Genomic DNA, 93671 nt, shown 5'->3' with positions numbered 1-93671 from the left:
TTCTTAGAATTAATAGATACATAGTGGGATGTAAATTCAAGAAAACAAAGCAGGTAATTAAGGATGCTAATGGAATTAATAGATACATAGTGGGATGTAAATGAAAAGTAGAGACGGGAATGTGGAGTGAACAGGTAAGAATTAATAGATACATAGTGGGATGTAAATATTCTTCCGATTTCTGTACTTCCTCGGGTTCGTTCAGAATTAATAGATACATAGTGGGATGTAAATGATTACACTTGTAATTGCAGCTTTGGCAGCGTTAGGGAATTAATAGATACATAGTGGGATGTAAATACAACTGGAGAATTAAGCGGTTCTCTACCTCAACGGGAATTAATAGATACATAGTGGGATGTAAATTATAACACTAATATTAATCGTTTGTTATAGTATTTTGAATTAATAGATACATAGTGGGATGTAAATAAGATGTGCGTCCATATTACGTTCTGGCGGTCTACAAGAATTAATAGATACATAGTGGGATGTAAATCTTTCTTGCACCCTTCTTGATAGCGATTGCTGCACCGAATTAATAGATACATAGTGGGATGTAAATTGCGTTACAGGAGTATCAGGAGTACAGTCCACATCACGAATTAATAGATACATAGTGGGATGTAAATATGCTTTACTGCTGTGAAGAATGCAAAAAGGAAAAGAATTAATAGATACATAGTGGGATGTAAATTTGTGATATGGAAGATAATATACATGATTGCCAGAGAATTAATAGATACATAGTGGGATGTAAATTTTTGTTATTCTTCATCAGAAGCTCAATCTTATGTGAATTAATAGATACATAGTGGGATGTAAATAATCGGGGGAAAGTATCAAGCATGGGATTCATTCAAGAATTAATAGATACATAGTGGGATGTAAATACTGTTGAAGACTTGGAAAGACTATTCGATGCTGCCGAATTAATAGATACATAGTGGGATGTAAATGTAAATAATGATTGTTAAGGTCGTTACTCCTCGACGAATTAATAGATACATAGTGGGATGTAAATTAACTTGTCAACACTGGTATTATTCATTGTAATTGGAATTAATAGATACATAGTGGGATGTAAATTACCTTATCAATGATGGAACGGGTTGGATTAATGACGAATTAATAGATACATAGTGGGATGTAAATTGTCAAGCTGGTCTTTGATGTCCTCGTCCTCGTCCTAAATTAATAGATACATAGTGGGATGTAAATTACCTGATACGGTTATTGCGGGAGTGAGAATGTTCAGAATTAATAGATACATAGTGGGATGTAAATGTCCTTTTTCCTTAGCAAGAAAACCTTCCGCGAATGGAATTAATAGATACATAGTGGGATGTAAATGACTTACACTTACCAGTAGCACGCGGCGGCTACAACGGAATTAATAGATACATAGTCGGATGTAAATAAAAGAGGAGCGCATTATGGAAAGAGACGGATTGAGAATTAATAGATACATAGTGGGATGTAAATACTTGGAAGCAACAAGAAAAGACTGCTGAAAGTCAAAGAATTAATAGATACATAGTGGAATGTAAATCTGCGAATAGGTGTAATTTCAAGAGAAATGTTTTTCATCGTTATTCTGTTGCACCGGTGCAACTTTGAATTATTCTACTATGCACAAATCTTCTGCAAGCATATCTGCCTATGATTTTGCTCTTGCATAATTCTTCATTTCTAAATCCTCACTTTCTTAAAATTGGGTATAAAAATACCACCAATCTTGCGACTGGTGGCTACAAAACTGATTATTTTATTTCTGGCCAATCCGTAAGTTTATCACTTTCTTCTTTAAGCCTTTCTTCTTCTTTTTCAAAATCTTCTATTGTCCAATCCGGATGATGTATCACAACATCCAAATAACATCTTATTCTATTTCCTGCCATGATATACCATACTCCTTTCTAAACTCATTGAGTGCTTTTTCGTAAGCTTCTTTAATTTTTAAATTGTATTCTTTTGAACAATATTTGTCAATCCTGTTATCTAACAAATAAGGTAAAAATGGTTTATCTCCTACGGAATATTTATATATTCTTCCATCATGTGTTACTACTATTCCATATTGATATCCTCTTGCCCCAGCAGCAACAAAATCACTTTCATTAGGTAATAAATTTGTTGGATGATTATGTATTCCTATTATATCATTTTTGTGCTTATTTATTATAGACATTTGCTTCTTATTTAGTTCAACACCTATTGCATCAGGCTTTCCCCTTACATTAAGCAACACCTGTCTATTAGAAACGCTTATCACACATAATCCCTCAGTATCACTACTGTTATTACTTCTCAATATATCCATTGATTTACTATATATTACATTATTTAATTCCATATCTTTGCTAATCTTCATATATTTATCCGCATAATCTTTGGAATTAATATAGTCTAGGTCTATTTTATTCGTTCCTATTCTCTGAGAATTATTATCTATATATATCCCCTCTCATATTCTTTTGAAACATTCTCCCACTGTTCCTTCCTTACCTCATACATTTTCTTATTATCCGAATCCAGTGAATACTTCGACAATCTGTCAAACTGCTCAACCAGCATGACAGTATATTGCTGTTTCTAATCCTGTTTGTAATCTTTTTTGACCTTTTTATCATGAATACGCTGGTTGCATCATGGGTAATCACAGTAGAAAATTGATGGTGAATATATGCCAGCGATAGGGAACTGGTGAGAAAATATAGTAGTAAATATACAGAACAATGATATATTTAAAAGATAAAATTAAAAGAATATGACTTACAAATTAGACAATCTGAGGAATTGAAAATATTTTTGAGATGAAAAAGATTTATTTAATATGGAATCTCATAGCAAAGTTTTGAATGCCTTAAACAATATAAAAACATTTTAGTGGTACTTATGAAATTATTCTCAAGGGTAATAATATCACTGTTTTTACAATTAGCAATGGCATTGATTTGACATCGACTTATGTATTTTATGAATTGTGGGAAAAGCAAGAAAAGTTATAAGTGAAAAATGATAAAGATATATTTGAAATTGCTTGTCGACCTATTATAGTGTAAAATATAAGCAAGGTCGACAAAGGCTTAATTTATGCGTTTAATTTGAATTTATTGAAAATGACATTAGTAATATATGCGAGATTTTATTAGAACGACAAATAACAGCTTTAGATTAGAGGTTTAAAGCTGTATATAAAATTACGGGGAATTAATAGTTACATAGTGGGATGTAAATCTGGTTGACTGTGAGCAGCGTGTATGGAGAAGGCTTGAATTAATAGTTACATAGTGGGATGTAAATGGGATAATAGTGATACATTATTTGATGTCACATGGAATTAATAGTTACATAGTGGGATGTAAATATTCCCAGCTTATTGTTAGTGTCCGCGGTAATCAGAATTAATAGTTACATAGTGGGATGTAAATCTTCTGTTGTTGTACTATCTTCAAGCCTCAATCCTGAATTAATAGTTACATAGTGGGATGTAAATCAACGATTATATAAGTGTTCCTGGTAAACACCCCGAATTAATAGTTACATAGTGGGATGTAAATAATGCTTTATATTTGGATATGTTTCTATGCAGCACGGAATTAATAGTTACATAGTGGGATGTAAATTTCTGTAGCGCTCTGTACTGTGCTTGTTACTTTTTGAATTAATAGTTACATAGTGGGATGTAAATTAGTAAAAGTCGAATCTCATCATCTCACCTCTCGTCGAATTAATAGTTACATAGTGGGATGTAAATTCTAACAATGGCTGGAATAATTTCTGTTGGACTTTGGAATTAATAGTTACATAGTGGGATGTAAATTGGGATATTATCACAGTAGAAGATGGAGAAGATGGAGAAGATGTAGAATTAATAGTTACATAGTGGGATGTAAATTATGATGAAGAATCTTACAGTTTCGAAGAGGAAAAGAATTAATAGTTACATAGTGGGATGTAAATCATAGACAAGGCAGTAGAAGAGATAGAGAGGCGCAGGAATTAATAGTTACATAGTGGGATGTAAATCTTCTAATAGTAGTTATATCTTCGTATCTGTCATAGGAATTAATAGTTACATAGTGGGATGTAAATACCAAAGCAAGATAACTTTTAACAGCATCTACTCCTAGAATTAATAGTTACATAGTGGGATGTAAATACTTATAGCAAGAAAGAACTACAGCAATACAAGAAGAATTAATAGTTACATAGTGGGATGTAAATCTTCTTAATACAGTATTTGCCCTTTATGCAGATGAGAATTAATAGTTACATAGTGGGATGTAAATTATGATAAATCACATTCCGGTTATAACATGTGTATTGAATTAATAGTTACATAGTGGAATATAAAATACGATACAATTATATATTTGATTTTCTTGAAGATAGGATATGTTATTAAACAAAATAGTGGCTTTAAATTATGCGCTTTTGACAGGATCAATATGATTGATAAATGCAATCCCCTCCACGCAACCAATTCCACCACAATTCCCACTTTTCTGACAACTACAATTGGTGGAATCCACATTTTACATGGACTATAATACATACATAACAACAGAAAGGACTGACATTATGCTACAGGAAAATCTTATAATGCTGAGGTCGATTGCGGGTAAGACACAGGAGGATATCGCAGAGGTCATTGGAATATCGAGACAGGCATATGCCAAATGGGAGCGTGGTGTTTGAGTTATAATAGGACCAAGTTAGATGAAACCCAGTAAAATCAAGGGGTTATGCCTAATTTAGTCCTTATTTTTATACCATTTTAGCGGTAAAGATAGGGCAGCGCTGCAATATTAAACCGAAAATCCAAGTCAGTATCACAGATGTCCACAATCAGTCTGAGAGTGAATCTGTGCGCTTAGATTAGGTACAATTTTATATCAAAAACATTTAGTGAGGACTAAATTAGCACTTGAGATGGAATATTCCATCAGCTGATTTGGTCCTCTTTTTATTTGAGAGGAGTGGTCGAATGGGCAAGGTGTTAATTTGGTTCGTAATCATTATTAGTATAGTGGTTCTTTACTGTCTTATGAAAGTTAAGGCAGAGAGTGATGAACTGTATGAGGAATTAATGAGAAAGCATTTTTATGGCAGGTCAGAAGATATTCTTGCATCTGACAAAACCGAGCACTTGAAAGGGTGTGGGTAATTATATGAAATTTTGCAAAACAATAATGCAGACAATACAGAAAAGGAGTGAAAGGAACATGAATAACAAGTTAGAAGTAATCGGCATTGATCATGGCTGGTCAATGATGAAAACAATCTCTCAGGTATTTGTCACAGGAGTTAAGGAGATTACAACAACTCCGGCACTTTTCGGCGATGTACTTGAGTATGAAGGAAAGTTCTATAAGGTTGGAACTGTGAGGCAGGAAGTAAAGGATACAAAGGTCGAAGATGACAGCTTTTATCTTCTCACTCTTGCAGCAGTTGCTAAGGAACTTAAAAGAAGAGGTCTTGCAGAGGCAAAGGTATTCCTTGCCGTAGGACTACCACTTACAAGGTTTGGAGCAGAGAAGAATGATTTTATCAAGTACCTGACAAAGAATAAGCGTGTAAGCTTCAAATATGAGAATGAGCCGTATTATATTGAAATTGGTGATGTGGCAGTATTTCCTCAGTGCTATGCAGCAGTAGTGGACAAGATTCCTGCTATGGCAAAGAAAACACTGATAGTAGATATTGGAAGCTGGACAATCGACATTATGCCGGTAATCAACAAGTCTCCGGATGAATCAAAGTGTGTGACGATTCCAAAAGGTCTTATTACCTGTATGCGTTCTATCAATGAGCAGTGTGTAAGACAGCTTAACGGAGAGGTAGACGAGTCAGAGATACAGAACATCATGCGATATGGCAGGTCAGATATTGATGATGAATACTTTGCCATTATTAAGGCAGAGATAGAGGATTTTGTTGATAAGGTATATAACTCAATCCGTGAGTTTGGGTATAACTTAAAGACTACACCGATTGTATTTGTCGGAGGCGGGGCAGTTGTGATGAAGAATTTTGGGAGTCACGATGCCAAGAACATTTCCTATAACCTTGATGTAAAGGCAAATGCAAGAGGATATGAGCAGCTTGCTACGATGGGGCTTAAAAGTGCAAGGAGATTATCTTAGGAGGTGGCATGATGGCAAAACAGTTTAATTATGAAGTAAAAACAACAATTAGACTAAATATGCATAATCCAGACCATGTGCTAATTAATAATGTCATTCAGAATCTTGATCCAAAGATTTTTAAGTCCAAGAACCAGTTTATACTGGATGCATGTAAGTTTTACATTGACAATTATGGAAGTGAGACTTTTATTGCAAAGAAAAAAGATAATGAAAGGGCTGAATATATCCGGTCAGCAGATATTGAGGACATTAAGACAGAGGTTATAGAAGCAGCAATCAATGAAGCAAGGAAAGAGGTCATAAGGCTGTTAGGCGGTGTGATATCCGGGATGAATGTTGGTCAGCCGGTAATAATGCAGGCAGCCAATAGTGAAGCACAAGAACCGGCAGAAGATGTTATGGACGATGCAGATGTTGCAGGACTTGCAATGGGATGGATGTCGAAAGGAGACTGATTATTATGAGAAGAGTTATGGGAGCCGTAGGAACAGTGATTTTAGAGATACTCAAGTGTATATTAAGGATAATTCTTGGAGCGTTGAAGCTGGTCTTAGGACTTGCCAGAATAATTCTTCTTCTATTCGCTATGGTGGCAAGGATATTTCTTTCATTCGTAAGAATGGGCACATTCTGAGAGGAGGTGAGCATATGCAGGTAAAGGGTTTATTCTTGAATTATAAGAAAAACAGACGACTTATGCAGTATTTCTTTAGAATAAGAGAGCTGGTATAATGAAAGGAGTTTAAGATGCACAGAATACGGGACAGTCCTATGTGTCCCGTGCATTACAGATAAATAGTTCACCGCAAGGGTGGATGGCACGGAACACAAAGCCCGTCCCTCTTGCGGAGAAGGGATGGGTGATTACTATGAAGAAGATAAGTATTATCTTATTATCCGCAGTACTGGTCTTTTCAATGGCTGCCTGTAATGGTGGTAAGGAAAAGGCTGATAATCAGACAGAGAAACAGACGGAAAGCGTAAAGCCAACTGAAGAAGTAGCAATGGCAACGGAAGCTGTCACAGAGGTCACAACCGAAGCTGGAAGTGAAGAGACAGAGAAAGATATTGCCGAGGTTAAAGATTCAGAAGAGAAGACTGATAAGGAAGATAACCGGTCCGCTGATAATGAAACTGCATCAAAGCAGGAAGAAAAGCCAAAGCAGAATGACGAGCCGGAACAGAAAGCTCCTGTAAATGATAGTGAGGAAGCTGGCGGAAATCAGAGTAATGCAGGTAATGGTGGTCAGACTACAGACAGTCCGAAAGACAATGTGAGCAATCCACAGCCTGCATACGTGGCATACAGTCCACAGAATGTTGTGTCACTTGCAACAGCAAAGTGTCAGGCAGGAGGGATGATTACCACACAGCAGAATTTACAGAACCATCTAAATGACGGCAGTATCACGCAGGAAGAGTACAATGAGTATTATCCTTACGATGGTATGGAGGGCTCTTATTACAGTGTGTTTGTAGAGACAGACCTCAACAAAGCAAGTACCATTGATGGACAGCGGTTATCATCTGAGGATGCAATCGCAGGATATATTGCAAGTATGTTACTTTTGGAAACAGATCCGGTATTCTACATCAGTTATGATGGAGTTTACACGACAGGCGGTACAGACTATTACGAGTTTCGATGTCACAGATAAATAAAAACGAATAGAAGCAGAAGGAAGAAAGATGTAAGCCATAAACTTATGTCTTTCTTTTTTTATGCGTAAATTAAGGAGGAAAGAGCACATGAAACAGAAACTAAAGCGTTTTATGGCAGGATTTATGGCTATGCTCACACTGGTTGGAACACTCTTTACGAATGGTACAACAGCATTTGCAGCCAGTCCGCAGGCAAATATTGCGTTCTGGAATGCATCAGTCAAAAATTCCGGAGAAGTAAGTGAGCTGAAGCCCGGATTTAATCATGGCAAGATTCTGTATTCAATTCTTGACGGAAATTCTGCATATTGTATGAATTTCGGATTAAGAGCAGATGGCGGTCAGCTTATGAACAGCTACGATGATGCGAGCACATCAATGTCAGCACAGCAGAGAAAGCTTTTAAGTTACTGCCTTTATTATGGATTTAACAGTACACAAAAGGCGGCACCAAGCAACAGCCAGTGCGATGAGTATATCGCAACTCAGGCAATGGTATGGGTTATTGTAGCAGATATCTTTGGAACCGGAAGCGGTGATTCAGCAGCAAGAAAGCTCTGTAACACAGCACCAAGTCCTGATTCTTCATACAGCTATTATGAGAGACTCAGAGACAATATCAGCAGTTCCTACAATGCAACGCTTCCAAGTTTTGCATCACGCAGAACCAGTGAAGCACCAACTTATGAGTTGAAGTGGAATGAGGGAAGTCAGAGATTTGAAGCAACATTATCTGACAGCAATGGTGTCTTATCTGATTTTGATTTTGGCATCAGCGGATATTCTGTTGATAAGAATGGCAACAGTATTACAATCTCTTCAACGAGCGTGAATACCACAGCTACAACAGGAACATTCACATCCAATGCTGGCAAGGTTGAGACAACATCAAGCTGTGTATTCTGGCTTACAGGAAAGAGCGGATATCAGGAGTTTATTTCTGAAAGACCGACAGCAGATCCTATTAAAGCCTATATCAAGGTCAAGACAGAGAACATCGGATATGGTGAGCTTACAAAGACAGATGAGTCAAGCGGAGTGAAGCTTTCCGGTGCAGTTTATGGAATCTATTCTGACAGCGGATGCACAAACAGAGTACAGACCATGACAACAGATGGAAACGGATATGCAAAGTCAGCTGCACTTGTTGCAGGCACTTATTATGTAAAAGAGATTACCGCTCCAAAGGGATATGTCCTTTCCGGTAAGGTTCATACACTTACTGTAAAAGCAGGACAGACAACAGGAATCTCTGCAACAGATAAAGAGCAGCTTGGAGCAATCACAATCTACAAAGAGGGTGAGGTGCTTAGCTCATGGAATGGAAGCAATTTCACCTATGAGAAAAAGAAGCTTTCCGGAGCAGCATTTAAGGTAACTGCCGGGGCAGATATCTACAAGGCAGATGGTACAAAGGTGTATAGTGCTGGCGATGTAGTGGCAGAAAGCCTTACAACAGGAACTGACGGACAGGTGGTATTATCTGACCTTCATCTTGGAACTTATGTGGTTACTGAGATTAAGAGCATTGACGGATATACAATCAATACCACACCTCAGACAGTAGCAGTTGAGTATAAGGACCAGACTGTGACAGTCCAGTATGAATCAACTACGATTGAGAATACAAGACAGAAAGCGGATGTATCTGTCGTAAAGAAGGACTCTGACACAGAGAACCCTCTTGATGGCGGCAAGTACACACTTTATGCCGGAAATGACATCAAAAACTATGCCGGACAGGTTATTGTGACAAAGGGTACAGCTCTTGAGACAGTAACTACAGGTGAGGACGGAAAGGCAAGCTACAGCGTAGATCTGCCAATCTCTAACGGATATTATGTCTCAGAGACACAGGCACCATATGCGTATATCAGAAACAGTAAAGATGTTTACAGCTTCAATTTCAATGTATTACCTGAAACACAGGCAAAGGCATCATTCAGTCACACATTTGTAAATGACAGAACGACAGCAAAGATTCATATCTACAAGGTAGACAAGGAATCAGGCAAGGCAGCAGCCCAGGGAGATGCAAGCCTTGAGGGAGCTGTCTATGGTCTTTATGCAAGAAACGATATCCAGCATCCGGACGGAGCAACAGGTGTTGTTTTCAAAGCAGGAGACTTGGTTGCAACTCTTACAACAGATAAGACTGGCGAGGCAGAGGTTAATAACCTTTATCTCGGCAACTATTATGTGAAAGAAATCACACCATCAGAAGGATATCTTTTAGATGAAGAGGAGCATGATGTAGTATGCGACTACGAGGGCGACTTAGTAGCAGAGGTATCAAGAAGCACAACCTCAGCAGAGCAGGTCATCAAGCAGCCATTCCAGCTTATCAAGGTATCTGACAATGGCGATGATACTGAAGCAGGACTGCTTGCAGGTGCAGAGTTCACAGCTTATTTGAAATCATCTTTACCTGTAAAGGCAGATGGAAGTTATGACTTTGATAAGGCAACTCCGGTAGTAATCGGGGAAAACGGAGCAACAACAATCACATCCGATGATAAGGGACATGCAGTTTCCATTGCAATTCCTTATGGAATCTATGTGGTAGTTGAGTCAAAGACTCCGCATAACATGAAGGCAATCAAGCCATTTGAGGTAAAAATCAGCGAGAACCATCCTGACAAGCCTCAGACATGGAGAGTATTTCTTGACAGGGAATTTACTGCAAAGTTTCGTGTGATCAAGAAGGATTCTGATACAAAGCAGACAGTACTTGTACCAAATGCAGAGTTTAAAATCTTCAATACTGATAAGAACGAGTATGTGAAGCAGTACACAACTTATCCGTCAAAGGTAGAGCATACTTCATTCTTTACTGATGAGGACGGAGATTTAATCTTACCGGAGGCACTGAAAATCGGTAACTACCGTATTGAGGAAGTGTCTGCACCATTTGGATATGTTGTAAATGATAAGTATGTCAACATCTCGGTTGATACTGACACAGCATTTGAAACAGATGGTGATACAAATGATGCAATCATTACTGTGGAATATTCCGATGCCCCTGCAGTCGGAGAAATGACTGTAGAAAAGAAGGGTGAGGTACTTGACGGATTCAAGGGTGGACTTCTTGCAAGCTCATATGAGAAAGAGTTTGTTTATAAGGAAGGCTCACTTGCCGGAGCAAAATTTAAAGTTTATGCTGCCGAGGATATTTACACAGCAGACAACCAGAAGGATGCAGACGGAAACCGCATTAAGTATTACAGCAAGGGAGACATTGTGACAACTCTTACAACTGGCAAGGATGGAAAGGCAACAGCTAAGAATCTTCCTCTTGGACAGTACAGAGTTGTGGAAGTGGAAGCTCCATACGGATATGTATTAAATCCGAATGAGCAGAAAGTGACATTCACATATGTGGATGATAAGACACCTGTTATCAAGGAAAGCCTTACTTTCTCAGATGACAGACAGAAGCTTGATATGTCAGTGACTAAGCTTGATGCAGAAGATAACACACCGATTGCAGGTGCAGTATTTGGTCTTTATGCAGACGAGGATATCAAGAATGTAGATGGCAAGGTAATTATCGAGAAAGGCACACTTCTTGAGAGACAACATCTGATGAGAATGGAAAGATTGCTTTTGTTAAGGATTATCCATTTGCAAAATATGTTGCAAGGGAGCTTGTAAAGCCTGCCGGATATGTGACAAATGAGGAAGCAGTAAACTTTGATACAAAATATCAGGGACAGGATGTTAAGACTGCTGTATATAACAGCGAGTATAAAAACACACCTACAACCTTTGAGTTTACAAAGACAGATATCACAAGCGGTGCAGAGCTTACAGGTGCAACACTTACTGTACTTGGTAAGGATGGAAATGTGGTAGACACATGGACATCTGATGTTAAGGAAGCACATGTGATCAAGAGACTTGTAGTTGGAGAGACTTACACTCTTCGTGAGGAATTTGCTCCTTACGGATACCTCAAGGCAACTGATATCCAGTTTACAGTAGAGGACACAGGCAAAGTGCAGCATGTAGAGATGAAGGATGAAGTACCTACAGGTTCCATTGTCATCAATAAGGATGGCGAATTTGTAACAGACACTACTCTTATGAAGGGTTACTGGTATGACTTTATCTTCAATTTCTTCAAGGACAGCCTTGCAGGAGTAACTTTTGATATATATGCAAAAGAGGATATCGTAAGTGCTGACGGACTTGACACTGTATATCATAAGGCAGGAGACAAGGTGGCAACCATCGTGACAAATGATAAGGGTATCGCAAGAATTGATGACCTTCCACTTGGCAGATATTATCTTGTTGAGACAAAGACTATTGATGGATTTGTATTAGATGATACACCGATTGAGGCAGAACTTTCCTATATCGACCAGAACACAAAGGTTGTGTTTGCAGGAATGGATGTGACAAATGAGCGTCAGAAAGTGCAGATTACTGTTACAAAGACTGATTCAGAGACAAGGAAAGAACTTGAAGGTGCTGTATTTGGTTTGTTTGCGAAAGAAGATATCGTAAATAAGGATGGAAAGGTTATTGTCAAAGCAGATACACAGATTGAGAGAACAGTAACAGGCAAGGATGGAAAGGCTGCATTTACCTCTGACCTTCCGCTTGGACAGTATTATGTCAAGGAGATTGAGGCACCAAAGGGCTATGTGAAGTCTGATAAGATTTTTGATGTGGATGCTTCATATCAGGGAGATAAGGTAAAGGTTATCGAGTTTAAGGCAGCATTTGAAAATGCACCGATCAAGGTAGAGATTTCAAAGACTGATATCACAGGCGAGAAAGAATTACCTGGAGCAAAGCTTTCAGTTATTGATGCTGATGGAAAGCTTGTTGAGAGCTGGACATCAGAAGTAGGAAAGACGCATATGATTGAGAGACTTCCTGTCGGAAAGTACACACTCAGAGAGGAATCTGCACCATATGGATATAAGGTGGCAAGTGACGTAACCTTTGAAGTAAAGGAGACGGCAGAAATCCAGAAGGTATCCATGAAGGATGAGCAGGCAGTCGGTAAGATTGTCATCGAGAAAACTGACAAAGTAACCGGAAAGCCGATCGAGGGTGTTGTATTTGAAGTAAGGGATAAGGATGGAAAGGTGCTTGATACACTCACTACTGACAAGAATGGTCATGCAGAGAGCAAGGAACTTCCTATCTGCACTTACAACGAGGATGGTTCATTCAAGGAAGATATCCATTATACAGTAGTTGAGACAAAGGCAGCTGACGGATATATCCTTGATGAAACAGCTCATGATGTAACTCTTCGATATGATGACAATGCACCGGATGTTGTTGTAGCAACTCTTAAGCTTGTCAATGTACCGACAGAGCCTAAGCTTCCACAGACAGGCGACAATGCAAATCCGCTTCTTTATCTTGGAATTGGTGCACTTGCACTTATTACAGGTGTTGGAGTAGGACTTCGTGGAAGAAAGAAAAAGAATAAACAGTAACAATTAACCTTGCGGGGAATGTAAGCCAGTAACTTATGTTCCCTGCTTTTTTAGATTAAGGAGGAACCGTAATATGATGAATTACGAGATTTTTAAGGAAGTAGTAAAAGAAAAGTTTATGGATTATATGCCTGAGAAGTTCAAAGGGATGGAGCTTGTGGCAGAACCCGTGGAAAAGGTGAATGTGACTCTTGATGGCATCATCTTAAGAGAGGAAGGCAGGAATATTTCGCCTACGATTTATATCAATGACATGTATAAGAAGTATCAGAACTGTGGTGATCTTGAGGAAACACTTATGGCTGCATGTGACTTTATGGAAAGGGCATATGAGCAGGCTCCGGTTGTTGATGTGGACAGCATTATGAGGGATGCTAACGAGAAGATTGTATTCCAGCTCATCAATACAGAGCAGAATAAGACATTTTTGGAACAGGTGCCTCACAGGGAGTTTCAGGATCTCTCTATTGTGTATAAGGTAATAATCAGTGCCGATAAGGATGCGGTGCAAAGTTCAAAAATTACAAATGAATTTGCGAAAAGACTTGGGATGAGCGAGGAACAGCTCTTTAAGTGTGCTGCTGAAAACACAAGAAGGCTCTTTCCACCTGTCGTTCGTAGCATGAATGACATTATGAAAGAAATGTTCGCAAGGGATGGGATGCCACAGGAGATTGCAGATATGATGATAGCTGAGATTCCACCTGAGCAGACGATGTGGGTGATTTCCAATGAAAAGGGTATCAATGGCGCAGCATCCATGCTTTATGAGAATGAGCTTCATGAGCTGGCAGAGAGTTTAGAGAGTGATCTTTATATTCTCCCTTCGAGCGTGCATGAGGTTATTGCAGTGTCTTCAGATATGGGAAGCCCTGAGATGCTTGCACAGATGGTAGTCGAGATAAATATGCAGGAGGTGTCTTTGGACGAGAGACTTTCCAATCAGGTATATCACTATGATAAGGATTTAAGAAAACTCACCCTTGCAACTGATACACCGAACAAGAGACTTGATGGTATCGTTGCTGAACCTCCCCTTGTATATGATGCGAAGGAAAAGTCCAGATAGGAGGCAGTTATGGAGCAGGAACTTACAATGGAAGAACTCATTGCTCTCATAAACAGCCAGAAAGGTGACTTTGTTATCCGTGTCGAGTTTGGAGAGGAGGCGGTGTCTGATGCCAAAGAAGAATGACTTCAAGCTTGATGTGGTTTCGGTAAGACTTGTAAAGGATGCTCCGATTTATTCGGAGCACACCTTTAATAATCCGGCGGATATAGCTGCTGTCATGGGAGACTGTATGTGCCAGTTTGACAGGGAAGTAGTGTGTGTGGTCAATCTAAGGTCAGATTTAAAACCTATCAATGTGCATTTTGCAAGTGTTGGTTCTTTAAATGAGGCAATGGCACATCCGAGAGAGCTGTTTAAATCAAGTATCTTAAGCAATGCTGCAAGCATGATGTTAATCCATTGTCATCCATCCGGAAATGTATTCCCAAGCAAGGCAGACACGATGATGACAGACCGCATGAACAAGCTGTGTGAACTGATGGGAATACCGCTCATTGACCATATCATAGTCGGTGGAGACAATCATGAATTTTTCAGTTTCAGGGAAAAAGGCATGATTGATAATCCTAAGATTACCCTGAGCACAGATTACCGGACACTTGATATCAAGTCACCGCTTGTAGCAGAGCAGGGAAAGGCAAGGTGAAAGCATGGATGGAAGATTTACGGATGAAGAGCTTGCCATAGCAAAGAGTGTTGACCTGTGTGCAGTTGCTGAAAGCCTTGGGTATACAGTAAAGAGGATTGGCAAATACCACACATTAAAGGAGATGGATTCCATCCGTATCTATAACAGAAGCCATTGGTACAGATGGTCAAGGCAGTTTGACAAAGGCAACAATGGCGGCTCACAGATAGATTTCTTACGGGTATTTTGTGGAATGAGTGTAAAAGAGGCTGTGTTCTGGCTTTTAGATTTCGCAGGATACAGAAGAATCGAGAAGCCTGTAAAGCAGCCACTTGTTCATCAGGTATCGCAGAAGCAGGCAGAGGAGAGAAAGCCATTTGTCCTACCGGAACCGGCAGGAGATAATTCCTATCTTATTTCCTATCTGAATCAGGAGAGAGGAATCAGCAGAGCAGTCATAGATCTGTTTTTAAAAGATGGACTGATTTATGAGAGCAGGCATTACCACAATGTTGTTTTCAAGGGAAATGATAAAAATGGAGTGACAAGATTTGCAAGTATGCGGGGAGTGTTTGATAAGCAGGGCAAGCCATTCAAGTGTGATGTCACAGGCAATGATAAAAACTATGGATTTAATGTAGTAAATGTTAACAGTACAGAGCTTGTAGTATTTGAGGCTGCAATCGACCTTATGAGTTATGTGGATATCTTCACGGATTATGAATCAAATAAGCTGGCACTTGGGATGCTTGCAGATGCACCACTTGAGACTTTTCTTCGGGAACATCCGCAGATAACTTCCATCCGGTTCTGCCTTGATGGAGATGAGCCGGGGAGAAAAGCAGCAGCTGAACTTATGAGAAAGTATTATGAGCTTGGATATGAGGTAGAAGACTGTCCGCCTCCAGCCGGATATAAGGATTACAATGAGTGGCTTGTAGCTACAAAGCTTAATCTGAGCCAGATGAATCAGAGAGTTGATGAACCGGTCAGGGCATGAGAAAGAAAGCATATAGGTCTGAAATATTCCTTATGTAAAGAGTGGTGGCAGAAAGCGCCGTCAAAATAGCAAAGTGATGGCAAAATCCGCCACCAGAATAGGAAAGTGATGGCAGAAAACGCCACCAAAAAATTCTGTCGTAAAATTATAAATTTTTGGATGTGAAAAAGTGGTGGCAGAAAGCGCCATCAAAATAGCAAAGTGATGGCAAAAAACGCCATCAAATTATAAAAGTGGTGGCAAAAAGCGCCACCATAGTATAAAACAGAGGGTTTTAGGGAGATTTTCTCCCTAACTAGATGGCATTAGGACAGAGATGTCTCTAATGCGTATCTAGCCGTAAACCTAAGAGATTCAGACAGGCGTGTGGGTGGAAGAGATATACAAAACACAGATAAGGGAGGTGCAGGAAAGCAATGGATAAAGAACTTACAATAATCGCAGAACCAGAGGAACTTATTGCCTGGGCAGACACATTTGATATCTTACTAAACCCTTCGATAGAAGATGCTGCAATTCTGCTTAACTATATGGAAGGACATGATTATGCCATTGGCATAGATTCAGATGGGAAGATGTACAGGCAGGATGTAGCTGAGGAGAATGGTGAGATAGAACCATATCCAATTGATGATGTTATAGATATTGTCTGTGAATGGAACTATGAACTGATACTTGATGCGGAAGCACACAGGAGTGATCCAAAGGATTTTAACGACTATAACGAGTATCAGAGCAGGTATGAAAGTCTGAAAGCAGATGAAAAGAGACTGGACAGATTGTTTGATAAAACCAGTTATGGTAAGGAACTTATAGAAGTTGCCACAGAGCTTGCAGACAGGGTTATTGCCCAGCTGGGTAATAAAGAACTGGAAAAAGCTGCTGTAACAGTAGCAGAAGGAATAAGAGAATACAGTACGGGTAAGAGAGGAAGGTGATCCTATGGCAGATAAAGTTCATTGTATAAGGAAAACACTAAGACTTATGCCACAGGAAGCGAAGATGCTTTCTGATAAGGCAAAGGCTAATGGAATGAATGAAGCCGAATATATCAGGCTTCTAATCAGTCAGAAACCAAATGATTATCCAGAAGTAAGGAAACTTCTTAAAGAGCTTATTAATGAGGTAAACCGTATCGGCATTAACATCAATCAGATTGTATTTAACAGTAATGCACAGCTGTATTCAAAGAAAGATAAGGAACAGCTTGTGGCATATATGAAAAAGCTGAATCAGTCTGTCAGCGAGGCGGTGGTAAAGATTGGCAATCAGTAAGATACTTCACATGAAGGACAGCGGGAATTCTTTTCATGCAAGGCATTTAAAGCGGGCATTGGATTATGTGATGAATCCTGAGAAAACGCAGGGAGGAAGACTTGTGGGAGCCATAAACTGCCAGACAGATATGGCTTTTGAGCAGATGATGGATACAAAGAAGCAGTTTGGAAAAACAGACAAGCGGCAGGGGTATCATATCATTCTTTCTTTCAAAGAGGATGAGGTGGAACCGGACAGGGCTTTTGAGATAACACAGAAGTTTGTAGCAGAATATCTTGGTAATGCCTATGAAGCGGTATTTGTGGTTCATGATAATACAGACCATGTTCATTCACACATTGTATTTAACAGTGTAAGCTTTGTGGATGGGAAAAAGTATCGTTATGAGAAAGGTGACTGGGCAAAGTATATCCAGCCAATTACCAATAAGCTGTGTCAGGAGTATGGTCTTTCCATTATAGATGTGGAGGATGGCAGCAAAGAGAAACAGCATGAGAATTATAAGGACTGGAGCGAATATCGTGAAGGCAGCTTTGTGTGGGCAGATATGATAAAAAGAGATCTTGATGCCTGCATTTTACAGGCAAATGATTTTAGTGGATTTCTGGAGCTGCTGTCGGAAAAAGGATATGAGGTCAAGCAGGGAAAGTATCTGGCAGTCAGACCACAGGGGATGACAAGATTCAGAAGATGTAAGACTCTTGGCGAGAATTATTCACAGGAAGCTATTGTGGAGCGCATTGCTAAGGAAGATTTATCTTTTTACCAGTCACAGAATGAGGAAAGGCAGGCTGAGATAGTAAAGTGCTATGTCAAAAGATACCGCAGAGCGAAGATGTCAGGCTTGCAGAAAAGATATTATGCAAAGCTTTACCGGATTGGAAAGCTGAAAAAGAAGCCATACAGTCAGGTATGGAAGTATAGGGATGATATCCGAAAGATGCATAAGCTGCAGGAGCAGTATCTATTTCTGGTAAGGCATAAGATTGAGAGTGCGGAAGAACTTGTTTCGGTACTTGATAATCTGACGGATAAGAAGAAAGAAGCATCAAAGGAAAAGAGTAAGACCTATAAGGCTAAGGAAAGATTCAAAGATATTTTTGACAAGGCTGAACAGATCCGGGAGCTTGATGATGCGGAATCGTGTTATCAGAGTGGGGATACCTTCTTTGAAGATGAGCACAATGCATGGGAAAGGCTTAACACTGAGCTTCTGGCACAGGGATACAGTGTGGAAGAGGTCGAGAGTCTTAGAAAGAAATATGAGAGCAAGTATGCACAGGACTGTAAGGCAGAACGGGCGGTATCAAAGGAACTTAGCCTTGGAAGATCAATCTGGAAGGAACTTACAGTATCAGCTTCGGCAGAAGAGAAGCAGTATGACAAAGAAACAATAAGAGACAGAAAAGAACAGCCGAACGTTAGGCTGTTTTTTTAGTAGTTAGGAGGCATATATGGAAGAAAAAAGAGAGCCATTAAGTGAAATGGCGATTGAGAGAAAGATACAGATTCTTCGTAATAAGCATATGGACAGTGAGGTTATTGCTCTTGTCAAAAGCGATTATGAATATGGACTGACTGATGATGAAATTGGTCTGTATCTTAACAAAAGTTATGACATTGAGCAGATGAAGGTGTTATCAAAATGTCTGCATAAGGGTGTATCAGAAGAGTTGTTAACGCTGCTGAAAGATAGCAGGATGGCAGCACCTAAGATGCAGACAGCATTGGATTACTATGAAAAAGGTGTGCCGATTGATGCAATCAGAGAGGTAGTCCAAAAAGATGATACAGCAGTAAACATGCGCAGGATGTTTGATGTGGTATTAGAAAAGCTTAATAAAGCCAAAGAGCAGATGCCACAGGATTTAGAGTATGTGAAAAGTCTTGTAGCTCAGATGGATGAAGTGGTTGCAAAGATCAATCATCAGAATGAAAGGTATGATGCCCTGAATAAGAAGCTTTCTGAAATAGAAACTTCCAAAGATGACGAGGAAGTCAGGGAGCGTCTGGTCAAGGAGAACCAGGATAAGGACGCTCTTATCAACAGTCAGCAGAATGAACTGAATAAGGCAAGCAGTACGATTGCAAGACTCAGGGATGATATTGAGAAAAAGGATAAGGAGATGAAGCGTATGGGAGACAGAATAGAGTCATTGGAAGATAAGATCATAAGTGTTGCCACAGAGAATAAGAAAGAGGCAGAAAGTAAGGCAGAGCCGCAGGAAAGCCAGTCCGTATCACAGGCAGATAAAAAGATGGTTGATACAGTTGCAGTTCCTCAGAATATGCAGGCTGTGGCAAATGGAATTCCGGTCTATTATCAGATTCCGGTAGTTGATGGTACTGGAAATGTGGTGCAGAGACTTCCGATTGAGCGAAGTGTGAGAAAGAGCAGCAACAGCGGAGTGGCAAGTCTTTTTGCAAGACTGTCATTTAAGAAAAAGTCAAGAGCAGACATTGTAAAGCTGGTTGCATCGGGAGACCTTGTTCCGGCGCAGCTTGTGCAGATTAAGAGTGCAATAGAAAAGGGACTTACTGAGTCACAGCTTGTAGAGCTTATAAACAACAACATTTCAGCGGAAAAGATGAAGGAGATCATTGAGATTGCTGTGCTTGAAAACAGCATGGCAGATTAGGAGGAACTTATGAATTTAGCAGTAGTAAATGAAGCAGTAACAGAAATGAATGGTGTGGAGCATCAGTTTACAGAGGAAGAGAAAAACTTTGTTGTCCAGTTCGCATTCAGAAGTGGCAGCAAGGAAGACACGATTTCTCTTATTGAAGCTTTGGCACATTCAGCGGATAAGGCTGAGTCGGACGAGATTATGGTCACATACAGGTCTAAATATGATATGAAGCCTGCATGGGTGGAACAGGTGGAAAACCTGCTTGTGGCACTTGAAATGTATCGTATCGAGGAGGAGAAAGCAATCAATCATCTGGCAGATATTTTGACTGCTTATGGTATTGATGTATCAGCCGAGGAAATCCGTACTACAGAGACAGAAACGCTTAAAACAACAGTCAGAGAGAAAGTGGAGGTGCGATAATGGCAGAAGAGATTCAGGAAGCGGTGCAGATCATCCGTGTAGCTTATGATGGCATTGAGATTGCCATGAAGGTAGGAAGCGGCAGCATTGCTGCCATGCAGAAGGCAATAGATTTCTTAAAAGGGATGCTTGATTATGAAAAGTCACTTGGCAAGACATCCATGAGAAAGCTGATCTTAAAAGGTGGCGATTTACAGGTGTTGCAGTTTAATACCGAAGATATGAAAAAGGTTGAAAAGATGGCAAAGAAGTATGGAATCCTGTATTCGGTACTTCCAGACTGTAACAGGAAAGATGGACTGAGTGAGGTAATCTTTCATACAGAGGCAGTTCCCCGTGTGAATATGATGATACAGAAGCTCAAGTTTGGTAAGATTGCCACATTTGACGATTATCTGAAGAATGGAGATGAAAAATCCCTTGGCAAGCTGATGGATTTTTTGAAGAAACAGCAGGGAAACGAGAAAAGCCACACGATAGAAGGGGATAGGGTTAATACCGCCATTGACGGACTGATCGAAAAGGTCGGAATGTTTGCAATGGAAAAGAAAGCTATCAGTGTGGATCAGGTCAAGGAGAATTTCAGTATCAATGGTGAGCAGGCTGAAAGTGTTATCAAACAGCTTGAGACAATCGGTGTGCTTGGCAGTAAGAAGGAAGATGGTACGCATGCAGTCATGATGGATAAGGATGCATTTATCAACCGTGTCAGAGGATATCAGGACCTTGCAGAGAGAATGAGGGCAGTAGCCGCATCAAAGAATGCCAATCTTTCGGATGTTACAATCAGTAAGAAACTCATTATTGAGGAGAATGACCATGCAGTTAAGACAAGAATCCCCGGAACATGGGGAGACGAAGCAAGATATGTATGGCTTCGTAAAGAAAACATTATGGACATCCATAATGGAAAGACTATGCTCACGTTTCTCGATTCCAATAAGGATTATAAGCTGTATGACAGCCAGAATCGTGTTGTAACAACACAGAAGGGAACAGAGCTTTATACGCATTATGATAAGGTGGAGGCATCTGTCAGGGAGCGTTATGAGAAAGTCCAGAAACAGCAGAAAAAGACCACGCAGCAGAAAACAGTCACTACCAAGAAAGCGAGGTAGCAGCCTATGCAGACAACAAAGAAAAAGCCGTCACTGATATTCATCCTTGTGGGTGCAGTGTTAGCCGGGTACCTTGGTTATCTGATAAATGGTGCGTGGTCGGAGGGAGTGGCATTTAATGAATTTATGAACAGATTCAATGAAGTATGTGCTGCTCCCTTTGCAAACTATTACAATACGAATACTATAAAAGCGGTAGCCATTGCATTAGGAATCTATGCGATGGCTATTGTTATGTATTACACCAGCCAGAGAAACTATATGCCCGGCAAGGAGTTTGGTACAGCGAGATTTGAAAATCCAAAGCAGGTTAATAAGATACTGGCGGATAAGGACGAGAATTTCAATCGAATACTAAGCCAGAATGTGAAGATGTCACTTGATTTCAGAAGGCTGAAGCTCAATGGAAATATTCTTATCTGCGGTGGTTCCGGTGCCGGTAAGACATTTTATGAAGTAAAGCCGAATCTTATGCAGATGCCGCATAACTGTTCCTTTATCTGTACCGATCCAAAGGGAGAAATCCTTAGAAGCTGCGGGCAGATGTTAAAAAATAACGGATATAACCTGAAAGTCATTAATCTGTTAGAGATGGATAAATCAGACTGTTACAATCCATTTTCCTATATCAGAGAGGAAACAGATGTGGTCAAGCTGATTACAAACCTTATCAGCAATACGACACCAAAGGGAGCGACACCAAGTGATCCGTTCTGGGAAAAGGCGGAAGGATTGTTCTTACAGGCTATCTTTTATTATGTGTGGCTGGAGGTACAGCCGGCAAAGAGAAACTTTGAGACAGTACTGAAACTTCTTGGAGAAGCAGAGGTTACAGAACAGGGAAAAGCATCAAAGCTGGATGTGCGTATGAAGTTTTTAGAGGAAAGTTCTCCGCTTGGAGCTAATCATCCGGCAGTAAAGCAGTACAACAAATGTATGAGAGGTGCAGGAGATACCGTCCGTTCCATTATCATCAGTGCCAACTCAAGACTTGCATTTCTTGAGAATAAGCAGGTTTTACGATTACTCTCAAAAGATGAGCTTAATCTGTCAGATATCGGTATTGGAGTGAATGGGGATGGAGAGACAAAGACAGCACTCTTTTGTGTAATCCCGGATAGTGACAAATCCTATAACTTTATTATTGGACTACTTTATACGCAGATATTTCAGGAACTGTACTATCAGGCGGACTTTAACTGTGGCGGCAGACTTCCAATTCATGTGACCTTTATGTTAGACGAATTTGCGAATGTCGCATTGCCGGATGACTACTGTTCATTGTTATCGACAATGCGAAGCAGAGAGATTTCAAGTATCATCATCATTCAGAACTTTGCCCAGTTAAAGGCACTTTTTAAGGACACCTGGGAGACAATTCCAGGCAACTGCGATACTTTCATCTACCTTGGCGGCAACGAGCAGTCAACGCATAAGTACGTCTCAGAGCTGCTTGGGAAAGGTACGATTGATAAGAAGTCAAGCGGAGAGACAAAGGGCAGACAGGGAAGCTCTTCAAGAAATTATGATGTATTAGGAAGAGAACTGTTTACACCCGATGAAGTCAGAAAGCTGGATAACAAAAAGTGTATTATCTTTATCCGTGGATTTGATCCTATCATGGACAATAAGTTCATACCATTCAATCATCCGATGTTTAACCAGACAGCAGATGGCAAGGGAGAGCCTTATGTTCATCAGATAAGAGGAGCAGATAATCTTATCGGTCCGCCATTTGAGATTCTTTCAGACAAGGCGGTTAAGTATTATGAAAAACTGAAGGATAAGGGCGAGAATGTGTATATTGATTCTCTTACCTATGAGCAGTTTATGATGCTTGGTGATGCGGAATTAAGCAGAAGATTTTCCATGCAGGATGAAGCAGAGCAGAAAGCAAAGATAGACAGGGAGCAGGCAAATGAGCTTGAGTATGTTGATGAATCACAGAAGTCAGATGCTGCAGGAAGTGCCAATGCATCTAATGGAAGTGCTGGTGGTAAGCCTGTAAGAAATCCTGAGAGGGAAAAGCCTAAGTGGGAGGATACAATCACAAACCGAATGATGCACTGGTCATATACACCGGAGCAGAAAGAGGAAGTGAAGAAAGCACTTGCGGCAGGTGTTCCGAAAGCAACGATTCTTACTTATTTCTATCCGGAAGTGACGGTGGAGAAGATGAGTTCATATCGGAAGAATCAGTAAAGGCGTCGCATAGGCACAGGAACTGTGGTATAATGTGCCTATGCGGAATGAAAAAATTTTGTAAATCTGAAATATGTTGGTGTTTAAAATTAAATTATTTTTTGAAAAAGTCAGAAAAACAAGAAAAGATATTTTACTAAATAGGAAGATTACCAAACTAATGTAGTTTGTCCTACTTAAGATTTCACTGGCAGATGTCGATAAATATGATAAAGATTGTTTCTGCAGAAGATAAAAAATAAAGAGAGGAGGTTGATGATTTAAACTGAAATAACCAGTTACATAATTGATTTTGTTATTACAAGGAGGTATTTAAATGAAACGTAAAATTTCTTTTATGATGGTATTAGTATTATTATGCACTATGTTTGTTGTGCCTGTATCTGCGGCTGAAGTATCAAATATTTCAGACGAGGGAATATCTGTTGCGGCAACAACTGGAACAACATACTTTTCAAAAACAACTACAAAGTTAAATTCGTTGAACGGTTTGGAGGCTTCTTCTTTATTATCGTCAGGTACTTGTTTAGGAAATACAAGAAATATTACATCTGTTACGGTTAATTGTCGTGTAAGCAGAGGAAGTTCTCGTTACATTCTAAAAGTTACATCACCTAGTGGAACTGTAGCTACAAAAACATGTGGTACAACAAGCACAACATATACTTTTACAGAATTCAGAAATGAAGATCCTGATGGAAAATGGACAGTATCTATTGCATCACAAGGTGTCGTAACAACAGTGACAGGAACATTGAAGGTAAATTATTCATATTCTTATTAGTCAAGGATATGGAGGTTTATGAACATAATATGTAAATAGATTTTATCCTTAGCAAGGAGGTGAATATTATGTCATTAAATATAAGTTCATATAATAATGTAACAGGTAGCAAGGTAAATACCCAAAGTAAGCAGTATAAAGCAATGGAAGAAAAGGGTTGGATATCAGGTGTTATACAAAATGAATCTATGATGTCACCAGAAGAAAAAATGATATATGAAACATTCGGTGGAAGAGATACTATTATTAAGAATTTGATGAAACAATTTGATTCAGATGGTGATTTACTGAATGCAAATGGAGTGGCAGGAATGGATGTTACTGGCAAAGGTACATCGTGGCAGAAACTCACGAGTGTATCTGAGGAATATCGCCAAAAGATGTTTGATAATGTAAAACAAGAATTTATCCAAGAAAACGGTGTTTCAAATGGTGACACAACTAAGCGTTCAGATATTTTCAAAGATTATCAGTTAAGTGTGAATAAAGATAAACGTTTAAGTGGTACATGGACTTTGGAACAATATGAAGGACAGTATAGATCCGCTATGTATGCAGCAGTGAAAGCAGCTAATCCAAATTGGAAACCGGGACAAAAATTTGATACAAGTATTCTTGATAATGTCACAAGAGAATCAGTGGAAGCGACGCTTGTCAAAAATGGTAATAGGCTAGTTCGTAATTCTATTGATGTATCAGTATAGAATACAACAACTTCAAATTTGTCTGACTCACAACAATTTAATATCAAACTAATACAAGCACTTTAGCCAATGATAAGGTTAAGGTGCTTTTTTTGCGCCTTGAAAGGAGGTGGTTACAGCTAAACACATCGGGGAAAGCCCGATTTAATCATTACAACAGGCATTGCCTGATCATATAGAGTAACTTTTAGCAGCCAGTTAGGGATTATATCCCTGCTGGCTTATTTTTTTATCGAAAAGGAGATAAACGACATGAGAAAAGAACAGATTATTACAACTAACAACAATCAGATGGAGGAGAAAGGCATGAAGAGCAGATTCATTCACTTTAAGAAGAGATTCGTTCCGGCATTATCCGGGGCACTTATGGGAGTAATGCTTATGAGCACAACCTGTTTTGCGGCAGGAGATACTTCCGCAGTAACACAGCCGCTTGAGAACTTAAAGACACTTATCATTGCAGTCATTGGTGCGGTTGGTGTCATCATTCTTGCAAAGAATGTTATGGAGTTCGCACAAGCCTACCAGCAGCAGGATTCATCTACCATGAACTCTGCACTGAAAGGAATTGTAGCAGGTGTCATGATGGCTGGTATTTCAACAGTACTGACATTCTTAGGCTTCTAAGATGGGGGAAAAAGTTCCCCTTTTAGTAAAAGGAAAGAGGTGAATAACAAGTATGGATATTTTTAAGCTTGGAGACAAGATCCTTGCACTTCTTGAGGCGGTGTTTGGGTTTTGGAACAATCAGATATCCCTGGTCTTTGCAATGCTTGGACAGTCACCGGTCAGTTTCAAGGGCGGAGGTCCCTGGGCAGTTATTGAGGGTATTGAGCCGGTCTTTGTAGCGGTCGGCGCATCCCTCGTTGTGCTGTTCTTTGTTATCGGTTTCTGCTCGGAAAGCATAGATGTTAAAGATGAGATGAGGTTTGAATCAATCCTGCGTATGCTTATCCGACTGGGACTTGCAGAATGGTTTGTTGCAAATAATGTCACGATTATGAAAGCGTTTTTTACTTCCATAGGAAATCTGGTGGGACTTATATCTGCAGGGACAACGACGCAGCTTGCCATTGACAGTACACAGGCAGACATCATTAAGGGACTCGGATTTGGTGAGAGTCTGGTAATGCTGATACTTACAGCTTTGCTTGCAATCATCATTATTATATGTGGATTTTTTATCATCTACACAGTGTATTTCAGGTTCTTAAAGATACTGATTATTGTGCCGCTTGGTGCGATTGCCTGTTCCACGATGGCAGGAAACAGGATGGTCAGTCATACAATGGCTACCTACTGCAAATATTTTCTTTCATGTGTATTTGAGGCAGTAACGATGGCACTTGCGATTGTGGTATGTAATGCATTTATCAATGCAGGACTTCCGGCATTTACAGGAAGTTATGCTGACTGGGCACAGACGCTTATATATCTGTGTGAAATGACATTTACGATAGCAATGACTGTTGGAAGTGTGAAGGGAGCACAGACACTTACAAGCAAGGCATTTGGATTATAGAAGGAGGCAGAAATGGATAATGAAAAGAAACAGGTTACTTATAATTCAAGCATAACCGGAGAAACGCAGGTGACATTTGATATCCAGCAGTATATGAATAACAGGGCAATGTTTATCGGTCTTATGTGTAATGAAGATGGATATGAGGAGCCTTTTGGGGATGTGACTGTGAATTTGTCGGTTGCAGCACCAAATTACTGCGGATATCTGAATGTGAATGACATGCCGGATATTGAAAAGTTTATTACAGACAATGACATTGGAGAGTTTACAGGATTCACGCAAAGGAGCGGTTTCTGCGAATATCCGCTTTATCTGTTCAATGTAGATAAGCTTAGAGAACTGTGTCCGGATGGAATGGATAAGTATGAGGCAAATATCGGAATGACAAGAAAGCCAGAGACAAAGGATTTATCAAGATAGGAGGCAGGGACAATGGTAATCGAAGTAAACAAGGATATTGACCGCTATCAGGAATCGGTTGCAATGGGACTTACTGCAAGGCAGCTTATATTTTCCATTGCAAGCGTAGTGGTCGGTGGCGGTATCGTCCTTCTTCTTTACAAGTATATCGGTCTTACTGGTTCTGCTTATGTGGCAATTCCCTGTGTGGCACCGATTGCACTTGGCGGATTCTATTCCTTTAACGGGATGAATTTCTACGAGTATATGGGAAAGAAACTGCATTTTATGTTTGGAAACAGGGCACTTACCTATGTATCAACAGAGGGAGAGCCTGCAATAAAGCGGTTAGAAGCAGAGCAGAATGAACAGGTAAAGAAGAAAGGCAGAAAGGCTGAACGGGAGACTGTAACAGCTGATTTGGCTGTAAAGAAGCAGGAGGAGTTTGAAGCAATGAAGAAAAAGACGAGAAACATGCTGCTTGGACTTGTTGCAGTCATTGTGGCGGCAGCAGCAGGCATTGCTGCATATAAGGCAATGCATTAGAAACGAATAGTATCTGACCGAAAGGTCGGGAACACAGCCCGCAGGGTGAAGTTCCCGGCGGGCTTTCATTATAAGAAAGCGAGGTTAGAGACATGGGTTTATTTACAGACGGATTTAAGTTATTAAAGAAGGCGAGTGAGCCTTTGTATAAGACACCTAAATCCATTCAGGAAACCATAGAGATTATGGCGGTGGCTGAAAACGGCATTTTTGAAGTAAGCAAAAATAAGTATTCCAAATGCTACCGCTTTCAGGACATCAATTACACGACAGCAACAGAGGATGAGCAGATCGGTATTTTCGAGAGATACTGCAAGTTCTTAAATTCGCTGGACTGTAATTATAAGATTACGATCAACAATAAGAACAAAAACATGGATGAGCTCCGTGACAAGGTTCTGATTGCTGAGAAAAATGATGGTTTCAATAATTACAGAAGAATTTACAATGACATCATTGAAGAGAAGATTATTGAGGGCAGACAGGGGATTGAGCAGGAGAGATACCTGACAATCACGATTGAGAGAAAGAACTTTGAGGAGGCGAAGGCACAGTTTGCAACCCTTGAGGCAACGATACACAAGGCTTTCATTGAGCTTGGTGCGGAGATTGTGCATCTTAATGGAAATGAGAGGCTGAAAGTGCTTTATGACTATTATCATCTTGGAGATGAGGGCAGCTTTGATTTTGATATCAAAAAGGCAAAGAAGGTCGGGGCAGATTTTAGAAATGATCTGTGCAATGGGATGGTGAAATATTTCCCAGACCATTTTGAGGATGAGAGTAAATTCTGCAAGGCACTTTTCATCAAAAAGTATCCGAGCAGTTTGTCAGACAGATTCATCAATGAGATTACTTCCCTTCCAGTTCATTCCATCACGAGCATTGATGTGGTGCCAGTTCCCAAGGATCTGACAACAAAGGTGCTTCAGAAGAAATACCTTGGTATTGAGTCGGATATCATTAAGCAGCAGAGAGTCCGTAATAAGAATAACGATTTTTCTACGGAAATCTCATATGCCAAAAGAACGGAGAAAAAGGAGATTGAGGAAATCATGGATGATGTCCGTGAGAATGACCAGTGCCTTTTCTTTGTGGGAGTAACTATTATTCTTATGGCAGAAAGCAAGAAGGAGCTTGAGAGTGTATGTGAGACAGTAGAGACTATCGGAAAGCGTAACAGCTGCACGATTGACACACACTACTTAAAGCAGAGGGAGGCACTCAACACAGCACTTCCGATTGGTGTAAGACAGGTGGAGACAATGCGTACACTTCTTACCCAGTCACTTGCGGTGCTTATGCCATTTAATGTGCAGGAATTAAATGACAGCACAGGGAACTATTATGGCATCAACCAGATCAGCAAGAATGTGAATATCGGCAACAGAAAGAAGCTCATTAACGGAAATGGCTTCGTTTTCGGAGTGCCGGGTTCCGGTAAATCCTTCTTCTGTAAGATGGAGATGGGCAGCGTATTCTTGTCGGGTGATGATGAGATAATCGTCATAGATCCAATGAACGAATACTTTGATATTGCTGAGACTTATGGTGGAACAGTGGTAAATATGTCCACCTACACGGATAACTATGTGAATCCGCTGGAGATGGATGTATGGAGCCTTGATCCGAATGATTCCAAGGGAATGGTAAGAGAAAAGGGCGAGTTCATGCTTGGTCTTTGTGAGCAGTGTATCGGAGACAGCTTAAATTCAAGACAGAAGTCAATCATTGATCGTTGTGTGAGAAAGCTGTATATCGATATTGCAAGGAGCAAAGAGAAGTATATCCCGGTGATGAGTGATTTTTACGATATCCTTATGGCACAGCCGGAGGATGAGGCAAAGGACATTGCATTGTCTTTGGAGCTTTTCGTAAATGGTTCACTTAATATCTTCAATCATCAGACAAATGTGGATGTGGATAACAGATTCACAGTATATGGCATCAGGGACTTAGGTACGGAGCTTAGTCCTATCACAATGCTTGTCATGATGGAGTCTATTCAGAACAGGATTGTTGAGAATGGCAAGAGAGGCAAGGCAACATGGCTCTATATTGATGAGTTTCACGTCCTGCTTAATTCCGAGTATTCTGCAAAATATCTGCAGCAGCTCTGGAAGAAAGTAAGAAAGCAGGGAGGACTTTGTACCGGTATCACGCAGAATGTCGTCGATCTGTTGCAGAACTATACAGCAACCACAATGCTTGCAAACTCTGAGTTTGTGGCACTCTAAAACAGGCGAATACAGACAGTTCCAAGATGGCGGAAGTTATCGGGGTATCAGAGGCACAGCTAAGATTCGTAACCAATACTGCATCGGGAATGGGACTTATCAAGTGTGGCTCGGTGGTGATTCCGTTTGATAATCAGATTAGCAAGGATACAGACCTTTACAGACTGTATAACACCAACATTCATGAGAAGATTGCGGAACAGAAGAAACGTGAAATGCAGAAAAAAGTCGAATAATGTTGATAGAGGTCGCAATTTGCGACCTCAAAGCATAGCCATCCAGGAAGCTGGGTGGCTGTTTTGCATTTTGAGTGAAAGAAGGTGAGAACATTGAAGATAAAAAAGGTGGATGACAAGCCGATGATCATTCACACAAAGGAGAAAGCTAAGATTCATGCCCACGAGCCAAAGGGTGCCAAGATTAAAGGCAGCAACATCTATACAGTAGAGAGAGGTCCTAAGACTATCGGTGCAAAGGTATCTGATGATAAAAAGAAGTCCTATCGCAAGAGTACCATTCATCAGTCAGAGTCAAAGAATAAGGGATTATCAAGATTTAAGCGAAACTATAGAGAATCAAGCACTTCCATCAAGACTAAGAACACCAATCTTCACATTGCAGGAAGAACAGGTGTACTTGCAGCCGGGGCAGTAACGGAGCAGGTGGAAGGCGGGCATGAGGTATCGCAGGCAGCATATCTTGCATATGAAGCAAGCCAACCTGTTACCGGAACTGCTTCCAAGGGGGCAGCACTTTTCAGGAAAAAGGCGGCAGCGAGGCAAAGAAGCGTATCAAGAAGGTAGAGGCAGGAAAGAAGCTGGCAAAAAAGACAGCAAAGAAAGCTGCCAAAGAAACAGCCAAGACGGTAGCTAAAGAGACGGCAAAAGAAACAGCCAAGACAACTGCCAAGGTTGCAACAAAAACTGCGACAAAGGCAGCTGCTACAGCGGCAGGAACAGCGGTTGCACCGGGAGTTGGTACTGCAATCGGCATGGCAGCCGGATATGCTGCAGGTGTGTCCATAGAGGTCAAGGATGAAAAGATGACCAACCGGAGCAGGAAGATAAAATTCTTTCTGGATAAGATGAAAGCACAGGAGAATCAGACAGACAGCGTGGCAAAACTGGTAAAGGATCTGATTGTGCGAAAAGCGATTACCTGGGTAAAGGCAGCTGCACCGATTATCGGATTGGTGCTTTTATTACTTGTTCTTGTAGTTGCCATGATTGCGGTTCCGGTTATAGCGGTGATAGCAATCCTTTACAATTCTCCATTTGCTTTATTTCTGCCACCACTTGAATCAGGAGATACCGTGCAGACAGTAACGAGTGCTTATGTGCAGGAGTTTAACCGAGATGTGAATACGAAAGTGAATGAGCATACCGGATATGACCTTGGAGAGCTTGTATATGTGGATTATGAAGGTATGGAAGAAAACCCAAGCAATTACTATGACATCATGGCAGTCTATATGGTCAAGCATGGTATCGGAGATACTGCAACAGTCATGAATGACATTTCAAAAGGCTGGCTGCAGGCAGTAGTAAATGATATGTGTTCATACACCACAAGCACAGGAACAAAGGATGTGGAAGAAACAGATGCAGACGGTAATGTAACTACTGTCACGAAGTCGGTTCTGTATGTGAATGTCACACTGAAATCGTACAGAGATATGATTTCGGTCTATGGATTTAATTCTGATCAGGTGGAAATGCTTGAGCAGATCATGAGTCCGGAGTTTATGGGACAGCTTGGATATGCCGGAAGCGGAAGTGGCGGCGGAGGCGGAAGTCCTGGAGTAAGCTCCATGACTGAGGATGAAATCAATGCCATCCTAAACGGAATTACAGACAGCAGGCAGAAAACAGTCTGCTCCTATGCACTTCACAGAGTTGGCTTCCCTTATAGTCAGGATTTAAGAGACAGCGGTAACTATTATGACTGCAGCTCCTTAGCCTATTATTCATGGAAGGATGCAGGTGTGGATATTAGTTACGGTGGGGCAACCACAGCGGCAGCGGAGGCACAGGGACTGGATGAAGCCGGAAAGACAGTCTCCTTTGATGAGTTACAGCCAGGAGACCTTATCTTTTACAGTTTTACAAGCAACGGAAGATATAAGAACATCAGCCATGTGGCAGTATATGTCGGAAATGGCAAGGTGGTAGAGGCACTTAATGAAAGTCTTGGGGTTGTTTACCGGGATGTGGCAAGCATAGGAAAGATTGTTGTGATAGGAAGACCATAACAGGAAATTTGCAGAGAGGGCATAGTCTCTCTCTGAGACTGGAGGTAAGAATGGATTTAAAAGATATGATACTGGTAACAGAAAACGACAGGGGAACAGAGACAAATATGCTGATGACTCTGGATGATTATAAGAGTTTTATAGCAGTTGATGACATGTCAGAGCTTGCAGACAATTTGTTGCAGCTTGGAAGGACACTTGGTGAAGCAGATAACTTCACAGAGTATTACAGGGCAGCAAATGTAACTGTATCTGCGAGATTCTGTCTGGATGATATTCAGCTGGGACACTTTCTTCAGGGACTTTATAACGATTCCAAAGAAATTCGGTTTGATAAAGAAGCCAGTTCTTCTGAATGTGTTGCAAAGCTTAAGGAGATTGGAATGACCGATAAGGGCTGGGTGGATGATTTTAACCTGCATTATGAAAGTGTGGACAGATTATTTGAAAGGGGACAGACATTCCATAACTTCAATGACCATGATTACATGGTGCTTGAAGCATTATCACCAAGAAATCTTGTGGTGATGGATATGAAGTCAGGTTCCCTTACAATCGCCCTTGGTGCGACAGAGTATAAGCGTTATCCGAAGGATGAGAAGCCTACAAAGGACAATACCACAATCGGGGTATCGTGGGAGCATGGCATTTATCTTGGTTCCACACTCTCAACCACGAATTTCAAGGCATACAAGAGGGAGTATGGCACACCGGAAAAGATAGAGGATATCTATGATTACAGGGCAAAGCTAAAGCAGAAGTTCTATTTTTATCAGGATATGTCAAAGGATGATGATGTACCGAAGAAGCTGCAGAATGACTTCCTTCACCAGATGTATGAGGATTTTGGAACGATTGAAGAGGACTGTTTTTACGACAGGCTGGAAGATGGAAAGTACGATGAAGGCTTTAAGGAAAGACAGGTAAAGGAAGAAAAGAGCCGGTGATGATATTTTTACAGGAGGCGATATCATATGGAACAGGAATTTGATGTTGAGATAAAAGAAGTGCTTTCACGAGTACAGAAAGTAAAGGCAGAGTCGCTTGACGATGCCATCAATAAGGCAATGGATATGTATTATGCAGAGCAGATAGTCCTTGGAGCGGAGGACATGAAGGGAGTAGATTTTGCGCCTATCAGCGAAGGTCAGCTCCCTTCTTCATTAAAAGAAAACGGAGGAAAAGCAAGATGAAAGGTGATTCAACAACAGTAATTAAGAACATGGAGTTTTTGGTAAAGGAACTTCATAAGGAGTGGGACAGATCGGGTGCTTCTAAGGCATCCGTTATTATTTCCCTTGAGGAAGTAGATGGTATCAATGATAAGTTAAAAGAGATTATCTATCAGACACAGAAGTCAGTCGATGAGGATGAGCTGACCTTTAAACAGAGCATTGCAAAGTCCAAGGAGTGCTATGTGATTCTTCGTGTGGTGCGTAAGATTGCAAAGAAAAAGGATAAATGCGAAAAACAGGCAATCGACAATGAATTTGCAATCGAGCTGGATAAGGATGAGTTAAAGCTATTTAAGGGATTGTTTGCAGAGATGTTTAAGTAGAGGAGGACAAAGGTATGGGCGTTGATATGAAGGTCAAAGCGATATACGATTCTGAAATTGGTAACATCACCAGATCAGAAAAGAACTGGAAGGATGTGTTAAAGGTCGCAGGTCAGTTATACCGCTATGAATTTGACAATATCGTTATGGTAACAGCTCAGAGACCTCCGGAAAAAAGCACACTCATGGCAGATTATGATACCTGGAAAAAGGTGGGAAGATATGTAAAGCGTGGTGCGAAAGGCTGCGCTATCTTCCCGTCGAGGGCACTGAATCCACGCATGAGGTATATCTTTGATATCAGTGATACCGGAGGGAAGAATGTTAAGCTGACATGGGACCTTGAGGGAGAAAATCTTAAGGATTATCTGGATTTTCTTGTGTCAGAAGGTCAGATTGAGCAGTACGATAACAGCGACAGGGAGTCTCTAAAAAATATATTAAAACAGTTTACAGGAACAGATGTTTGGCTTATAATAAAAGAAGAGTTCGGAGACCGAATGACCGAGCTTATGCAGCTATCAGGTAGTGTGATAAAGGAAGAAAGTAAGAAACGCAATGGCTTACAGCAGGGAATGGACATGGAGCAGCTTGTATATACAAGTGTCATGTATGCTGTAGGGACGAGATGCGGATTTGACTTATCTGTGCAAGAACAGGATTTTAGTCAGATCGTAAATATCAAAGACGAAGAGATCATTTACCGTCTTGGTTCCATTGTATGCGATGTCTCCTGTAGTGTTCTTAGAGAATTTAGTCGTAACTTAAAGGCAATCGAGAGCGAAAGGAGAATTGGATATGTTAGAAGAAATGACTTACAAGGAAGTGGACGGACTGCTTTATCCGCAGATAGAGATGCCGGACGAGACGGAGGATCTCACGAAGCTGGGCAAATACGGAAGGATGGCGATGAACTATCTAAAGGAGAACGAGCCGGCAAGATACAAGACGCTGATGAGATTCGGGAAGATGTACGAGAAGATGTCAGCGGTAGAGGAGGAAGCGAACCAGCTGTACGACCAGTTAGAGATGCAGTATCTGGCGAAGCACAAGCCACAGAATCCGTCATCGACAATGGAGATGTGGAAGATAAGAGAGCAGGCGAAGATGCAGGCAGAGGAAGTGGTACTCCATCAGATAGTGATGCGATTCCACTAGAATCTGATGATACAGAACTGAATAGGGAACTTGATGAAATCAATTCATTGGGTGTTAGTAAGGAAGCCGAATATACACAGGCTTCCTTTTTTTTCGACCAGAATGGGCAGGCAAGCATTGGCACTATTCATACTGAGGACGAAAACAATAATCAGTTTATGCGTCAGTTCGAGCAGGACAGAAAAGCTGCATTATCAGGTAAATACAATTACCTGAATCCAAAAAAGTCTGCAACAGTACCAAGTGAGTATATCAAACAGGTGCTTATGAGAGGTACAGGTTTTATCGGTGGTAAGGGCAGGGTATGCAAGATCTTTGAAACAGAGATTGATGCAGGAACCAGAGCAAAGCGTATCAAAGCAGAATATGGTCAGGGAGGTGCAGGCTGGCCGGTTGACGGACTGGGACTGCACGGATATGACACATTTCATGGGAACGGACTGCGTTTTCAGTGGCGAGATGAGGATGGAGAGGTTGAAGGATATGTTTCATGGAAAGATATCGAAAAAGAGCTTGGTGTCCTTATTCTTACAGGGGAATACCAGTCTGAGACACCTCGTATTGATGAGCTTGCGATGGACGGACTCCGTGAGGATGATGAGGTCATTGATGCCGAATACCGGGAAGTGGAACCGGAGGAGGCAGAATCAGAGATTGATGATTATGCAATACCGGATGAGCCGGAGAGCTATGCTTCTAACAGAGATTATGTAAGTGCAAAAGGCATGACACCACAGGAAACTGCCGATGAAGACCGCTTGATAACACAGGCAGAATATGGTGCCGAGATAGAAGCTGAAACATCTGAAAAAGATCCATCAGAGCTTAAGTATATTACACCGATTGATTATTCCAAGCGTATTGCAGAGCTTGATGAAGACCTGCGTGATGCGGCGGAGATTCTTGTAACAGATTGCAGCTGCTACACTCCGTTTAGGGCATTCCTTATGGATGTGGTGCAGTCTGATTTTGCATTTATGCCCAATAAACTTGACCTTATCAGGGATATTGCATTAGGGACAGATAATGCAGAAAGAAAAGCATATTCCAACAATAAGTATGGTCTTGTGGAGTACTCAATCAGAAGCGGATATGTGAAGATCAGCTATAAGAACAGGAATGGTGTGCGTAAGGAAGGTGCACTCGACTGGCGTGAGTTATATGAAATCTTATCTTATATGGTAAAACAGCCATTTTACTGCGGAGAAGACCAGAAAAGGTATTATCAGGAGACAAAGCAGAAGGCTGACAGGGATAAGATGAATCCGGTCTATAAGAGATTCTTTGATATCGAGGATAGTGTAAAAGCCAATCGTCTTGAAACCAGGGAAAGAGCAATAGCGAATGGCTGGGAAACCAAGATTGATGAGAATGGACATGTGGTTTCAGATGATGCAGCACAGAAAAAATACAACTTCCACTACAATCTCTGGGAAATGGGAAAAGGCGGTGCCAAGACCAGATATCAGTGGAATATGGATTCAATCCGCACTTTAAAGCAGATTGAATCAGAAAACAGGCTTGCCACACCGGAGGAGCAGAAAGTTCTGTCGAAGTTTGTCGGATGGGGCGGACTGTCACAGGCATTTGATGAGAATAATGAAAGCTGGAGCAAAGAGTACAAAGAACTCAAAGAGATGTTATCGGATGAAGAGTATGCTGCAGCTAGGGCAACAGTAAACAATGCCTTTTACACTTCACCGGAGATTGCCATGTGCATGAACTCGGCACTTGTCCAGTTTGGTTTCAGAGGCGGCAATGTATTAGAGCCATCTATGGGTATCGGCAACTTCTTTGGAAGTATGCCGGCACCAATGCAGAGAAGCAAGCTGTATGGGGTGGAGCTTGACAGCATTTCAGGAAGAATTGCAAAGCAGCTTTATCAGAATGCCAATATCAGTATCACAGGATTTGAGAATACCACATATCCGGATAACTTCTTTGATGTGGTTGTCGGAAATGTGCCATTTGGTGATTACAAGGTATTTGATCCAAATTACAACAAATATAACTTCCGTATCCACGATTATTTTCTGGCAAAAGCACTTGACCAGGTAAGACCAGGAGGCATGGTTGCTGTAATTACCACAAAGGGAACACTTGATAAGGCAAATCCTACTATCCGAAAGTATCTGGCTGAAAGAGCAGAGCTTGTGGGAGCAGTAAGACTTCCGAATACAGCATTTAAAGATAATGCAGGAACTGAAGTGACAGCAGATATCCTGTTTTTGCAGAAGAGGGAGAGAAAGATTGATATTGAGCCTGACTGGGTCCACCTTGGTGTAACTGAGAATGGCATTGCAGTCAACTCTTATTTTGCAGAGCATCCGGAGATGATGCTTGGATCTATGGAATATGATACAAGGATTTATGGACAGGACAGCAGATATACAGTCTGTGTGAATAATGATGAGAACTTCAATATGTACGAGGCTCTCAATAAGGCAATCGGAAATATCAAAGCCCAGATGACAGATTTTGAGAGAGTGGCAGATGAGGCGGAGCAGACAGAGGAAGTTATCCCGGCTGATCCGGATGTGAGAAACTACACTTACACATTTTATGAAGGAAAGCTCTATTACAGGGAAAATTCCGAGATGGTAAGAAAAGAAGTATCAAAGACTGCTGAGGAGCGAATCAGAAGCCTTGATGAAATCAGACAGATAACAAGAGAGCTGATTGATATCCAGATGGATGGCTGCAGCGAGGAGGAGCTTTCTGATAAGCAGAGACTTCTTAATGTAAAATATGATGCCTTCGTAAAGCAGTATGGAGCCATTACTTCAAAAGCAAACAGAATAGCATTCAGGGATGACAGCGATTATCCACTTCTTTGCAGTCTTGAGGAAGTAAACGAAGATGGGGAGGTGAAAAAAGCGGATATGTTTTATAAGCAGACGATTAAGGCAAAGACTGTCATAGACAGAGTGGAGACGGCTGTTGAAGCATTAAATGTATCCGTCAATGAATTTGGATATGTAAACCTTGCCTATATGCTCTCTATCTATGAGCCAGATATTACTAATGCAAAGGAAGAACTTGCAGAAAAGTCCGGGCAGACAGCTGATGAGATAACATTTAGTGAAGATGCTTTGGCACAGCTTAGAAGGGCAGTTCTTGTGGAAGAGCTGGACGGACTGATTTTCCTTAATCCTGACCGTTACAACGAGAACAATCCTGATATCGGCTGGGAGACAGCAGACGAGTATCTGTCCGGCAATGTAAGGGATAAGCTGCGTGTGGCAAAAGCTATGGCAGCAGATACAGATAATCCACAGGCTGAGAGATTTGCGGGAAATGTGGCAGCACTTGAAAAAGTACAGCCGGAATGGATAGAGGCATCCGATATTGATGTAAAGATTGGTACGACATGGATTGAGCCTTTGGACTATGAGCAGTTTATCTATGAGCTGCTTAATACACCAAGGCGGGCAAGGGCAGTCAGAAGCCAGTGGTACAATTCCGGTATTCAGGTGCATTTGAATAAGATGAGCATGGAATGGTTCATCGAGAATAAGAGTATGGATAAGCATTCAGTGGCAGCTACTAAGACTTATGGTACAAGCCGCATGGATGCTTATTCTATTTTTGAGGATACACTGAATCTAAAGACTGTAACAGTAAGGGATAGGATTGATGATGGTGATGGCAGGTATCATTATGAGGTCAATAAGAATGAGACAATGCTTGCAAGAGAAAAGCAGAATATGATTAAAGAGAAGTTCAAGGAATGGCTGTTCTCAGAACCGGAACGCAGACAGAAATATGTGGAGTATTACAATGAGACATTCAATAACATCCGTCTGCGTGAGTATGACGGAAGTCACTTACAGTTTCCGGGAATGAATCCGGCGATTGAGTTAAAGCCACATCAGAAGAATGCGGTGGCAAGAATCCTTCTTGGAGGAAACACCCTGTTGGCACACTGCGTTGGTGCCGGAAAGTCCTTTGAGATGATGGCTGCCTGTATGGAGCAGAAGAGACTTGGACTTGCCAATAAGACGATCATGGTTGTTCCAAAGCCACTTATCGGTCAGACTGCATCAGAGTTTTTAAGGCTTTATCCGTCAGCAAATATTTTAGTTGCCACAGAGCGTGATTTTGAAAAGAGCCGCAGGAAGCAGTTCGTATCAAGGATTGCAACAGGTGACTATGACTGTATCATCATGTCGCACTCGCAGTTTGAAAAAATCCCGATCTCAGCAGAGAGAAAGGAAAGAATGCTCAATGAGCAGATTGATGAAATCAGCTATGCCATTGATGAAATGAAAGAGCGTAATGGAGAACGCTGGACAGTAAAGCAGATGGAAAGCCAGAAGAAAAAGCTGGAGGAACAGCTGAAATCCTTATCTGATGAGAGCAGGAAGGATGACCTTATAACCTTTGAGGAACTTGGTGTGGACTCTATCATGGTTGACGAAGCGCACAATTTTAAGAACCTTGCGATTTTTTCCAAGATGAATAATGTGTCAGGTATCAGCAGCAGTGGAGCGAAGAAGTCAACGGATATGCAGCTTAAATGCCAGTATTTGTCTGAGATAAATGATGGCAGAGGCATTGTGTTTGCGACAGGTACGCCAATATCCAATACCATGTGTGAGATGTATGTCATGCAGCTTTACTTACAGAAAGCGGCACTTGAAGAGATGGGGATTTATCACTTTGATTCCTGGGCAGCGAACTTTGGTGAAGTGACAACAGCACTGGAGCTTACTGTAGAGGGAAGCGGTTTCCGTTTTAAAAGCAGATTCAATAAGTTTACGAATCTGCCGGAGCTTATGAATATCTTTCGTGAAGTAGCAGATGTGCAGACCGCAGACATGCTTGACCTTGATGTGCCGGCTCCTCGTGGCGGCAAGCCTATCATAGTGGAGTCAGAGCCTGACTGGTATGTAAAGCAGGTTATGGAAGACTTTGTTGTGAGGGCAGAGCGTATCAGAGGTGGTGGAGTTGATCCAAGTGTGGACAACTTCCTAAAGATTACTCATGAGGCAAGATTACTCGGAACAGATGCAAGGCTGATTGATAAGGACGCACCAAATAATCCAGATGGAAAGCTCAATAAGGTAGCGGAGAATGTATGGAAAGAATATGAGAAAGGAAATGCCAATGGTCATATAGGCTGCCAGCTTATTTTTTCGGACATCGGCACACCGGGACCGGATAAGGACTTTACCATCTATGATTATCTGAAGGAAACACTTATCCAGTATGGTATTCCGGCAGAGGAGATAGCATTTATCCATGATGCCAAGACAGATGCACAGAGGGATGCACTTTTTAAGGAAATGAGGACAGGTAAAAAGAAAGTGCTTATCGGTTCTACGGATAAATGTGGTACAGGTGTCAATGTGCAGACACACCTTGTTGCAATGCACCATGTCGATTGTCCGTGGAAGCCTTCTTCTATTGAACAGAGGGAAGGACGAGGCATACGACAAGGCAACGAAAATGAAGAGGTAGCAATCTACAGATATGTCACCAAAGGAACCTTTGATGCATACAACTGGTCGCTCGTCGAGAATAAGCAGCGATTCATCAGTCAGGTCATGACAAGCAAGGCAGTAAGCCGAAGCTGTGAGGATATCGACGAGGCAACACTTTCCTATGCAGAGATTAAGGCGGTTGCCACCGGTAATCCTTTGATCAAGGAAAAGATGGAGATTGACAATGATGTCCAGAGATTAAAGCTCTTAAAGGCATCCTATGACAATCAGAGATATGGCTTGCAGGATAACTTTATGATCAAGTATCCAAAGCTCATTAAGACAGCAACAGAAAAGCTTGCCAATGTAAGAGAGGATGTAAAGGCAAGGGATAAAGAGCTGATTGATAATCCGGAATTTGCCATTACTATAGGCAAAGCAACCTACACAGAGCGAGTGGATGGTGGAACGATGATGCTTGAAGCAATCAGCAAGTGCAAGACCGGAGAGACAACTGCAATCGGTAAATTCCATGGATTTGAGCTGCTTGTGGAAAAGAACTTCCTTGGCATCAATTATATGGTGCTTCGTGGAAAGACTGAGTACAAGGCAGAGCTTTCCACAAGTCCGGTCGGCAGTATGGTGAAGTTGGAAAACCTGTTCAACGGACTTCATGAGAACATTGATTTCCTGGAAAAGAAGATTGAGCAGTATCAGAATGACCTTGAAGCATCAAAGACTGAGTATGACAAGCCATTTGCGTACAGCAAGGAACTGGAAGAAAAACTGGCTAGGCAGTGTGAACTGAATGCCCAGCTTGACCTTGAGAACGCAAAGGCTGTGGATGCAGACCTGAGCGGACCGGAGGAAGAAAGAGAAACAGATGACAGGATGGAATCTGCAGCAATTGTAGCAGAGGATAAAGGTGCTTATCCAGCGGACAGAGAGGGCAGAACACGATAGGAGAGTGAGTAAGATGAGCATAAGAAAAGTGGTCGTGGGACTACTGATTACAGCAGGGATTGCCATTATGGCAGTCCCTTTTTTCTGGCGGGCAACAGGAGAAAAACAGACAGAACAGCTCATAAGTGAATTTGAGCAGACATTGGAGGATGATTACGATGAAGAAACAGATGTGGAGGAAAAGCAAACCTCCATTAGTAAAGAGGATGAAGCCATTCTTAAAGAAGGCGGTGTTATCGGCATCATTGAGATACCGGGTTTAGATATCAGGTATCCGGTAATGGAAGGAACCACAAGTAAAGTGCTTAATGCCGGGATTGGTCATATAGAAGAAACTGCAGGAATTGGTGAGAGTGGAAACTGTGTGTTATGCGGTCACAATGGCAGCAGATATGGCACATTTTTTACACCACTAAATCAGATATCCATAGGTGATGAGGTGATGATAACCGACAAAAAGGGGCTGAAGCATATCTATGAGGTAACAGAGACAGAGGTAGTAAATCCGTATGATAACAGCATCAAGACACAGGGTGCAGAAAAAGAATTAACTCTTTTTACCTGTTCCAGGAAAGGAACCATGCGTTTTGTAGTCAGGTGCATTTATAAGGAGGCGGTGATGGATGAATAAGAGATACCGGTTAGGTGAGATAGAAGAGGCAGTATCGGATATGGAAGAACTAATCGGGCTTGAGGATGATATTGCTGAGATTGATGATGACTTTCAGATAGTTGTAAGCGGCTGGTCTGTGTATGTCGAAAGCCTGAATCTGACGCTCAGACAGGGAATAGCCTGTGTATGGGATGCGGAGGAAGGATTATTTATGCCTGATTTTGATGTGACCATCGTGTATGAGGGGAACATTGAAACACAGGAGTGGCTCTATTATGAGCAGGACGGAATGGTCGTTACACTTGGCAACTGGTTAAATGGCAGATTGTCTTGTGAACAGATAGAACAGCTTTGGTGTGAGCTTATCATACCGGAGCAAAACAAAGAACAAAAAGAAAGCGAGGAATAGCATATGAAGTATTCAATTAAGGTAAACGAAGTAAGGGCAAAAGAGGGCAGCAATATCAAAGGATTTGCAACAGTGGTATTCGGTGATTCATTTAAGATCACCAATATAGCAATCCTTGAGAATAAGGATAAGGGTGAGTTTTTCGTATCAATGCCAAGATACCGCTCCAATGAGCGTGATGAAAGCAACGGTGTGATCTATAAGGATGTGTGCAATCCTATCACAGCAGAGTTTCGTGAGGAACTCTATACCAATATCCTTGATGCCTATGCAAGAATCAAGGAACCGGAGAAAGAGGAGACACAGAAGCAGGACAGAACACAGGAAATTCCAGAGTTTTCCGTAACTGTGACACCTTATGAGAGGGAAGGCAGTAACATCAAAGGACTTGCACGCATTTATTTTGAAAACAGTTTCATCGTAAATAACATCAATATCGTGCAGGGTAAAGAGAAAATCTTTGTATCAATGCCTTCTTATAAGACAAAGCAGGTGGATGAGCAGGGCAAGCCAATCTATCAGGATGTCTGCTATCCGGTCACAAAGGATTTCAGAGAAAGACTCTACAATGAGATTATCTCGGAATATGAGAAAGCAAAGGATAAGAGCAACGAAAAGGCAAGAGAGAGTGCAGAGAAACATCATGGCAATCCCGATAAAGAGAAGGACAAAGAGGCAACGCCCTTTCGATAATTAACTGTTAGTTTGCAGGGGCGGCCAAGGCTGCCCCGTTTACAGAATGGAGGAACAGATATGGATATGGAAGCAGGAAAAACACTTACCAATGAGGAAGTCATAAGAGAACTTCTTGAGTTATTAAAGAAAAATGCCATGAAAGATCAGGTGAATGACGTATTTGAAATATGCAGTTATGTGGATGGTATTGAGAAAAAGATTGATTCAATGACAGAAGAACTTACCAATATGCAGAACCAGATTAAAGAAATGCAGGAAGATACTTTTGTCAATAATGCAAAAAAGGCATTGTCAGAAGCAAAGGAGCGACTTAATACCAGATGTGAGCAGATAAAGTCGCAGGTATTGGAAGTGAAAGCACAGGTCAAATCTACAGCAAAAAGCATAGTTGATGAAGCAAAGGAAAAGGGAAGAGCGGCACTTTACAGGGTGACAGAATTTGTAGGAATCAAGAAAAGACTTCTCAATGTCAGAACAGCGGTAAAAGATATGATTGTATCTACAGACAGGGATATTGCAAGGACAGCACTTCTTGCAAAGGGACTCCGTGAAGCTGGTCAGACCATAAACAATGCGTTCCATACCTTTGCAGATAAGCCGGAGGTGGATTATTCGCAGAAGGAACAGAAACACCCTTTCACAAAGGCGGTACTTGCCCCTATGAAAGCAGTGAAAAAACTGCTTGTATCAATGGAGCTGCAGCTGGATGCCTCGATTGATAAGCTGGATAATCTGGTTATGAATGTGCAGTTTGATAAGGAAAAGCGTATGGAGCACACAAAGGATAAGGATCAGAAAGCACCGGATACAGAAAGAGAGATCATCTACTCACCGATGGTAGCTGAACCACAGGAGTACAAGTATAATGCAGATGCTTTTGAGGCAAGAAAAACATCGGAGGCAAAGCAGGAAACGGCAGGGAAGGAGCTGCCAAAAGTCAGGGAAGATAAAGCCAGATAAGTTTAGGGGCGTGGGAGTAAAATCCTGCGTCCTTTTTATTTGTCTGAAACAGTTTATGATCTGGAGGATGTTTCAAGAAATAACCAGAATGGACTAAAAACAATAGATTTATTTGCTTTGTAAAAAATACCTTGATTGAACTTTAGGTTTGATTTATGAGGAGTAATTTATTTGGATGGTCGTTTTCTGCAAAAATAGGTCACTTTCTGCAATGCTGATTGAAAAGTATAGATTTCATGTTATATTAAAACGGTAGACGCTAAAATGTTCCTGATGTGCTATGGAAAGGTTTTAATAACTAAAAAAAGGAGGGATAGAATATGTCAGTGGCGATAAATTCAAATTATTATGCAGGATACACTATGAATTCAGCCAATAAGTTTAAAAATGTATCAGACTATTCAAAGTATTTGACTAACAAGTATAAATGTTTAACTCCATGCAAAAATGCTTCTGTATTGATTGACGGAAGTGTAATGCGAAAGGCATGTGGAGATGAAAAAACTGCGAAATGGCTTGAGGAAAATTTAGCAATTATGCCAGATGTTATACGAAATGCACAGAAGGCGGCAGTAAGATAACTCCAAAAGGGTTATCTTACTCCAATAAATCAATTAAAGGTTACTGCTTGGGCTTCGGATGGAGAGAGCAGGTACGGTTCTGACTGACAGAAGAACCGTGGAAAGGAGTTAATATGGGATTAGGCGTTGAAAATTCAGTTAATGCTTATAATCAGAATTATAGGTATCAACAGAATAAGACGACAGGGCAAGCCAATCATTTAGATTTCAATAAGATTTTATCTGCTAAAGAGGGTGATAATACAGAGAAAGTACAGAAGCCAAATGAAAATAGTGTTTCAAAAGTAGATACCTACACTGAATATTTAAAGGCTAAATATGGGAATATAATGATCCAAAATGTTGGAAGTGATCAAAAGAGTATGGATTCATTGGGGACGGGGACATATGGGATGAATAATATTGTGATTGCACCCAATGTTTTGGAAACAATGGCAAATGATCCCCAAAAAGCAGCTTATTACGAAAAGATGATACAGGATTTTTTTGCTTCGCAGTCAACTGTGAAGGCGCAGATGGCAGTCGGGGGGTTTGAGATTCAATCTTATGGTATGGTTATTCACCCGGATGGAACTGCACACTATTATGTTTGTGGAGATGTTTCACCAGAAAAAAAAGCAAAGATAGAGGCGCAAATGAAAGCTGAAGATGAAGAGAAGGCTAAACGGCGTAGACAATATTTAGAGCGCAGTGAGGAGGCGGCAGAAAAGCGCAGACAGATAGAAGAGATTAATATGCAAAAGAGTAAAAAAGATGCGGCTTTTGATGATAATATATCGGCTGTTAATGTATTATCGGAAGTAGATAGGGCGGTTGCCATAGCTGCTTATGAAAATATTGCCAATACTTTTAATGAAAACATAATAAAAAGTACAATTGATAATTGAGGACTTTACTGACTATATCAACTTATAATAATTGATATATAATATTATGCGCTGAAAGGAGGTGAGAATATGAAGAAGTTGGTAAAGCGTAGCGATGTTATGCAGGAAACATTGGAGGCATATTGCAGTTGCAGTTGCAGTTGTTATGGAACTTGCTCTTGTAGCACTGGACAGACAAATAATTCAGCAGCTTTGTTTCAGGCTAGATACACCCAATTTTACATGGACTTTGTAGCAATTCGTATGGTGTAAGAACATAGCAATGCAGCGGAAGATGGGTATGACAATATGCTTTGGGCATATTGTCATGCCTGTTTAATAATTAGGGAGGAAATAGTATGCCGGTTTTTCATACATTTACTGCTGGTGGGAAGAGGTATATGTTTGATGCAAATACAAATGTAATTATAAATCTTAAAGAGGATTTGTATTTTGAACTTGAGAAATATATGCAAAGTGGATATAAAGAGATCACACCAGCTATAGAAAAATTAAGAGATAGAGGATATTTAAAAGATAGAGCAGATTTTGAAATGGTGCATCCGATGGATTCTACATTGGAATATTCTTTGGAGCGTTGTATAGGTACAATTGCGTTACAAGTCACACAGGGGTGCAATTTGCGTTGTAAATATTGTGCTTATTCTGGTAGTTATGATAATCGTGTCCATAGTAGTAAGAGAATGAGTAAGGAAATTGCATTTAAGGCAATTGATTTTCTTTTTGATCATTCTATAGATCGTGATAGGGTTTCTCTTGGATTTTACGGTGGAGAACCATTACTTGAATTAGATTTGATAAAGGAATGTGTTAAGTATGCAAAGAAAAAGAGCATAGGTAAAGAATTGATGTTTAATATAACTTCAAATACAACACTTATAACAGATGAAGTTTTGAAATTTCTATATGATAATGAGTTTAGCTTAACGGTGAGTTTAGATGGAGATCGACAGGCTCATGATAAAAATAGAGTATTTGCTGCAAATGGTGCTGGTACATTTAGTGTAGTAATGCAAATTCTTGAAAAAATACAAACACAGTATCCAGATTATATGGAAAGAGTACATATTAATGCTGTTATAGATCCGACTACAGATTTTGATTGTACTAGTAATTTCTTTTCTGATTATAAAACAGTTAAAGACTTTTATATACAGGCAAATCTTATTTCTGAATATTATCGTAAGGATGAAGTGGCAACAGATGAAGAGTATAGGGAAAAATTTAGTTATGAAATATTTAAAATGTATCTTCAAAAATTAGGAAGATTGGAGAATGGAAGCGTATCAAAACTTGTTTCACATGGTTTTCATAGTTTGAAGGAAATACATGATAAAACAAAAATGCCATCTTCTTTAACAATAAAAAGAGATCATCATTCTGGACCATGTGTACCAGGTATACAGAGACTATTTGTTGATGTAGAAGGAAACTTATATCCTTGTGAACGAGTGAGCGAAGCGTCAAAGGCAGTAAGAATGGGACATATAGATACAGGTTTTGATATTGATAAAGCTAGAGCTTTATTGAATATTGGAAAATTAACTGAAAAAGAATGCAAGCAATGTTGGGCATTTAGGTTTTGTTCTGCTTGTGCAGTTCAAGCAGATAATTTGGAAGAACTGTCTGCTGAAAAAAAGTTACAAAACTGTGCATTAATTCGTGGTCACATAGATAACATGATGAGAGATTATTGTGTTATGAGAGATTTAGGATGTAATTTTGATAAGGAAAAATTGTTTGTTTAGAGAAGGAGATATTATGAAAAGGAAAGCTATAATTTTCCCTTATAATGCAGAATGTGCTTCTCTTGTACGAAATAGAGAGTTGTTGTTAAACCATGAAATTGTGGCTTGCGTGTCTCCAATTGGTTATGGATTACAAGGAAAAGATGCTGCATATGCATATGGAGGAGAAAATACAGGGATTGTTATCTCAGATAAGAAAATAAGTGAAATAAATTTTGATGATTTGTTAGTATGTGAGTCATCTAGTGATTTTGATACATTTATAATGCCACAAGTAAAGCTTGCAGCAGAATGTGGGAAAAATGTTATTTTTTTATATAATATTTCTCAGCAACAGAAGAAAGAAGCAGAAGAAACGTGTAAAAAAAAGAACGTAAAATGTGTTGTTCTTACAAATCGGAGAATGGATACAGATAAATTATTTGAGCATGAAATTATACCATTATCCGTTCCAGTGGTCTTTGTAGCCAGTGTTATTGAAAATACTAATAAATTTGATGTGCAATTAGGGCTGAGAAAATTTCTGCAGGAAGAAGGATATAAAGTTAGCCAGATTGGAACAAAAGAATATTGTGAGTTATTTGGTTTTCATGCAATACCTGAATTTATGTACGCAAATCAATTGAGTGAAGCTGACAAGATTGTATGGTTCAATCGAATTTGTAAAAGCATTGAACTACAGGAAAAGCCCGATATTTTTATTATTGGTGTGCCGGGAGCCACAATGGTATTCAATGAAACAATTACAAATAATTTTGGCATAACTGCCTTTGAGATTGCAAATGCCGTTAGACCAGATACAGCTATCATGTGTGTTCCATATGAAGGTTATGATTCCGGTTTCCTTAAAATGATACAGACATCATCAAAATATAAGTTAGATATGCAGGTTGATTGCTTTAACATGGCAAACAAACATTTTGATGTAGCAAGGAGCAAAGAAGAAAAGAAATTGTCTTTTATAACAACAGGTGCAGACTTGGTGGATAAAAGGATAGAGGATTTAAAGAGAGATACTGAAATCCCAATTTACAACTCGTTGAACGTTACAAGTGCTTTAGAGATGTATAGTTATATTGTAAATAAACTGAGTGAAAGTGATTTTGGAACTGTAAGTTAAGAAGGGAGGAGAAGAATGTGGATGCTGAAAATATAAGGGCTAAAGTCAAAAAAGTTTTTTTTGATTTATTTCAGAAAGATGAAAGCAAGATTCAGGATAGTTATTGCACTGATAATTTCTTTGGTAGTAAAATGGGATTATTGCCGGGAGATGTAGTTGCTTATTTGTATGCTGTTGAGAAAGAATTTAATTTGCAGATTCCGTCCTCATATATACAAGAGGGGAAATTTAATACACTAGATAATGTCACAAACATTATTTGTGAGGTACTTCAAAAGAAAGATGATTAAGGAGTTTTAAGACTAAAACGGAATCTGTTATTTTATAGTCAATAGTATGTAATAAGGGCGTTTATCTTCTATCAAAAAGTAGGTTGATTGAGATTTATGTCCTTTTATTTGTAGAGGTGCGGTATGAGTCTTGAAATTCAAATTGCTGTAATAGATAGCGGATTAAATGAAAAGCTATTGGATAGGAAAAAAATTAGAAATCGGTTTGAAGTGGATGAAAATAATGATTTTATTGAAGAACGCTCGATGTCGAAAGCTAGTGATTTTCTTCATGGTACAATATGTGCTATAATAATAGAAAAGTATTGTCCTGATGCTGTGTTTAACAGTATTCGCATTCTTAATCAGAACGGAACAGGTGGGGTTGAAAAGCTAGAGCCTGCTTTAGAATGGTGTTGCAAAAATAATATAAAAATTGTCAATCTTAGTTTGGGGACTACACATTTTAAAGAAAAAGATATTTTAAAAAAACTAATTAATAGGTATACATATAAAGGACTGGTATTTGTTGCGGCTATATCGAATATAGGATATTTTACTTTCCCGGCAAGTTTTACTAATGTTATAGGTGTTGCAAATGTGGAAAGTCCTCTATCCTATTCCAAAGATTATATACATTTAGGGATAGATACAGTTACAATTTCAGAACATATAATTATGTTAGAAAATAAGGAACACAAAACTTCACCGAGTAACAGCTATGCAGCTCCTTATATATGTGCATTGATTGCAAATAAACTAAGCAATGACAAAACTCTCGATATAGTAAAATTAAAGAGATATGCTAAAGAGCAAAGCCATATTGAAATGACAGTGGATAGTTATGAGCCGGACTGGATTTACAGGGCGTATATATCGGGCAGAGGAACTATGAGCAGGGCAGAGTATTATTTTGAAACAGTTACAGGGGTGTATGATGAAATACAGGGGAAAATAGATACTGTAATAGCTTATTCTATGGCAGAATTAGAAAATTTGGATATAAGGAATAAGAACTTAATATATCTTGGTCATGAGGATATTCATAATATAGATGTTCAGGGGTTCATTTGGAGCAAGGAAACAAGGCAACGGCAAATTAAGCATAATCATTATCAGGGAAATGGTCTTGAAGTTCCGGTAGTGATACTGGCAGTGGAAGATGTAATAGACAAGTTCTATATACTCACAGAACTAAAGAGGGCATTTGCTAATGGTGGTTATAACGCATATACAATAGGAATGGAGCCGGAGTGTGTATTATATGCATTAGAATATATGCCGGAGCCAGTATCAGATATTGATGCTTGGAAAAATTTTATAGAGAGCCAGACTTTTTATAAACAGAGTGATTTGGTCATATGGTGCATTCCGGTGGAAGAACAGGATAAATATTTGAAAGTATATCCTGATTGTGATGTACAGATCAGTCTTTGCAATGAGGGAGATATAAATATTGTCCGGTTTTCTTTTGAAGGAGAAAAGATTGAGAAAAAAATATCTGGACTGATTGACAGAAAAGATGTTGAGAAAATATATCATATTATAGAAGCGAAACTGACGGAGGAAGAAGATGGATAACAAAGAGGCTGTAAAAAGATTACTTCTGTTACTAGGCAGATACAAAAAAACAATAGTTGTAATTGTCGGTTGTCTGCTTGTTTCTACCGGGTTAAATCTATGCGTTCCGCTGATCAGCAGGCGAATCATGGACGATGGCTTTATTGGCGGAAATAAGAAATTATTGATAGAGCTGGTCTTGGTGTCTATGGTAATCTACACTATAAATTCCCTCATAGATATAGTCAAGGAAAAGAAACGTGTAGATATTTCAGCAAAGATACAATATTTTCTTTCGGAACAGTCTTTTTCACATCTTATGAAGCTGCGGGTAAACTATTTCAATAACACAAACTATGCGGAGACTTTGAATAATATCAACACGGATATTAACCAGATGACATCTATTGCTGACAGCAGTGTTTTTTCGTAATTACGCAGGCGTTTAGCATGACAGGCGGCATAATAGGTTTATTCATAATAGATTTCAGAATGACGGTACTGGTTCTTCTGTTTATACCTATTAAGTGTGTGGTAATGAAATACTTTGCAAAAAAGCAAAAACAGATTATGGACGAGTTCATAAAAAGGAATCAGGAGTACGCAAAATGGTTTGGAGATACTGTTGGAGGGGTACGAGAAGTCAAGCTGTTTAATATCTTGGATAAAAAGCATGAGGAGTTTGTACTTAACCAGAACAATATTATAGAGAAACAAAAGCAGATGAATATGTTAGGGCAGTGGAATACGATAATAGATAGTATCATGGTACAGTTTCTTTCTACATTGTTATATATACTGGGCGCAAATTTAGTGTTTGATATGAAACTTTCAGTAGGTAGTGTGTTCGCTTTCATTACATATAGTGCTTATGTTACCGGACCGATTTCTGCAATCCTAAATATAGGATACCTGTTATCAGGGATTATTCCGTCAACAAAAAGATATTATGCGTTTATGGAATTGGAAGAAGAAACGGATAATGGAAAGAAAACGGATCTATGTCCAAATGATTTGAGATTGCAGAAGGTTTCTTTTGTGTATGAAAGGGATAAGTGCATTTTGAAGAATATTGATATATTATTTGCAAAATCCAGCAAGACAGCTATAATTGGGCGCAATGGTTCGGGAAAGACGACAATCATCAATCTTCTTACGAGAATGTATGAGCCGACAAGTGGTGAAATACTGTTGGGAGCAGAAAATATTTCAGAGCTGCCATTGCCAGAATACCGAAATATGGTATCGGTTGTGAGCCAACAAATCTATTTATTCAATGACACAATAAGGAATAATATCTGTCTGTATAAACAAATAGATGATACGGTGATAGAAGCTGCCTGCAAGGACAGCGGACTTGAAGATTTTATAAAAGAGGTTTCCTTAGATCATGTGGTAGGACAGAATGGGGCAATGCTCTCCGGCGGGCAAAAGCAGAAATAGCCTGCAAGGGCATTGGTGCATGACAAGCCGATTATTATATTTGATGAAGCTACTTCAAACACAGATGCTTATTCAGAACAGCAGATAAACGGACTGCTTGATACTCGGCTAAAAGACAAAACAGTGATAGTGATAACACATAAGAAAGAGATATTGAGCAAAGTGGATCAGATCGTTGTACTGAAGGAGGGAGTGGTTGCAGATTTAGGGAGATATGATGATTTGATAGGGAAAAGTGATGAACTAAATGTTATGTTGGAAAAAGCAGAATAAATATAAGAAAATCTTTTCAGAGTAGCAAGTCTTTTTTGCTTTTGGGACAAAAAGTATTATTTCTGGCAGAAAATGTGGAACATTATTAGATGCTTGTCGATAAAAAAGAAAAATAGAGAGAATTTGCATCATGCAGGTTAATTCTAATTATTCTATGAATGGTGTGCCGTATGAAACTAGACATAAATAGAATAATATTCCTCCATATTAGTGCGGAATATGCTGTTCATGAAAGTTAAAATCCCAAAGATGCAGAGATGTATATTATCAACAATTATACATTTCTGCATCTTTTTATTTTGAGCATTCCAATAGTAATACGCTAAATCTTAAATAACTGTATATGAGGAAAATATGATATGATTATATTCAAATATGAAATTACAGGATCAGAGGTATACACAGTATGTACAGAGACACTATATTTCAATATGTAAAAAAACAATATGGAACAATTCCAGAATATCTGTGGAATGATTTACCAGATAGTGCAATACTTCGTAATGACAATGGAAAATGGTACGCAGTATTTATGAATTTGGAAGGCTTTAAAATCGGATTGGATACACAAGATAGGGTTGATATTATGATTGCAAAATGTAAGCCGGATATGATAAGTGTTATGACACACATGAAAGGCTTTCTGCCGGGATATTACATGGATAAAAGCAATTGGATGACAATTCTTCTGGATGGGACAGTCCAGGAGGCGAAGATATTAGATTTTCTTGATATGAGCTATGATTTGACGGACGGGGCAGATTGAGGAAAGTATGAAATAATATTTAAAAACGATAATATCCACTTGTGAAGAAAGTTGCATAAAAGCTAAGTATATTTTCAATAAAGTTGTGAAGTTTATTTTTCATGGAAGTCTATCTTCTTTCGTTTTCCTATGGCTATTACCATAATGTTCTGCAAGATCTGTTTGTGCGACAACTGCATATTACATAGGGTAAAATCTGTGTGTGAAAAAGTTTGCATAAAAGCTAAGTAAGTTTTCAATAAAGTTGTGGAATTTGTTTCTCATGGAAGTTCATCTCCTTTCTGTTTACGCTGTCATTATAAAACACGAAGGGGGATATTACTTGCCAAAATAAAAAAATAAATAGACAAAAATTGCAACGGGCAGAAAGTGTGTAAATATTCTCTGTCCGTTGCAGTTTCTTATATATTTTTGCTATACCGATTGCTAATAATATTGCAACAGCGGATTTTATGATTCATTCCACGCTTATGAATGAACAGTATTCACATCAGATTGAAAATTTTAAAAACACTGTGGATGTCAGAGTAAAAGAAATGCAGTGATGGATATGATAAATAGCCAAAAAACGTCCGCTAATAGGATTTACAACAGAATATAAAGCAGATAAAGACGAATGGTATCAGATGTGCCATTCGTTTTTTAATAAAAGCACAAATTAACCTGCTTACGAGCATAAAATGATGTACGTTGGGTTGTTTTCTGGACTATGAGAATCAAAGTCCCATTGATATGATTAACATGGAAAAGAGGTGCAAAATCTTGGACACAGGAAGAAAAGATGCCAATATACAGATAGGAAAGAGACTAAGAGAGGCAAGACTGAATATGAACCTCGAAAAGTCAGAAATTGCGGATGTATTGGATGTTACAGTAGAACATTATCGAAAGCTTGAGGCGGGTATAACGGGAATATCTGTAGATAAAGTGCTGACACTCTATCATAAATATGGAATTGATCCTACATATCTGATAACAGGTGAGAGCAGTATGAAAGATTTTAATCTGGATTACTATGTTGCGAACAGCACAAAGGAGCAGAGAAATGATTTTTTTGACCGTGTGCTGGCTTATTTATCTAAGTTGATTAGATAAATTGAAGTGCTTCCTACTTCCAAGCCCGAAAAGGAGGAAGTGTTATGCTTAATATTGCGGTCTGTGATGACAGCAGAACAGATGTAGAAATGCTGGAAAGTGCTTTTGATAAGTTAGCGCAGTACCAGTTTTCTTATGAAGTGTATTTTACAGCGAAGGAGTTGCTGAAGCATGTTATAGATGATGGGGAAATGTATCATCTGTATATATTTGACATTGAAATGCCGGAGATGAATGGTTTGCAGCTTGCAAAAGAAATCCGGAAAATAGATGCCAAAGCATTGTTTGTATTCCTGACTGGATATACGCAGTATGTTATGGATGTTTTTGAGGTTATTACTTTTGACTATATTTCTAAACCGATTACAGTGGAAAAGCTGGAGTCCGTCCTTTTAAAAGCCATGCAGTATCTTCATATGATAAAGCGTGACTTTGTCTTTCAGTTCCGAAAAATCAGTTTCGTATTAGCTGCGATGATATTGTGTATTTTGAGAAGAAAGGTCGTCAGGCAGTGATACATACGATCTCAGAAAATTTCAAGGCAAATATGACAACTGAAGAAATATGGAAACAGCTTGATGATAAGGTTTTTGCCCATATTCATGTATCATATATCATCAATCTTGGGCATATCAGGGCGATTGAGGGAGATGAAGTAGTGATGGACAATGAAGAAAGACTTCTGATTGCCCGTTCCCATAAGCAGAATTTAAAAGAAAAACATATGGAGTTTGTAAGGAGGATGGTTTAAGGATGGAATATGTGATACGCTTTGCCATCAGCCTGTTTGATCTGGCAGTGTTTATGTATTATTTTCATTCCAATAAGAAAATGAAACCAGTATCAAAGGTATGGATATGGGCTGGATTTACCATTGCTGCAGTTATATGGACATTTGTCAGCAGCATAAAAATCCGTATCTGAATCTTGCGACTCTTTTGATTGTGCTTATACTGTTATCATTTTATTATATATCAGGAATGTGGACGAGAATTATAAATATTGTGACATTCATGGGTATTGGAATGCTGTTTGAACCTGTAGCCTTGCTGTTACTCCATGCGATGAATTTTCATGTGGGCGAAAGTTATAAATATTATTTTGTAATGGTAATATGCAGCTTTGTTCGTGGAAATGTGATGTATATTCTGTCAAAATTGATTTCAAAGAAAGGGATGCAGATTGCCGACTTTCCAAGAGAAATTTTGGGTGTGCTGGTTATGGTATTTACCTTTACGGTGTTGAATTGTTGCTTTGTTATTCTTTTGTCATTGGAAGCTGGCGGTGAAAAAAGCCTGCTTATGTGTGCCAGTATTGTAATTTCCATTGTCCTGACAGATTATTTTATGCTGTATATGATGGAACGTTTTAATTATCTTGTGCAAAAACAGTATGAGGATGCAATGTACAGGGAAGAAATGCACTATAAAGACATCTATTATGAAGAAGCAGAAAAACAGAATAAGGAAGTGCAGAAGTTAAAGCACGATATGAAACATAAATTGCATGAACTGTATCATCTGGTGGAAAATAGTGATGGGCAGGAACTTTCAGAGAAAATCGGTGCGATGTGCATGGAATTTGAGCAGATAGATGAAAAGCAGTATTCTGATAATCCAATCGTAGATTCTGTGCTCCGCATTAAATTTGGCAGGGCAAAGGCAAGGGGAATAAAAGTAGAAACATCTATTCGTATTCCAAAGCAGATGCAGCTTGATCACGGGGATATAGGTGTATTGTATGGAAATCTTGTGGATAATGCGGTAGAAGCCTGTAGTAAGGTGCCGGAGGGACAGCGTTTTGTAAAGATTGAAAATAAGTACCAGTCCGGGATTTTGCTTCTTATAATAACAAACAGCAAAACAGGAAAGAAAAATAAAAGCCTGAAAACAACCAAGAAAGATAATATCAGACATGGGCATGGTGTTCAGAGTGTTCGTAAAGTGGTAGAAAAATACAATGGAACGGTCAGTTTTACAGATAAAGGGGATATATTTGAGGTTTCTGCAATGCTCTATGGAATTGAAGTGAAGGAATAAATGCAAAGCGTTACACTTAAATGTCAATCTGTTACACTTTGACGGATTTTCCTGTAAAGTATGATATAGTGCATTCATCAAATGAAAAGGAGGACATACATATATGTCAAAATTAAGAAGATTGATGAACCGACTCAGTCATGGAGCATTAAGCAGCGTGGCAGCACTTGCCCTTACGGTAACTGCAACAAATATGAACCGTTGCTGCTGGTTTATTTTCGGACAGGACAAGTTACCGGATAATGCGAAAAAACTTAGAAAATTTTAAGGTGGTAACAGGGTATGATTGCTAAATTTGCAAAGAAGATAAATGAAATATTGATACAAAAGGGGATTGTGCAAAAAGAGGATGCAGAACTGTACCAATATGGGATAGAAAATGGTATTGTTGTTGCAGGAAACCTTTTGGCTTCTGGAATATTTGGCATTGTGACGGGGAGACCGGGACTTGTTCTGGTCTTCCTGTTATTTTATGCCTCGTTGAGAAGCTATAGTGGGGGCAGCCACTGTAAGAGTAGAATCGGCTGTTTTTTGATATCAATGGCAATTTTATTTATTCCGGTTTATACATATGAGCCTGTAATGAAAAATGTTCCTAATGCCGTGATTTTATTGATCGGAGTTCTTGCAGTGGTAATTATTATTGTCCTTGCCCCAGTGGAAAGTATCAATAAACCGCTTGATGAGGAAGAAAGAAGGTATTATGCAAGGGTAACACATTGCATAACGGCATTACAGGTATGTGTTCTTATCATTTTGTTTTGTCTGGATCTGCAAGATTATTTTTATGCTGGGTATGTGAGTATAGTCCTGATAGCAGTATTTATGGTTATGGGAAAGATTGCAGTGAAACGATATGTGCAATAGCAAAATGTATTAAAAATAGGTATTGATATATAATTTTGTAGACGAACATGGAATATTACAAATATAGAGTAGTGGTTAAAATTTTGGATGAAAATGCCGAAATATAATAAAAAATAGGAAAATATACAAAAAATAATCCAACCAAATGAAAGAAGTATGTCAAATTTGTGTGTGGAAGGGGATGAGCATATGTTCACAATTGCTATATGTGATGATGAAAGACATTTTAGAAAACGGATTCATGATATTTTAATAGAATATATGAACGAAAATGATATATTGTACGAAATTGATGAATTTGAATCAGGAAAGGATTTTATAAGTTTAGGTATCAATCTGGCAAAGTATGATATTGTTTTTCTGGATGTAAATATGGATGAACTGGATGGAATGGAAACTGCGCAGAAAATAAGAAAAGTCAGCAATGATGTTTTTATAGTTTTTGTTACAGCATTTATTACATGTGCCCCTCAAGGATACAGCGTAGGAGCTATAAGATATATTTTGAAAAATAATGTAAATTTTCCAGAATTAATATTTGAGTGTATGGATGCAATCAGCTTGAATATGAATTATGTAGCCCAAAAGAAGAAATTTAACTTTAATGAGGGTGCAAAGGTTGTAGCATTAGAGCGTTTGTTATACATAGAGAGCAGATTGCATAAACTGGAATTTTACATTATGGAGGACAAGTTAAAAAAATATTCAATATATGGCAAACTAGATGAGCTGGAAAAAGAGTTGCAAGGTAATGATTTTATCCGGATACATCAAAGTTATCTGGTTAATATGAAGCATATTGAGAAAGTCAGCCGGTATGAGGCGTTATTGAACAATGGTATTAAGTTGGAAATTCCAAAAGCACGATATAAATTTGTTGAAGAAACATTTGTTTCGTATAAAGGAGAATTGTAGATGCTGATTAGTTACATTCAAAGTATTATGATGATAATATTGGAGGTAATATGCTGCAAAATATTTTTTGAAAGTTTTGCTGAAAAGAGATCAAAAAATAATTATAGAAATTATAGTATTATTTTAGGAATTGTGGTATGTGAATATGTAATAGCTTCATTATTTTATGATAAGTTTATCTTGAAACAAATATTGGCTATAGTTGCTGTTGCGGTGTTTATGTGCTTTTATTTTAAAGTTCATTTCGGAAAAGCAATAATCTTATCATTATTATTTCAGGCATTACTGCTTTCTGTAGACTATTTTACACTATGGTTAAATGTTTCTCTTTTTGATAGTATAGCAGAAATTAGCAGGTTGCATTTTGTAGGTGGAAGTTTAATAATGGTTTTGGGAAAAATAATTCTTTTCCTAGTTGTTTTGCTTATCAGGAAGAAAGTAGGAGGGGAGTCCTCGGATGTTTTAAGAAGTATAGATTGGCTTCGATTTATTTTTTTCCCAGTTTTTACAATCTTCACAGTTATTGCATTGATCATAACATCTGGAAACATTGAGAATCAAAAGCAGGAAAATGTATTCTTGGTTATAGCATTGTGTTTAGCAGGGATGAATATAGTTGTGTTCTATATGATAAATGATATATTAAAACGTGAAATTATGATTCGTGAAAATGAAGTGTTTCAACTGAAAGCACGAAATCAGACAGACATGTACCGTTCTATTTCAGAAAATTTTGTTAAACAACGGAAAAAAACACATGAATATAAGAACCAGATTATATGCATTGAGTCTTTGATAGAGATGGAAAATTATGATGAACTAAAGGATTATGTGAAAAGTATAAGCGGAAATTTGAGTACAGAGTTAGATTATATTAAAACAAATAATGTGATTATTGATGCTATATTAAATAGCAAATATAAGGAAACATTGGATAAAGGCATTGTATTTATCTTTCAAATCAATGATCTATCAGGAATTAAAATGTGTGATGAGGATATTGTTGTTATATTATCGAATCTTTTGAATAATGCAATAGAGGCTTGTGAAAAGTGTTCAGGCAAAAAAATTATGAAAATGAAACTGGTTAAAGAGAAAGACAACATTATTATATCTGTAAAGAATACATATGATGGTAAACTTAATATTAAAGATGGAGAAATACAGACCTCAAAGAAATATGAAATGGATGAGCATGGGGTTGGAATAAAAAATATAATTGAGGTTATAACAAAATATCAAGGCTCTTATGCTATGCGAAACGATAATAATGAGTTCTACTTCTCAGTTATATTGCCAAACTAAGATGAACTTTAAAAAAGTGATTTGCTTCCAGTAAATCAGTTTTTGTCATTTTCTGCAAAAAAAGGTCATTTTCTGCAAGGAACATTGAATGTGTTATTGGAAGTGCTTATGATAAAGATGTATTTGGGGTATTCAAACAAGGAGGATTAAGTATGAAACACATTAGAAAATTTTTTCAGACAATTATGGTAATGGCATTAGCTGTTTGCTTAACAAGTATGCCGGTAATGGCTCAGGAGGTAACCGATTATGATGTGGTACAGCAGGAAAATGAAGCTGTGACATATGCCTCTGTTCCGAGTGGTTATACACGTGTAGCTACATACAGCAGATCTCCACAGACATATTATTTGGGAACAACATCTGTGCGGAGTACATCTACATTCCAGTTGTATCTGCCGAATGAAAATCGTCAGGATTGGATTCAGGGGAATGTTAAATTTACTCCTGTAGGCAGCGGTACAACGAAAGAATTTGGATTCACAAATTTGTCGGGTGAATATAAGACTTTTGATTTATCCGAACTTACACCGGGGACGACATATCAGGTAAGAGTGTATGCGTATGCATTTGGTACTTCAAATAAAGCTACGGCGTATTACAAAATGAACTATTAATGTATATTTAAAATAAGAATATCCTGAATATAAAAGAATTGACGGTTGCATTTTATGAATTTTAATACTTCTGAAATGAAACCGTTAATCTTGATTTTGAGGATGGCTTAAATTATTAAAATGTGTAAATGCTAATAAGAGAATATAATGTTAGGAGGAATGTAAGAAGATGATCGGAAGTATAGGAGCGGATAACCGTTATTCTACAAAATATAACAACTTAAAGTCAAACAGGGAATCAGATAAGTGGGGTGGTACTTTGACGCAGACGGTAGATAAGAATACTAGCAGTAGAGCTGATGTCAATCGTGCTAAGAAAAGTACAGCGATGGATTCTTATCTGGTACTATCAGGAAATGGTGTAAATAATTTGAAACAGGCGTATTCACAGTATGAATCTGAAAATTATAGAATTGTACCCGACAACGAAGCAGGATGTTTTGATATATATAATAAAGACGGTGAGCGTTTGGGTGCATTTTCCTATTCCGATATAAAAATAAGACAGGATGAAATAACAGGAAAGCAGTTTTTGATTTCTGAGCATGGAACGATGAATTACGACGCTTTGGTTTTAGACGATGAACTAAAAGATGCATTGCAGAATGTAATGGATAAAGATGCGTTGGATGTGGAAACATTGCAAGGATTTACATTAAATATACATTCAGGTACTGGCATCCAGTATTTAGTAAAAGACGGTGAAGAAGGAAGAGGTGGCAAGGTTCTTCTGCAAAATGAAGCAGATCGGAAGAAGTATGAAGAATTAGCGGAGATGTATTCTGATAAATATCCTAACTTAATTGAGAGTCGGGAAGAAGGTTTTATCTGGGCTGATTTAGAGATTAGAGGAATGGCAAAACGGACAGATCAGGGAATTATATCCATAGGAGCTGATGGAATGTCATACAGTGACAATGAAAATTATAAAAACAATTGGAGTGTCCGGTTTTCTGGTGCTATGTATGAAAAGCTGTATGAATGGTTTCAGAATAACAAGGATAGCATGGAGGAAATTCATAAATTTTCTACATGGCAAAAAGTTTTTGATGAAATTGGTGGGACATACGAAAGAGTCTGGTCTAAAGAGGAACTGGATCAAGGATATTTGAATAATTAAAATATGTAATGTTATGCTAAGTATCGTTTTTAATTCTACATATGGAACCTTAGAAAAGTGATTTGCTGCAAGCAAATCACTTCTTTTTTGTCATTTTCTGCAAAAAAAGGTCACTTTCTGCAATGGATATTGTTTTGTAAACAGATAAAATTATACTTAATTTGGCAGGAGGCATAACTATGATTGAAAAAATAGCGGATGATTTAATTGGTCAGATGACGGAAGCAAGGTTAATTGACAAAGAGATGGAAGCAAGATATGTTTATGTTTTTATCTGTTGGATAGAGAAATTTATTACTGTTGGCAGTATTATCGTAATCAGTTTGATGTTTCACAAGCTGCTCCCAACTATATTTTTTCTTGTGTTTTTCTTAGAATTAAGAAAGAAAACTGGCGGATATCATCTGGACAAGTTTTATAGATGTTATTTAGCATCCATTGTTTCTTATTTAGTTATTGTGATTATAAGTGAAAAATTGTCAGAATATCCACAATGGTTATTTGCAATAGTACTACTTGCTATAACAGGGATAGGATTGATTGGTACAGCGAATCATCCTAATATGCACATGACATCAGAGGAATTGATGGAATCGAAAAAATCCGCGAGGACTATTGTTTTACTTGAGGGGTGCATAATACTTGGCTGTGTTCTGTTAGATGCAGATATGGTTTACATTAGTTATATGGCAATAGCTGTTATATTATGTGCAGCTTTGCTGTGTATAGCAAAAATTTTTAAACAGGAGGTGAAAGAATGAAGAAGGTTAATAAGAAAGTGTTGAAGGTTGTAGAACATGTCATGAGAAATGAAGCTGTATATGGAATAGATAGATTCCCGCCTGCATGCATGGGAATATTTCATCAGCCGAAACGCCCAATCAGCCAGAAAAAAGTGAAAAAAAATTAGCTGGCGTATTTTACTATTATATTTGTAGCCATAGGTGCTATAGGAATTTAATTGCTTATTTTAAAGTAAGAAGTATAAAAAGGAGGAATGGTAGTATGTTTAAGAAAATTAAAAAAGTAGTAGCTTTTGCATTGGCTTTAACTATGCTAATGGGAATGAGTACAGTCGCATTTGCGGCAGAGAGAGAAAGTGAAGTTCCAGAGTTGACAAAAGTTGACGGAATGACGGTGGCTATTGATGAGGATAATGACAATGGCATCAGTCCTTTGTGGTGGTCTGGTAATGGTCCGGCTCCACAAGTAACTAAAATCGAACTTTATAATCATGGTTTGTTAGATAATGGAAACTATTGTGTCATCATCAAGGTTTATGGATATGGAAGTGATACTACAACTTTTAACGGAAGAAGTATTTCGTGGTTTAAACAGCAGCCGTTTATAATTTCAGGTAATGGTGCGGATGGCTTTTATTACTGGTATGATTGCGGAAAAATAACAGCACCTGGTAATTATACATTTACTACAAAATTTAGATCGACCAATTTCCCATATGGTGAGAAATCCTTTTCATGTGTATTCAAAAAAAGTTAAGGCAGGAAGTGGGCTAGAATATAGAGAGATTTTTAAGCTGATTGGAGGAACAGAAGTATGAACATTTGTTCTGGTCTAAATACGGTATCTTCAATGTACCGCCAACAAAAAGGCAATAATATGAAAGCCCCTGTATCTGCGGAAAAGACATTTTATACGGCTGAAACACCAAAGGTATACCAGATATTCACAACAGATAATATGTTGTGGACAGGAGGTAATGGTACAGGTCTTTCCTATTGCCTTAAATATGCGGATGATTCGACGGATGAAAATCCAGTGGTGTTAGCGAAAGGTGTGGATGAAAACGGAAAAGAGTTTGAACAAAGAATTTATATCAATGACGTTGATCCATCAAACGCCACAGTAGTCGAAATGCGTGCATTGGAGGCACATTACAAAGTGGAGAAGCAGGGAGGTTTTACGTCTTTGCCGCTTGAAGTTGGTAATATGGGGCTTAATGACAGAAGAGATTTTATTTCAATGTTTAAAGAATGCATAGAAGATTTAAACAAATTGGGAAGGTTTGATTTATCGTTGCTTTGGACGAAAAGTATGGATGATTATCTTGATTTGACAAGTGCAAATAGTAAGTATAAATAGTGCTTAGTCATTTGAACATATGAGAAAAAGAAAACTTGGACTTCATAGGAGAGAGTAGCTGGGTTCTGACTGAGAGAAGAATCATATGATTTCTATGATTATTTAGCGGGTAATAATATTGGAGTTATTATATGTTAATTTGAAAGGAGATTTTAAAATGAAGAAGGTAAAAAGTTTAAAGGCGTTGGTGTTGAGTTTGATGTTATGTTTGGCAATGGGAACAACTGCGTTTGCAAGTGAAGTGTCCACTCAGGGACAGGCTGCCCCTAATGCAAATAAGGCAGTAGAAGTAAGCGATTGTGGCGATTTGGACGTAGTACCTGCTTATGATGACGCCGTTGCTCTTGCAGATACGATTCAGTATGATGCAAATAGAACCATTACAAGAAGCAATTCCAAAAGCGGTGTATTCAACGGAAATTATTATTACACCATTAATAACTCAAGTGTTACAAAGTTGTGCTTAGATGTTTATATGCCTAATGAAAGTGGAACAGATTATCTTCAGGGAACAATTACTCTTGTAGGAAATGACGGAACAAGTGCACCGGTACAAATTGCTAACTATTCAGGAGATTCATGGACACTGACATTTACAGGTGTTAAGGTAGGCGTTAGATACCATTTCCATTATGAGTTGTATTCTGTTGGGGCTTCGCAAGTAGGCTATATTGCTTCTGCAGCTTATGCACAATAATAGATGCTTGAATATGGGATATTAAGCAAGCACAACAGAATATTTTCATTGTATGTTGCATTTTATAGCAATCTGGCATAAAGTGCAACATACTATAATAAGAAAATTAGATTATATTGCTGCTGGAGGGATTATAAATATGGTAAATATGGTAAATACCGCTGTAAATAACAATATTTATGCAGGAAAAAAAACTAGTTCAAAATATAACCAGCCACAGGCTTTTCAACAAAAGGAAGTGTTAGAGATACCGGATGTTGCAGCAGTTAACAAATATGCAAATGTTCAAGAAATCTATGAGGAATTAAAATATAACGTGCCATGTAGAGTAGATGAACAGGGGCAGGATGAAATTGCTGAGAAAGAAATTCAAAATGATGAACCAGAAATAAGCAATGATTCTAGTGAAAAAATGACAGTATGGTATCAGGGTGTTCCTTTGAAAGAGTGGGCATTAACTGATCCTAAATACACGGATTCAGAAACGGGAATTTCATGGTATATTAGAGATGGAAAATATCCGTATATGCTAGGTGAGGATGCAGAGAAGTTCCGAAAACTTTGTGAAGAATCCGGAGAGTTTGCGCTAAAGAAATTTGCGGAAATGACGGGATTAATACAGAAATTAGATGACAATACAGTAGCGTATGTGGGTGATAACGGAATTGCAGTTAAATCTAAAGATGGGAAAGAGATGTTTGTGGACACATCAGGCTTGTCATATGATATTGTTATGGATATGTTCAGAAATTTGCCTAGAAATGGGAATTTTTTCAGCAATAAGTATTGGTCAGATAATATACAAAAAGCACAGGCTCGGAGCTGATGATACGTTATATTGCAAGAGTGTGTATGCTTAGACTCCGATAGGAGAAAGCAGATTGGTTCTGATTGACAGAAGAATCATATGATTTCATCATTAATTTGGCAGGCAATAATATTCAAATTATTGCCTACTAATTTTTACCAAAATTCTTCTAATACCGTTTTTGGACTAGAAATGAAAAGAAAATGAATATATCGAAAGAAGAATCTGAAAAGTTAGAAAATAATTGGAAGATTGGTTTAATTGTAGTATAATATTAAAAGAGTAGTATGCATCATTTATATAGAGGGAGTGATATTTATAGATAACCAAAAACTTTCAACATTATTTTGGACATGGGGAGCATATGTTTTTTTACCTATAAACATTGTCATTGGAACTATGCTTTTTTCAAATGGGGCTTCTATTGAGGAAGTACTATTATCGTCGGTTATTGCTTTGATAATAATGATGATTTTGGCTTATCCTGCAATTCGTTTATCTTCAGCATATAGAATGAACTATTCTGAATGCATTAGATATTTTATAAAGAATAAGAGTTTGAGTAGAATATTGATAATAATAATACCAGTATTAAATATTGTAAGCGCCTAGTTTCAGGGTGGATTTAAAATCATCACAAAATTTGCCATAATTATAGATGATAGATGCCAGCATTTTACTACAGTATCGGCGCTAGATACTATAAATGCGAGCGTTTTACTATAACTATGGAGGTTTCCTGTATGAAAACGCAAAGACGCACAGCAGACGAACAATATCAACTTATCATGGAATGCCGCAGCAGCGGTCTTAGTGACTACCAATGGTGTACAGAACATAACATCAATCCCGGCACCTTTTACAACTGGGTTAAAAGACTGAGAAAAAAAGCTTGTTATGATATCCCCTCTGCCACAGGACGCGGCGATTATAAGCCAGCCCTTAAACCGGATGTTGTAAAACTTGAGGTGATACCTGATCATCAAAACCCGGGCATTCCAACTGTCGAAAGCACAATGCTTCCGCTGGAAGAACCCTGCCCCGCCATCGAGGTCATGCTTGGGACTGTTTCAATAAAAATTTCAAATGATGTTGACCCGAAGCTGCTGTCACAGATCCTTAAAGCTGTGACAGGGACATGTTAGGAGACATCACTGTCGCAGACGAGATTTATGTGATCTGTGGTTATACAGATATGCGCAAGTCCATTGATGGATTATGCGCTGTCGTAAAAGACCAGCTGAATATGAACCCTTCCAGGCCAAATGCAATCTATCTCTTCTGTGGCAGACGTAGTGATCGAATAAAAGTGCTTCTTCATGAACGTGAAGGATTTGTACTTTTATATAAGCGACTTGATGCCAACGTAGGAAAATACCGTTGGCCGCGCAACCGTAATGAGGTAAAACCCATTACATGGAGGCAGTTTGACTGGCTTATGTCAGGTCTTGAAATCGAGCAGCCAAAGGCGATAAAAAGTACCGGAAATGCTTGATTTTTCAGGATTTTTCGCTTGTTTTATGGTATAATTGAACCATAGAAAAGAAGCGAAAAAACAATGCCTTCAGGAGTAAGAGATATCCAGTTCTTAGAGCTTAAGGATACTATTTCACAACTGAATAATACAATCAGCACTCAGAACGAGCTTATCCGTTCCCTGCAGAAAATGCTGCAGGAACGTGATGCCAAAGACAGCGAAAAGGATCAAAAACCTGTCATAGAGGCTTTTTTGTCATGGCTTGACCAGCTGCATCCGGAATCAGGAGACAGGCTGATCAAGGCAATCAACTATTCCAATGGTTGCCGTCCGTTTATGATGAACTATCTGAAAGATGGTGCATGCAGCCTGAGTAATAATCTCAGTGAGAACAGCATTCGACCATTGGTAGTTGGCCGTAAGAACTGGCTTTTCTGTGATACACCAGCCGGGGCAGATGCCAGTATGAAAATCTATTCTATGATAGAAACGGCAAAAGCCAATGAACTTGATCCACTTAAATATCTGAGCTTCCTTCTAGAGCATCGTTCTGGTGCTGAAATGTCAGACGAGGAATTGGAACAATTTGCCCCGTGGAGTAAATTGGCTCAGGGAACTTGTAAATAAAATGTAGTGAAATACTCGTATGTCTGGCATCCTAGCGCGGGGTGTCAGATTTCATTTATAGGGTACGCCCTAAAACTATGCGCTTACCATTTATAGTTATAAAATATATAATAATATAAACTTAAACTTTTTCTAATACAATTATGGAGGGAATTATGGAAATTATTAGTGTAGAACATTTGAAAAAATATTATGGTAAAGTGCCAAATCAAACAAAAGCGGTAAATGATATAAGTTTTTCTGTACAGAAAGGAGAATTTGTTTCCATAATTGGTAGTTCTGGCAGTGGAAAATCTACGTTACTTAATATGATTGGCGGATTAGACACTCCAACTTCAGGGAATGTATATATTTTGGGGAAAGATATTACTTCTATGTCTGAGGACGAATTGACATTATTTCGTAGAAAAAATATAGGATTTATTTTTCAAAATTATAATTTGATTCCTGTTTTAAGTGTCTATGAAAATATAGTTTTGCCAGTAGAACTTGATGGGAGAAAAATAGATAAAGATTTTTTAGATGATGTTTTAGATATACTTTCATTAAAGGAGAAAATCTTTAATCTTCCGAATACGCTCTCTGGAGGACAACAACAGAGAGTGGCTATTGCTCGTGCTATTATATCGAAACCGGCTGTTATATTAGCAGATGAACCAACTGGAAATTTGGATAGTAAAACGAGTGGAGATGTGATAAAGCTTTTAAGAACAGTCAACCAGCGTTTTGAACAAACGCTGATTATGATTACACATAATTTGGAAATAGCTCAGTTGTCGGATCGCATAATAAATATTATAGATGGAAAGGTAGATATATGAAAAAAAATTTTTATTATAAAATGAATTTAAGGCGTATATGGGGATTGTCTAAGAAAATTTTTTTGTCAATCTATATCGAAATGTTGTGGTAATTATTGCGGTAGTTTTGTCCACTTTTATGTTGACATCTGTGTTTAGTGTTGGATTTAGTTATATAGAGACAGCACAATTACAACAAATTCGTGCGATGGGGACAACGGCTCATGTGGCTATTAATAACCCTAGTGATTTGCAAGTATCTGAGATAAAGAAATCAGATTCGATTAAAGATATTGGGATTTCTCAACATTTAGGACAAATTGACGGTTTGGAAGATGAAGATTTGTTGCTAGGGCTAAATTGGATAGATGAAAATGAATGGAACCTTCATAGGATGCCCACTATTTCAGATGTTGTTGGAAACTATCCTGTTACAGAAAATGAAGTAATGATACCTACATGGATTTTAGAGCGTTTGGGAATAACAAATCCACAAGAAGGTATGTCTATTTCTTTGTCGTATCATTTGGATGACGATGATTCTATTAAGACGCAAGAGTTTATTTTGGCGGGATACTATACAGACTACTCTCAAGTTAGGACTAATGACAAAGGAAGCATTTACGTTTCAGAAGAATTTAAAAATAAGGCTGCTATCTCTACTGGTAAAGTAGTTATGGTGTCTTTTGAAGATACAGGAGATATTCAAAAAGAGTGTGATAGGTTAAAGGACAAGGTGAAATTTTCTTCAACACAGAGTTTTGAAATTGTACCTGTAACACAAGTGAACAGCCAAGTATTAATTATAGGCATTGTCTTTATACTATTATTCATATTTATTAGCGGCTATTTGTTAATACATAATGTTTTATATATTAGTATAGTTAGAGATATCCGCTTTTTTGGTCAACTTCGATTAATAGGATTTACCAAAAAAGAAGTACGAAAAATTGTTTATCAGCAAGTTTTGTATATTACTGTTATTGGAATTCCGATAGGCTTGATATTGGGAGCTGCAGTATCTTTTGGTATCGTGCCATATAGTTTAAATGTGCTATATTCGGGGAATAAAGATTTAGGATTGCAAATTTCGTTCTCTCCGTTCGTTTTTATAGGAGCCACAATATTTTCTTTTGTCACTGCAAGAATAGGGTGTGTTAAACCTGCGAAAATAGCCGCCCAGGTTTCTCCTATTGCGGCAATGTCATATAATGATGTGGATTCGAAAAAATTGTATAAGCGTAGGAATAAGGTATTTAGATTAACAAGAATGGCGTTTCAAAATATTTTTCGCTCTAAAAAAAGCGCAATATTGGTTATTTCTTCTTTGTTTTTAGGGCTGGCGTTATATTGGATAGCAACGTCTTTATTGTCGAGTATTAGTCCGGAAAACTTTATACAGCAATGGGGTGAAAGCGACTTTGCAATTACTTATAGTATTCATGATGATGGAAGTCCAATCACGGCAGATATGCTAGAAGATATTAAAAATATCTCTGGAATTCAAAACTTAAGAGTTACCTATGTTGCCAAAGAACGTGTTACTTTTGATGTGCAGTATGATGAGGAGGTATTTGGCGCATATGTGGATTCATTAGAAGGAAAAGCAGGTATAGACTTTTCTTCTTCTGAAAAACGCGAATCATATACGGAGAATTTTTATAGTGGTGTTTATGGAATTGATAATAGTTATATAGAAGAATTAAATAAAACACTTGAACATCCTATTGATCTAGAGGCGTTTCAAGATGGTAAGATTGTTGTGCTTCAGACAATTACAAATGAGGATGGGGAAAATTTAATTCAACCTAATCAGATTATTACTATAAAAACTAAAGGGGCCGAGACGGAGTTTGAAGTTGCTGATGGTTTTTTTAGCGCTGATTTTCAAGGAGGGAGGGGAAATGAAAAAGGAACAGCCCCGGATTTATATATAAGCAAAACGGCGCTTGAAGGTTTAACTTCTCAAATTAAAATTTTTCGAATTGCATTTGACACTGATGGAAAACATGATGATGAAGTTTTAATGCAACTTCAAACGATTGCTTCTTTGAATTCGGATATTCAAATAATATCTAGGATTGAAAAAGCTAAAGAGATGGAAGGTTACATTTTGACAACTAAAGTTTTAACGATAGGATTGTCTTTTATATTTTTGCTAGTAGGAATACTTAATTTTGTTACAACAATGATTACGAGTGTAAATAACCGAAAACAAGAATTTGCAATTTTGGAAAGTATTGGTATGACGCATAGACAGCAATTAAAGATTTTATTGATTGAGGGATTTTATTATTGGATAATTTCATTTATATTATTGCTTATAGTAGGAAATGGAATATATATTCCCTTGTATTTTTGGTTTAAGCAAATTGTTTCGTATGCTTCTTTTAAAATGCCGTATGCTTCTTTGTTAATTGTTTTAATAATTATTTTTATGGTATGTTTAGTAACGCCGTTTTTTGCATATCAAAGCATTTTAAAAGATAGGCTGATTGAGCGAATTAATAAGCAATAATTTCTTCGCAGATGGAATTTGAGTGTAGATTAGATAGAAGATTTATTACTTTTTAAAAATAAAAGTCCAATCAGGAGTTTGCGATTCAAGAGAATCCATAACCATGATTATGGCTTTTGCTTATTGGTAAACGTGGCTATTTAGTAAGGACAAACTCGCTGTATATTATATATTGTTTTTTAAAATGTTATAATTAATCATATTGGTATGAGTAAAAAATGGTTATTATATAATCTTTGAGGGGGTTGCAAATGGAATTAAAAACTTTTTTGAAACGTTTACTAAAAATAGTAGATATAGAGAAAAAAAGTATATTGTTAATCAGATAAAATGTTTTTCTTTCTTAATGATCTATACAATTGCTTCTGTAATATTTCCTAGTTTTTTAAGCAAAATTGTTGATCTGGGAGTTGTTATGGGAGATGTTTCAAATATAGTGTTGTATACTACTGAGATGTTGATTTGCGGGATATTAATGGTAATTTTCTATTATTTGCAAAAAGTATTTTTTTTTAAATTCGGTAATGATATAGTATTAAGGACAAAACAAAAATTATATAAAAAGCTTAATACAGTTGATATTCAATTTTGGAACCAGTACAAAGTAGGGGATGTACTCACAATTTTAGATAATGACATAGAAAAATTGCAAGAACTACTAACATCTGATATCAGCGAATTGGTAGTAAATATTTGTTTGTGTATAGGGATTAGTTCATATATAATTATATTAAATCCTAAAATTGGTATTTTGGTTGTTGTAATGTCAATTATATTTGCATTTATTCAGCGAAAAGTGGCAAATAAGAGTAAAGAACGTATGAAAAAGTTGAGAGTGACTATGGGAGATTTTAACTCATTTTCCACTGAAACCATTAATAATATGCCTTCATTACAAATGACGGGAAAAACTCAATATATAAAAAAAATGTATGCAGATAAATGTGATGAACTGGCTAAAGAAGGATTAGATTTTACGAAAACCATGTGTACTGTTGGAATGACAGGAATGTCTTTTAATGTTCTTGCAATTGTTATTGTATTAATTTTAGGTGCTGTTGATGTTTCTAATAATTTGATTTCTGTTGGTTTGTTGTTTAGTATGACTATTTATGTGCAAAGATTATATAGTCCTATAGTATCAATAGGAAATATGTTTGTTAAAATAAAAAATTTCTTTCCTTTATTAGATAACATTTATAATGTAATGTTTAATGAAAAAAATATAATCAAGGGAGATTATAAACACAGCAGCGAGCTTATGGGAAATATTTCTTTTGATAATGTATGGTTTGGTTATAACAATGAAAGATTTATATTGAAAGGATTTACCGAAACGTTTAATAGAGGAGAAATCATTGGTATCGTAGGGAACAATGGAAGCGGAAAAACTACATTAGTCAGATTGTTGACTAAATTGTGTACTGTCGAACGTGGCAAAATTGAGATTGATGGAATTGATATTAACACATTTGATATGGAATATTTGCAGACGCAAATAGGCGTTATGACTCAAAATAGCTATTTGCTGGCTGAAGAGTTTAATAATATTCTAAAGAGTGAAAAAGAATTAAATAAAATGAAAAAATTTTTGGAAGAAATGAACTTTTACGAATCAGGAAACAGTATATTAAAAGGTAATTTTGAAGTAAAAGAAAATAATTTAAATATATCAGGAGGGGAGGCTCAAAAATTAGCTCTTTATAAGCTTTATTTGGATAATAAGCCGATTTGTGTTCTAGACGAGCCGACTGCTGCCTTGGATTCTAATAGTGAAGAGAAGATGATAGAGTTTATTAAAAATCATTTTAAAGAAAAAACTGTAATTATTATAACTCATAAACCACAAATTTTAAAAATTTGTAATCGGATAATAAAATTGGAATTGTATGAAGGGGGTAAGATGACAGTATGAAATTAAGTATTTGGGTAACTAAGACATGTAATATGGCCTGTAGTTATTGCTATGAAGAAGGACTTATAAGAGAGGATACTGGTGTTTGCGAAATTGATTATATCGAAAAAACAATAGAGTTTATTAATACAATGTGTTATAAGATCGCCTCTAAAAAAATATTCATTAAATTTTTTGGTGGAGAACCCTTAATTAAGTTTCCTTTTATTAAAAAATTTGTTGAGATTGCAAATGAAAAAATTGATGACAAAATCACTCCTTTTTATTCTATAACAACTAATGGAACATTAATGACGGATGATATGCTTATTTGGTTAAAAAAAAATAATGTGGAATGTGCATTAAGTATAGACGGTGATGAAGAGATATATAGCATAAATAGACGATATAAAAACCGATCATCAGCGTGGCGCGATGTCGATGATCTCATTCCGCGATTGTTTGATGCAAGTTTAAAATTGTCTGCGAGAGTGACCTATAATTCAAAAACTGTTTCAAAACTTAGTAGTAGTTGTGAATATTTGATAAATCGTGGCTTTACAGTGTTGAAAGTTGTACCAGATTATTTCGATTCTGAATGGAGTGACAAGTCATTGGAGATTCTCGAAGGACAATTAAGAGAAATAGATAAGATAAGAAATATAAGAAAGAATGCATATATAAACCTAGATGATGATGAATTGTTTATCGGTAGACGGGGCTGCGCGGGAGGTTATAGCATGTTTAGTATTGATTTGGGGGGGAATGTTTATCCTTGTACATATGTTATGGATGATAAACAATTTCTTTTAGGAAATATAGAAAACGTTTCAGAAATTGAACCGCGATATACAGATGGAACGTCTTTGAATAGGGAAGATTGTGTTGGATGCAGATATTTTAAATGTTGCAAAAGTGCTAGCTGTTTATATGGAAATTATAAAATGACAGGGTACTTGAATAAAACTAATTCTTTCTTTTGTGGATATAGAAAGATATTGTATCGAATAAATGAGGAAAAGTTATGAAAAATATCAATAGTATATTTTTTTCGAAGTATACGAGAGTATTAATAAATGGTAATGAATGTATTGTTGGCAATATTGCTTTTGATGGAAGATGGATCAAAATGTCGCATTCTCTTTATAAAGATTTGGTGCAAAAGTCTCAAAATAATATATCTTTACTATCTGAAAAAGAAAAAAAATATATAAATGCATTTCGGGAAGTAGGTATTTGCATTGATAATGCAGAAAAGGATGAGTTACAATTATATCCTTCGGATATAACCATTGAGATAACAACTCAGTGTAATTTGGCATGTAAACATTGCTCGTATTCCTTTGGTGGGAAAAAATATAGAGAAATGCCAATTGATATGATAAAAGCTATTTCAAAATGGTCGGAAGACAATAAAGTGAAAAGAATATTATTAACAGGCGGTGAGCCATTTTGCCGGAAAGATATAGTCGATGTATGTAAAGTGATTAAGCAGAATTTTACTGGGTCATTAGAAATAATTACAAACGGAACTTTGGTAACTGATGAGTACATCGAGCTTATAATGAAGTATATTCATGCTTTACATATTAGTTTAGATGGATATGATGAAAACAGTGTGAGCATGATACGGGGAAAGGGTGTATATAATAAAGTTATTGCATTAATTAATAAACTGAAGATGTGTGGGTATGAAAGAATTACTTTATCATGTGTAAGTGTTGGCGATGATAATTCTGAAATAATAAAGTTCAAAGAGTTATCTGAACGATTACATATTAAGCCGGTTATTAGACAGCTTAATATAAAAGGACGGCAGAAGAAAATTTTGCGGAGGATCCTATGGAATTGCGTATTATGCATAATCTGACTGAAAAAGGACTTACATTTAAATGTTTATGTAACCATCAATATCGTTCTATTTTTATTAATACTTATGGAATAGTGTTTTCATGTGCTGCATTAAGAGAGGAAGAATTAGGAATTGGAAGTTTTATAGTTTCGGAACACAAGATACATATAGACGGTTTGTTTGCAAAACCTATAGTTGACAAAATCGCTCCATGTCAAAATTGTAATGTACGGTATTTTTGTGCGGATACTTGTATTTCAAGAAATAATGTGATATACTCAAACAATAAAAAACGTGTTGAGAGGTGTCATATTAAAAAGAATAAATTGGAAAAAATTGTGTGGCACACTGATAATGATTTGTAATTTAATTTACAAATAAAATTTTAAAGAAGGGAGGAGTTATCATGGAAAACAAAGAAAAAGAACTTGAAGTTGAAATCAAAGGTTATGGATGTGACGATGATTGCGAACAGTATTTTGAGAAAACAGCATCAAAAAATTGTGGCTGGAAAGAAACTGATAATACTTGGCCACTGTGGTAGAAAGTATCAGGTAAACATGTAAATGAGTAAGAAATGGGTGCCCTAGAAGTCTTTGTAAAACCAATATTATACAAGCCATAGAACATTTGATAAGGTGTATTTTGGGGTTGTAGTATGTGGTGCGAGAGACTTTTAGGGCATTCTTTTTAATTAGTGAGTAGGTGTAAATAACTTCAATGAAAATTGCTGTGTTAGATAGTGGGTTTGATTTTAGTCAACCATTACAGAATAAAATTACTAATATAAATTTCACAGATGAAACTAACAAAGATGAAAACGGTCATGGTACATGTATTATAAAATTAATTGATTCAATTAGTTCTGGTTTGGAATTGTATAGTATAAAAATATTGGATAGAACTGGAAAAGGGAAGCTGTCGTCTTTAAAAGTGGCACTACTTGAAGCGTTAAACAGTGACGTTAATATTATTAATTTAAGTTTAGGAATTGAAGCATTTATTAAAGATTCGGAGTTAGAAATTCTTTTAGATAAATGTCTGTCTCAAGGAATAATAATAGTTACATCAGAATCAAATAATGGAAAAATAAATTATCTTTCTTGTAATAATAGAATAATTAGTGTCCAAGGTAAACAAAATAATCTTGTTACCAGTAACAATGTTATTTATATTAATAATTCTCCAAGAATTATACCATGGTTGGGATCGTCTTATGTTTTAAGTGGAGCAAATAGTTTTTTGACTCCATTTATTATAAAAAAAATATATGAATTATTGCAGAATCATGTAAGTATACAAAATTTAAAAAAATGTTTAATGCAGCAAAGTTTTATATTTAATAGTAATAAAAAAATTCAGAGACAATCAATAATTAATGCTAAATTAATGAAAAGTATTGAGGAAGAAATTTCTATTTGGAATTTATATGATGAAAATAAAGCATTTAAAATCGCCCAGCTACTCCACGGAATATAACAGCACTTGTTAGGATAATTGAAGAAAAAACTCAACAATCATATATTTATGATTCCTTTTGGATGCCAGATTTAGCTTATTTAGAAAATTTTGTTAACAAAATAGGATCTATACTTCACTAATAATACAATGAAAGGTGTAAATATGAACGAAATTAAACTGGATAATATATGCTTTTCGGATAATACAAGAATTTTAAATCACTATAATGAAATAGTTATTGGTAATGTGAGAGAGTGTGGTTTATGGATAAAAATTCTAACTAAAGACTTTGAAAAAATAAAAACATACATAGGACTAGAAAATGGTTTTGAGCTGTTAATGCGGAATACGGATAATGCACGGAAGCAATATTATATTGAGATTATTAAGGCTTTAGCAAAAATAAAAGTGATAAAACGTAAAGACTGGAGTGAAAACAAGAAAACTATAGAACGATTAGACATTGAATTAACTAAAAAATGTAATTTGAGATGTAAGCATTGTTCTGGCGAGTATGGTGAGCAAGATAAATCTTCAATGCCACAAGAGATGTTTCATAGAATCATACATTGGGCCGCAGAAAATAATATATCCTCAGTAACATTAAGTGGTGGTGAAATTTTTTGTTTGTCTAATATTTCAAAATATTTAGAATATGCAAGAAAGAATTTTATGGGGCGTATTGATATTATTTCAAATGCTACTTTAATTTATCCTGAACATATTAGTATATTAAAGTCATGTGTGGATGAAATTAGTATTAGTTTAGATGGATATGACAAGAATAGCGTAGATTTCATACGAGGACAAGGGGTGTTTGATAAAGTTATTGAGACTATAATTTTGCTAAAAAATAATAAAATTGATAACATTTCACTTTCTATGGTTCTAACAAGTAATAATAAAAATCATGTAACTGACTTCAAAGAACTTTGTAATAAATTTGAAGTAAAGCCTATTCTAAGAACACTCTCTGTAAAGGGAAGAGCTTTAAAGTTTTATGATGACTTAATTAATGATAACGAAAAAGGAAAAGAAGATAATATATCTAAGAGAATTAACATGTTAGCCATGTGTAATGCTGGAAGTCAAATACTTTCTATTAATGCAAGTGGTAAAGTGACTTTGTGTTCAGCTATGGAAGAGTCAAATGTTATTTTGGGAGATATTGATGAACTGGATATAATTTTTCATGATGTTAAACGAATTAATACGATTTGTGTTGTAGATACGGTTACACCATGTAATGAATGCGATGTTAGATATTTTTGTTCTTCTATGTGTCATGCAGTAAACACAAATATTTACAATAATAATCAGTTGAAAGAAAAACGGTGTGAGCAATATAAAAATCTCTTGGAAAAACATGTATGGGGGATTTGAAATATATTGTGAGTACTAAGTTTAGCAGCTGTCAGGCAAGGAAAAGAATGCAATGATAAAAATCTTAAATAGTATTAAAGAATTACGTTAGAAATAGCCTTTGCAGAAAGGCTATTTTTTATGTATGCGCGCCATGGGCGCGCTCTAATGGGTGAAAGGTCCCGAACATGCCCAGGTAGTGGGAAATGTATAGCTGAACAGCAAGGGTGTTCACCGTGAGGTGAAATCTGAAGGAAGTCGTTGGCAAATCTCTGGTCCGACGGACAGAAACCGCATACAAGGCTAGGCTACGAGAGATAAGTTGGCATAAAGCAACGAAGTCTAATAGCTACCACATTTGTAGTAGCAGAGTAAATGCAGCGGATGAATAAATTAAAGATTGCAGTATTAGATAATGGTGTAGACGAAAAATTGCTTGCATTATGTGGATTACCCGATATAATTCAGCAGAACAAAGGAAATATCAGTGATGAGGAGGATTTGTTTCTGCATGGGACAAATTGTGCCATGATCATAGGCTTAATTGTGCCGACGCAGAATTATACAGTTATAAACTGATTGATAATACAGGAAAAGGAAATGTGGATGATCTGAAATCAGCGTTTGACTGGTGTCTGATGAACAATATAAGACTTGTCAATCTGAGTTTTGGAACTACACATTTTAAGGACAAAGGAATAATTCGGCAGTTGGTAAATCAATATGCCAATAAGGGACTTATCATAATTGCGGCAACTGCTAACAGTGGGTATACGGCTTTCCCGGCATCCTTTTCAAATGTTATCGGAGTAAAAGCAAAAGATACATTTAACATTGATGCGGAAGGTTTGCGGGATAAAGGTGTGGATTTTGCAGCTCCATCGGAACACAAAATCTGGTTTGGAGGAAACGATATAACGCTTCAGAAAAGTAACAGCTATGCGGCACCTTATGTAACAGCAATGGCTGGAAGGTTAATGATGGAACAGTCATGGATCAATAATGTATGGCAGATTAAGAAGCATTTATACCAGAAATTCAGGGGAAAATGTGTACAATATATTCCGGATTGGATAGAAAAAGGATGGATTGCCGGAAAGGTATTAAAGAGTAAGGCAGAGGTTTATTTTGAGGTAGCTGCAAAGGAAGAAGCAGACACTGTAATTTTGTATGATAAAAATGAGTTTAATGAATACAGGGAGAAGCACATTGTGTATCTTGGCAATGAAATAGCAGAGCAGCCGGATACACAGTGCTTTTTCTGGAGCAGAAGAAACAGAAAAGAACAGATCTTATGTTCAAGGATAAAGAAGGAGAGCATCAATATACCTGTCATACTTATAAAAAGTGATAAAGAGCAGGATCAGATATGGTGGCTTACGGAATTAAGAAAGTGTTTTGAAGCAGAGGGCTATAATGCGTATGCTATTTCCACTGAACAGGAGAGCGTATTGTATGATTTAGAATATATCCCTTTTGCTGTTGATGAAGATATAAGTAATAAGATTGGTGATTTCCTGTATTGGCAGACTTATTACAACCAGTCTGATTTGATTATTTGTGGAATACAGGAAAAAGAAAGCATCGGTGTGGAAGCCGATATATTTGTAAGAATAGAAAATGGGAAGAAGCAGACAGGAATACAAATTTATTGCGACAAAATAAAAAAGACACAGATGTGTTTTGGAACCCTCGGAGAGCAGCAGATAAAGAAAGTATATGATTGTTTGCTTACAATCCTGACGGAGGATGAAGATGAGGAATAAAGAAGCAGTAAAGAAACTGCTGGGGCTGCTAAAGGATTATAGAAAAATAATTGCACTGATTATTGCATGTCTGCTCATTTCAACGGGATTGAATATGTGTATTCCGTTATTAAACCGAGGGATTATGGACTATGGTTTCATAGGCGGAGACAAAGAACTGCTTATAAAACAGGTAATATGCTCATTGCTTATTTATATGATTATAGCAGTTATAGATATTATAAAAGAAAAGAAACGGGTAGATATATCTGCGAATATACAATATTCTTTATCGGAACAGTCGTTTAAGCATCTGATGAAAATAAAAGCGGATTATTTCACCAATAGAAATTATGCGGAAATCCTAAATAACATAAATGTGGATATAGGCAACATGACTTCTATTGCAGATGAGGGTGTGTTTTTTGTCGTCACCCAGGCATTCAGCATGGTAGGTGGAATCATCGGGCTTTTTATCCTGGATTACAGAATGACACTCATGGTACTTCTTTTTGTTCCGGTAAAAGCGGTTATTATGAAGCATTTTGCAAAGAAGCGAAAAAGAATCATGGACGAGTTTATTACAGAAAGCGAGAAATATGCCGGATGGTTTGGAGACACTGTTGGCGGTGTAAGGGAAGTAAAGCTTTTTGGAATACTGGAAAATAAGAGAGCCGAATTTGCTGACAGACAGCTTTCTGTAATCAATAAACAGAAAAAGATGAATATGCTTGCCCAGTGGAACGGCATAACGGATAACATTATCGTACATCTGCTGACCAGCCTGATATATATTATTGGTGCAAATCTTGTTTTTGATATGCAGCTTTCAGTAGGAAGTGTGTTTGCGTTTATTACATATAGTGCGTATGTGACAGGACCTATTTCAGCAATACTCAATATCGGGTATCTTTTGTCAGGAATTATTCCTTCAACAAAGCGGTATTATGAGTTTATGGCACTTGAAGAAGAAAAGGGAAATGAGGAGAGTATGACAGAGCCTTGCTTCGGTGGTCTGGAATTACAGAATCTTTCTTTTTCATATGAAAAGGACAAAGCGGTATTGTCTGATGTTAATATATCTTTTCCTAAGGGAAGTAAAACGGTGCTGATTGGTCGGAATGGTTCGGGAAAAAGCACACTGATAAGTCTGTTGCTGCAATTATACCAACCTACAAGTGGTAAAATAACATTATGCGGTACGGATATTTCGGAACTTGTATTGAAGGATTATAGAAACATGGTTTCGGTGGTAAGTCAGGATATCTATCTGTTCAATTCATCGATAAGGGATAATATCTGTATGTATAAAGATATAGATGATAAGTTCATTATGGAAGCCTGTAAAGATAGTGGACTTGCTGATTTTATTTCTGGGGTGTCATTGGATTATGTGGTAGGACAGAATGGGGCAATGCTTTCCGGAGGACAGAAACAGAAAATTGCACTGGCAAGGGCGTTGGTGCATAACAGTCCGGTTATTATATTTGATGAAGCCACATCTAATACAGATGTGTATTCTGAACATCAGATTAACGGACTGCTCCATACGAAACTGAAAGAAAAGACGGTCATAATCATTACCCACAAACAGGAGATATTAAAAGAAGCAGATCAGATTATCATGCTGAAAGATGGTGCTGTTGTTGGAAGTGGAGTCTATGATGATTTGTCAAAAGATAATCTGGAATTTAAAAATATGCTGAAAATGGGAGAAAAATATTGAATAATACATTGCCATGAATTGACAGGAGATAGTAAAATCTGCAAAGTATTACATGAAAATGGCAAATGGTTACAGATTGCCAGACACCATAATAATTTCTGATATAATGCGATAAGTCAGAAAGGATGATGGGGCTATGGGGAAAAGAGAGCACATATACAAAATTATTGCAGAGAATATCAGAAAAGAACGAAGAAGGCTTGGAATTACGCAGGCAGAGCTTGCAGAACGGGCAGATGTATCATTGGATACTATCAAAAGTGTTGAAAATGGCAGAAGGGCAATGAGTCTTGATACATATTTGAATATTGTTCATGCATTGGAGTCATCGCCTATGGTTCTGATGAGCCAGCAGCACCCTAAGAAGCACATTGAGCGTTTTGCATTTATGATGAATCGGTGCGACGAAAGAGAAATAGAATTTGCATTACATATGATTGAACAAATATTAAGAGGACAGGAAGATTATCTGAGTGAATAGATGGGTAGTTATCCTGTCCTTTGTCTATGACTCTTTTGCAAATTTTTCAGCGAGATGGTATATGATTTCTTCAATGGTGGGAGTATCATTTTCACATGGAAAGTCTGTCCAGAAGCGTTGCATTTGTGGATCAGGGCTTTTTAAAGCAATGGAAACTGCCCGTCCAATTTCCTGTTGGACTTCTTCTTTTGTGATTCCTTCTTTTTCGGCAATGATTTCTAAATATTTATCAACAGAGTATGTGCTTTTATCATTCATAGTGTTGTTGTGAATCCTTTCTGAGAAGGGTATCTACGGGCAAATTGTCAGGTGCTTGAATTGTCCCGGTTGAATACCATAAAAGTAAAACAGATAATCCGTTCTATATTACATAATAACCTTGAGGGCTGTTTTCTATGCAGATTATGGCTATTTTCTATTCTATCATACACATACAGTATGGTGCATACACGCACCATATCATTATAGGACACTCTTGCGTAGAATACAAGGAGGAGGTCTTTGTAATGATAGTATATGACAGGTTATGGATCACACTCAAGAAGAAAAATATTAGCCAGTATGCACTAATTAAAGATTATGGAATAGATAAAGCACAGTTACAGCGATTGCGAAAGAATATGGTCGTAAAAACGGTAATCCTTAACAGATTATGTTCCATACTTGATTGTAAGATAGAGGACATCATGGAGTTTGTGCCGGATGAGGATATTAAGTAAAGAGATATTTCCAAAATGTAATGAGAGTTTGGAAATATCTCTTTTTTAATCCGCAAATATTTATATTCTTGGTATTAAGGTGTACAATATTCCACCTGAAATAGCTGGTTTAGTCACTCTTACAAAAGATTCGCTTACGGTACAATAAATATAGCTTAAGCAAATATATAAGGTGCCGGAAAAGAGTGGAAGGTGTACTACGATATTGTTAATAGTGGAGAAAGAATAAAAGAGTTGCGTGCGGCAAGAAGAATGACAAGACAGCAGCTTGCCGAGCAGATTGGATTGTCAGTGGATGCTCTGCGGAAAATTGAAGCTGGTGTAAATGGAGCAAAAATAGATACGTTGATTAGTATTGCTGAATTGTTTCATATAACGTTGGATTATCTTGTGTGTGGGTGTGAAAGAAAGGCAGAAGTCGATGATCTGCTGGTTGGTCTGAAGGAGAAGGAAGTACAGTTTATCCGGAATATGGTATTAAATGCCGTTGACAATATGAAACTTCTGACAGAATAAAAAAGTCGGATTGCATTTTGATGATGCAGTCCGGCTTTTTTTATAAGAATTTGGAACAGGTGGGAGTGTTACTCTTAGTTCAAAAGAGTGTCGGTTACTGTAGAAGATGCGTGGTGTCAGTTATACTCTGTTCAGGTTCTGAGAAAAGAACCGTTGAATATTGAAAACAGAATAGGACACGCATATCCCACGAGCTTATATCGCCTTGTCTATGACAGGGTGGCAGAATCCCATTTCGTGCGATGACTATCCTCAGAGCTGTAGCCGATTATGAGAAACGTAACAGCAGGAGCCTTTAAGGATAAGAGCAGAGGGTTGTGCCTACCGGGTTAGCAGCCGGAGGTAATGAGATAATAAGTGCACCTGAATTTCAGCAAAACGCATTTTCAGAGAGTGGCTACTTTCGTAAGTATGGATGGGCAGGAAACTACGAAGTGTTTGTGGCTGGCAAAGGATATGTTACCCGATACGGGGATGGTTAAGAAACCGGGAAGATAGTATTTTATCTTCCCACACAAACTGATTTATGGTCACCGACAGAAAAGAAATGTTTAGGTGTGATGGTGTGGAGAGTACAGATAAGTCAGCTTATGTGAGGAGATAAAGTGCGCACAGTATCAAATCAATATTATTTATAAGGAGATTTTAAGATGGAAAGAGCAATTATATATTATGCAAAAACAGGATTAGAGGCTACAGATCATTTTGTGCCGAAGTTGCTTGAAAAGTATTGTAAGGATAATGGCTATGAAATTGTAGCTATGCTTTCAGAGCCTGCTTCTACAGAAGGAGTTTCATTTCCGATGAAATATGCCATTATCGGTTTAAATATGGAAGAAGATGTTAATACAATCATAACACTTTCAAAGGATATGATTGGTGCAACAGATGAGACCGTTATTGATACACTTGGAAAACTCAGCGAATATGATATCTATGTGGAGGATATTAATGGAGAACTTGAAGAGTGTTATGAGATGATGTACAAAGAGCCCGTTCAGGAAAGTGATATAAGAGGGCTGGTGCTTGATACGGTATCAAAGTTCTATCATAACATCAGGGACGGCAGATAGGAGGCAATATGCAGGATTCCAAAGAAAAGCAGTGTCTGATATTTGTAAGGAATAATGCAAATGATACAGCTGGCCGTATCGAGGCATATGCAAAAAAGTCCGGCATGGAAGTTGTTGAGACAGTTTTCAATACAGATAAAAAAGCGGTTGAACGATTAAGATATTATATTGAAAGAGATGCCATTATCTGTGTGCTGGTAAGAGATGTGGTAGACATTTCAATGGAACTTAATGAGATTAAAGCTGTAATGACACTTGCAGCGGAACATGGAATCAGTATTAATGCAGAGAGCAGGGGCTATGAACCTGCTCTCATTTCTTTTGAATGATATGACAGAAGAAAATAGAAAATTAAAACTGATTATATTTCCGGGCGAAACAGTAGTGATTGATGAATATGGGAAACGGATTGTTGCCTGTCCGACAGAGGATGAGGCAGAAGAATATATCAGGGAACAGGAGGAATGACATAGATGAAACTGAACAGGGGCGATATTGTTATTGCAAATCTGGAGTCAGTAAGTAAAGGGAGCATTCAGAAGTATACAAGACCTTATATTATTATCTCAAATAACAAGGCAAATCAGTATTCACCGGTTGTCACAGCAGTAGCCATGTCCACAAAAACATGGAAAAAGAAATATCTGCCAACCCACTGTCTAATACCGGCTGTAAAGGTAAAGGTTACTGACACAGATTTTGAGGTATTTGACAGTATGGCATTATGTGAGCAGATTGTATCCATTGATGTAAATGTCCAGATTGAGAGGGTAGTTGCTTCAATTTCAGATACGGAACTACTTGATAAGATTACTGAATGTGTAAAAATCCAGATTGGGGCATATGAAAAGTACAATTAAATATTACCGGGGCATTTGCTCCGGGTTACATAGCCACCTGTATTTTATGGGTGGTATTTTTACTGAAAGGGGGATAGATTTTATGACAGCAGAAGAATACAGAGCATTGCTTGATACTGATTTTAGTGATGTCAAGATTAATGAAATGCCCGATATGGCATCTTATCATGCTGATCTGAATGATACGATTGAAAAGAGACAGCAGAAGTTTATAAGAAAAGTTGGAAATCCCTATATGATGAGAGTGGGGAAGATGAAAGTTAAAGTAAGCTTTGCCAATAATGGAGTTTCCATAGAAGAAGCTTTCAAGAATATGCTGCTTACAGTTTAGAATCTTTTTTCAGAATCATATGGAAAATGAAAGGGAGTTGTGCTATGATATGTTCAAGGACTAAATGAATATGGCATAACTTCCTTTGATATTTTAGTTGGGTACATCTGACGTAGAATATTTAAAGGAGTGTTGCGATATGAGTAAACAAATCTCAAAAATCTATCATGCAGCCATCTACGTTAGATTATCTAAGGAGGATGGCGATGTTTCTACCAGCGCAAAAGCTGAGAGTAATAGTATTTCAAATCAAAAGGATTTCATCCGAAATTTCCTTGCAGACAAAAAAGACATTAGAATAGTTAAAGAATATGTGGATGATGGTTATTCCGGCTCTAATTTTGACCGTCCGTCTTTTCAGACGATGATGGAAGATATTAAGCGAGGAGTAATTGATTGTGTGGTGGTAAAGGATCTTTCACGTTTTGGACGTGAGTATATTGATTCAGGTCGATACATCGAAAGATTATTTCCGGCTCTTGGTGTAAGGTTTATTGCAATCAATGATAACTATGACAGTGTGACTGGAAAGTCACAGGGTGATGAGATTATTATTCCGTTTAAAAACCTGATCAATGATGCATATTGCAGGGATATCAGTATAAAGATACGAAGCCATTTGGATGTAAAGAGAAAAAATGGTGAGTATATCGGTGCATTTGTTCCCTATGGGTATGAAAAATCGGATGATGATAAACATAAGCTGGTTATTGATATTTATGCAGCCGGTATTGTGAAGGAAATTTTTCGGCTAAAGCTTCACGGAATGAGTCAGGATGCAATAGCAACACAGTTGAATAATGAGGGTGTGCTTGCACCTATGGAATATAAGCAGAGCACAGGGAGCGGTTATCAGACCGGATTTTTGCAGAATGAAAAATCGGTATGGAGTTCAGTCACGGTCCGCAGGATTCTTGAAAATGAGATTTACATTGGAAATCTTGTTCAAGGCAAAAGAACGACACCAAATCATAAAGTGAAGCAGGAGGTTGTTAAGCCGGAATCTGACTGGATAAGAATCGAAAAAAATCATGAGCCGATTATTAGTGACAGGGATTTTGAGATTGTTCAAAGGTTGTTGGGAATGGATACGAGAATATCTCCGGATTCAGATATGGTCTATAATCTTTCAGGTATTGCAGTATGTGCAGACTGTGGTTCACCAATGACAAGAAAAATTACAACAGCAGGTGATAAGAAATACGCTTACTATATCTGCTCTAATCATAAATTGACAAAGCAGTGTTCACAGCACTCAATATCAGTATCGTTATTAGAGGATACGGTGCTTGAAATGTTAAAGCTTCATATCAAAAACGTAATGAATCTGGAAGAAATACTTGATTATATTGGAACAATTCCTTTCCAGCAGCTTGATGTAAAAAGTCTTGAAGCAAGAAAACAGAAAAAACTTGAGGAAGTTGAGAAGTGTAAAAGACTGAAAACTTCACTGTATGAAGATATGAAGGACGGAATTCTTACTAAAGAAGAATATCTTGAACTTCATGAGGCATATCTGAAAAAAGCAAAAGAGGGAGAAGAAATAATTCGCCAGATTGAGAGAGACATTGCTTTAATTTTTGAGGAGAAGGATGATAAGCATCTCTGGATGAATTATTTTACCGAATACAAGGATATTAAGGAACTGACCAGGGACGTGGTTGTAAAACTGATTTCTGAGGTAAGGGTTTCAGAGAATAAAGAGATTGAAATCGTATTTGACTTTGATGATTGTTATAAGAAGTTATTAGAATCAGTCGAAAAACTTGGTTATCAAGTAGATAAAGAACCGGGTGGACAATTAAATATCAGCAGAAGGGAGGCTGTGTAATATGGCAAGAAAAAGCAGAAAAAATATGATGCTACAGGAAAACACAGCCTTACCGGATAAAGAGAAGAAGGTACTTTTTAAGGCTGGATTATATGCAAGACTGTCCCATGAAAAGGAAGAGAACATTGAGAGAGGGACAATCGAAACACAGATGGAACTTATGAAGAATTATGTCAAAGATCACGAAGATATTGTAATTGAAGAGGAATATTATGATGCTTCCTTTACCGGTACTAATTTTGAAAGACCGGATTTTAAGCGAATGCTTGAGGATGCAAAAACAGGAAGAATTAACTGTATTATTGTTAAGGATTTATCGAGACTTGGAAGAAATTATGTGGAGATGGGGAACTACATTGAAAGAGTGTTTCCTTTTCTCAATGTAAGATTCATTGCTGTTACGGATGATTTTGACTCGTTCAGACCGGGCACAGACCTTATGATGCCTTTGAAAAATATCGTAAATGAGTTTTATGCAAAGGATATTTCCAAGAAAGTTTCAACTGCACATCGTAGAAAATGGACTACTGATGAATATATGTGCGGTTTTGCTCCATATGGATATCTGAAATCCAAGACGGAGAAGAACAGAATTGTTGTGGATGAAGCAACTGCTGGAAATGTCAGGCTTATTTATAAATTGTTTTTAGATGGCAAAGGTTACACACCAATTGCAAAATATCTGAATGAGCAGGGAATAATGTCACCATTGATGTATTTAAAATCTCTTGGTTATCAGCAGAATGTAAGAACCAATGGTGTATGGACCAAAACAACAGTCAAGTCAATACTGACAAATCAGGCTTATATTGGTTCGGCGGTGCATGGGAAAGTAGTAATTGAGAAATACAATAATATTCCACTCCATGCAACAGATCCAAGTGAATGGGTCGTTGTTGAAAATACGCATGAGCCGCTTATCGACAAAAAGACATTCGAAAAGGTACAGGAAAGAGTAAAGGAAATCTCGGATGCTTATTTTGCAAAAGAGTTTACAAAACACCCACCTAATGAAATGAATCTGCTAAAGGGAAAAATCGTATGCGGAGACTGTGGCAAGGGAATGAGACTTTCTCCAAGAACAACAAAATCGTATGTATATTTTTGTGGAACTTTTTCAGATGGTATTAATCCGGCATGTTCAAGACACAAAATTGATCAGGAGGAAGTCAACAAAGCTGTCTTTGCTCAGATTTCAAATCATATGCGTTGCTGTATTGACGCATTAAAAGTGATACGGGAATTAAATGCAAGAAGCAGCGGACTGAAAAAATACGATGTGTATGAAAAAGCCATTACCAGACAGCGCAGGGAACTGGAGAAAGTAAACCGCAAGTTCTCTGAGTTATATGGAGATTACTCAGAACATTTGATTAATGAGAGCGAATATCTGACATTAAAACAGCAGTATCTTCTAAAAGCAGAGCTTGAAGAAGGAGATTGATAATCTTTTAGTATCTCAGAACCTGTATTCAAAGAATTATAAGATTGATGAAGACTGGGAAAACCTTATCAATAAATATCTGAAATGCAGAAAGCTTAACAAAGAGCTGGCAGATGCATTTGTTGACAAGGTACAGGTGTTTGAAGATGGAAGAATTTCCGTAAATCTGGTGTATGATGATTGCCTGGAAGAACTGTTACAGGTAAAGAATAAGAGAGAAGGTGATTTGTATGAGTAAGATAACTGCTATGTATATTCGCCTTTCTATGGAAGATGAGGATGTATCATTAAATCAGAAGGAAGAGAGTAACAGTGTATCCAGTCAGAGAGAATTGTTAGAATCATTTATTGGCAATCATTCGGAGCTTAAGGATACGAAGGTACAGGAATACTGTGATGATGGATTTACCGGAACAAAATTTGAAAGACCAGGCTATATGAAGCTTATGGAGGATGTCCGAGCTGATAAAATATCCTGCATTGTTGTAAAGGATTTATCCAGACTCGGAAGGGATTATATTGAAGTCGGTAGTCTTCTGGAGCAGATACTTCCACTTTATCAGGTACGAGTTATTGCAGTTAATGACAATTATGACAGCGATAACTATGATGGTTCGACGGGCGGTATGAATGTTGCGTTTAAGAACTTAATCTATATGCTTTATAGCAGGGACTTGTCTAATAAAGTCAGTTCTGCAATGCACACAAGGATACTGAAAGGTGAGAACATCAGTGGTCAGTTAAGGTATGGATATGTCAAAGACCCAAATGATAAGCATAAGATTATTGTGGATCCGGAAGCAGCAGAAGTGGTTAAGCTGATATTTGAACTGACCGCACAGGGCAAAAGTAAAACGGAAGTGGCAAATTATCTGAATGCTCAGGGTATTGATACACCATCCGCATACAAAAAGAGAAAAGGAAGCAGAAACTTTTTCCATGCAGTTGAAGTAAAAAGTCTGTGGAGTACTTCTTCTATCCGGGATATATTAAACGATGAAGTTTATCTTGGAAAACTGATATGGAATAAAACAAAGAAGAGGGTAGGCAGCAATAACACTTCAAGCTATGTTCCTAAAGACGAATGGATGGTGATAGAAAATTGCCATGAACCCATTATTACTCAGGAATTATTTGATATGGCACACGCTAATTCAAAAAAATGTGTTCGTTCAAAGCGTGGTAAGAGAAACTATAATCCATTTTATTATTGTGGTGTGTGTGGCAGAGCTTTAGCACCCAGCAAAAGGGTAAAAGGTGACATTCTTCTTTGTTACTCGTCCAGAATTGAGGAAAATTCTCCATGCAAAAGCAACAGGGTGGAAATTGCCAAGGTTGAAGATGCAATCATGAAAACTGTAAATATGTATGCAACAGTTTATCTGGATGAGAAAGGAATAAAGAGAGCCGGTAAATCGAAAGAAGTATCTCCGGAAGAAAAGATTGCAACACTTGAAAAGAAGGTGAAGAGCCTCAGCAGTAAAAAGATGATGTTGTATTCTGATTATAAGGATGACAAGCTCACAAGAGAAGAGTATGTCAAGCGTTCAAAGGCGATGGTGGAGCAGATTGATGAATTGCATCAGGAAATCGAACAGCTTAAAACAGAAATACCGCCAGAAGATAATTCTTCTAGTAAGTTTGAGACACAGTTAGAAAGTATCATCAATATGGAATCTTTTGACAGAGAGAAAATCCAGAAGGTAATCAAAAAAGTGATTATCAATGGAGAGGACAATATAGAGATTGTATGGAATACAGATGATCCATTTTTCAAGTAAGATGGATGGTTACAGAGTTTGGAGTGCCGAGAAAATGTGGCACTCCTTTCTTCTGCAAGTATAAATATTGCTTTCAATATACTGCAATAGCAGGTATAATGGGAAGTGATATTTGAGGGTACAAAAAAATCAATTTTTTTTTGGTCTGGGGTTGACACGAGCAGGTGAAACAATTCCCGATATTGAAAAATGCGGCAGACTTGCAGAATTTTATGGCGTGACGATGGATTCCTTAATAAAGGACGATGTGCAGCTTGAAGGGCAGAAGATGGCGCCGGCACCCAAAGGCAAACACATGTGGGGTGTTGTCACAGTGAATGACCGCGGTCAGATAGTTATTCCTAAAGAGGCTAGAGAGACTTTTGGACTGGTGAATGGCAGCAGGCTGGTTGTGCTTGGCGATGACAATGAGGGCATAGCGCTTGTTAAAGCGGAGCAGTTTGAAGAAAAACTTAGCATGGCAATGTCGGTTCTTAGTAAAGATATTAAGGAATGAGGTGTTATGTATGATTTGTCCAAAATGTAATAAGGAAATGCGAAAAGGATACCTTTTCAGCAGTAAGGACGGTGCATTCAGCTTTGCCGATGAAGTGCCTGGAGTATTTACAAATGCGAGAACAGCCAAAGGATTTGTTGAAATCACACCGCTTAAGGCGAACCACAGAACGAAAGTGGAAGCTTGTATATGTGAGAATTGCAGGATAGTTGAATTTGAGTACTAAGTATCTGCTGGATTCTGTGCGTATTAATAAGAAAAACCTACGAATTGATGATGCATTGTCAATTTAGTGGGTCAAATCTGAGAAAGATTTCAAGCTTTCAAAAGAAAATGCCTACTATATCGGGAGATTACCTGTTTGTAGTAGGTTTATTTTTTATATTAAAACGACTGTTAATATAGACAAGACCTATTGTCAGTGTAAAAAGCCCACTAATACTTCTTTTATATGTAATCTAGTAGGCTTTTCCTGTAGGTTGCTTTCGCAAACATGTTTTATAGACATACTCAATCTATATTTTGTTACACGTTGGTAGGTCTTATGATAAAATATCTCATATAATGAAGCTACAACCAGAAAAGTAAAGGAGTCACATATGAACACACAGTCATTTACACAATCACCAATTCCAGACGACATATTTGCAAAGATGCAGGGGAAATCATTTAAGGACAACTGCACCGTTCCAAGAGAAGATTTGCGGTATCTTAAAGTTTTGCATGTCGGATTTGATGGGAAAACGCACACAGGTGAGCTGGTTGTGAACAGGCTGATTGCTGATGATGTGCTTGATATATTTAAGCAGCTTTACGAGGCTGGCTATGAGATTGAAAAAATCAGACTTATTGATGAATATGATGCTGATGACGAGAAGTCAATGAGTGATAATAATTCTTCAGCATTTAATTTCAGATACATTTCCTATTCAACGAAGCTGTCAAAGCATGCGTTAGGGCTGGCGGTTGACATCAACACGCTTTATAATCCTTATGTGAAATATGTTGATGGCAGAAGAAATGTAGAGCCTGCCAATGCTGAAAAGTATACAGACAGAAGCATTGAATTTCCACACAAAATCGACCATGACGATTTGTGCTATAAGGTGTTTGCAGAACATGGATTTGAGTGGGGCGGCGACTGGGAACATGCAAAAGATTACCAGCATTTTGAGATGCCAGATGAGTGGATTGAGAAAAGTTCGTGCAGAAAAATGTTGACCATATCCTCTTAAAGGAATCAAATATTTTACATAGGATAACCACTTTCACATCAAGGTAAGTGACAATAAATCAGTTTTTGAGTAAAAATGTATCAATAAAACGGCGTATTTCAGAATGTGCTATACAAAATGCACAAACGCTTGCGTAAATCTTTGTAATTTTAAGCCATTTCATTTTTATCCATATTGTGGTATTTTTAGCAACAGAGGCGATTTATTTTGCATGATATAGGACACTGCCAGCAAAATAACGCCTCTTTTGCTATTTAATCTATAATGTTTGGGAGGTTAATCATGATTAAGAAGGCAAGAAGGGTTTTTGCAGCTGTTGTTGCGGTATTATTAGTATGTTTTACAGCAGCACCAGTGTTGTCAGCTAATGCGGCAACACAGAATTCATGGAATTTCAAGAATTCTAATTTTAAGAAGTTAGGAACTATTAAATCAAGTACTACAGTAGACGGACTTGGTCTTATGGCAACAAGCAGTAAGAATATGAAGGTTAAGGCGGAATCTGTAACAGTAGATGGCACAGCATATACATATTGTCTGGCTCTTTCTGGTACAGGCACTCCATCATACCGTTCAGTTAAGGTACCGGTGTCAGGTTCTGATACAATAAAGGTAGTGTTAAGAAGCAGTGGAAGCTCTACCCGTAATTTAATCGTAGCTGATTCTAATGGAAAGAAGCTTGGAACTATTGCAGCTAATAAGACAGCTTCTTTAGGAACATATTCATATTCAGGTTCTAAGGGATACATATATCTGTATTCAGAGAACAGCGGAATCAACATTTACAAAGTACAGGTTGATTCTAATGGCAGCTCATCATCTGGTTCTTCATCAGGAAGTTCATCAGGTTCAGGCAGCTCTTCATCAGGAAGCAGCTCATCTTCAGGTTCATCAACAGGTTCATCTGTATCAGGTAATTATGTGGTTAAGGCTGGTGGAATGTCTTTAGCAGATGCACTTAAGAAGGCTAAGTCAGGACAGACAGTAGTTATTGATGGAACAGTTAAGTCCGGAGCTGTTTCACTTCCAGCAGGTGTTAATCTTACAGGAAAGAATAATGCAACAATAGATTTCTCACAGACAAGCGGAAGTTCAGGAAGAGGAATTACATTATCAGGTAATGGAAGCACACTTTCTAACATTACAGTTAAGAATGCTTCTGATAATGGAATCTTTATTTCAGGTTCTAATAATACATTAAAGTATGTAACATGCTGCTATAATGAAGATGCAGGTTTTCAGGTAAGCAACGGAGGAGCTTATAACAAGTTTTATAATTGCAAGTCTCATCATAATGCAGATGCTAAGGGTGAGAATGCTGATGGTTTTGCAGTAAAACTTCATTCAGGTGAAGGCAATTATTTTGAAAACTGTGTAGCTGAATACAATAGTGATGATGGCTGGGATTGTTATGCAGCTCATGGAGCAGTAACACTTGTAAACTGCCAGGCTAACTACAATGGATACTGTGACGGAATATATGGTGATGGTAACGGATTTAAGATGGGTGGAGTAGATAATAAAACACCAGGAAAGGCAGCTCACCTTGATCCTCTTAACCATAAGCTTATAGGCTGTACTGCTAAAGGTAATTATGCTAATGGTTTCGATAGAAACAACCAGAGTGGTGTTGTAACAATGAAGAATTGTATTTCAGATTCTAATAAGGGTAATAATTATCACTGGCCACTTACAGGAAAACCATCTGCACTTGGTTATAAAGTAACATTTGGCAAGGCTATTATTGAGGATTGTACTAATATTAATGGAAAAGTTAATATTACAGGAGCAACTCTTAAGGGTAACTGTAAGGGATTCTAGAATAATGGCTGATTGTAATAATATGGTTTACAATACAATATTATAATTTATAAAAAAATAATAAAACGCATGTCCGATTTTTTCAATCTGGCATGCGTTTTTTATCGTTAATCCAATTCGTTAAGATCAGTCAATTATATGATGATTAAGCCATCTGCGGGAGTGGAAACGTATAGTGAACACGATACCGCGGACAGTCCAGTCGGCAAACATTCCAATCCATACAGCAATAGGACCAAAACCATATACACGGCATAAGAATATAGTAAAGCTTACACGGCATAACCACATGCTTGCACATGATGTTATCATTGAAAATTTCACGTCTCCGGCAGCACGCATTCCGTACGCAGGAATGAATGACAATACCCATGATATTGGCTTGGTTATTGTTATGAAAAGAGTCATCTCAAAACACATTCTTGCACTTTCTGCTTCCATTCCACCGAGTATGGTAATCGGCCGGCACAATGCAAATACAATAAGACAGCTTATAATAATAGCAGCTTCAGCCATTTTACTGAGCTTCTTTATATAGTATATGGCTTCATCTTTTCTTCCGGCACCAATACACTGGCCAACTATAGTCATAAGTCCGATTCCTACACCCTGTGCAGCAACGCCGTTAAGGTTTTCCAGAATATTGGTCACAGCATTTGCAGCGATGGCAGCAGTTCCGAGCGTTGAAACTGTTGACTGGATTGCCAGCTTTCCAAACTGGAACATGCTGTTTTCAATACCTGAAGGAATACCGATATATAGGACTTTCTTAATTAAATCCCAGTCGGGGCGGATTGTGTAATATCTGTTAACGCATATGGTCTGTGACGGATTTCTTAATTTAATAATTACAACAACTGCACAGAAAACTCTTGATACAAGTGTTGATATTGCAGCTCCCGCAACGCCCATTCCAAGTCCGAATATAAGAATTGCATTACCACCTATATTAAGAAAGTTGGATATTATGGATATTGTCATAGGGCTTTTGCTGTCCTTCTGGGCTCTCATAATGGACGCACCGGCGTCATACAGGCCAATGAATGGAAATGACAACAGAGTAAAAAGGAAGTATGCCTGTGAATCAGCCATAACCTCAGCTTCTACAGAACCAAAGATGAACTTAAGCATCGGAACACGAAGAACGAGGCATATTGCAGATATCAATACTGACAGCACTGTCATGACAAGAAATACCTGTCTTGCAGCGCGGTTTGCACCTTTAGGGTTGCTACTTCCTATGTACTGGGAACACAGGATTGCACCTCCGGCAGCAAGTGCTGACAAGGCCTGTATTACAAGAATATTGATGGAATCAACAAGCGATACTGCTGAAACAGCAGATGCACCTACATTACTTACCATCATAGTATCAACAGTTCCCATAAGTGAAGCTAAGAGATTTCCAGCATGATAGGAATAAGAAGTTTCCTTATATCTACATTAGAAAAAATGTGGTCAGAATTATTAGTCATTGAAATTACTCCATAATATTTTACAAAACTAAAAATTGCAACTAACATAAATTTATTCCTAAGTAACAGAA

General features: G+C 37.8%; 101 protein-coding genes and 2 CRISPR repeat arrays. Of the genes, 96 read left to right on the top strand and 5 right to left on the bottom strand.

The annotated features are described in order from the left end of the window. Positions 1-6 precede the first annotated feature (6 nt). Positions 7-1552: a CRISPR direct-repeat array (repeat unit 30 nt; unit sequence GAATTAATAGATACATAGTGGGATGTAAAT). 211 nt (positions 1553-1763) lie between these two features. From DW963_RS13325 to DW963_RS13740, 3 genes are all read right to left on the bottom strand, one after another. Then, complete coding sequence (locus DW963_RS13325; RefSeq protein ID WP_158568686.1) at positions 1764-1901, bottom strand: hypothetical protein; 138 nt, start codon at positions 1899-1901, stop codon at positions 1764-1766. Further along, the gene (locus DW963_RS09365; protein ID WP_117915292.1) at positions 1883-2374 is read right to left on the bottom strand and encodes a hypothetical protein; all 492 of its coding nucleotides are present in this window, start codon (positions 2372-2374) and stop codon (positions 1883-1885) included. Before DW963_RS09365 ends, DW963_RS13325 begins: the two co-directional genes overlap by 19 nt. A 77-nt stretch (positions 2375-2451) precedes the next feature. Continuing rightward, on the bottom strand, positions 2452-2577 hold the full coding sequence (locus DW963_RS13740) for a hypothetical protein (RefSeq protein ID WP_286169281.1): 126 nt from the start codon (positions 2575-2577) through the stop codon (positions 2452-2454). A gap of 633 nt (positions 2578-3210) precedes the next feature. Then, a CRISPR array of direct repeats spans positions 3211-4361; the repeat unit is 30 nt; unit sequence GAATTAATAGTTACATAGTGGGATGTAAAT. 184 nt (positions 4362-4545) lie between these two features. Here DW963_RS13740 and DW963_RS09360 point away from each other — a divergent pair. From DW963_RS09360 to DW963_RS09005, 80 genes are all read left to right on the top strand, one after another. Beyond that, positions 4546-4704, top strand: a complete 159-nt coding sequence (locus DW963_RS09360) for a helix-turn-helix transcriptional regulator (RefSeq protein WP_286169280.1) — start codon at positions 4546-4548, stop codon at positions 4702-4704. A 289-nt stretch (positions 4705-4993) separates the two neighbouring features. Then, the gene (locus DW963_RS09355) at positions 4994-5173 is read left to right on the top strand and encodes a hypothetical protein (RefSeq protein WP_117915290.1); all 180 of its coding nucleotides are present in this window, start codon (positions 4994-4996) and stop codon (positions 5171-5173) included. 58 nt (positions 5174-5231) lie between these two features. Then, entirely contained in the window at positions 5232-6152 is a 921-nt protein-coding gene (locus tag DW963_RS09350; RefSeq protein WP_117915288.1) for a ParM/StbA family protein, read from the top strand. Positions 6153-6160: 8 nt separating this feature from the next. After that, positions 6161-6610, top strand: coding sequence for an ATP-binding protein (locus DW963_RS09345; RefSeq protein WP_117915286.1), 450 nt, complete (start codon positions 6161-6163; stop codon positions 6608-6610). A gap of 5 nt (positions 6611-6615) precedes the next feature. Next, positions 6616-6789, top strand: a complete 174-nt coding sequence (locus tag DW963_RS09340) for a hypothetical protein (RefSeq protein WP_187307217.1) — start codon at positions 6616-6618, stop codon at positions 6787-6789. Positions 6790-7024: 235 nt separating this feature from the next. Beyond that, positions 7025-7813 carry an ICP22 family protein gene (locus tag DW963_RS09335; protein ID WP_243004669.1) on the top strand — a complete coding sequence of 263 codons (789 nt, stop codon included), beginning with the start codon at positions 7025-7027 and terminating at the stop codon, positions 7811-7813. A gap of 91 nt (positions 7814-7904) precedes the next feature. After that, entirely contained in the window at positions 7905-11474 is a 3570-nt protein-coding gene (locus tag DW963_RS09330; protein ID WP_286169277.1) for a SpaA isopeptide-forming pilin-related protein, read from the top strand. Continuing rightward, complete coding sequence (locus tag DW963_RS13735) at positions 11420-13282, top strand: SpaA isopeptide-forming pilin-related protein (protein WP_502694415.1); 1863 nt, start codon at positions 11420-11422, stop codon at positions 13280-13282. Before DW963_RS09330 ends, DW963_RS13735 begins: the two co-directional genes overlap by 55 nt. A gap of 73 nt (positions 13283-13355) precedes the next feature. After that, positions 13356-14351 (top strand): DUF5688 family protein, encoded by a 996-nt coding sequence (locus DW963_RS09325; protein WP_117915279.1) that lies wholly within the window; start codon positions 13356-13358, stop codon positions 14349-14351. A 109-nt stretch (positions 14352-14460) separates the two neighbouring features. Continuing rightward, complete coding sequence (locus DW963_RS09320; protein WP_117915277.1) at positions 14461-15000, top strand: JAB domain-containing protein; 540 nt, start codon at positions 14461-14463, stop codon at positions 14998-15000. Between the two features lie 4 nt (positions 15001-15004). After that, positions 15005-15982, top strand: coding sequence for a DUF3991 and TOPRIM domain-containing protein (locus DW963_RS09315; protein WP_117915275.1), 978 nt, complete (start codon positions 15005-15007; stop codon positions 15980-15982). A gap of 416 nt (positions 15983-16398) precedes the next feature. Then, positions 16399-16920: a multidrug transporter gene (locus tag DW963_RS09310; RefSeq protein WP_117915273.1), complete on the top strand. Its 522-nt coding sequence runs from the start codon at positions 16399-16401 to the stop codon at positions 16918-16920. Positions 16921-16924: 4 nt separating this feature from the next. Further along, positions 16925-17257, top strand: a complete 333-nt coding sequence (locus DW963_RS09305) for a plasmid mobilization protein (protein ID WP_117915271.1) — start codon at positions 16925-16927, stop codon at positions 17255-17257. Further along, positions 17244-18698, top strand: coding sequence for a relaxase/mobilization nuclease domain-containing protein (locus DW963_RS09300; protein ID WP_353652803.1), 1455 nt, complete (start codon positions 17244-17246; stop codon positions 18696-18698). Before DW963_RS09305 ends, DW963_RS09300 begins: the two co-directional genes overlap by 14 nt. A 16-nt stretch (positions 18699-18714) precedes the next feature. Continuing rightward, positions 18715-19899, top strand: coding sequence for a hypothetical protein (locus DW963_RS09295; RefSeq protein ID WP_077326144.1), 1185 nt, complete (start codon positions 18715-18717; stop codon positions 19897-19899). Positions 19900-19908: 9 nt separating this feature from the next. Further along, entirely contained in the window at positions 19909-20313 is a 405-nt protein-coding gene (locus tag DW963_RS09290) for a hypothetical protein (protein WP_006858865.1), read from the top strand. Continuing rightward, entirely contained in the window at positions 20313-21431 is a 1119-nt protein-coding gene (locus DW963_RS09285) for a PcfB family protein (RefSeq protein ID WP_117915269.1), read from the top strand. The genes DW963_RS09290 and DW963_RS09285 overlap by 1 nt, the downstream gene beginning before the upstream one ends. A gap of 6 nt (positions 21432-21437) precedes the next feature. Continuing rightward, positions 21438-23633, top strand: coding sequence for a VirD4-like conjugal transfer protein, CD1115 family (locus tag DW963_RS09280; RefSeq protein WP_117915267.1), 2196 nt, complete (start codon positions 21438-21440; stop codon positions 23631-23633). Positions 23634-23949: 316 nt separating this feature from the next. Beyond that, entirely contained in the window at positions 23950-24417 is a 468-nt protein-coding gene (locus DW963_RS09275) for a hypothetical protein (protein WP_117915265.1), read from the top strand. 68 nt (positions 24418-24485) lie between these two features. After that, on the top strand, positions 24486-25121 hold the full coding sequence (locus tag DW963_RS09270) for a DUF3879 family protein (protein WP_117915263.1): 636 nt from the start codon (positions 24486-24488) through the stop codon (positions 25119-25121). A gap of 252 nt (positions 25122-25373) precedes the next feature. Further along, positions 25374-25748, top strand: coding sequence for an electron transporter RnfA (locus tag DW963_RS09265; RefSeq protein WP_117482436.1), 375 nt, complete (start codon positions 25374-25376; stop codon positions 25746-25748). Positions 25749-25800: 52 nt separating this feature from the next. Beyond that, the gene (locus DW963_RS09260) at positions 25801-26643 is read left to right on the top strand and encodes a VirB6/TrbL-like conjugal transfer protein, CD1112 family (protein WP_117835794.1); all 843 of its coding nucleotides are present in this window, start codon (positions 25801-25803) and stop codon (positions 26641-26643) included. 12 nt (positions 26644-26655) lie between these two features. After that, complete coding sequence (locus DW963_RS09255; RefSeq protein WP_004611541.1) at positions 26656-27066, top strand: DUF4313 domain-containing protein; 411 nt, start codon at positions 26656-26658, stop codon at positions 27064-27066. Between the two features lie 12 nt (positions 27067-27078). Continuing rightward, positions 27079-27591, top strand: coding sequence for a PrgI family protein (locus tag DW963_RS09250; RefSeq protein ID WP_004611542.1), 513 nt, complete (start codon positions 27079-27081; stop codon positions 27589-27591). A gap of 92 nt (positions 27592-27683) precedes the next feature. After that, positions 27684-29828: a VirB4-like conjugal transfer ATPase, CD1110 family gene (locus DW963_RS09245; protein WP_502694414.1), complete on the top strand. Its 2145-nt coding sequence runs from the start codon at positions 27684-27686 to the stop codon at positions 29826-29828. A gap of 26 nt (positions 29829-29854) precedes the next feature. Then, on the top strand, positions 29855-30064 hold the full coding sequence (locus DW963_RS14150; protein ID WP_502694413.1) for a hypothetical protein: 210 nt from the start codon (positions 29855-29857) through the stop codon (positions 30062-30064). 93 nt (positions 30065-30157) lie between these two features. Further along, a complete protein-coding gene (locus tag DW963_RS14015) occupies positions 30158-30631 on the top strand; it encodes a hypothetical protein (RefSeq protein ID WP_353652802.1) in 474 nt (157 codons plus the stop codon). Positions 30632-30819: 188 nt separating this feature from the next. After that, positions 30820-32079: a C40 family peptidase gene (locus DW963_RS09240; protein ID WP_353652801.1), complete on the top strand. Its 1260-nt coding sequence runs from the start codon at positions 30820-30822 to the stop codon at positions 32077-32079. Between the two features lie 50 nt (positions 32080-32129). Next, the gene (locus DW963_RS09235) at positions 32130-33026 is read left to right on the top strand and encodes a hypothetical protein (protein WP_117915260.1); all 897 of its coding nucleotides are present in this window, start codon (positions 32130-32132) and stop codon (positions 33024-33026) included. A 27-nt stretch (positions 33027-33053) separates the two neighbouring features. Then, positions 33054-33272 carry a DpnD/PcfM family protein gene (locus DW963_RS09230; protein WP_004611546.1) on the top strand — a complete coding sequence of 73 codons (219 nt, stop codon included), beginning with the start codon at positions 33054-33056 and terminating at the stop codon, positions 33270-33272. Beyond that, positions 33269-33637: a hypothetical protein gene (locus DW963_RS09225; protein ID WP_117915258.1), complete on the top strand. Its 369-nt coding sequence runs from the start codon at positions 33269-33271 to the stop codon at positions 33635-33637. The genes DW963_RS09230 and DW963_RS09225 overlap by 4 nt, the downstream gene beginning before the upstream one ends. A gap of 14 nt (positions 33638-33651) precedes the next feature. Next, on the top strand, positions 33652-41184 hold the full coding sequence (locus DW963_RS14010; RefSeq protein WP_117915256.1) for a helicase-like domain-containing protein: 7533 nt from the start codon (positions 33652-33654) through the stop codon (positions 41182-41184). A 13-nt stretch (positions 41185-41197) separates the two neighbouring features. Beyond that, positions 41198-41815, top strand: a complete 618-nt coding sequence (locus DW963_RS09215; protein ID WP_055307259.1) for a class D sortase — start codon at positions 41198-41200, stop codon at positions 41813-41815. After that, the gene (locus DW963_RS09210) at positions 41808-42206 is read left to right on the top strand and encodes a hypothetical protein (protein WP_117915255.1); all 399 of its coding nucleotides are present in this window, start codon (positions 41808-41810) and stop codon (positions 42204-42206) included. Before DW963_RS09215 ends, DW963_RS09210 begins: the two co-directional genes overlap by 8 nt. A gap of 3 nt (positions 42207-42209) precedes the next feature. Continuing rightward, on the top strand, positions 42210-42899 hold the full coding sequence (locus DW963_RS09205) for a SpoVG family protein (protein ID WP_117915253.1): 690 nt from the start codon (positions 42210-42212) through the stop codon (positions 42897-42899). Between the two features lie 60 nt (positions 42900-42959). Further along, positions 42960-43862, top strand: a complete 903-nt coding sequence (locus DW963_RS09200) for a DUF6674 family protein (protein WP_187307216.1) — start codon at positions 42960-42962, stop codon at positions 43860-43862. A gap of 320 nt (positions 43863-44182) precedes the next feature. Then, complete coding sequence (locus DW963_RS09195) at positions 44183-44443, top strand: hypothetical protein (protein ID WP_286169268.1); 261 nt, start codon at positions 44183-44185, stop codon at positions 44441-44443. Between the two features lie 113 nt (positions 44444-44556). Beyond that, a complete protein-coding gene (locus DW963_RS09190) occupies positions 44557-45330 on the top strand; it encodes a DUF6033 family protein (protein ID WP_117842305.1) in 774 nt (257 codons plus the stop codon). Positions 45331-45399: 69 nt separating this feature from the next. Further along, positions 45400-45582, top strand: a complete 183-nt coding sequence (locus tag DW963_RS14005; RefSeq protein WP_081021248.1) for a CLI_3235 family bacteriocin precursor — start codon at positions 45400-45402, stop codon at positions 45580-45582. 86 nt (positions 45583-45668) lie between these two features. Next, positions 45669-47078, top strand: coding sequence for a Cys-rich peptide radical SAM maturase CcpM (ccpM, locus tag DW963_RS09180; RefSeq protein ID WP_006859487.1), 1410 nt, complete (start codon positions 45669-45671; stop codon positions 47076-47078). 13 nt (positions 47079-47091) lie between these two features. Next, on the top strand, positions 47092-48198 hold the full coding sequence (locus tag DW963_RS09175) for a TIGR04066 family peptide maturation system protein (RefSeq protein ID WP_015567857.1): 1107 nt from the start codon (positions 47092-47094) through the stop codon (positions 48196-48198). A 17-nt stretch (positions 48199-48215) separates the two neighbouring features. Further along, the gene (locus DW963_RS09170) at positions 48216-48488 is read left to right on the top strand and encodes a peptide maturation system acyl carrier-related protein (RefSeq protein WP_006859489.1); all 273 of its coding nucleotides are present in this window, start codon (positions 48216-48218) and stop codon (positions 48486-48488) included. A 123-nt stretch (positions 48489-48611) separates the two neighbouring features. Then, positions 48612-50048 (top strand): S8 family serine peptidase, encoded by a 1437-nt coding sequence (locus tag DW963_RS09165; RefSeq protein WP_006859490.1) that lies wholly within the window; start codon positions 48612-48614, stop codon positions 50046-50048. Then, complete coding sequence (locus DW963_RS13720; RefSeq protein ID WP_286169265.1) at positions 50041-50460, top strand: ABC transporter ATP-binding protein; 420 nt, start codon at positions 50041-50043, stop codon at positions 50458-50460. The genes DW963_RS09165 and DW963_RS13720 overlap by 8 nt, the downstream gene beginning before the upstream one ends. A 17-nt stretch (positions 50461-50477) precedes the next feature. Then, the gene (locus tag DW963_RS13715; RefSeq protein WP_286169264.1) at positions 50478-51470 is read left to right on the top strand and encodes an ATP-binding cassette domain-containing protein; all 993 of its coding nucleotides are present in this window, start codon (positions 50478-50480) and stop codon (positions 51468-51470) included. Positions 51471-51482: 12 nt separating this feature from the next. After that, positions 51483-51743 (top strand): hypothetical protein, encoded by a 261-nt coding sequence (locus DW963_RS13710; protein WP_286169263.1) that lies wholly within the window; start codon positions 51483-51485, stop codon positions 51741-51743. Positions 51744-52149: 406 nt separating this feature from the next. Continuing rightward, positions 52150-52509, top strand: a complete 360-nt coding sequence (locus DW963_RS09155) for an MmcQ/YjbR family DNA-binding protein (RefSeq protein WP_117915251.1) — start codon at positions 52150-52152, stop codon at positions 52507-52509. 762 nt (positions 52510-53271) lie between these two features. Then, the gene (locus DW963_RS09145; RefSeq protein ID WP_014081275.1) at positions 53272-53604 is read left to right on the top strand and encodes a helix-turn-helix domain-containing protein; all 333 of its coding nucleotides are present in this window, start codon (positions 53272-53274) and stop codon (positions 53602-53604) included. A gap of 44 nt (positions 53605-53648) precedes the next feature. Continuing rightward, the gene (locus DW963_RS09140; protein WP_286169262.1) at positions 53649-54119 is read left to right on the top strand and encodes a LytR/AlgR family response regulator transcription factor; all 471 of its coding nucleotides are present in this window, start codon (positions 53649-53651) and stop codon (positions 54117-54119) included. Further along, positions 54086-54355: a LytR/AlgR family response regulator transcription factor gene (locus DW963_RS13705; RefSeq protein WP_353652800.1), complete on the top strand. Its 270-nt coding sequence runs from the start codon at positions 54086-54088 to the stop codon at positions 54353-54355. Before DW963_RS09140 ends, DW963_RS13705 begins: the two co-directional genes overlap by 34 nt. Positions 54356-54357: 2 nt before the next feature. Then, entirely contained in the window at positions 54358-54528 is a 171-nt protein-coding gene (locus DW963_RS13700) for a hypothetical protein (RefSeq protein WP_286169260.1), read from the top strand. After that, on the top strand, positions 54492-55643 hold the full coding sequence (locus tag DW963_RS09135) for a sensor histidine kinase (RefSeq protein ID WP_286169259.1): 1152 nt from the start codon (positions 54492-54494) through the stop codon (positions 55641-55643). Before DW963_RS13700 ends, DW963_RS09135 begins: the two co-directional genes overlap by 37 nt. A gap of 103 nt (positions 55644-55746) precedes the next feature. After that, the gene (locus tag DW963_RS09130) at positions 55747-55911 is read left to right on the top strand and encodes a cyclic lactone autoinducer peptide (protein WP_006859755.1); all 165 of its coding nucleotides are present in this window, start codon (positions 55747-55749) and stop codon (positions 55909-55911) included. A 14-nt stretch (positions 55912-55925) separates the two neighbouring features. Further along, positions 55926-56510 carry an accessory gene regulator B family protein gene (locus DW963_RS09125; protein ID WP_117915249.1) on the top strand — a complete coding sequence of 195 codons (585 nt, stop codon included), beginning with the start codon at positions 55926-55928 and terminating at the stop codon, positions 56508-56510. A gap of 189 nt (positions 56511-56699) precedes the next feature. Further along, positions 56700-57425, top strand: a complete 726-nt coding sequence (locus tag DW963_RS09120; protein ID WP_353652799.1) for a LytR/AlgR family response regulator transcription factor — start codon at positions 56700-56702, stop codon at positions 57423-57425. Further along, positions 57426-58730 (top strand): sensor histidine kinase, encoded by a 1305-nt coding sequence (locus DW963_RS09115; RefSeq protein WP_117915245.1) that lies wholly within the window; start codon positions 57426-57428, stop codon positions 58728-58730. It abuts the gene before it with no gap. 152 nt (positions 58731-58882) lie between these two features. Further along, entirely contained in the window at positions 58883-59347 is a 465-nt protein-coding gene (locus tag DW963_RS09110; RefSeq protein ID WP_117915243.1) for a fibronectin type III domain-containing protein, read from the top strand. A 169-nt stretch (positions 59348-59516) separates the two neighbouring features. After that, the gene (locus tag DW963_RS09105; RefSeq protein ID WP_117915241.1) at positions 59517-60467 is read left to right on the top strand and encodes a hypothetical protein; all 951 of its coding nucleotides are present in this window, start codon (positions 59517-59519) and stop codon (positions 60465-60467) included. Positions 60468-60646: 179 nt separating this feature from the next. Then, positions 60647-61228 carry an accessory gene regulator B family protein gene (locus DW963_RS09100; RefSeq protein WP_117915239.1) on the top strand — a complete coding sequence of 194 codons (582 nt, stop codon included), beginning with the start codon at positions 60647-60649 and terminating at the stop codon, positions 61226-61228. After that, a complete protein-coding gene (locus tag DW963_RS09095; RefSeq protein WP_117915238.1) occupies positions 61225-61377 on the top strand; it encodes an AgrD family cyclic lactone autoinducer peptide in 153 nt (50 codons plus the stop codon). The genes DW963_RS09100 and DW963_RS09095 overlap by 4 nt, the downstream gene beginning before the upstream one ends. Positions 61378-61472: 95 nt before the next feature. Next, the gene (locus DW963_RS09090) at positions 61473-61967 is read left to right on the top strand and encodes a hypothetical protein (protein ID WP_014081265.1); all 495 of its coding nucleotides are present in this window, start codon (positions 61473-61475) and stop codon (positions 61965-61967) included. A 57-nt stretch (positions 61968-62024) separates the two neighbouring features. Next, positions 62025-62570 carry a hypothetical protein gene (locus DW963_RS09085; protein ID WP_117915236.1) on the top strand — a complete coding sequence of 182 codons (546 nt, stop codon included), beginning with the start codon at positions 62025-62027 and terminating at the stop codon, positions 62568-62570. Between the two features lie 157 nt (positions 62571-62727). Beyond that, positions 62728-63267, top strand: coding sequence for a hypothetical protein (locus tag DW963_RS09080; protein WP_117915234.1), 540 nt, complete (start codon positions 62728-62730; stop codon positions 63265-63267). A gap of 139 nt (positions 63268-63406) precedes the next feature. Continuing rightward, a complete protein-coding gene (locus tag DW963_RS09075; RefSeq protein ID WP_286169256.1) occupies positions 63407-64093 on the top strand; it encodes an H-NS histone family protein in 687 nt (228 codons plus the stop codon). Between the two features lie 725 nt (positions 64094-64818). Further along, positions 64819-65220, top strand: a complete 402-nt coding sequence (gene tnpA / locus DW963_RS09070) for an IS66 family insertion sequence element accessory protein TnpA (protein ID WP_117915230.1) — start codon at positions 64819-64821, stop codon at positions 65218-65220. Further along, entirely contained in the window at positions 65214-65570 is a 357-nt protein-coding gene (gene tnpB, locus DW963_RS09065) for an IS66 family insertion sequence element accessory protein TnpB (protein WP_055263088.1), read from the top strand. Before tnpA ends, tnpB begins: the two co-directional genes overlap by 7 nt. A gap of 63 nt (positions 65571-65633) precedes the next feature. Continuing rightward, on the top strand, positions 65634-66179 hold the full coding sequence (locus tag DW963_RS09060) for an IS66 family transposase (protein ID WP_286169255.1): 546 nt from the start codon (positions 65634-65636) through the stop codon (positions 66177-66179). A 155-nt stretch (positions 66180-66334) separates the two neighbouring features. After that, positions 66335-67000: an ABC transporter ATP-binding protein gene (locus DW963_RS09055; protein WP_117915228.1), complete on the top strand. Its 666-nt coding sequence runs from the start codon at positions 66335-66337 to the stop codon at positions 66998-67000. 85 nt (positions 67001-67085) lie between these two features. Next, the gene (locus DW963_RS09050; RefSeq protein ID WP_147347590.1) at positions 67086-69497 is read left to right on the top strand and encodes an ABC transporter permease; all 2412 of its coding nucleotides are present in this window, start codon (positions 67086-67088) and stop codon (positions 69495-69497) included. 229 nt (positions 69498-69726) lie between these two features. After that, on the top strand, positions 69727-71412 hold the full coding sequence (locus DW963_RS09045) for an ABC transporter ATP-binding protein (RefSeq protein WP_353652804.1): 1686 nt from the start codon (positions 69727-69729) through the stop codon (positions 71410-71412). Beyond that, positions 71409-72419, top strand: coding sequence for a radical SAM/SPASM domain-containing protein (locus tag DW963_RS09040; protein WP_117915223.1), 1011 nt, complete (start codon positions 71409-71411; stop codon positions 72417-72419). Before DW963_RS09045 ends, DW963_RS09040 begins: the two co-directional genes overlap by 4 nt. Beyond that, positions 72416-73261 carry a radical SAM protein gene (locus DW963_RS09035; RefSeq protein WP_117915221.1) on the top strand — a complete coding sequence of 282 codons (846 nt, stop codon included), beginning with the start codon at positions 72416-72418 and terminating at the stop codon, positions 73259-73261. Before DW963_RS09040 ends, DW963_RS09035 begins: the two co-directional genes overlap by 4 nt. After that, positions 73234-73608, top strand: a complete 375-nt coding sequence (locus tag DW963_RS09030; protein ID WP_117915219.1) for an SPASM domain-containing protein — start codon at positions 73234-73236, stop codon at positions 73606-73608. Before DW963_RS09035 ends, DW963_RS09030 begins: the two co-directional genes overlap by 28 nt. A gap of 41 nt (positions 73609-73649) precedes the next feature. After that, positions 73650-73787: a hypothetical protein gene (locus DW963_RS13320; RefSeq protein WP_158560490.1), complete on the top strand. Its 138-nt coding sequence runs from the start codon at positions 73650-73652 to the stop codon at positions 73785-73787. A 176-nt stretch (positions 73788-73963) separates the two neighbouring features. Then, entirely contained in the window at positions 73964-74722 is a 759-nt protein-coding gene (locus tag DW963_RS09025) for a S8 family serine peptidase (RefSeq protein ID WP_117915217.1), read from the top strand. A 144-nt stretch (positions 74723-74866) separates the two neighbouring features. Beyond that, positions 74867-76087 carry a radical SAM/SPASM domain-containing protein gene (locus DW963_RS09020; protein WP_158560488.1) on the top strand — a complete coding sequence of 407 codons (1221 nt, stop codon included), beginning with the start codon at positions 74867-74869 and terminating at the stop codon, positions 76085-76087. A 363-nt stretch (positions 76088-76450) separates the two neighbouring features. Then, positions 76451-76645: a hypothetical protein gene (locus DW963_RS13435; protein WP_199669378.1), complete on the top strand. Its 195-nt coding sequence runs from the start codon at positions 76451-76453 to the stop codon at positions 76643-76645. Between the two features lie 23 nt (positions 76646-76668). After that, positions 76669-77832, top strand: a complete 1164-nt coding sequence (locus DW963_RS09015) for a S8 family serine peptidase (RefSeq protein WP_286169253.1) — start codon at positions 76669-76671, stop codon at positions 77830-77832. Then, entirely contained in the window at positions 77822-79537 is a 1716-nt protein-coding gene (locus DW963_RS09010) for an ABC transporter ATP-binding protein (protein ID WP_117915211.1), read from the top strand. Before DW963_RS09015 ends, DW963_RS09010 begins: the two co-directional genes overlap by 11 nt. 136 nt (positions 79538-79673) lie before the next feature. Further along, positions 79674-80018 (top strand): helix-turn-helix domain-containing protein, encoded by a 345-nt coding sequence (locus DW963_RS09005; protein WP_007882339.1) that lies wholly within the window; start codon positions 79674-79676, stop codon positions 80016-80018. Positions 80019-80042: 24 nt separating this feature from the next. Here DW963_RS09005 and DW963_RS09000 read toward each other — a convergent pair whose 3' ends face one another. Then, positions 80043-80276 (bottom strand): hypothetical protein, encoded by a 234-nt coding sequence (locus tag DW963_RS09000; RefSeq protein ID WP_007882340.1) that lies wholly within the window; start codon positions 80274-80276, stop codon positions 80043-80045. Positions 80277-80524: 248 nt separating this feature from the next. Between DW963_RS09000 and DW963_RS08995 the strand changes: the two genes are divergently transcribed. The 16 genes from DW963_RS08995 (at position 80525) to DW963_RS13690 (ending at position 92125) form a co-directional block, all read left to right on the top strand. After that, positions 80525-80737, top strand: a complete 213-nt coding sequence (locus tag DW963_RS08995) for a helix-turn-helix domain-containing protein (protein ID WP_014081251.1) — start codon at positions 80525-80527, stop codon at positions 80735-80737. 192 nt (positions 80738-80929) lie between these two features. Further along, on the top strand, positions 80930-81253 hold the full coding sequence (locus DW963_RS08990) for a helix-turn-helix domain-containing protein (protein WP_005602820.1): 324 nt from the start codon (positions 80930-80932) through the stop codon (positions 81251-81253). A 317-nt stretch (positions 81254-81570) separates the two neighbouring features. After that, a complete protein-coding gene (locus DW963_RS13430) occupies positions 81571-81735 on the top strand; it encodes a hypothetical protein (protein WP_187307215.1) in 165 nt (54 codons plus the stop codon). Between the two features lie 168 nt (positions 81736-81903). Beyond that, positions 81904-82326 carry a phosphoglycerate mutase gene (locus DW963_RS08985; RefSeq protein WP_117915209.1) on the top strand — a complete coding sequence of 141 codons (423 nt, stop codon included), beginning with the start codon at positions 81904-81906 and terminating at the stop codon, positions 82324-82326. Positions 82327-82334: 8 nt separating this feature from the next. Continuing rightward, a complete protein-coding gene (locus DW963_RS08980) occupies positions 82335-82655 on the top strand; it encodes a polysaccharide deacetylase (RefSeq protein WP_117915207.1) in 321 nt (106 codons plus the stop codon). Next, the gene (locus DW963_RS13185) at positions 82627-82794 is read left to right on the top strand and encodes a hypothetical protein (RefSeq protein ID WP_155177762.1); all 168 of its coding nucleotides are present in this window, start codon (positions 82627-82629) and stop codon (positions 82792-82794) included. Before DW963_RS08980 ends, DW963_RS13185 begins: the two co-directional genes overlap by 29 nt. 5 nt (positions 82795-82799) lie before the next feature. Next, positions 82800-83186 carry a type II toxin-antitoxin system PemK/MazF family toxin gene (locus tag DW963_RS08975; RefSeq protein ID WP_117915205.1) on the top strand — a complete coding sequence of 129 codons (387 nt, stop codon included), beginning with the start codon at positions 82800-82802 and terminating at the stop codon, positions 83184-83186. Positions 83187-83268: 82 nt separating this feature from the next. Then, complete coding sequence (locus DW963_RS08970) at positions 83269-83517, top strand: DUF6870 family protein (RefSeq protein WP_015559318.1); 249 nt, start codon at positions 83269-83271, stop codon at positions 83515-83517. Between the two features lie 139 nt (positions 83518-83656). Next, a complete protein-coding gene (locus DW963_RS08965) occupies positions 83657-85348 on the top strand; it encodes a recombinase family protein (protein WP_055067728.1) in 1692 nt (563 codons plus the stop codon). A 1-nt stretch (position 85349) separates the two neighbouring features. Then, on the top strand, positions 85350-86792 hold the full coding sequence (locus DW963_RS08960) for a recombinase family protein (RefSeq protein WP_286169246.1): 1443 nt from the start codon (positions 85350-85352) through the stop codon (positions 86790-86792). Further along, positions 86776-87030, top strand: coding sequence for a hypothetical protein (locus DW963_RS13695; RefSeq protein WP_242853365.1), 255 nt, complete (start codon positions 86776-86778; stop codon positions 87028-87030). The genes DW963_RS08960 and DW963_RS13695 overlap by 17 nt, the downstream gene beginning before the upstream one ends. After that, positions 87023-88573, top strand: a complete 1551-nt coding sequence (locus DW963_RS08955) for a recombinase family protein (protein ID WP_117915203.1) — start codon at positions 87023-87025, stop codon at positions 88571-88573. Before DW963_RS13695 ends, DW963_RS08955 begins: the two co-directional genes overlap by 8 nt. Before the next feature lie 223 nt (positions 88574-88796). Then, the gene (locus DW963_RS08950) at positions 88797-89069 is read left to right on the top strand and encodes an AbrB/MazE/SpoVT family DNA-binding domain-containing protein (RefSeq protein WP_117915296.1); all 273 of its coding nucleotides are present in this window, start codon (positions 88797-88799) and stop codon (positions 89067-89069) included. A gap of 10 nt (positions 89070-89079) precedes the next feature. Further along, the gene (locus DW963_RS08945) at positions 89080-89295 is read left to right on the top strand and encodes a PF20097 family protein (protein WP_117915201.1); all 216 of its coding nucleotides are present in this window, start codon (positions 89080-89082) and stop codon (positions 89293-89295) included. Between the two features lie 373 nt (positions 89296-89668). Continuing rightward, positions 89669-90304, top strand: a complete 636-nt coding sequence (locus DW963_RS08940) for a M15 family metallopeptidase (RefSeq protein ID WP_117915199.1) — start codon at positions 89669-89671, stop codon at positions 90302-90304. 282 nt (positions 90305-90586) lie between these two features. Then, a complete protein-coding gene (locus DW963_RS13690) occupies positions 90587-92125 on the top strand; it encodes a right-handed parallel beta-helix repeat-containing protein (protein WP_286169243.1) in 1539 nt (512 codons plus the stop codon). A gap of 126 nt (positions 92126-92251) precedes the next feature. Here DW963_RS13690 and DW963_RS08930 read toward each other — a convergent pair whose 3' ends face one another. Next, positions 92252-93493: an MATE family efflux transporter gene (locus DW963_RS08930; protein ID WP_353652798.1), complete on the bottom strand. Its 1242-nt coding sequence runs from the start codon at positions 93491-93493 to the stop codon at positions 92252-92254. Positions 93494-93671: the final 178 nt, after the last annotated feature.

Source organism: Eubacterium sp. AM46-8 (assembly GCF_003466705.1).
Lineage (GTDB): Bacteria > Bacillota > Clostridia > Lachnospirales > Lachnospiraceae > Lachnospira.
Note: the sequence above shows the minus strand (reverse complement) of the source record. Positions and strands in the feature narration are given on the sequence as shown.

Coding starts and splice junctions, on each gene's coding strand:
- DW963_RS09135 (WP_286169259.1), top strand. CDS start 54,492: ATGGACATTTGTCAGCAGCATAAAAATCCGTATCTGAATCTTGCGACT.
- DW963_RS09025 (WP_117915217.1), top strand. CDS start 73,964: ATGAAAATTGCTGTGTTAGATAGTGGGTTTGATTTTAGTCAACCATTA.
- tnpA (WP_117915230.1), top strand. CDS start 64,819: ATGAAAACGCAAAGACGCACAGCAGACGAACAATATCAACTTATCATG.
- DW963_RS09055 (WP_117915228.1), top strand. CDS start 66,335: ATGGAAATTATTAGTGTAGAACATTTGAAAAAATATTATGGTAAAGTG.
- DW963_RS09240 (WP_353652801.1), top strand. CDS start 30,820: ATGGCAGCCGGATATGCTGCAGGTGTGTCCATAGAGGTCAAGGATGAA.
- DW963_RS09330 (WP_286169277.1), top strand. CDS start 7,905: ATGAAACAGAAACTAAAGCGTTTTATGGCAGGATTTATGGCTATGCTC.
- DW963_RS13185 (WP_155177762.1), top strand. CDS start 82,627: ATGAACCTGCTCTCATTTCTTTTGAATGATATGACAGAAGAAAATAGA.
- DW963_RS08955 (WP_117915203.1), top strand. CDS start 87,023: ATGAGTAAGATAACTGCTATGTATATTCGCCTTTCTATGGAAGATGAG.
- DW963_RS08995 (WP_014081251.1), top strand. CDS start 80,525: ATGATAGTATATGACAGGTTATGGATCACACTCAAGAAGAAAAATATT.
- DW963_RS09230 (WP_004611546.1), top strand. CDS start 33,054: ATGGAACAGGAATTTGATGTTGAGATAAAAGAAGTGCTTTCACGAGTA.
- DW963_RS09295 (WP_077326144.1), top strand. CDS start 18,715: ATGGAAGAAAAAAGAGAGCCATTAAGTGAAATGGCGATTGAGAGAAAG.
- DW963_RS09060 (WP_286169255.1), top strand. CDS start 65,634: ATGCCTTCAGGAGTAAGAGATATCCAGTTCTTAGAGCTTAAGGATACT.
- DW963_RS13435 (WP_199669378.1), top strand. CDS start 76,451: ATGAATAAATTAAAGATTGCAGTATTAGATAATGGTGTAGACGAAAAA.
- DW963_RS08940 (WP_117915199.1), top strand. CDS start 89,669: ATGAACACACAGTCATTTACACAATCACCAATTCCAGACGACATATTT.
- DW963_RS09260 (WP_117835794.1), top strand. CDS start 25,801: ATGGATATTTTTAAGCTTGGAGACAAGATCCTTGCACTTCTTGAGGCG.
- DW963_RS09080 (WP_117915234.1), top strand. CDS start 62,728: ATGAAGAAGGTAAAAAGTTTAAAGGCGTTGGTGTTGAGTTTGATGTTA.
- DW963_RS09105 (WP_117915241.1), top strand. CDS start 59,517: ATGATCGGAAGTATAGGAGCGGATAACCGTTATTCTACAAAATATAAC.
- DW963_RS09075 (WP_286169256.1), top strand. CDS start 63,407: ATGGTAAATATGGTAAATACCGCTGTAAATAACAATATTTATGCAGGA.
- DW963_RS09100 (WP_117915239.1), top strand. CDS start 60,647: ATGATTGAAAAAATAGCGGATGATTTAATTGGTCAGATGACGGAAGCA.
- DW963_RS08985 (WP_117915209.1), top strand. CDS start 81,904: ATGGAAAGAGCAATTATATATTATGCAAAAACAGGATTAGAGGCTACA.
- DW963_RS14150 (WP_502694413.1), top strand. CDS start 29,855: ATGGCGGAAGTTATCGGGGTATCAGAGGCACAGCTAAGATTCGTAACC.
- DW963_RS08945 (WP_117915201.1), top strand. CDS start 89,080: ATGATTTGTCCAAAATGTAATAAGGAAATGCGAAAAGGATACCTTTTC.
- DW963_RS09305 (WP_117915271.1), top strand. CDS start 16,925: ATGGCAGATAAAGTTCATTGTATAAGGAAAACACTAAGACTTATGCCA.
- DW963_RS09010 (WP_117915211.1), top strand. CDS start 77,822: ATGAGGAATAAAGAAGCAGTAAAGAAACTGCTGGGGCTGCTAAAGGAT.
- DW963_RS09340 (WP_187307217.1), top strand. CDS start 6,616: ATGAGAAGAGTTATGGGAGCCGTAGGAACAGTGATTTTAGAGATACTC.
- DW963_RS09320 (WP_117915277.1), top strand. CDS start 14,461: ATGCCAAAGAAGAATGACTTCAAGCTTGATGTGGTTTCGGTAAGACTT.
- DW963_RS09005 (WP_007882339.1), top strand. CDS start 79,674: ATGGGGAAAAGAGAGCACATATACAAAATTATTGCAGAGAATATCAGA.
- DW963_RS09255 (WP_004611541.1), top strand. CDS start 26,656: ATGGATAATGAAAAGAAACAGGTTACTTATAATTCAAGCATAACCGGA.
- DW963_RS09175 (WP_015567857.1), top strand. CDS start 47,092: ATGAAAAGGAAAGCTATAATTTTCCCTTATAATGCAGAATGTGCTTCT.
- DW963_RS09275 (WP_117915265.1), top strand. CDS start 23,950: ATGAAACGTAAAATTTCTTTTATGATGGTATTAGTATTATTATGCACT.
- DW963_RS09225 (WP_117915258.1), top strand. CDS start 33,269: ATGAAAGGTGATTCAACAACAGTAATTAAGAACATGGAGTTTTTGGTA.
- DW963_RS09270 (WP_117915263.1), top strand. CDS start 24,486: ATGTCATTAAATATAAGTTCATATAATAATGTAACAGGTAGCAAGGTA.
- DW963_RS09030 (WP_117915219.1), top strand. CDS start 73,234: ATGGAATTGCGTATTATGCATAATCTGACTGAAAAAGGACTTACATTT.
- DW963_RS09360 (WP_286169280.1), top strand. CDS start 4,546: ATGGACTATAATACATACATAACAACAGAAAGGACTGACATTATGCTA.
- ccpM (WP_006859487.1), top strand. CDS start 45,669: ATGCCGGTTTTTCATACATTTACTGCTGGTGGGAAGAGGTATATGTTT.
- DW963_RS14005 (WP_081021248.1), top strand. CDS start 45,400: ATGAAGAAGTTGGTAAAGCGTAGCGATGTTATGCAGGAAACATTGGAG.
- DW963_RS13720 (WP_286169265.1), top strand. CDS start 50,041: ATGGATAACAAAGAGGCTGTAAAAAGATTACTTCTGTTACTAGGCAGA.
- DW963_RS09040 (WP_117915223.1), top strand. CDS start 71,409: ATGAAATTAAGTATTTGGGTAACTAAGACATGTAATATGGCCTGTAGT.
- DW963_RS13740 (WP_286169281.1), bottom strand. CDS start 2,577: ATGCTGGTTGAGCAGTTTGACAGATTGTCGAAGTATTCACTGGATTCG.
- DW963_RS09245 (WP_502694414.1), top strand. CDS start 27,684: ATGGGTTTATTTACAGACGGATTTAAGTTATTAAAGAAGGCGAGTGAG.
- DW963_RS09115 (WP_117915245.1), top strand. CDS start 57,426: ATGCTGATTAGTTACATTCAAAGTATTATGATGATAATATTGGAGGTA.
- DW963_RS09000 (WP_007882340.1), bottom strand. CDS start 80,276: ATGAATGATAAAAGCACATACTCTGTTGATAAATATTTAGAAATCATT.
- DW963_RS08950 (WP_117915296.1), top strand. CDS start 88,797: ATGGATTCCTTAATAAAGGACGATGTGCAGCTTGAAGGGCAGAAGATG.
- DW963_RS09165 (WP_006859490.1), top strand. CDS start 48,612: ATGAGTCTTGAAATTCAAATTGCTGTAATAGATAGCGGATTAAATGAA.
- DW963_RS09210 (WP_117915255.1), top strand. CDS start 41,808: ATGAATAAGAGATACCGGTTAGGTGAGATAGAAGAGGCAGTATCGGAT.
- DW963_RS09355 (WP_117915290.1), top strand. CDS start 4,994: ATGGGCAAGGTGTTAATTTGGTTCGTAATCATTATTAGTATAGTGGTT.
- tnpB (WP_055263088.1), top strand. CDS start 65,214: ATGTTAGGAGACATCACTGTCGCAGACGAGATTTATGTGATCTGTGGT.
- DW963_RS09200 (WP_187307216.1), top strand. CDS start 42,960: ATGGATATGGAAGCAGGAAAAACACTTACCAATGAGGAAGTCATAAGA.
- DW963_RS09020 (WP_158560488.1), top strand. CDS start 74,867: ATGAACGAAATTAAACTGGATAATATATGCTTTTCGGATAATACAAGA.
- DW963_RS09280 (WP_117915267.1), top strand. CDS start 21,438: ATGCAGACAACAAAGAAAAAGCCGTCACTGATATTCATCCTTGTGGGT.
- DW963_RS09315 (WP_117915275.1), top strand. CDS start 15,005: ATGGATGGAAGATTTACGGATGAAGAGCTTGCCATAGCAAAGAGTGTT.
- DW963_RS09095 (WP_117915238.1), top strand. CDS start 61,225: ATGAAGAAGGTTAATAAGAAAGTGTTGAAGGTTGTAGAACATGTCATG.
- DW963_RS13320 (WP_158560490.1), top strand. CDS start 73,650: ATGGAAAACAAAGAAAAAGAACTTGAAGTTGAAATCAAAGGTTATGGA.
- DW963_RS09310 (WP_117915273.1), top strand. CDS start 16,399: ATGGATAAAGAACTTACAATAATCGCAGAACCAGAGGAACTTATTGCC.
- DW963_RS08970 (WP_015559318.1), top strand. CDS start 83,269: ATGACAGCAGAAGAATACAGAGCATTGCTTGATACTGATTTTAGTGAT.
- DW963_RS09235 (WP_117915260.1), top strand. CDS start 32,130: ATGGATTTAAAAGATATGATACTGGTAACAGAAAACGACAGGGGAACA.
- DW963_RS09085 (WP_117915236.1), top strand. CDS start 62,025: ATGAACATTTGTTCTGGTCTAAATACGGTATCTTCAATGTACCGCCAA.
- DW963_RS14010 (WP_117915256.1), top strand. CDS start 33,652: ATGGGCGTTGATATGAAGGTCAAAGCGATATACGATTCTGAAATTGGT.
- DW963_RS09110 (WP_117915243.1), top strand. CDS start 58,883: ATGAAACACATTAGAAAATTTTTTCAGACAATTATGGTAATGGCATTA.
- DW963_RS09195 (WP_286169268.1), top strand. CDS start 44,183: ATGTCAGTGGCGATAAATTCAAATTATTATGCAGGATACACTATGAAT.
- DW963_RS09090 (WP_014081265.1), top strand. CDS start 61,473: ATGTTTAAGAAAATTAAAAAAGTAGTAGCTTTTGCATTGGCTTTAACT.
- DW963_RS09345 (WP_117915286.1), top strand. CDS start 6,161: ATGATGGCAAAACAGTTTAATTATGAAGTAAAAACAACAATTAGACTA.
- DW963_RS13325 (WP_158568686.1), bottom strand. CDS start 1,901: ATGGCAGGAAATAGAATAAGATGTTATTTGGATGTTGTGATACATCAT.
- DW963_RS09205 (WP_117915253.1), top strand. CDS start 42,210: ATGAAGTATTCAATTAAGGTAAACGAAGTAAGGGCAAAAGAGGGCAGC.
- DW963_RS09125 (WP_117915249.1), top strand. CDS start 55,926: ATGATTGCTAAATTTGCAAAGAAGATAAATGAAATATTGATACAAAAG.
- DW963_RS09130 (WP_006859755.1), top strand. CDS start 55,747: ATGTCAAAATTAAGAAGATTGATGAACCGACTCAGTCATGGAGCATTA.
- DW963_RS08975 (WP_117915205.1), top strand. CDS start 82,800: ATGAAACTGAACAGGGGCGATATTGTTATTGCAAATCTGGAGTCAGTA.
- DW963_RS13700 (WP_286169260.1), top strand. CDS start 54,358: ATGGAATATGTGATACGCTTTGCCATCAGCCTGTTTGATCTGGCAGTG.
- DW963_RS09350 (WP_117915288.1), top strand. CDS start 5,232: ATGAATAACAAGTTAGAAGTAATCGGCATTGATCATGGCTGGTCAATG.
- DW963_RS08930 (WP_353652798.1), bottom strand. CDS start 93,493: ATGATGGTAAGTAATGTAGGTGCATCTGCTGTTTCAGCAGTATCGCTT.
- DW963_RS09285 (WP_117915269.1), top strand. CDS start 20,313: ATGGCAGAAGAGATTCAGGAAGCGGTGCAGATCATCCGTGTAGCTTAT.
- DW963_RS13690 (WP_286169243.1), top strand. CDS start 90,587: ATGATTAAGAAGGCAAGAAGGGTTTTTGCAGCTGTTGTTGCGGTATTA.
- DW963_RS08965 (WP_055067728.1), top strand. CDS start 83,657: ATGAGTAAACAAATCTCAAAAATCTATCATGCAGCCATCTACGTTAGA.
- DW963_RS09035 (WP_117915221.1), top strand. CDS start 72,416: ATGAAAAATATCAATAGTATATTTTTTTCGAAGTATACGAGAGTATTA.
- DW963_RS09190 (WP_117842305.1), top strand. CDS start 44,557: ATGGGATTAGGCGTTGAAAATTCAGTTAATGCTTATAATCAGAATTAT.
- DW963_RS13715 (WP_286169264.1), top strand. CDS start 50,478: ATGACAGGCGGCATAATAGGTTTATTCATAATAGATTTCAGAATGACG.
- DW963_RS09120 (WP_353652799.1), top strand. CDS start 56,700: ATGTTCACAATTGCTATATGTGATGATGAAAGACATTTTAGAAAACGG.
- DW963_RS09155 (WP_117915251.1), top strand. CDS start 52,150: ATGTACAGAGACACTATATTTCAATATGTAAAAAAACAATATGGAACA.
- DW963_RS09215 (WP_055307259.1), top strand. CDS start 41,198: ATGAGCATAAGAAAAGTGGTCGTGGGACTACTGATTACAGCAGGGATT.
- DW963_RS09140 (WP_286169262.1), top strand. CDS start 53,649: ATGCTTAATATTGCGGTCTGTGATGACAGCAGAACAGATGTAGAAATG.
- DW963_RS09325 (WP_117915279.1), top strand. CDS start 13,356: ATGATGAATTACGAGATTTTTAAGGAAGTAGTAAAAGAAAAGTTTATG.
- DW963_RS09290 (WP_006858865.1), top strand. CDS start 19,909: ATGAATTTAGCAGTAGTAAATGAAGCAGTAACAGAAATGAATGGTGTG.
- DW963_RS08960 (WP_286169246.1), top strand. CDS start 85,350: ATGGCAAGAAAAAGCAGAAAAAATATGATGCTACAGGAAAACACAGCC.
- DW963_RS09250 (WP_004611542.1), top strand. CDS start 27,079: ATGGTAATCGAAGTAAACAAGGATATTGACCGCTATCAGGAATCGGTT.
- DW963_RS09265 (WP_117482436.1), top strand. CDS start 25,374: ATGAGAAAAGAACAGATTATTACAACTAACAACAATCAGATGGAGGAG.
- DW963_RS09365 (WP_117915292.1), bottom strand. CDS start 2,374: ATGAAGATTAGCAAAGATATGGAATTAAATAATGTAATATATAGTAAA.
- DW963_RS09335 (WP_243004669.1), top strand. CDS start 7,025: ATGAAGAAGATAAGTATTATCTTATTATCCGCAGTACTGGTCTTTTCA.
- DW963_RS08980 (WP_117915207.1), top strand. CDS start 82,335: ATGCAGGATTCCAAAGAAAAGCAGTGTCTGATATTTGTAAGGAATAAT.